Below are 114,293 nucleotides of genomic sequence, written 5' to 3'. Positions count from 1 at the left end.
GATGATCGCAAGCGCCCCGCGGGCGTCGAGCGCCGTCATCATTGCGTCCACCAGCTCGTCGCCGAGGCGCTCCTGCAGGGTCGGTCGCGTGGAGAGCGTCTCGAGGAGCGCATGCAGACGGCCGAAGCCGACGATCGAATCACCGGGCACGTAGGCGAGGTGCACACGGCCAGAGAAGGGCAGCAGGTGGTGCTCGCACATGGACCGGAAGGCGAGATCCCGGAGGACGACGGGCTGCGACACGGGCGCAGTTGCGTTGTCCGTGGATGCAGATGCGGGTACGGATTCGCGTGCGGAGGCAGATTCGAACGCGACGGCACTGGCAGATGCGGCGAGCGGAGCCCCGGATCCGGCCGCGCCGGGGACAGCCTCGAACGGCTGCTGCGTGTCGGCGACGGGGAACCTGGCGCCAGCCAGAGGCGTGATCGCGTCAACCCCGATGCCGCCGAACAGCTCGAGCGCGGCCTCCGCGACGCGCTCCGGCGTGCGCGCGAGGCCAGGGCGGTCGGGGTCCTCGCCGATCGCCGCCAGGAACTCCCGTACGGCAGCCTGCGCGCGCCCAAGATCGACCCGCTCCGACGAACCGGAACCGACATCGTTCATTTGCAAGTCCTCACTCCGCAGCGCCCGCAACGCGGGTCGGTCTCCATCCTCCCGCGAAACGAAGCCCGCGCGCATCCCCGCACCGCCCGCGCGCGTCGCGCGGTGACCCGCGGACGCGCATCCGATGCGGAGGCGGGCCACCACGCTCGACACCCATCCGCGACTGCTTCGTGGAACTGGCCGGCGGTCTCGGCTGGAACCTGCTGCAGATGGGCATCCTCATCGTCCCCTCGTAGCCGTCAGCATCCGTGACTGTCGCCGCGCTCAAGAAGACGCGCGGCTCCTAGACCTCATGCCCGAACCGCAGGTGCACGCACACGCGAAGAAGGCAGGTTCCCATCGCCGGGAACCTGCCTTCTTCGTCGTGCATGCGGGGTTTAGAACCCGAGCTCGGCGCCGCCATCCTGAGCGTGCTCGATCGGGTCCATCTGGTCGACCGGGATGTGCGGCTTCAGCGGCACAGGCGGCAGGGCGCTCACGGGGCGGTCGGGGCTTGAGAGCCACTGCGGGCGCTCCGGCAGCTTGCGCACGGGCGCGAAGATCTCTTCCAGGCGCACGTGGTCGAGCGTCTCCTTCTCGAGGAGCTCGGCCGCCAGCTGATCGAGGATGTCGCGGTTGTCGTTGATGACCTTCCACGCCTCGTCGTGGGCCTGTTCGATGAGCAGGCGCACCTCGCGGTCGACGGTCTCGGCGACCGACTCCGAGTAGTTGCGGCCGGCGCCAGCCTGCTGACCGTAGACGGTCTCAGCGGAGGACTCCCCGAGCTTCACGGAGCCGACGGACGCGGTCATGCCGTACTCGGTGACCATCTTGCGGGCCGTCTTCGTGGCCTTCTCGATGTCGTTCGAGGCGCCGGTGGTCGGGTCGTGGAACACGATCTCCTCAGCGACGCGGCCGCCCATGGCGTACGACAGCTGGTCGAGGAGCTCGTTGCGCGTCACCGAGTACTTGTCCTCCAGCGGAAGCACCATCGTGTAGCCGAGGGCGCGACCGCGCGGGAGGATCGTGATCTTCGTCACCGGGTCGGTGTGGCGCATCGCCGCGGCGGCGAGGGCGTGGCCGCCCTCGTGGTACGCCGTGATGAGGCGCTCCTGATCGTTCATGACGCGGCTGCGACGCTGCGGACCGGCGATGACGCGGTCGACCGCCTCGTCGAGCGCCTCGTTGTCGATGATCTGCGCGTTGGAGCGGGCCGTGAGCAGCGCCGCCTCGTTGAGCACGTTCGCGAGGTCGGCACCCGTGAAGCCGGGTGTCTTGCGCGCGATGACACGAAGGTCGACGTCCTGCGACAGCGGCTTGCCCTTCGCGTGCACGCCGAGGATGCGGGCGCGGCCGTCGAGGTCTGGCGCGTCGACGCCGATCTGACGGTCGAAGCGCCCGGGGCGCAGCAGCGCGGGGTCGAGCACGTCCGGACGGTTCGTCGCTGCGATGAGGATGACGTTCGTCGAGCCGTCGAAGCCGTCCATCTCGACCAGCAGCTGGTTGAGGGTCTGCTCGCGCTCGTCGTTGCCGCCGCCGATGCCGACGCCACGGTGGCGACCGACGGCGTCGATCTCGTCGACGAAGATGATGGCGGGTGAGTTCTGCTTGGCCTGCTCGAACAGGTCGCGCACGCGGCTCGCGCCGACACCCACGAACATCTCGACGAAGTCGGAACCCGAGATGGAGTAGAAGGGCACGCCGGCCTCACCCGCGACGGCGCGAGCGAGCAGGGTCTTGCCGGTTCCTGGAGGGCCGTAGAGCAGCACGCCCTTCGGGATGCGGGCGCCCACGGCTTGGAACTTGGCGGGTTCCTTGAGGAACTCCTTGATCTCCTGCAGCTCCTCGAGCGCCTCGTTGGCACCGGCGACGTCGTCGAACGTGACCTGCGGGCTCTCCTTCGAGACGAGCTTCGCCTTTGATTTGCCGAACTGCATGACGCCGCGGCCACCGCCGCCGCCCAGGCCTCCAGCGAAGAGGATCCAGATGAAGAAGCCGATGAGCAGCAGCGGGAAGAGGATGCTGACGGCCGACAGCAGCCAGCTCGGCTGGGGCACGTCGTCGTCGTACCCGCCGGCGGGAGCAGCCGTGTCGACGGCCGACACGACGTCGTCGGCGCGAGCATCCACGAAGTAGAACTGGACATTCTGACCGTACTCGGGGTCGGCCTGCGCCAGCTCCATGTCGACGCGGTTGTCGCCGTTGACGATGACGACCTTGTCAGCTTTCTTCTCCTGGAGGAGCTCGAGGCCCTGCTGCGTCGTCACCTCGCGGGTGCCACTGCCGTTGATGAGGCTGAAGCCGAGGCCGATGACCAGCACGGCGAGCACCACGATGAAGATCGGGCTCTTGAGGATCTTGGTAACTTGCTTCATAAGTCGAGACTCGAGTGGCGTGCTCGGTGCCTTTCAGCCGGTTCTTCGCCAGCGCACCAGGGCGCGCGATCGAAAGTCATGGTACTCGGCACCACCGACACGGGTCTCCAGTGTTCGCTGAAGGCGCGCGGATGCACCAGGTCGCGCCGCCCGGCCTACTCGCCGCCGTACACGTGCGGCTGCAGCACGATGATGTCGCGCAGGTGGCGGTACTGCTCGTCGTAGTCGAGGCCGTAGCCGACGACGAACTCGTTGGGAACGTCGAAGCCGACGTAGCGCACGGGCACATCCGACTTGAGCCGCTCCGGCTTGCGCAGCAGCGTGCAGATCTCGACGGATGCAGGGCCGCGCGATTCCAGGTTCTGCTTGAGCCACGACAGCGTCAGACCGGAGTCGATGATGTCCTCGACGATGAGCACGTGGCGGCCCGTGAGGTCGGTGTCCAAGTCCTTCAGGATGCGCACGACACCGCTCGACTCGGTGCCGGAGCCGTAGGAGCTCACGGCCATCCAGTCCATCTTCAGCGGGATCGTCAGCTCGCGCGACAGGTCGGAGACGACCATGACCGCGCCCTTCAGCACGCCGATGAGCAACGGCTCGCACTCGGCGTAATCAGCCTCGATGCGGCGGGCGATCTCAGCGAGCTTCGCCTGGATCTCCTCTTCCGTGATGAGGACTTCGCGGACGTCGTTCGGGATATCAGTGGCGCGCATCCTGGCTCCTGGGGTGTTTCAGCGCTCGAGAAGACGAACGTGGTGTGCGGCGGAACGGGTGAAGCTAGGCGGTCTCGTCGAGGTGGTCGTCGTGCGCGGAAGCCGTCGCACCGAACAGGATGCGACCCTTCTCGCGCTCCACCCGGATGCCGGGGAGATCGACCGGGCCCTGACCGCGCCACTCGGTCGCGAGGGCCGTGACGGCCATCGTGTGGCGACGCGTCAGCGAGACGCCGAAGCCCTGCTCGGCGACGATGCGGCAGATCCGCTGGCGCAGCGCGGGCGGCTGCGCGACGATGCCGCCGACGTCGAGGGAGATGCGGCCGTCATCATCGGTGTTCACGATCTCGTGCGCCCACTCGAGGGCAAGCGCATCCAGCGTCTCGGAGTCCTCGCGAAGCGTCGTCGCCGTGCGGGCGAGCGCCTCGGAGATGCCGGGGCCAAGCTCCTTCTCGAGGAGCGGCAGCACCGTGTCGCGCACGCGGACTCGCGTGTACGCGGGGTCGCTGTTGTGCGGGTCGATCCACGGAGTGATGCCCTGGTCCTCGCACGCCTGAACCGTCACCTGGCGGTGCAGGCCGAGCAGCGGGCGCAGCAGCGTGCCCGTGACGGGCGCCATGCCGTGCAGGCTCTTCGCGCCGGAACCCCGAGCGAGGCCCAGCAGCACCGTCTCGGCCTGATCGTCAAGCGTGTGGCCGAGCAGCACCCAGGATGCGCCCGTCTCGACGCGCACGGCCTCGATCGCCTCGTAGCGGGCCACGCGGGCGGAGGCCTCCGGGCCCGCACCAAGGTCCTCGACGTTCACGCGCACGACGCTCACCGGGGCGAGGCCGAGCTCAGCCGCCTGCTCCGCAGCGTGCTCGGCGATCTTCGCCGAACCCTCCTGCAGGTCGTGGTCGATGATGATCGCGCCGGCCTCGACTTCGAGGCGCTTGGCCTCGAAGACGGTGGCTGCGGCAAGAGCAAGGGAGTCGGGTCCGCCACTCAGGGCGACGAGCACACGATCGCCCTTTTGCACACGCCCGAGGAGCGAACCACGGACGGCTCGGCGAAGGTCGGCGACTGCTGGAGTGAGGCGAGGGCGATCTGACACAGGTACAGCCTAAACGCGCCCGCGCGAACCGTCACGCTCGGAGCCGCAACAAGCACCGACCGAGGGGCGGCGAGGCGCGGGAGCTGGCAGGAGGCTCAACGCTTGCGGCCGAAGAGGAAGTAGGAGATGGGGCCCACGAAGTTCACGAGCGAGAACGCACCCCACGCGAGTCGCGACCCGCGAACCTGAGTCGGCTTGCGCCGGACGAGACTCAGAAGCGCGGCGGCGAGCAGCGTGAACTGCACACCGGCGACAAGAGCCGTGCCGAGCGACAGCACATGCGGAAGCGCCTGACCCGTCCCCTCCCGAAGCGGGATGAACGGATCGAGATGCAGCGCTTCCTTGAGATCAGCCATGCAGACCAGCATGCCACGATCCATCACCGCCGCTCCAGCCGAGCGTCACAGCGCGAAGCGCAGACGGCCGTCACCGTCGGCCCCGACGGAAACGGCGCATCCGCACCCCCAACCGAGACGCATCCACTACCCTGAACCCGAACGAGACCAACGGTTTCGTGCGGCGAGCAGCGCCCCACAGGGCCCCGCGACGCTCGCCGACAAGCCACACAGAATGAGCGCCGCCAGGCGCAACGAAGGAGCGCCATGGGCAGCTACGACGTCGTCATCGAAATCCCGCGCGGAAGCCACAACAAGTACGAGGTCGACCACGAGACCGGCCGCGTCTTCCTCGACCGCGTGCTCTTCACGCCGTTCGTGTACCCCGTCGACTACGGCTTCTTCGAGCACACCCTCGCAGACGACGGCGACCCCCTCGACGCGCTCGTGCTGCTCGAGTACCCGCTCTTCCCCGGCGTCGGCCTCAAGGTGCGCCCCGTCGGCGTGCTCAACATGGCAGACGAGGCAGGCGGAGACGACAAGATCCTCTGCGTCCCCGCGAAGGACCCACGCTGGGCCAAGATCCAGGACCTCGGCGACGTCGACGACTCCACCAAGGACCAGCTCAAGCACTTCTTCGAGCACTACAAGGACCTCGAGCCCGGCAAGTGGGTCAAGGTCGAGGCCTGGGGCGACGCAGCCGCCGCCGAGGCGATCATCGAGCGCTCCATCGCGCAGTACAAGCCAGCCGAATAGGCGCCGTTCGCCGGTTCGTCCGGCGACAGGCTGACGAGAGCCCCGCATCCACCGTGGATGCGGGGCTTCTTCGTGCGCCCGGTGCGGCTGCGGCTGTCCAACATGAGTGCGATATCGGGGATCTGCTGCGCCCAAGGCCCAGAATCGAACGAAATCGCACTGATGTTGGACAGATATCAAGCGCGCGGGTCGTCCCGCGGGTCGGCGCCGAGACGTGACACGCAGAAGGGCGCCTCCCCGCCGAAGCGAGGAGCCGCCCTTCTGCTCGCGCTGGGCTCAGCCAGTGCGGGTGTGGATCAGTAGTAGTAGATGCCTGCCGAGGCGAGCCACGGCTTCGGGTCCATCAGGGTTCCCCAGTACTTCAGCTCGAAGTGCAGGTGGCAGCCCGTGGAGGACCCGGTGGTTCCGGCGTAGGCGAGCACGTCACCGGCGTTGACGGTCTGGCCGACGTAGACGTTGATGCCGCCGTCCATGATGTGCGAGTAGGAGACCTGGGTGCCGTTGCCGAAGTCGAGCACGACGTGGTTGCCGAACCCGCCGTTGTAGCCGGCGTAGGTGATCGTGCCGCTGTGCACTGCGTAGAGCGGGGCTCCGCAGGTGCCGCCGTTGACGCCGAGGTCGAGGCCGTTGTGCATGCGGTAGGTGCCGAAGATCGGGTGCAGGCGCATGCCGTACTCGTCGGTGACGACGCCGCTGCTGATCGGTCCGTAGTAGCCGGCCAGCACTCCGCTCGGGGTCTCCGGAGTGGTCGGTGCGACGACTTCGGGCTCGGGTTCGGGTTCCGGTTCGAGCTCGACGTCAGGCTTCTGCGGCTCCTCGGGGAGGATCTCGATGTCGGGCTTCGTGGGGTCGGGGTCGGGCGCCGTGGTCGGCGCGGTCGTCGGCTCCGGCTCTGGTGCCTGCGTCGGCTCCGGGGCCTGCGTCGGCTCCGGCGCCGTGGTCGGTGCCGGCGCCGTGGTCGGTGCCGGCGTGACGGGGTCGGGGTTCGGGGCGGGCGACTCGGCGGGAGCGGTCGGCTGCTGCGGCGCGACCGGCGCGGTCGGGTCGGCCGTGGCCGTCGGCGGGGCAGACGGCTGGCGAGGAGGTGCGGCCTGCGCCGGCGGGCGCAGCGATTCCGGGGCGACAGAAGGATCGGTCGGGTCGGCTGGCGCGAGCGGGGCGGATGCCTCTGGCACGTCGGTGGAGATGTCGGGCTTGGCCGGCGCCTGGACGCCTGCTGCCTCAGCGTCGGCGACGGCCTGCTGGTACGCCTCTTCCTGGTAGGCGGCCGCGGCTTCTGCACGCTCGCGGTTCGTCTGCGCGACCTGCTCCTGGCGGAGCTTCTCGCCGGCTGCGTAGTCGCTGGCGGTGACGTCGCGCTTCTCCTTGAGCGGCGCGAGCATGGCCTGGAGGTCGGCCTTCTTGTCGTCGGCGAGGTACTTCTCGTTCTGGAGGACAACCTGCTCGGCCTGCGCCGCGTCGAACTTGGTCTTCGCGTCGGCTTCGAGCTTCGCGAGCTCGTCGTGCGCGGTTGTGGCCTGCGTGCCGAGGACGTCTGCCGTGTTCTTCTCGGTGACGGCCTGGTTGTAGATGCCGTCGGTCTGCTCGGAGAGCTTGCTGATGGTGCCGAGCTGGTAGAGCAGCGTGTCGGCGTCGCCTGGGTTGAGGAAGAGAGCGAGCTTGGGGTCGCCTGCGCCGCGTGTGCTCATGGCGGCAGCCAGCTGACCGGCCTTCTCGCGTGACGTCGCGGCCTTCTCTTCGGCCGCATCCGCCTGCTCCTGCAGGATCGTGACCTCGGCGAACTTCTCGCTCGACGCGGTCTGCGCCTTGCCGTGCTCTTCGCCGGCGGCCTGCGCTTCGGCGGCTGCTGCGGATACCTTCGCGTCGAGGTCGGCGATCTGCTGTTCGATCTCGCTGATGAGCGATTCCTGGCGATCGACGTCGCCTTCAGCTGCGACGACGTCTTCCCACGTGGCGTAGTCGTCGTCTGCAGCGAATGCGGGGCCAGCGGAGAGTGCAAGCGCGGCCAGCACGGCGGCGGATGCTGCGCCCACGAGCGGGGTACGCCAGCGGTCGCGGAGTCGCAGGGGCTTCCGGCTCCTGGTGGCGGGCATTCGCTCTCCTCGTGATGGATCTTGGGTGCGGAACGAGGCGGACGCCTCTGCGGCAACGCGAGACTGCATTTACCACTGCAGTCACTCGTTTCACACCAACAACACGAGAAACAGTAACAAGTTTGTCAACATCTGCCTAGCGCGTCACAGAGACCCGGGTGAGGAAACCTGTACCGGGTCGCTGAGTGGGCCGGAATCCCGCGCCTCGTGGGGAACATCCGGATACGAGGAAGCCTGCGCGCGCACCCGACCACGCGCCGTGCGACACGCCGAACGGACCGCGATGCGGCACCGGATTTGCCGCGAGGCGAAAACGCCCCTATGCTCTTCTCTCGGTAGTCAAGTCAGCTACAAGCACTCGGCCCCATCGTTTAGCGGCCTAGGACGGCGCCCTTTCACGGCGTTAACACGGGTTCGAATCCCGTTGGGGTCACGGTCGTGACAACACCAGGTGCTGGGATGCTGTACATTGAACTGTCGCAATCGAATACGGATGAATCAGCCCAGGCTGAGACACCACAGTAAGGCCCTGTAGCGCAGTTGGTTAGCGCGCCGCCCTGTCACGGCGGAGGTCGCGGGTTCAAGTCCCGTCAGGGTCGCCAAGCATCTTGCCCTCTTCTCGAAGAGGGCAATTTGCAACGGCGACGAACAACAGTGCGTCGCCACGAGGCAACAGCCTCCGGCTCTGTAGCTCAGTTGGTAGAGCGCACGACTGAAAATCGTGAGGTCACGGGATCGACGCCCGTCGGAGCCACTGAAACCCCGCCTAGCTTCTACATGGCGGGGTTTCTTTGCGTCCGCGGGGGCACTCGGCGGTGCACGCGGCGAGCCCTGCCTCTCGTGAAGCCGGCGCGCACGTAGCGCTCGAGCAGCGCATCCGTCGCCGCGGCCGCAACCAGGACCGAGCCCGGCGGAGCGTGCTCGATCAAGCGCCTCGCGAGCATCACCGCAGTCATGCGGGTGCCGGGGAGCTGCGCGAGGGCGGCGACCATCCACCTCTCCCCCTTCGGGGTCTCCGGTCCGGACGCCGAGAGCGTCGTCCCTCCCGGCTGCACCAGCGCGATGACAGCGCCGACGAGCAGCGCCGCGTAGACGAGCATCCCGAGCAGGAGCACGAGCATGGTGTCGAACAGCAGGATGCAGGCCACCCAGAGCACAAACGCCGCGGCCGTGACGAGCCCGACGACCAACCCGTCCAAGATCGGTCGGCGCCGCGCGAACAGCACCGTCCCCGTGCGCGACGCGTCGAGGTAGAGCCCGCCTCGAAGGGTCATCGGCAGGATCGAGAACGCGTAGATCGGCACCGACAGCACGGCCAGGGGCGTGTTCGGGGTGGATGCGCGCGCTGAGATCCACGCGGCGCGCGGCAGATCGCGGAGGGTCGACGGTCGGGGAGCCTCTTCGGGGGAATGTGGGGGCATCCGGACCAGGCTAGCGAGCCGCATTCCGCAGAACCTCGTCTGCGCAATCCCCTCGGCGCTGGCATCCACGCGGGGAACGCATCTTCTTCGCGCAACGAGGATGCACTTTCCGTATGGATGCCGAGGCAGACGCCGCGAACCCGCGGACCTCGCCGGGCGGGCGCATCCACACGGAGGATGCATCTTCGTCGCGCAACGAGGATGCGTTTCTCGTGCGGGTGCATGCGGAGGCGGGCAAGCAGGCAGGCGGCGAGGGGTGATGTCAGGCTGTGACGTTGACCGTGATCTCGTGGTGGCCGGTGGCGCCGTCCGGGACGACGTTGGCGCGCGCATCCGTCTGCACCTCGCCGTCGCTCGACGTCGCGCGGACGCGCACGGAGTGCTCGCCGGCGGGGGCATCCCAGTCGAGCTTCCACTGCAGCCACGTGTCGTCGGAGATGGGCGCGGCGAGCTGCGTCGGCATCCACTCGCCGTCGTCGATCTGGACTTCAACGGCTTCGATGCCCGTGTGCTGCTGCCACGCGAACCCGGCGATCGTCGTCGGCCCCGCGTTCAGGCTTCCGGCACTGGGCACATCGATGCGCGAGCCGATCTTGATCGGCCCCTCGGCACTCCATCCGCGGTCGGTCCAGTACGCGTTGACCCGGTCGAAGCGGGTGACCTCGAGGTCGACGACCCACTTCGTCGCCGACACGTACCCGTACAGGCCCGGCACGACCATCCGCACCGGGAAGCCGTGCTCGGCGGGGAGCGGTTCGCCGTTCATGCCGACCGCGAGGATCGCGTTGCGGTCGTCGGTGAGCGCCCCGATGGGGGTGCTGGCGGTCCAGCCGTCGGCCGACTTCGAGAGCACCATGTCGGCGTCCGCCTGCGGACCCGCGCGCTTGAGCAGCTCCCGGAGGGGGTAGCCGAGCCAGAGGGCGTTGCCGATGAGGCCGCCGCCGACCTCGTTGGACACGCACATGAGGGTCGTGATGCTCTCCTCGAGCGGCAGGGCGAGCAGCTCGTCCCAGGTGATGGTGACCTCGTTGTCGACGAGGCCGTGGATGCGCAGCGACCAGCCCTCAGGGTTCACGAGCGGCACGCTGAGGGCCGTGTCGATGCGGTAGAAGTCGGCGTTCGGCGTGACGACAGGCGGGAGGCCCGGGATGTCGAACTGCGCGCCCGCGGGGACGGCTGCCGCCTTCACCGCGGCAGCTGGCAGGGCGATCGCCTCGCGGACCGCCGTGACGGCGCGAGTTCCGGCAGAGAGCGCGGCACCCGAGGCCGCCGCGATCACGCCGACGACGAGGGATGCCCCCGAGTAGATGAGGAAGCGGCGGCGGTCGACACCGGCCGGCGTCGCGGTCGACTCGACCTCGACGCCCGCTGACCCCTCCGTCTCCGACACGCTCGCAGCCGCGCGTCCCGTCGCGCCGACGGCTGAGCCTCGCGCGACGGCGACGACGACGGCCGACTCCCTCGAGCGCTGGCGGGCCCGCTGCTCAGCATCGGCGAGCGTCTTCGCGAGGAACTGCAGCGTCAGCACAGCCACCACCATCGCGAGGAGCGGCGGCACGGTATCGAGGGGCGAGAACGGGGTGCGGGTAGCGACAGCCACAGCGCCGATCGCGGCGATGAGCCCGATGAGGACGCGGCCCCACGGCGGACGAGCTCGTTCGAGCACGCCGGCAATCGCCGCGACGACGAGCAGCACGACCGCGACGAGCGCGATGAGGGCGATCTTGTCGGCGGTCCCGAAGAGCGCGATCGCCGTGTCCTTCGCCCAGGGCGGCGCGAGGTCGATGAGCAGGGCACCCACCGCGACGATCGGGCTTGCCGTGGTCTGCAGGAACGCGGCCGTAAGCTCGCCGAGGCCGACTCCGAGCGCCGCCGCACCGATTCCGGCGAGGCCGGCGGGGGCTGCGCCGCGGAGGCGTCCGCGACGCGATTGAGCCACTGCGAGGCTGGGTTCGGAGGACATGGCGGACACGGTACGCGCGCCAGACCCGGCCGGGCTGAGTGCCAGTGGATTGCGTGAATCCGCTGTGAATGCCGCCCGCCTCGTGACCCGGATGCCGGCGGCGGCGAGGCGCCGCGGGTGCGGTCGCGGATGCGGCCTGACAGACTAGAGGCTTTGTGCCGCCTCTCCTGGCGCACGAGTATCCGGCGCCGCCCCCGACCCCGGCGCCCGAGAAGGGCCGGTTTGTCAGCGCTCAACGTCCTCGTCAATCTCCTCCGAGGCGCGCTCATCGGCGTGACGGAGATCATCCCGGGCGTCAGCGGCGGCACCATCGCCTTGCTGATCGGTGTCTACGAGACCCTCATCGACTCAGCTGGCCATCTCGTGCGCGGCGTCGTGCGAGCCGCCGTCGACACAGTCCGCGGTCAGGGCCTGCAGCGCGCACGCGAGCACTTCGCGCAGGTGCGCTGGGGCGTCGTCATGCCGGTCGGCATCGGGATGTTCCTCGCGATCGTCGTCGCCGCACGCATCGTCGCACCCCTCGTCGAGGCGCACCCCATCGCATCCCGCGCGCTCTTCGCAGGGCTCATCGCCGTGTCCCTCATCGTTCCGGCCCGGATGCTCGGAGCCCGCTGGCAGGTGCGCGACTACGCGATCGCGGTCCCCGCCGCCATCCTGAGCTTCGTGCTGACCGGACTCCCGTCTGCGAACGACGCCGACCCATCCCCAATCGCCATCCTCGTCTCCGCCGCCGTCGCGGTGTGCGCGCTTGTGCTGCCCGGCGTCTCCGGATCCTTCGTCCTCGTCACGACGGGCATGTACGAGCCGACGCTGCGTGCCCTCAACTCGCTCGACTTCGGCTACATCGCACTCTTCGCGATCGGCGCCATCACGGGTCTCGCGCTCTTCGTGCAGGTGCTGCTGTGGCTCCTCACCAAGCACCGCCGCGTGACCCTCGCCCTCATGACGGGCATCATGGCCGGGTCGCTCCGCGCCCTATGGCCATGGCAGAGCGAGGACCGCGAGCTGCTCTGGGCATCTGGCGACGTCGTCGGCCCCGCTCTGTGGTTCCTGCTCGGTGCCGCGATCGTGGGCGCACTCCTCATCGCAGAAGGACTGCTCGTCCGGCGAGCCCTGCGCACGGCACCAGGCGCACATCCGACACCCTGACCTGACCCTGCCGCGCTTCGGCCCCCGAAACCCACAGGCCCGCGCAGTGTCGGTGGCGCTCGCTAGCATGCGTGACGCATCCACTCGACAGCAGGGAAGTGCCTGATGAGCCTCGTTCCATCGGATCCGTACGCATCGCAGCCCGAAGACGACGCCTTCGGCTCGTCCAACGCGAACCACGGGCCGTCCTCGCCCGCCGCCGGCTGGTACCCGGACCCAACGGGCCGGCAGCGATACTGGGACGGCGCCCAGTGGGGGCACTACGCACCCACGCAGGCACCAGCCGCCAACGCACCCGTGCTCTACCAGCAGACGGTCGTGGTCAGCGGGGGCAAGGAAGTCGGCATCACGTACGTGCTCGCGATCTTCCTCGGCGGACTCGGCATCCACAACTTCTACCTCGGGCGCACGGGCATCGCCATCACGCAGCTCGTGCTCTACCTCGTGGGATTCGCGACGTCCTGGCTCGGCATCGGCCTGCTCCTCATCTTCGGCGTCGCGATCTGGGTCATCGTCGAGCTCTTCCTCATCCCGCAGTTCGTCCGCGAAGCCAACGCGCGCCTCGCGGGGGCTGGCGCGTACACGGCGAACCAGGGATACGGGCCCGCCGGCGGCGGGCAGCACCCAGGTCAGTACTAGCGCGCGGGTCAGCGGCTCCCCGTCACGACGACGCGAACAGGCCCTCGATGGGGCCGCGCGCGAAGTAGATGAGGAAGCCGACGGCGACGATCCACAGCAGCGGCGACACCTTGCGCGCCTTGCCCGTCAGCGTCTGCACGAGCACCCACGAGACGAAGCCCGCCCCGATGCCGTTCGCGATCGAGTACGTGAGCGGCATGATCACGATCGTCAGGAACACCGGGAGGGCGACAGAGAAGTCGTCCCACCTCAGCTCGCGCACCTGCGACACCATGAGCACACCGACGACGACCAGCGCTGCGGCCGCGACCTCGAGCGGGACGATCTGCGTCAGCGGCGTGAAGAACATCGCCAGCAGGAACATGACACCGGTCACGACGCTCGCGAGGCCCGTGCGGGCGCCCTCGCCGACGCCGGCGGCGGAGTCCACGAAGATCGTGTTCGACGAGCTCGACGTCGCGCCACCCGCGACCGCCCCGATGCCCTCGACGACCAGCGACGACTTGAGGCGAGGGAAGTTGCCCTGCCCGTCCTGCAGGCCGGCTTCACGCGTGAGCCCGGTCAGCGAGCCGACCGCGTCGAAGAAGTTCGTGAACACCAGCGTGAAGACGAGCATGACGCCGGCCAGGATGCCGATGCGCTCGAACGCACCGAAGTCGAACGCGCCGATGAGGCCGAGGTCGGGCACCGAGACGATCTGCGTGGGCAGCATCGGCACGTTGAGCGACCATCCGCCCTCGTTCTCGAACGCCGGGCCGAGCTTCGTGACCGCCTCGACGATCACCGCGACGACGGTCGTGCCGACGATGCCGATGAGCAGCGCGCCCTTCACACGACGGGCCATGAGCACCCCCATCACGATGAGGCCGATCACGAAGATGAGCGTCGGAACCGTCGTCACCGAACCGCCCACACCGAGCTGCACGGGCGGCGACGCGTTCCCCGAGGACGTGACGAAGCCCGCATCCACGAGCCCGATGAACGCCAGGAACAGGCCGATGCCCACCGTGATCGCCGTCTTCAACTGCGGCGGCACGGCGTGGAAGATCATCTCGCGCAGGCGGGTCGCCGACAGCACGACGATGACCAGGCCGTTGATGACCACGAGCCCCATGGCCTCGGCCCAGGTGACCTGCTGCACGACGTTGACGGCGAGGAAGGAGTTGATGCCGAGGCCGGCCGCGAGACCGAACGGCAGGTTCGCGATGACACCGAACAGGATCGTCATGACGCCGGCCGTGAGACCAGTGACGGCGGCGACCTGCGACGCCTGCAGCCAGCCACCCTCGACGTCGAGCGTCGCCTGATCCTGCGAGAATCCGCCGAGGATCAGGGGGTTCAGGATGACGATGTACGCCATCGTCATGAACGTGACGAGGCCACCGCGAATCTCGCGCGGCACGTTCGAGCCGCGGTGCGTGATCTCGAAGAACGTGTCGAGGCGCTCCTTGAACGTCGACCCGCTGCCACGTCTCGTCGGCGCGACCTGCGTCGCACGCGTTGGCGTCGCAACGTGCCCGCCGTCGCCGCCTCCCGCCTGCTCGTGGTCGACTGCGGACTCGTGGCTGTCGCTCATGCGGCTCCCCTGATCGTGCTGCTCGCGGTACAGAGACAAGCGTAGCCAGCGCGCGGAGTGCCCGCGGCTGCTCAGCCACGCCCCCGACCCCGATCTCGCGGCCACGCCGACACCGGCCTCCACACCTACGCGCGCGTACTCTCGCGGCCGGCCCGCAAACTTCGGTGACAGATGACACCTTTCGATCGTTTCGGCGGCCGATCTGGCCCAGTTATCACCGAAATTTGCGCACGGCGGCGGTCTACCGATCCCCTAATCTCGTAGAGGTCACGCGCCGATCCCCCGCGCAGGCCGATCCCCGCCGAACGACCTGGAAGCGAGACCGCTGTGGCACTGCCCTGGAAACTGCACGGAGACGGAAAGAATGTCCCCGCAAGCGAGATCGTGCTGCCCGAGGAGCGCCTGACCTGGCCCCGCACCATCGGACTCGGCGCTCAGCACGTCGTCGCGATGTTCGGCGCGACGTTCCTCGTTCCGCTGCTGACGGGCTTCCCGCCGTCGACGACGCTGCTGTTCTCTGGCATCGGCACGATGCTGTTCCTGCTCATCACCCGCAACCGAGTGCCCAGCTACCTCGGCTCGTCGTTCGCGTTCATCGCGCCGATCCTCGCGGCCGTCGCCTCCGACGGGCGGGGCGTCGCCCTGGCGGGCATCATCGTCGTCGGCGCGCTCCTCGCGATCGTCGGCCTCGTCGTCAACCTCGCCGGCACCCGCTGGATCAACCTCCTCATGCCACCTGTCGTCGCGGGCACGATCGTCGCGCTCATCGGCTTCAACCTCGCCCCTGCGGCAAAGAACAACTTCGAGGCGTCACCACTCGTCGCGTCGGTGACACTGCTGACGGTCATCGTCGTCGCGGTCGCCTTCAAGGGCATGGTCGGGCGGCTGTCGATCCTCATCGGCGTCATCGTCGGCTACATTGTGGCCGCGTTCATGGGCCAGGTCGACCTCGCGGGCCTCGACGATGCCGCGTGGATCGGCCTGCCCACCTTCACGGCCCCGGTCTTCGCCGCCGAGCACCTGCTCGTCTACCTGATGTTCGTGCCGGTGGTGCTCGCGCTCATCGCCGAGAACGTCGGCCACGTGAAGGGCGTCGGGCAGCTCACGAACCGCAACCTGGACCCGATGGCCGGCCGAGCCCTGCTGGCCGACGGCCTCGCGACGGTGCTCTCCGGTTTCGGCGGCGGCTCCCCCACCACCACGTACGGCGAGAACATCGGCGTCATGTCGGCGACCCGCGTCTACTCGACGGCCGCCTACTGGGTCGCCGCGCTCGCCGCGATCCTCCTCGCCCTCTCCCCGAAGGTGGGTGTGCTCATCGCGAGCGTCCCGGCGGGCGTGCTGGGCGGCATCACGACGGCCCTCTACGGCCTCATCGGCATCATCGGCGTGCGCATCTGGCTCGAGAACAAGGTCGATTTCTCGTCCCCCACGAACCAGTTCACGGCGGGCGTTGGCCTGATCGTCGCGATCGGCGACTTCACGATCAACAGCGGCCAGGTGACGTTCGGCGGCATCGTCCTCGGCACCGTGGCGACGCTCGTCGTCTACCACCTGATGAGCGGCATCGCGAAGCTTCGCGGCTCCGACGTCGATGAGGCCGGCGACGACCTCGTCGCTGGGGCCGACGGGGCAGCGGATGCGGAGCGGGCCGCGCGGTAGCCGGCACGTGCAAGCTGCGCGGTTGCGTGCCTCCACCACCGCGCGTTCCTCGCCCACGGCCGCGCAGCCCGGCCCGTAACGACCCAGACCCGCCCCTCCGCCCGCGCCGAGATCTCCAAAGTGGACGTGTGGTCGTCAAACTCGAAGTTTGACAACCACACGTCCACTTTCGACTCCCGGGGCGGGATGCGGCGCGAGGGGCGGCGCGGGGCGCTCGGGGGCGTGCGCTGCGACGCGGGGCACCTGCGCGGAGAAGTCGAAGCATCCGGGACTGGTGCGGGACGCATCCGCCTGTCACTATCCAGCCATGAGCACCATCGACCCGGTCCAAGCACGAAGGGCGAGAGCGACGCGCCGCATGGGCAGTCCTCGGACGCTCGCGCAGCTCTGGGCTGTCGGCGTCCTGCTGTTCCTGCTGGGTGCCCTGCTCGGATTCGGGCTGATCGCCGAGCGGAACTCCGGTCGCCAGATGGCCCTCGGCATCCGCGACTTCGAGGCCGAGCCGTGGATCAACGACGCCTGGTACGCACTCCCCGCCGCGTTTGTCCTCCTTCTCGGCGCGCTCCCCCTCTCCTTCCTGGTCTACGCGAACCTCATCGGCGATCCGCGTCCGCTGCCGCCCATCGACCCGTTCACGATTGCGCTGGCGGGCACGACGGCCGGGCTCGTCGCGTTCGCGGGCCTGTGGACGCAGCCGCGGCGTGTCGGGTCCACGCTCGACGAGCACTTCGACACCGTCGACGCCTGGTCGTCCGCCGCGTGGGTCTCCTACTGGCTCCCCGTGTGGCTCCCGGCACTCGCTGCAGCCCTCACCGTCGTCGCCTTCGTGACGTGCAGGCTGCTCCGACGGCGGTCCTCGCGGCGCCTGGATGCGGTGCGGCGGATGCTCGCGGCGGGTCACCCGACGCCTGGCACGGTCACCGAGGGGGTGGAGATCTCGCCGGGCACACGCACCATCGCGTCGTGGCGCTTCACGTACGCCGACGCCCGGGGCGTTCAACGCTGGGTCAAGCGGACCAACGCCTTCGACTGGAGCACGGCACCCAAACCGGGGCAGCGCGTTTGGGTACTGTTCGATCCCGCGCATCCCGACGACACGTCACGGATATTCGTCTCGAGGTCGTCGCCGGACCGAGCGGAGGACTACGCATGAGCACCGTCGACCCGGCCCGGACGCACGCGCTACGGGCCGCGGTGAAGGCGCGCCGGGTCGGCAGCCCAGGCGCGCACGCAGTGCTGCTGACGCTCGACGCGGGGCTCGCCGTCGGCGGGTTCCTCGCCGCCGTCGGGCTCAGCTCGCTGTTCGCGATCGAGCAGATGGAGCGCGGCAGCGGCTTCCGGGTGCTCGCGCTCATGCCACTGCTCATGCCGGTGGGCATCTTCGTGTCGCTCGGATTCCTCATCGCGCAGGCCGCGGGGCGCCGCACCTACACGGGCGCGTCGGACTTCACACGCGCCCTGGCAGACGGGCAGCCAATCTGGTTCGCGGGCGCCGCGGTTGGCGCGTGGGCGTCGCTCGCAGCCCTGATCGCCGGAACGAGCGTGAGGCCCCTCGTCCTGTTTCTGAATGAAGACGGGACTCCTGTCGTGGACGACTCACCGTGGACGCTCACCGTTCTCCCCTGGGTGATACCCGTCGCGCTCACCGTCCTGCTCGCCCTCTCGGTGTGGCGGCGCGTCGCCCGCGGTCGGCGCGACCGTCGCACGGAGTCGACGTTCGAGACGATGTTCGCGAGCGGGACGCGCACCTCCGGCGTCGTCACGCAGGGCGTCGAGCGTCCGCGCGAGAGCGCGCGCGTCGTCAGCCGCTGGACCATCCAGTTCACCGACCACCACGGGCAGACCCGCTGGACCACACCATGGGGACTGTTCCACGAGGACTCACTGCCCGGGATCGGTGACCAGGTCACCGTCATCTACGACCCAGCGAGCCCCGGAGACGAGCGCCGCCTCTTCATAGCCCGTGTGCATCCCGAGCGTCCGGAGTCGTACCGGGTGCATAAGCCACCGTTCCCGTTCGGTGCGTGAGGTGCGGGCTGCGCCGTGTTCTCGCTGGCGCAGGCCGCCAACGTCAGCCCGCGCGTGCATCCGCACGGCAAATGCATCCTCCCTGCGCCACGAAGATGCGTCTGCCGCATGTTTGCGGGCGGATGGCGCGCGTGCGCGGCGGTCCGAGGACGGCCGCGTCAGACCAGCGCCCCCTCGAGCGCGTCGAGCCAATCGCCCCAATAGGCCTTCCAGAGCTCGATCTCGTCGAGCACCTGCAGCTTCTCGTGCATGATGGCGAGCTTGGTACGGCCATCCGCGGTGGCGTCGAACGTGAACAGGAGCCCGCCGATCGACTCCCCGTCACATGCAATCAGCACCTTGTAGGTCTTCGACGCGACCTTCGACCGGAACTCCGTCTCGAAGCCGAGCAGCGCATCCCGGTTCTCGTCGTCGGCGACGAGCGAGCGAAGCACCTCGCGGTCAACAGGAAGCGTGCGCGAGCGGTTGGCGGTGAACGTGCCGTCCGCCATCTGCCCGGCGAGGCGCCGGCCCGTCATCCGCTCGAAGCTGACCGCAATGCCCTGGCTCCACCAGCCGTTCTGCTCGGAGTTGGCCATGACCCACTCGACGATCCGCGGATGCGCGGCGTCGCGCCCCACACCGGCGTCGATCGCGTCGATCCAGTCATCCCAGCCCTGCCCCGTCTGCGCTCGAATCGCTGCGTCGGAGTGCATCGGCTGCGCAACCCAGTCGTGGCGGGATGCTGCAGCGGATGCCTCGCGAGCGGACGCGGTTTCCGTTCCCGACACTTCGGCACCGGATGCCGCGCTGCCGGGCTTCGAGCTTGGCTCGGCGGGTGCATCCGCTCCGCCACCGAGCAGTCCCGCACGCCGCGCAAGCGTCTCGTCGCGCCGTTCTCGCAGCTGCGCGCCGACGGCCCCTGAAATTTCAGCACGTGATCTCACGTCGCATCCCCTCGTTGCGGCCAGACTACTCAGCACTCCTCACCGCCGCTCATCACTCCTGAGCGGCGAGGTCGGGCGTGAGGTGATGCCCGCAGCCGCATCCCGCAGCCTCATCGCTGCCAGCCAAATGGCCCCACTCCGGCGACGCGCCCCATCGCTGCCAGCCAAATGGCCGAAATGGGGGCTCCAAAGGGGCCACTTCGCTGGCAGCGTTTCTCAAGCCGCGGCCGCGCGACACAGTTGCGACAAATGCATGCTCCTGGGCGCGAGAGCCTGCACTCGCCGCAGATGTGCGCAGACCGATCCGGGTGGTGCGCTGGCAGAGCCGGGTGGTGCGCTGGCAGAGCCGGGTGCGCACTGGCAGAGCGGATGGCGCACCGGCAGAGCCGCGTGACAGGCTCCGCCGCCCACCTCCGAGGGCACGGGCGCCCGCTCCGGGTCACCATCCCGACCCAATTTGGCAGCGCTACTGGTAGCGCTGCCATTTTTGGGCTAGTGTCACGAAGCAAGCTGGCGATCAGCCCCTGACCTCCCTCAGACGGCCAACCCCACACACCTCCATCGCCAGCAGCACCCGCCAGATTTCAAAGGAGAAATCATGCACTCTCGTCGACCCACATCGCGCTTCAGGATGGGTTCAGCACTCGTCGCCGCGGCCTCGGCCGTGGTCCTCCTCGCCGGATGCACCAGCGCACCAGCTGAAGGCGGCGGCGGTTCCGCAGGCGGCGAGGACGGCAAGTTCGTCATCGGCTTCCAGCAGCCCCTCGGCGGCCAGGCCTGGCGCGAGATGGGCCTCGCCTCGCTGCAGGCCCTCGCCAACTCCCCCGAGTACGTCGACAAGGTCGAGCTGAAGATCGTCCGCACCGACGACAACGACGCGGCCCAGCAGAACGCCGCCATGCAGAACCTCATCGCCGACGGCGTCGACCTCATCCTCTTCGACCCCGCCTCCTCCAGCGGCGCAGACCCCGCCATCGCGCAGGCCACGGCGCAGGGCATCCCCGTCATCGCCAATGGCGGCCCCTACGAGAGCGAAGACGTCTACACGGTCTCGACCGACTGGGCGAGCGCCGGAACCATCGGCGCCGAGTGGCTGCTCGAGAACCTCACCGACAACAAGGACGTCGCGGTGCTCGAGGGCCTCGCCGGCGTCCCCCTCAACGAGGGTTCCATGCCCGGCGTCATCGAGGCGCTCGAAGCCGGCGGCGCATCCGTCGTCGCGCAGGACACCAACGGCTGGAACGAGGCCACCGCGCAGGAGTCGATGGCGAACATCCTCCGCTCCAACCCCGACATCGGCGGCGTCTACTCGTTCCTGACCGGCGGCCAGGGCGTCGCTGAGGCCTACAAGGCCGCGGGCATTCCCTTCGTTCCGACAGTCGGAGGCTCCGGCTACAACGGCGAGGCGTGCGCGCTCGTCGAGTACGGGCCAGAGGGCTACTCGGGCAACATGATCTTCGGCCAGCCGGCGATCTACGCCAAGGGCCTCGAGCAGGCCGTGAAGCTCCTCGACGGCGAGGAGATCGAGCGCGAGCAGTTCTTCCCGCCGCTCGAGATCACCACCGAGAACGCCGCCGACTACTGCCTCGAGGATCGCCCCGCGAACTTCCAGCTCGGCTACGACTTCCCCGGCCTCGACCTGAAGCTCGAGGACGTCATGGAGTACTACTCCGGCTCCTAGCCGGCCCCGGTGGCCCTGCTCGGCAGGGCCACCACCTGCTCCCAGTCGCATCGATCAGCGAGGACACATCGAGTCATGAATGCAAGTGAAGTGGGCGCAGCGGCACCGGACGCAGTGCACCCCGCCGCCGCGCCAAGGCCGGCAGCGACCGGGCAGGCGCAGAGCAGCGAGGCGCTCCTCGTCGCCACCGACCTGGTGAAGAGCTACGGCCCGGTCAAGGCCGTGCAGGGGGTGAGCTTCGTCTGCCACCCAGGCGAGGTGCTGGCCCTCGTGGGCGAGAACGGCGCGGGCAAGAGCACGGTCGCGAAGATGCTGGCGGGCGCCGTCACCCCGACCTCCGGCACGATCACGGTCGAGGATGCACCGCTCGCGTCCGGCAGCGTGCGCCTCTCGCGCCGCTCGGGCGTGCGCTGCGCGTTCCAGGAGCTCGCGCTCGTACCCGAGTGGACCGTCGCCGAGAACCTCAGCCTCCCCGACGGGGCGCCGCTCCGCGGCTTCTCGCAGCAGAAAGCCATCTCCGCAGCGAGCACACTGCTCGAGTCGCTCGAACTGCCGCAGGTCGACCCGCGAGCGCTGGTCTCCGACCTGTCGCTCGCCAACCGGCAGCTCGTCGAAATCGCCCGCGCCTTCGCCGGCGAGCCCAAGCTGCTCATCCTCGACGAAGCGTCGTCGGCGCTCACACCTCCCGGCGTCGAGTGGCTGTTCGCGCGCATCCGCGAGCTCACGGCGCGCGGCGGCAGCGTCATCTACGTCTCGCACCGCCTCGGCGAGATCGCCGAGATCGCCGACCGCGGCATCGTGCTGCGCGACGGCGGCCTCGCTGGCGAGTTCTCGCGCGGCTCCTGGACCGACGACGAGCTCATCTCCCTCATGGCGGGCCGCAAAGCCGAGCGGTTCTTCCCGGACCCGCCAGCGCGCACCGACGACGGCGACGTCCTCGAGGTCGAGGGGTTGCGCGCCGAGGGCGTGCACGGCATCTCCCTCACGATCGGCGCCGGCGAGATCGTCGGCATCGGCGGGCTCGCGGGGCACGGCCAAGCCGAGCTCCTCCGCGCCCTGTTCGGCGCATCCGCAGCCACCGCCGACTCGTGGACGATCGACGGCGACCCCGTCTCCCGCCTCACCCCCGTGCGGGGCGTGCGGCGCGGCCTCGGCTACGTGCCAGAAGACCGCAAGAAGGAAGGCCTCGCGCTCGAGCTCGGTGTCGGCGAGAACCTCCTCGCCCCCTGGTTCAAGGCCTGGCATCTCGGCGGGAAGCCGCGCCTACGCCGCGAGCGCGGCTGGCTCGACGGCGTGCTCGCCGCCCTCTCCGTGCGCACGCGCGGCCCGCTCGAAGCGGCAGGCTCACTGTCCGGCGGCAACCAGCAGAAGCTCGTCTTCGGCAGGTGGATGAACCGCTCCCGATCGGTCATCCTGCTCCACGACCCCACGCGCGGCATCGACGTGCGCGCCAAGCAGGAGCTGTACGGCGCGATCGTCGACCTCGCGAAGCAGGGCGTCGGCGTGCTCTGGTTCTCGACCGAGGTCGAGGAGCTCGTGCACGTCTGCCACCGGGTGCTCGTGCTCTACAACGGGCAGGTCACCGACGAGCTCGCGGGCGAACGGCTGACGGCGGATGCGATCGTCGGCGCCGCAGTCGGCGCGACGGGCAGCATCCAGACCGTCTCGGCCGCCGAGCTGGAAGAGGCGGCACGACACACCACCACGAGGAGCAGCAGATGACCGCCACCGTCACCCCGCCCCCGGCGGCCCCCGTCACCCGGGCCGTCGCGAAGCGGCAGGGACTCGTCAGGCTTCGACGCGAAGGCGCGTTCGCGCCAGCAGCCGCGTTCGTCGTGTTCCTGATCGTCTACATCATCATCAACCCGGAGCTGCTCACGAGGTTCCAGCTGCAGACCGCCGCGAACCTCGTCGTGCCGCTCGCGTTCGTCGCGCTCGGGCAGCTGCTCATCGTGCTCGTCGGCGGCATCGACATCTCCATCGGCGCGATCATGAGCCTCTCGAACGTCGTGTTCGCGGCGCAGACTGAGCTGGTCCCCGTCCCCATAGCGGTGCTCATGGGGCTCGCGACCGGACTCGCCTGCGGCCTCTTCAACGGCTTCCTCGTCTCCTACGGCGGACTCCCCGCGATCGCCGTCACCCTCGCGAGCGCCTTCATCTTCGGCTCCCTCGCCCGCGAGGTCATGGACCGGCCTGGAGGGAACATCACCACCGAGTTCCACCTCGCGACCAGCGGCGAAGCCATCCCGTTCGTTCCGGTGGCGCTCGTATGGCTCACCCTCATCGCCGTGCTGCTCTGGTTCATCCTGCAGCGCACCGCCCTCGGCCGGCACATCTACGGCGTCGGCTCGAACATGGACAGCATCCGCGCGGCAGGCCTCAACGCCCGCCTCACGAAGCTCGCCGCCTTCGGCATCGCGGGCGCCCTCACCGCAACGGGCGCCATCATGCTCGCCGGGTCCACCATGACCGGCGACCCGCGAAGCGGCGACCCCTACCTGCTCTCCTCGATCGCCGCCGTCGCCCTCGCCGGCGCCAGCTTCACCGGCGGACGCGGCAGCATCATCGGCACCATCCTCGCCGGCATCACCCTCGGGCTCATCGGCAACCTGCTCTTCTTCGCAGGCATCAACTCGTACTGGCAGTACGTCATCTCGGCGCTCATCATCGTCTCCGTCGTGGGCATCCCCGTCGTGTGGCGCAAGGTGTCGTTCGCTCGGAAGGGAGCACGGTCATGACCGCAACAGTTCCGGCCGCAGTCGGCGGCACCGGGGCGTCCGGCACCGGGGACTCGGGCACCGGCCCGGGGGCGGCTGGCGGCGCCGAGCACGAGGTCGAGTACTCGCCCTCCAAGTCGCTGCTCGCTCGCGTCCCCCGCAGCGTATGGCCGCTCGTCGCGTTCCTCGTGCTGTTCCTCATCGGCGGCATCATCCGCCCCAACCTCATCACCATCGAATCGCTCATCGGCACCGCGACCTTCGCGATCATCCTCTCCATCGCGTCCTTCGGGCAGACCTTCGCCGTCATCCAGGCGGGCATCGACCTGTCCGTGCCCAACACGATCGCGTTCTCCGCGCTGTCGTTCCTCGCGATGGTCGGACCCCTCGGCCCGTTCGGCGCATTCATCGGAGCACTGCTCGCGGGAGCCGTCATCGGCCTCCTCAACGGGCTCGTCATCGCGAAGCTCGGGCTCACCCCCATCGTCACGACGATCGCCATGAACGGCCTCCTGTTCGGCGTGATCCTGCTGCAGTTCAACTTCTCCGAGCTCACGCAGATCCCCGACTTCATCACCGCCATCACATCGGCGCAGATCAGCGTCTTCGGGCTCTCCATGGCTGCCGTCCTCCCCCTCGGACTCGTCCTCATGGTCGTGCTGCAGCTGGTCCTCAGCTACACCGGATGGGGGCGCTCCCTGTTCCTCGTCGGCGCGGCCCCCGAGACGGCCAGGCTCGCCGGCCTGCCCGTCGACCGCATTCGGATCACCGGCTACGTCATCTCCGGCATGCTCGCGGCCTTCGCCGGCATGGTCATCGTCGGCTACTTCCAGCAGGCCTCCGCGACCATGGGCGACAGCTACCTGCTCTCCTCCGTAGCCGCGGTCGTCGTGGGCGGCGCATCCATCTTCGGCGGGCGAGGGTCGGTGGTCGGCACCGTCGGCGGCGCGCTGGTGCTCGGCCAGGTCGCGACGCTCGTGACCGTGCTGAACCTCGGGTCCAACGTGCAGCAGCTCATCTACGGCGCCATCATCCTCGTCGTCATCTCGCTGTACGGGCGCAAGCGCGGGTAGCGGCCCGGCCCTCCGCCCAGAATTGTGGCGCGGTGCTGTCACCCGAATCGGGAACAGCACCGCGCCACAACTCTGCACGCTGTCCGGAGGCGGATGCACGCGGATGCGTGCGGGCGGATTCCCGCATCAGGGGCGAGGCAAGACCCCCACCGCCACGAGTCGCGTATGGTCGGACACTGCCGAGGCACCGCCGTCGCGCCCCGGCAGCTCCCAACCAGACGCGCATCCGCAATGACCTCACCCTCCCCGCAGTCCCAGCCGCCGACCGGCTCCCGCGCCCCGAGCGGCGCATCCCGGGCCCGCTGGATGGACCTCATCCGAGGAGGCGCGATCCTCCTCGTCGTGCTGCTGCACGCCACCGCCATCCCGTGGATGTTCGGCGGCATCAGCTCGGGCCGCGTCGTCAACGACATCAACTCGTTCTTCGCGCCATACCGGATGAGCCTCCTCTTCCTCCTCTCCGGCGTGCTGCTCACCCGATCGCTCGCGAAACCGCCAGGCACCTACTACTGGAACAAGGTGCGCACCCTCATCTGGCCATACCTCGTGTGGATGGTCATCGGCATGCTCACCGAGGGCTACACCGACCTGCGGGACCCGTTCTTCTGGATCCCGAACAACTGGCTGTGGTTCATCTTCTTCCTCGCCGTCTACTACGCCGTCGCCCCGCTTCTCGCGCGCATCCCTGGCACCTGGTTCGGGGTGGTCCCCGCCGTGCTATGGATCGCCAGCTGGCCGCTGCCCGACGGCGACTTCTCCAACCTCTGCTACTACGGCGGCTTCTTCTTCGCCGGGCACCTCTGCGTGCGCCTCGGCTCGCGGCTCTCCCGCTTCGAGACGCGCACCCTCATGTGGGTGTGCCTCGCCGTCGCAACCGGCTTCGGGGCGTTCATCATCGCCGGCAACCGTGGCTACGCGAACGCCATGACGGCCGGCTTCGACGCGCACCGCCTCGAGCTCCTGCCCGTCGTGATCGCCGGCATCGCGGGCACCGTCATGGCCGTGCGCCGACTCACCGGCTCCCACCAGGGCCACAGCCACGACCGCGCCAGGTGGCTGCAGTACATCGGCCGCAACTCGGTGGTGTTCTACCTCGTGCACTTCCCGACGCAGGTGTGGATCACGAACACCCTCAGCGACCTCGGCGTCACCAACCCCAACATCTCCCTGCCCGCCTGCTTCCTCGGCGCCCTCGCCGTCGCGTACCTCGCCTGCTGGCTGCGCCGATTCCGGGTCGTGGATGCGCTGTTCGTGCTCCCCGCCTTCGCGCGCCGCACCACGCAGGTCGCCCCGCCAGCGCGTGCCGCGTAGCTCGCGCATCCACCCGCACGCCGACCACCAGGAGGACACCGTGTCCAGCTACGTCTCCCTCATCCGCGCCAACACGCTCAGCGACACCGCCGAATACGCCTACGCATCCACGGTCGACGCGGGTGCACGCCTCGTCTTCCCAGCAGGCGCCTGCCCCCTCAACGACGACGGCACGACCGCCGCCATCGGCGACTACGCGGGCCAAGCCGCGAAGTGCGTCGAGAACCTGCGCGTCGCCCTCGCCGAGGCCGGGGCGCGCCTCGAGGACGTCGCCAGCACGCGCGTGCTCGTCGCATCGTCATCGCAGGCCGACCTCGTCACCGCGTGGGAAGTCATTCGGGACGCCTTCGGCGACCACGACGTGCCGAGCACCCTCCTCGGCGTCACCGTGCTCGGCTACGACGACCAGCTCGTCGAGATCGAGGCAGTCGCGGCGGTCGCCTAGTTCGAGTTGGCGGGCGGCGCTGCCCGCCCCAGCGGACCCCGCGCTGGGGTCGTTCCCATCTGCGGTGCGCAATATTGGCATCAGATGCGCCACACGCATCCGTCAGACACGGCCAGACCGGGCACACCCGACGGCCGCGCCGCTCGCAGTCCGATCAAAGGAGATCGCCGTGTTCAAGAGCCCATACCCAGACGAGCAGATTCCCAACGTCTCCGTCTTCGAGTTCCTCTTCGCGGAACTGAGCGACGCGGACGCGGCTCGGACCGTCATCGTCGACGGCACAAGCGGCGCCGAGACGAGCTTCGGGGCACTCAAGCAGCAGATCGAGCTCATCGCGGGGGCCCTCGCTGGCGGCGGGCTCGGGGTGGGCGACGTGGTCGCGCTGCACTGCCCGAACGTGCCCGCGTTCGCGTCGGTGTTCCACGGCATCCTCCGCTCGGGTGCCACGGCGACGACGATCAACGCCCTCTACAACGCCGAGGAGATCGAGACGCAGCTCCGCGACTCCGGCGCGAAGCTACTGTTCACGGTCAGCCCGCTGCTCGCGCAGGCCCACGCCGGTGCCATCGCGGCGGGCCTCGAGCAGGACGCCGTCATCGTCCTCGACGGCGCCGAGGGGTACCACGACCTCCGCGAGCTCCTCGGCGCCGGGCTCCCCGCCCCCGACGTGAGCTTCGACCCGGCGACCCACGTCGCCGTGCTCCCATACTCCTCCGGCACCACCGGCAAGCCCAAGGGCGTCAAGCTCAGCCACACCAACCTCGTCGCGAACGTCGTGCAGACGTACCCGGTGCTCGACGTCGAGTCTGACGACGTGGTGCTCGCGCTCCTCCCCTTCTTCCACATCTACGGCATGACCGTGCTCCTCAACATCGCCATCAAGAAGCGCGCCCGCCTCGTCACGATGCCGAAGTTCGACCTCGGCGAGTTCCTCCGCATCATCGAGACGCATCGATGCACCTACCTGTTCATCGCCCCACCGATCGCCGTCGCGCTCGCCAAGCATCCGCTCATCGACACGTTCGACCTGTCGAGCGTTCGCACGGTCTTCTCCGGCGCGGCCCCCATCGACTCGGCGCTCATGAAGGCCGTCGCCGACCGCCTCGGCACCCGCACCAGGCAGGGGTACGGGATGAGCGAGGCGAGCCCCGTCACGCACGTGCTGCCGCCCACGGAGACGGGCATGTCCCTCGGCTCCGTCGGCGTGCCCATCGCCAACACCGAGGTGAAGCTCGTCTCGACCGAGACCGGTGCCGAGATCGACGCCGTCGAGGGCGGGCAGAGCGAGCCCGGCGAGATCTGGGTGCGGGGCCCCCAGATCATGCTCGGCTACCTCGGGCGCGACGACGCGACGCACGAGGCCGTCGACGACGACGGCTTCCTGCACACGGGTGACATCGCCACCGTCGGCCCGCTCGGCGAGTTCACCATCGTCGACCGGCTCAAGGAGCTCATCAAGTACAAGGGCTACCAGGTCGCGCCCGCCGAACTCGAAGCTCTGCTGCTCACGCATCCAGACATCACCGACTCGGCCGTGGTCGGGGCGCTGGATGCGGACGGGCAGGAGATCCCGAAGGCGTTCGTCGTGCGCCGCGAGGGCGCCTCGCTCGACGAGGCGGGTGTCGAGGCGTTCGTCGCCGAGCACGTCGCGCCGCACAAGAAAGTGCGGGCCGTCGCGTTCATCGATGTCATCCCGAAGTCGACGTCCGGCAAGATCCTGCGAAAGGACCTCCGCGGCCGCTGAGGCGGGGCGGCGGCGCGGGCGGTGCACCCGCCCGCGCCGCCGGCCCCCACGTCGCCCGCCTCCACGTCGCCCGCAGAGTTGTGGCTTGATGCGATTCCCGCTGGCGCCAAGCGCAACAAACCACAACTCTGCGGGGCGCACTTCGCGACTCCCGCATCCACGAAGTACAGGGTTGTGGCTGAATGCTGCTGCGGGGCCGGCCAAGCGCAACAAGCCACAACCCTTCGCGCGGATGAGTCAGCTGCACGGGCGGCATCCGCCCGTGACGAAGTTGTGGACAAACGCTGTCCCCACCGACACGAACGGCACAATGCCACAACGTTGGCAGTCCGACTCCAGCGCGCCCTCCGCCCAGGCCCTCAGCGCATCGACGCGCCGGACGACGTGGATGAGGGCCGCTACGCGCTCTCGCGGGCGACGACCTCGAAGCCGAGGTCGACGGTCTCGCCCTCTGGCGCATCCGCACCACCGCGGCTCATGCGCGCCAGCAGCAGCTCGCCGGCCTTCGTGCCGATCTCCCGGTTGGGCACCGCCACGGTCGTGAGTGTCGGCGTGAGATGCGACGACAGCTCGAAGTCGCCAAAGCCGGTCACGGCGAGCTCACCAGGCACGGACACCCCTCGGCGAGCGCATTCGAGCACGGCGCCGGCCGCGAAGACATCACTCGCGAACATGAGCGCGTCGGTCTCGGGATGCTCGCGCAGCGTCGCATCGAGCAGGTCGCGGCCCGTCTCGAGGTCGACCGCCGCAACTCCGGAGTCGACGACCCGCACCGGCTCGCCCGGGTACAGCTCGGCGACGGACGCCTCGAAGCTCGCGCGCCTCGCCGCCGCACGGAAGTCGCCGGACTGGAACGAGCCCGCGAACGTCGGATGCGCGTATCCCCTGTCCCGCACGTACTCGACGAGCGCGCGGACGGCATCCTCGTTGGAGAAGCCGATGAGGCTGTCGACGGGATTCTCGCTCGAGTCCCACGCCTCGACGACGGGAATGCCGGACGCGCGCAGCAGCGTCGACGCCGCATCCGTGTGCTGGGCGCCGACGATGAACATGCCATCCGGTCGACGCCCGAGGAAGGCCCGGACGAGTTCCTCCTCGTGCTCCGGGCTGTACCCGGTCGTGCCGATGAAGAGCTGGTACCCGGACGGCGAGAGCATCACCTCGAGGCCGTGCAGCGCATCCGCGAACACCGACGCGGAGATCGACGGGACGATCGCTGCGACCGTCATCGACCGGTTCGACGCGAGGTTCGACGCGGCCAGGTTCGGCACGTAGCCGAGCGCGCCGATCGCCGACTGCACCCGCTCGAGGGTGTCGACCGACACGAGCTCTGGCGTCCGCAGCACCCGCGAAACGGTCTGCGGAGAGACCCCCGCCGACGCCGCGACGTCGGTGAGCGTCACCTTCTGCGTCGACCGCCTGGTCACAGCAGCCTTCTGGCCGCCAGGTTGCGCATGAGCGCTGCGATCCCGAATGTCCACGGCGCGCACTCCTCGCTGGTCTGTACCTGGCCCACCAGACTACCGAGGGCAGGTGAGGAGATCCGCACGACATCACCGGCGTGGTGCGTGAACCCGTGGTCGGGCTGGTCGCGGTCGACGATGGGCGCGAACATCGTGCCGAGCATGAGCACGGCCCCGTCCGGGTACTGGTGGTGCGGGCCGAGCAGCTGCGCGGCGAGGTCGGCGGGGTCGCGGGAGATCTGCGCGAGGTCGGAGGAGCCGTGCAGGGTGAAGCCGTCGAGGCCGACGATGTCGAGGTCCACCGTCATGCCCCGCACCGAGTCCAGGTCGAAGCCTGTGTCGAAGAGGCGGATGAACGGGCCAAGCCCGCATGACGCGTTGTTGTCCTTCGCCTTCGGCAGCAGCAGCGCCGAGCGTCCCTCGACGTCGCGCAGGTTCACGTCATTCGCGAGCGTCGCGCCGACGATGGCGCCGGTGGATGCGATGAGCAGCGCCACCTCAGGCTCCGGATTGTTCCACTCGGACGAGGAGTGCACGCCGACCTGCTCGGCGGTGCCCATCGCCGAGAGGGTCGGGCCCTTCGTGAAGATCTCCGCGTCCGGGCCGATGCCGACCTCGAGGTACTGACTCCACAGCCCCTCCCCCACGAGGTACGCCTTGAGCGCCATCGCCTCGACCGACCCCGGCTTCAGGTTCGCGAGGTCGGTACCGATCTCGGCGAGGATCTGCTCGCGCATCCTCGCCGCCGCCTCGATGTCGCCGCGCACCCGCTCCTCGATGACACGCTCGATCATGGAAACCGCGAACGTCACGCCGGCCGCCTTCAGCACCTGCAGGTCGACGGGGGCGAGCAGCCACGGCTTGGACTCGTCGCGACTGGTGGGCTCGGTGTTCGCGAAGATCTCGTCGAGCGAGCCGAGGCTCGGCGCGTCCGCTGCCACCGCACGCACCGCGGCCGCAGGGTCGGCCGACTCGGTGATGTCGCTGACGGTCGCGAAGGTCCCGCTCAGATCAAGAACGCCATCAGCCGTGACCAGCACCGGTGATGGGCCGCCGACCGCCGGGTCCCAGACCCGTCCGACGAGCGTGCCCGTCGTCCCGTCGGCGGGGAGCGCCTGGGCGGCGCTGCCCGACCATCCGGCTGCCGGCTGCTGGCCTGAGGCCATCTGCTGCGATGTCATGTGAGCTCCTGAGGTTCTGGTCGTGATCGTGGTCGTCGGTCGAGGCGAGTCCGTGGTGAGGTTGCGGTCAAACGCTTCGATGGCGGCCTGGCCGGGTGGCGAGGTGGCCGGGTGGCGAGGTGGAGGTGGCGGGGTGTAGGCCGGTCTCGAGGTTCGCGCAGGGCAATTTCGGGATGGCTTTCGCGCTTCGGAATGGCTTGCAACCCACCCCGAAGCGTGAGACCCATCCCGAGACGAAGGCGGGAGATCAAATGAGTCGAGGCTCGTGGCCGACATGGTCGGCTCGGCTCGGCTCGGCTCGATTCGGTCTCAGGTCGATTCGGCGTCAGCGGCGGTGGAAGACTCCCTCGCGTTTCTCGGCGAAGGCGGCACGGCCCTCGTCGGCATCGGCGGTCGCGAAGGTGATGGTCTGGAGGTCGCGTTCGTAGGCGACGGCCGCGTCCTGGCTCAAGTTGTAGGAGGCGCGCAGGTTGGCCTTCGCGGTCTCGGCCGCGATGGGTGGCCGGGATGCGATGACTGCGGCGAGCTCGCGGGCCCGGCCGAGCAGCTGCTGGCTGGGCAGCACTTCGGAGACGATCCCCCAGGACAGTGCCTGCTGCGCCGAGATGGGGTCGCCCGTGAGGAGCATGAGGGCCGCGTTGCTCGCGCCGGCGGAGTGGGCGAGGAAGGAGGCCATCCCGCCGCCGCCGATCCAGCCGAGCTTGATCTCGGGGGCGGCGAGTGAGGCGGTCTCGGCGGCGAGGCGGATGTCGCAGGTCATGGCCGTCTCGAGCCCGCCGCCGAAGGCGTAGCCGTTGATGGCGGCGATGATGGGTTTGCGGAGGGCGCGGAGGGCGTCGCAGTAGTCCTCGCGGTTGCGGAAGTCCCAGGGTGTCGCGTACTTGTCGAGCGAGCGGATGTCGCTGCCTGCGCAGAAGGACCGCTCACCCGCGCCGGTGAGGATGATGACGCGTACGTCGTCGCTGTCGTTGGCCCAGGTGGCGACGGCGACGAGCGCGTCGGACATCTCCTGCGTCACCGAGTTGAGCTTCGCTGGGCGGTTGATGGTGACGGTCGCGGTGAAGCCGTCGAGCTCGACGAGGATCTCGTCGGTCGCGAGCTGGGGAAGGCTGTCGGTCATGAGCTGACTCCAGACGTCGTGGGTGGGGTGGAGGGGACGCGCGCATCCGGTGCATCGATGCGCGTCGATGCAGCGTTCGCTGGTGATGAGGCGGCAGACGACGGTGCACCTGCAGATGCAGATGCGGCGAAGGCCGCCGAGAGGTCGTCGAGGCACGCTTCACGGAGCTGCTCTGCAGAAGTGGTGTCGCTGAGCAGTGCGTCGCGCAACAGCTCGGATGCTGTCGTCTGGAACGCGATGTATCCGTCGTACCGCGGGCGCACCCATGACTCCTCGATGGTCGCCGCCGTGTTCGCGTAGAAGTCGTGCGCGGCCTCGTTGACGTCGGCGTCGTGCCACGCGGAGCGCAGTCCGGGCTGACCGTCGTGCTCCGGGATGAACGTGCGCTGCGTCTCGGAGTCGAGCAGCCAGGCGAGGTGCGCGACGAGCTCGGGGGTGACGCGGCAGCGCCTCGAGATGGCGATGCCCGTGCCGCCGATCGTGGAACCGAGGCGCGCCGATGCGGCCCAGCGCGGCGCATCCCGGAACTGCAGGGTGGGCGACGAGTAGTTCACGTACCCGTACACGAGGGGAACATAGGCGAGCGAGTCGCTGCTCGACATGCGCTCGAGGAGGGCGATGGGGTTCTCGCCCTGCGTCGCTGCCGGGGACCGGCGGGCGATGGTGTGGAGCAGCGCGAACGCCTCCTGAGCGGCAGTGCGGGAGGAGAAGAGGGACCCTTCGGCAGGACTGTCGGAGATCGGCGCGCCGGCCCCTGCGAGCACGGACGCGAACGCGAGGAACGCGTGCGGGCCGGCGAGCGACAGCGCGACGGGGGCATCTTCGGAGAGCGCGACGGCGTCGCTCCAGGTCGTCGGCACCTCCCCGGCGATCAGATCGACGCGTGCCGCCGCAACCTGGGTGGCCGCGTCCAGCGGAAGCGCCCACTGCGACCCGGCGAGCGAGTACGACGTGAAGCTCGGGCCGATCGCGTCAGCGGCGATCCGCTCGAGGAGCGCAACGTCGAAGACGTCGTCGAGCGGCCGAAACGAGCCGCTGGCGACCGCTTCACCGAGGTGCGGATGGTCGAGCACGATGAGGTCGTACCGCTCGGCCAGCTCGGCGATCGGCGCCGACTCGAAGCCCTCGAGCGGATGCGCTTCCCACTCGATGAGGGCCTGCCCGTCACGGGCGGCGACAGCTGCCGCCGCTTCGAGCGCGTGCCGGCCCCGCGGGTGGTCCCAGGTGAGGCCCCGGTAGCGCGGCGCCGAGGCGGGGGTCGGCGAGGGTGACGGCGACGGCGAGTGCGCGCTCATGATCGTTGGGCGCTCACGCCGGCGGGTGCGGCGGGCGCATCCGAGCCGGCCCCGTCTGCCGCAGAAGCCGCGGCCTGCTCTGGCGCCCCTTCTCCGGGGAGAACCGCATCCGACCCGCCGGGCAGTGCCGTCCCGTCGGCCGACACCGCGCCCCCGAGCTGCTCCCGCACGTTGTCGAGCGTGGCGTGCACGGCGATCGCGCCGCGCTCGGCGAGCTCTTCGATGTGGGCGGCCGCGTGCCCGAGCTCGCTGAGGATCTCTCGCGTGTGCTCGCCCGTGAGCGGCGCGCCTCGGTCGATGCGCGCTGGCGTCTTGGAGAACTTGTAGGGGAAGCCGGGCGTCTTCACGAGCCCCTCGGTGGGGTGCTCGTACTCGACGAACGTGCCATTGTGCGCGATCTGCGGGTCGGCGACGAGGTCGGCGTAGCCGTAGACGGGGCCGGCCCAGATGGAGGTCTTCGAGAACGCGTCGAGCCAGTGCGCACTCGTGTTCGTCGCGAGGCGGGCAGCGGTCTTGGCGAAGACCTCGTCGCGCAGGCGCCACGAGTCGTCGAGCGTGTGCAGGCCGATGAAGCTGTCCTCGCCGATCGTGCGGCCGAGCTCCTCGAGGTCTGGCATGGCGAGCACGATGAAGCCGTCGGAGGTCGCGAACGAGCCGTAGGGCGAGCGGATGTAGACGTGCGCGTGCGGTTCGGCGCTGCGCTGCTGGGGCACGCCGCCGGCCGTGAACACGGAGAGCTCCTGCATCTGCAGGGTCGTGATCGCGTCGAGCATGTTGACGGTCACGAGCTGCCCCTCGCCGGTGCGCTCACGGTGGAAGAGCGCGGCGAGCACGCCCTCGAATGCCGTGGATGCGGTGACGGCGTCGACGAGGTACTGGCCGGCGGCCTGCGGGGGCTCGCCGTCGCGGCCGGTCGAGAGCATCGCACCGCTCATGGCCTGGAGGAGCAGGTCCTGTCCCGGCCGCATCTTGTACGGGCCGTCCTCGCCGTAGCCGGAGACCGACACGTAGACGAGGCTCGGGTTGATGGCGCTGAGGGTGTCGTAGTCGACGCCGAGGCGGGCGGCCACGCCGGGACGGTAGTTCTGCAGGAACACGTCGCTCGTGGCGACGAGTTCGCGCAGCACCTCGCGGCCGTCGTCGGACTTGAGGTCGAGGGCGATGGAGCGCTTGTTCCGGTTCAGCGAGAGGAACGACACGTTGATCTCGTTGCCTGCTGCACCCCCGGCAGGGGCGTGGCGCTGCCATTCGCCTGCCGGCGGCTCGACCTTGATGACGTCGGCGCCGAGGTCGCCGAGGCGCTGCGCCGCGAACGGGCCCGCCATGGCGATCGAGCAGTCGAGCACTCGGATGCCGGAGAGGATTCCTCCGCCGACCCCGGCCTCTGCCTGGTGCGTCTCGCTGGTGTCTTCTGCGCCGCTCATGGTGTTCCTCGTTTCGGTGGATGCGCTACTGGCAGCGCTAACATCTCAAGTGTAGGACGCCCGGAGCCAACGTCATCGTCAGCCCCGGGCATGGAGTTCTAATCCGGCTGATCGCCGATGGCACGAATCGCGGCCTCGACCGCACTCGTCTCCGCGACCCCGTCGAGCACGCGGATGGTCGTCGAGTAGCCGCGCGACTCCCCGTGCCCGAGGAACAGCGCCGTGCCGTCCTGGCGCGAGGCCGCATCCCCCGACACATGATGCGTGCTCGGCTCGAGGCCGATGCCGTACTGGCCGCTGCGCAGGTTCTGCCACTCGAAGAAGTGCGGCATGCCCGCGGCCTCCCAGCTCAGCTCGATGCCCCGCTCCCCACCCGCCGTGATCAGCGCCACACGGTGCCTGCCGTCGTCGCCGACCACCAGCTCATGCTCGGTGACCTGCTCGACGAAACCGTCGATCGGGGCCGGCATGACGCGGTAGCTCGTGCCCTGCTCCGCGACAGAGTCCGACTGCCAGAGGTGCCTCGTGATAGGCGCAACGAACCTCGCACCCTCATCCAGGAACGGCCAGCCGACGTTGATGTGGTACAGGAACATGTGCGGCGTCGGATCGAATCCGAGGTTGTCGACGACATCGTCGAAGCGCACCTCGCGACCGTCGAAGTCGAGCTCGATCGTGCGCGTCAGGCGCAGGTGCTCGCCGAACGCCGTCGCCTGGATCACCTCGCCGACGACCCGCAACACGACGCGGCCCTCACGTTCGACCTCGCGAGCCTCAAGCAACCGAGCCGGAATCGCGGTCAGCCGCCCGTGCAGCCCGTGGGTGACGGTCTGCTTCGGCGGGTAGTTGTAGCGCGTCGCATCCACCTCACCCCCGAACAGGGTGTGGTCGAGACCGCCCGAGACGAGCAGGCCGTCGAGCGCGCGCAGCCACGACAGCCCACCCTCATCGTTGTGCTCGTGCAGCCCCGGGTGGCGGAAGCCGTTGCCGCTGCGCCACCCGATGGGGGCACCGCGGAAGCGCATCGATCCGAGGTCGAACGCCCGGTCGACCAGCACCTCGAGCTCGAGGCCAGCGGAGGTGCGCAGGTCGATCGCCCGCACGCCACGCTCCACGCCGTTGTCCAGCACCACCTGGCGGATGCCCGCCACGGCCGAGAGGTCGCCCGTGCGCCTGCGGAGCTCGGCCACCGAGAGGTTCGAACCGAACACGTCGACGCCTGGTCCTGCTGCCCGCTCGCTCACATCATCACCCATCCGCCGTCGACGTTGATCGTCTGACCGGTCACGAAGCTCGAGTCCTTGCCCACGAGGAACGAGATGACGCTCGCCACCTCGTCGGGGTCACCGCGCCGCTTGAGCGACTGATGGTCGAGCACGAACCGCGTGTACTGCTCGGGGTTCTCGTGGATCTCCTCGGCCTTGGTGGGAAACGCACCCGGCGAGAGCAGGTTCACGCGGATGCCGAACTCGCCGAGCTCGCGCGCCAGGGCGCGAGTCATGGCGACGGCCGCGCCCTTCGTCGTCACGTAGCTCGCAAGCTTGTCCCAGCCGCCGCTCCACGTGATGGAGCCGATGTTGACGATCGCGCCCTTGCCGCGCTCGCGCATCAGCTCGGCCGCCGCCTGGGCCGCGACGAAGTAGCCACGCTGATTGACCGCGACGACGTCGTCGAACTCCTCGACGGTGATGTCGAAGAACGGCGTCGGCGGGTAGATCGCGGCGTTGTTGATGAGCGCGTGCACCGGCCCGAACTCGACCTCCGCCTCGCGCACCGCGGCCTTGATCGCCGCGGCGTCGCGCAGGTCGACCTCGAGCACGTACGTCGGCACGCCCGCCGCGCGCAGCTCCTCGGCAGTCTCCGCGAGGGTCGCCCCGCCTCGTCCGAGCACCGCGACAGCGAAGCCGTCGCGTCCGAGTCGCAGCGCGGTCGCCCGCCCGAGCGATCCGCCGGCGCCGGTCACGATCGCGACCGGCTTCTCACCTGTTTTCGTCATGGTTCCTCCGGCCGAAGCCTGTTCGTTGGGTTGCGCATCTGCCTTCGCGTCAAACTTCGGTGACAACTCGGCCAGAATCCACCCTTTTCGGGCATTTCGGCTCGAGTTGTCACCGAAGTTCGACGGGGTGCGCCGCGAGCAGCGAGTCGCGAGCGCCCAGCGCGACTAGATCGAGTACTTGCGCAGGATGTCGTCGATGAACTTCTTCGCGCGCGGGATGTCCGACTCGTCGAGGTGCTCGATGATGAGCGGCGCGTTGGGGTTGCGCTCCGCGAGGCGCTGCAGGTAGAGCTCGTAGTCGAGCGAGCCGAGGCCGGCGGCCGGCAGCTCGATCTCGCCGACGCCGCGGAAGGTGTGCGATGCGAGCGCGTCGTCGTCGCCGATGTCGGCGTGCTTCTCGCTCTTGTCGTCACCGGCCCGCTTGACGTCCTTGGCGTGGGCGACGCGCACCTTGTCGGCGAGCGTGTCGAAGACCTCGTTGAGCACGCCGGCCTGGTCGTCGATGTTGGACGCGTCGAAGTAGTTCGTAGGGTCCATGAGCAGCTCGATGCCGGGCGAGCGGATGTCATTGAAGACGCGCACAGTCTCGCGCACGGAGCCGATGACGTTGTTGACGTACGTCTCGAGCAGGAAGATCGAGCCGTGGTCGTAGGCCTCCTGCGCGAGCTCGGCGAGCACGTCGCGCACCTGCTCGTAGGCGTCCTCGGTCTTGTTGTGCGGGTCGCTGTCCCATTCGCTGTCCGGGTTGAAGGTGCCCGATTCGGAGATGACGTACGGCGTGCCGAAGGAGCGCGCGTTGCGGATGATCTCCTTCAGGTAGTCGACGTTGGCGCGGCGGTGGTCGGGGTCGGGGTGGACGATGTTCGTGTAGCCGGAGATCGCCGAGATGGGGAGGTTGTTGTCGCGGAAGGTGTCGGCGACGAGCTTCGCCTTCTCCTTCGTGATCTGCCCTGCGGTGAGGTCGAGGTCCTTGAAGTGCAGGTCGAGCTGGACGGTGTTGAAGCCGAGCTCGCGTGCCTTCTGGGCGGTGGTCTTGAGGTCGTAGGGGAAGTATCCGCTGAAGATGCCGACTTGGATCATGAGCTTCTTTGCTCCTTCTGTGGGGGCTGTTGGCCGGTTGAGGTGGTGGTGAAGTGGGTGCGGTGTTGGAGTCAGAGGGGGAATTCGTCGAGGCGCACGGGGCGGCGCTCGTCGATGGATCGGTAGCCGGCCTCGATGAGGGCGACGGTCTTGACGTTGTCGGCGACGGTGAGCGCTGGCTCGCTGCCGGTCTCGACGGCGTACTGCAGCTGTTCCATGACGCCGATGAAGGCGTGCGGGAACCAGTGGGTGTCCCAGGTGGGGGTCACCCATTTGCCGTCGGTCGACGGGCCGCCGTCGTCGCGGGTGGCGGATGCGTAGGTGATGGTCGAGGGGGTGCCGTTCGGCCAGCCGATGGTTCCCTTGGCGACGCCGCGTGTGCCTTCCACGCGCCAGGTGATGGAGAAGTCGTCGTCGAAGCCGTCTTCGCGGGGGCCGCCCCATACGTCTTCGGTGGAGAGGGCGAGGAGCCCGCCGGGGAAGCGCAGCGTGGAGACGACGATGCCGTCGGTGTGCGGGAACTGGGTGCGCGGGTCGGTGCGGGTGACGGTCATGATCTCGTCTGGGTCGCCGAAGAGGAAGCGCAGGGCGTCCAGGTGGTGCACGCTCATGTTGGCGAGGGTGAGGCGGTCGTAGCCTTCGAGGAATCCCTGCCAGTGGGGCACGGCTTTCATGTCGATCTCGACGAAGACGGGCTCTCCGAGGTCGCCGCCGTCGAGGAGCTGCTTGAGCACGCGGATCGACTGGTCGTAGCGCATGTTCTGGTTGACGGAGAGGATCTTGCCGGCGGCCTCCGCCTCGTCTCGGAGGGCGATGGCCTCGTCCAGGGTGAGGGCGAGGGGCTTCTGGGCGAGCACGGCTTTGACGTGCGGCTGCGTGAGGGCCTTGCGGATGAGGGCGGGCTGCAGGTCGGGCGGATACGCGATGTCGACGATCTCGACGTCCGGGTTCTCGATGAGCTGTTCCGGGGTGTCGTGCACGGTCGGGATGCCCCACTGCTCGGCGACGCGTTGCGCGTTGGCCTTCGTGCGGGAGGCGATGGCGACGACGGGGAATCCGGCCTCGCTGTAGGCGGCGAGGTGCTGGTCTGCCATGATGGCGCCAGCGCCGATGGCGCCGATCTTCGCGGAGCGGGCCCGGATGGGGCCGTCTGGGAGGAGGCGGTTGCTGCCGGCCTGTGCCGTCTCGGCCTGTGCTTCAGTAAAACTCGTGGACACTGCGACTCCTTCGCGCCGTTGCGTGAGCGTCTGTTTCGGGCTGGTCGGCCCATCGTATGTGAGCGCTACTGGTAGCGCTGCCATTGCACCCAATCTAGCGATGTGACGATCCCGCCGCAAGTCCTCCCCGCGGGTTCTTTCGTCGCGCCCGACACATGCCCAGTCGACCGGCGCACACGCACGCACACGCAGCCGCAGCCGCAGCCGCAGCCGCGCCGCGCCACCGCGCAGCCGCGCCGCCGCGCCACTCGATCGCTCAGCGCTCGACGCCGTCCAGCACGACCCGGAGGCCAGCCCGGGACGGCCGCATGTGCGGACCAGCCGGATCCGCCCAGCCCCGCCCCGCATCCACGATCGCGGACTCGTCGATCGAGATGCCGGACCCGATGGCGTCCCCCAGCACGATTCCCCCGTCGGCGAACTCCTGATCGACGCTCATGCCGTGCGCCCAGTGCAGCGACTGCACCTCGGTCGTCAGGTGGTTGGGCACCGCCGTCATCGCCGCAGCTACCGCGGGATTCGCGTTGTAGCCCACCGGACTGACGGGGAGGTTCCTGGCGTCCGCCGCGTACGCGAGGCGCAGCACGTGCGTGACCCCCCAGATCGCACCGGCCTGCACGACGTCGGGCGCACCGGCGTCGAACAGCGGACGGAACTGGTCGACACCGGTCAGGTTCTCTCCGGTGGCGACGGCCGCGCGCACGGCGGCGGACAGGCGCGCGTGACCGAGCGCATCCCACCGCCGGAGCGGTTCCTCGACCCACAGCAGGTCGACCTCGGCCTCGATCGCCGACACGTAGCGCACTGCCTGCTTTACCTGCCACGATTCGTTGGCGTCGAGCATCAGACCGGGATTCGGGGTGTTGCGGCCGAGCGCGGCCTGCATGACGCGGAGACGGCGCAGATCGGCAAGCGGGTCCACACCACCCTTGAGCTTGCCTGCCACGTAGCCGCGATCGGCGAAGTCCTCGTAGAACGCGGCGAGCTCTCCGTCGTCGAGGGCGATGTCGAGACCGGATGCGTACCCGGGCACGAACCTGTCGCGCCCGCCGAGCAGACGCCACAGGGGTTCGCCGGCGAGTTTCGCCTTGAGGTCCCAGAGGGCGGCGTCGAGCGTCGCCACCCCACCGTAGGTCGCGCCGGCGTGACCCGATTTGAAGACCTGGGCGAGCATGCGATCGAAGAGCGACGAGACCGCGCGGGGATCCTCTCCCTCGAGCGCTGGGAAGAGCCTCGCGACGTCGGCGTGAGAGCCGATGCCGACGCCTTCGACCCCTTCGTCAGTCTCGAGGATCACGATCGGGACGTCGGTGACCGCAGCGCGGATGTGCCCGTTGACGTCGCCGATCGACCGCCCCCAGTCGTGCCTGGTGGTGAGCAAACGGAAGCCGGTGATCTTCATATCGTCCTTGATCTTCAGATGGGAGATTCAGCATACATCACATGATTTATTCGTCATACGTTTTTCGCGCTTTTGTCCGTGTTCACCGGCCCGCCCATCACTTCGTGACTACAATCGCCGCATGCCAAGCACCACCACGCCGCGGCTCGGCGCCCACCGCACGCCCGCCGCCAGGCTCGGCGTGCAAGTCGTGCACGACCTCGTCTCCGCCATCGTCACCGGTGAGGTCGCCCCCGGCGACCTCCTCCCCACCGAGACCGAGCTCTGCGAGAACTTCGGCGTGAGCCGCACCGTCATCCGCGAATCCATGAAGCGCCTCGAGGAGAAGGGGATGGTCTCCGTCGTCCAGGGCCGCGGCACGCAGATCGCCCCGCAGTCCGAGTGGAACATCCTCGACAAGGTCGTGCTCGGCACGATGATCGAGAACGACGAGACGCTCGGGATCCTCGACGAGCTCGCCGTCGTGCGAGGACAGCTCGAGTCGAGCATCGCCGCCGCGGCCGCCGGCGCACGAAACGACGACGAGCTGCTCATCATCCACGGCCATCTCGACACCATGCACGCGACAGCGGAGCAGCGGGAGGCATTCGCCGCCGCCGACGTCGCCTTCCACTTCGCCGTCATGGACGTCGCGGGCGACCGCCTCGCGTCAGGCATCGCGCGCAGCCTCTCCAAGCGCGCGGGCGAGAGCAGCCGCTACTACGGCGCGCCCGGCCCCGACGCGGTTCGCCTCACCCTCGACGAGCACCAGCGCGTGTACGACGCCATCGAGGCCGGAGACGCGGAAGCCGCCGCGCGCGAGATGCGCGACCACATCGCGCTCGCGTGGGAGCGCCGCCGCATCCGCGACTAGCCTGTGGGCGCCAGCTGCTGACGGACGTGGGCCCCCAGGCTTCCGGTCCCGCGCGGCCGCCACATCCGCACGCAGAGTTGTGGCGGAATGCACTCAGGGCCGCACCGAACCGCACAAAGCCACAACGCTCTGCATGCGGCGGGCACTAGGCGGCCGACGCTCGCGCACGCATCCACCAGCGAGTTGCGGCGAAACGCAGCATGTGCGGCAGCGAGGTACGCGCAGCCACACATCTCGCGAGCTGACGCTCTCCTCAGCAGCCGTGGCCGGTGAGGCCGCGTACCGAGTGGTGGGCGTGCGGGGCCGGGTCGCTGGCATGCGCCGCGGCGAGGAATTCCGGAAGGTCGACGCGTGCGCCGCCCACCCAGGTGCCGAGCACCTTGACCCGCTCGTCGAGGTAGCGGGGAGGCACCTCATACGGGTCAGCGCCCAGCTCCACGAAGTCGGCGAGCTTACCAACCGAGATCGAGCCCACGAGGTGCTCGCGGTGGAGGGCGCGCGCCGCGTCGATCGTGTGCGCCCTGAGCGCCGCATCCACGGAGATGGCCTGCTTCGGAGCGTGGATGCGCCCGCTGCTCGTGCGCCGAGTCACGGCCGTCTGCACGTTCAGGATGGGCGACGGCGGTGACACCGAGCCGTCGTTGTGCAGCGAGACGACGACCCCAGCCTCCACCGCATCCGCGAAGGCCTGCCAGCGCGCGCCCTGCTCGGGAGCGAACATCTGCCCGTCGAGCAGGTCTCCCCAGTAGTAGTACTGGAACGGGGCGAGCGACACGTGCACGCCGAGGCGCGCGGCGCGCTCGAACTGGTCGCGGCGCCCGGCCCCGGCGTGCTCGATGCGCCAGCGGTGGTCCGTGCCGAGCAGCCCGTGCTGGGCGAGGGCGCGTTCGTAGGCGTCGAGCGCGAAGTCGATGGCGAGGTCGCCGTTCGCGTGGAACGACATCTGCCAGCCGAGCGGTGCGCAGGCGTCGAGCGTCGCGTCCACCTGCGCTCGCGAGTAGTTCATGGCGGATGGGCCGCCCGCCGTCGCCGGGTCGAGGCCGGCGCGTCTCGTCGCGTCGCTCGCGAGGTAGGGGAAGGAGGTGGCGATGTTGCCGATCCACGGGGAGCCGTCCGTCCACAGCTTCACGCCCTGCTTCACGAGGCGCTCCTCGCCGGCGTCGAAGGTCGCGGCGGCCCCTGGGTCGGTGGCCGTCGACACCTCCCAGAGGCTCACGCGCAGGGGCGAGGATGGCATGGCCGCGAGCGCCTCGTAGGCGGGGGCGAGGTCGGTGGAGAACGTCATGTCGGAGGTCGACGTGATGCCCGCCCGCGCCATGAGGGCGTAGTACTCGGCTGCGCTGCCGAGCGGGCTGCCGCCGAGCTGCTGCATGACGGGGCCCAGCACGGCCGTGTTCGCCGGGATCTCGAACGAGATGCCGGTGAGGGCGCCGTCCGCGTCGCGCGCGAAGGAGCCACCGACGGGGTCGGCGGGCGGGGTCGCGTCCCACCCTCGGCTGCGGATGAGCGCCGACGTGAAGGAGCAGGCGTGCCCGGAGTTGTCGACGACCACCGCGACCCGGTCGCCGAAGATGTCGTCGAGGTCGGTGGCCGTCGGGGCGGGGCGCCCATGCAGGAGCGCGTCGAAGCCGTTGAAGAGCAGCGGGACGTCGGCGTCGTGCTCGGCCATCGCCTGCGAGAAGATGCTCAGCACCTCGCTCCACGTCGGGGCCTTCCACGGCGCGATCGACAAGGCTGGCAGCTGCGTCGCGAGGCCGCTCAGGAACGGGTGGCTGTGCGGGTCGATGAAGCCCGGCATCAGCACGGGTGCGCCGCTGTCGATGACGGGAGCGCCTGGCACCACCTCGAGGCACTCGGCGAGCGTGCCGACCGCCACGATCTTGCCGGCAGCGACGGCGACGGCGGATGCGCGCGGCAGCTGCGCATCCATCGTCACGACCGTGCCAGCCGTGAGGATGAACGAGTCCGGCGCTGCGTGCGCGAGGGCGGTGGAGGTGGAGGCTGGCTCTGACATGCGACTCCTTCGGGCGCCGCGGCGAGGCCGCGGCAACGAATGCGGGGATGGTGCAGCAGGGCCCCTCTTGGCGACGCCACAAGTATGGCGCGTCGCCCGTCGGCGCGCCGAGGGGCGGAGTTGTGGTCGTCGAAATCGCCCCACAACGACCACAAGGCCGCCCTCGCTGACTCCGCTGGCTACGCCACGCTGCGACCGCGTCAGCTCGTGCGGAGGCGGACCATCTCGGCGTAGCCCTCGCGGTAGCCGGGGTAGTCGAGCGTGCCGAGCAGCTGCAGCATCCGCTCGCCGCCCAGCAGCGTGCCGCTGGCCTCTTCCGGGTGGACGCGCGGGGGCGCGGCCACGCTGAGCTCTCCGGCCACGAAGGTGGCGACCTCACCCAGAGAGGCGGGGTGCGCATCAGTTGCGTGGAGCAACGGGGGCGCATCGTTCCGCTCGAGCATCGCCTCGATCGCCCGCACCAGGTCGCTCTCGTGCACTCGGTTGGTGCGACGCGCGTACTGGAGAGGGGCACCCTCGCGGACGCGCCTGACGAGGCTGTCCCGACCGGGACCGTAGATCCCTGACGGCCTGATGACGGATGCGCCGAACAGCTCGACAGCGCGACGCTCGCCGTCGACAAGCGCACGCGCGCGGTCCGAGGCGGGGGCTGGCGCGTCCGCTTCGCTGATCGGGTGGCCGTCGCCGCGCCCTTCGAACACGCGCGTCGACGACACGAAGACCACCCGGTCCGGGGCGCCGGGGAGGCTCGCCGCGAGCGCCTCGAGGGAGCGCCGATACCCGTCCGGCGCGACGACGCCGTCGACGGCGGGCGGCGGGAGCGTGATGACAAGAGCGTCCACGGCAGGCAGCGTGAGGGGCGGGGCCTTCGGGCTGGCGAGGTCCGCGGCGATGAGCTCGATGCCCGCCCCCGCGTCGCCTTCGCTCCGACGTATGCCGAAGACCTCCGTCCCGCGCGCGGCGTAGCGCTCCCCCAGTCGCGCGCCGAGCTTGCCGAAGCCCGCGATCAGCAGGCGGGCGGGCGCGGACGTCGGCGAGGCGGGGGTGCTCATCCCCCGAGCGTAGAACTCGACTCCCGCGAGTCGCCCCAGAGGGTCGCGACGACGCCCCTGAGAGCGGCCCCGAGCGGCAGCTCTCGGTGGCCAGACGCGCGAGGTCGACACCGGGCGACGCGTACCCACGGACGACTGGGCAGTCCGACGCCGCGGGCGTATCCTCGGGACGTGACCTCGGAGATCCTGACCCCGTACGAAGACCTGCTGCGCGACGTCCTCGAGAACGGCGCCCACAAGTCCGACCGCACCGGCACGGGAACGCGCAGCGTGTTCGGCCGCCAGCTGCGGTACGACCTGTCGGAGAGCTTCCCCCTCATCACCACGAAGCGCGTGCACTTCAAGTCCATCGCGTACGAGCTCCTGTGGTTCCTGCGCGGTGATTCGAATGTGCGCTGGCTGCAGGAGCGGGGCGTGAAGATCTGGGACGAGTGGGCCGATGAGAACGGCGACCTCGGCCCCGTCTACGGCGTGCAGTGGCGATCCTGGCCGACACCCGAGGGTGGCCACATCGACCAGATCGAGCAGGTCGTCGCGCAGATCCGCGCGAACCCCGACTCGCGCCGCCACATCGTCACCGCGTGGAACCCGGCCGAGATCTCCACCATGGCACTGCCCCCGTGCCACGCCCTCTTCCAGTTCTACGTCGCCGACGGCAAGCTCTCCTGCCAGCTGTACCAGCGCAGCGCCGATCTCTTCCTCGGCGTCCCGTTCAACATCGCGTCCTACGCCATGCTGACCCTCATGGTCGCGCAGCAGACGGGCCTCGAGCCCGGCGAGTTCGTGTGGACGGGCGGCGACGTGCACATCTACGACAACCACGAGGAGCAGGTGCGTGAGCAGCTCACCCGCGACCCGTACCCGTACCCGCAGCTGCGCATCCACCGTACGCCCGACACGATCTTCGACTACGAGTTCGAGGACTTCGAGGTCGCGAACTACGAGCATCACCCCACGATCCGCGCGGCGATCGCGGTATGAGCGACGCGGCGGGGGCTGCTTGGGCCGCGGATGCTGTGCGTGCGCAGGCTCACAGCGAGGCGACGGGCAGCCTGACGGTCGGGCTGGTGTGGGCGCAGGCGCGCGGCGGCGTGATCGGGGCCGACGGCGATATTCCCTGGCATGTGCCGGAGGACCTGGCGCACTTCAAGGCCGTCACGCTCAAGCACCCTGTGATCATGGGCCGGAAGACCTGGGACTCGCTGCCGGAGCGCTTCCGCCCGCTGCCGGGGCGCCGCAACATCGTGGTGACACGGCAGACCGAGTGGGCCTCCGAGGGCGCTGAACGGGCGGGGTCGCTCGAGGAGGCGCTTGCGCTCGTCGACGCATCGCTCGGCGACGGCGCTCCCGCTGGCAGCGACGACGTGGTCGCCCCGACGGAGGCCTGGGTCATGGGCGGCGGCGAGCTGTACCGTGAGGCGGTCGCCCGCGCCGACCGTCTCGAAGTCACTGAGATCGACCTCGACGTCGAGGGCGACGCGTACGCCCCGGATTGGTCGGTCGACGCCTGGCGGGTGGATGCGCGCGACCCGTCGGAGGGGTGGTTCGAGTCGCGCACCGGCATCCGCTACCGCTTCCTGAGCCTGAGCCGCCCACGCAGCTGATCGCTGCCAGTCGAATGGCCCTCCAGCGAGGCCCGCAGACGGCCATTCGACTGGCAGCGGTCGTGGAGGCTGCGGAGCAGCAGCGCGGGGGTCTCCGGATCGGCTACGCCTGAACCGGCCTCACCCGCAGGCCGCCGAACCCGCCGTCGACGGCGACCACGCTGCCGGTGGTGGACGCGGAACGCGGGGACGCGAGGTACGCCACGGCGCCGGCGACCTCGGCAGGGGTGACGAGCCTCCCCGTCGGCTGGCGAGCATTCATGGCCGCGCGTTCCGCCTCTGGGTCGGCGACGTTCGCGACCATCCGCTGCACCCACGGGGTATCGGTGGTGCCTGGCGAGACGGCGTTCACGCGGACGCCGTCGTGCACGTGGTCGGCGGCCATCGCGAGCGTCAACGCGTGCACGGCACCCTTGGTGGCCGAGTAGAGGGCGCGCTGCTGGATGCCCGTGGTGGCCGCGATCGACGTGAGGTTGACGATGGCTGCCGCGTCCGACTCGCGAAGCGCGGGCATCGCCGCGGCGCACACGCGAGCCACGCCCTGCACGTTCACGTCGAGCACGCGCGCCCAGTCCTCGTCGCTCGAGTCCTCGACGGTCCCGAACGCACCGATGCCGGCGCAGTTGACGACGACGTCGAGCCGGCCGAAGCGCTCGAGCACGGCCGCGACCCCCGCATCCACCGATCTCCTGTCGGACACGTCGACGCTCGCGCCGAAGGCCGGCCCCTCGACCGAGCCCCCGTTCAGGTCGAAGACGGCGACGTCGGCGCCGCGCGCGAGGAGCTCTTCGGCGACGGCCGCCCCGATCCCGGATGCACCGCCCGTGACGATCGCGACCCGCCCGCCGAACTCATCGCCGCTCATGCGGCGATCCCGACGCGACTCGACGAGTCGCGATGGGTTCCACTCTTCGGGATGGCTTGCAGCCCATCCCGAAGCGTGGAAGCCATCCCGAAAGATGTGGGAACGGACGGGCGGATCCCTGTGCAGGTCGAGACTCGACCTGCCGCGCCGTCGGCAGGCGCCACTCCGGCAGACTCGGGCTGGGAACGTCGCTTCGTTGCGGGAGACTCCCCCGAACGAAGCGCGTTTCCCATCCCGAAACGCGCGGCGCGGGACTGGGAGTGGGCGCGGGAACCGGCGCCCGCCATGCTCGTTGCGCTCACGAGGCGTCCTCGAAGCGCTGCCGTGCGGTGCCGAGGCCGTCGATGGAGAGCTCGACGACGTCGCCGTCGCGCAGGTAGGGGTTGCCGTCGATGCCGAGCGCGACGCCGGCGGGGGTGCCCGTGTTGATGAGGTCACCTGGCTGGAGCACCATGAACTGGCTCAGGTACCAGACGACGTGGTTGACGTCGAAGACCTGGTCGGCGGTCGTGCCGTTCTGACGTTGGACGCCGTTGACGCTGAGCCGGAGGCCGAGCGACTGCACGTCGGCGATCTCGTCGGGTGTCGCGACCCACGGCCCGAGCGGGTTGAAGGTCTCGCAGCTCTTGCCCTTGTCCCACTGGCCGCCGCGTTCGAGCTGGAACTCGCGCTCGCTCACGTCGTGCGAGAGGACGTAGCCGCCGATGACGTCTGCGGCGTCGGCTGGCGAGGCGAGGTAGCGGGCCTCACGGGCGATGACGATGCCGAGTTCGACTTCCCAGTCGGTCTTGACCGAGGTGCGGGGGATGCGGACGGCGTCGAAGGGGCCGACGATCGTCGAGGGGTCCTTCATGAAGATGACCGGTTCCTCGGGTATCGCGGCTCCTGTCTCGGCGGCGTGGTCTCGGTAGTTGAGGCCGATGCAGACGATCTTCACGGGGCGCGCGATGGGGGCGGCGAGGTCGAGTCCTTCGAGGGCTCGCCCCTGAGTGGCGAGGGCGGCGGCTTCGAGCTCGCCGAGCTGCTCCGCCGAGCGGGCGAGCAGTTCGCCGTCGACCTGGTCGACGCCGGTGAGGTCGTAGACCCGGTCGCCGTCGACGATGCCTGGCACGACTCGGTCGCCGTCGCGACGCTGAACGAATCTCACGGTGTTTCCTCCTGGGGGTCTGTGTGGATGCTTGGGGTGCTCGGAATGCTTCGGGTGCTGATGCTTCTGGGGTCGATGAGCCCCCGCTGGGCGAGGTCGAACCACAGTTCTGCGGGGACGTCGACGGATGCTCGCCGCAGGTTGTCGCGCACCTGCGCGGCGCTGCGCATCCCGAGCGCGATTCCGGCGACTGCGGGGTGCTGCAGGGGGAACGCGAGGGCCGCATCCGGCAACGTCACTCCGTGTCGCTCGCACGTGTCCGCGATGTGGTGAACCCGCTCGAGCACCTCGGGCGGCGCTGGGAGGTAGTTGTAGACGGCGTCCGGGCCGGGGCGAGGAGTCGAGAGCAGGCCGGAGTTGTAGACGCCGACGGCGATGACGGATGCCCCTGCCCTGCGGGCGGGTTCGAGCACGCTCTCGAGGCCTGGCTGCTCGAGCAGCGTGTAGCGGCCCGCGAGCATGGCGACGTCGATGAGGCGCTCGTCGAAGAGTGTGCCGAGCTGGCTGGTCTCGTTGGTGCCGACGCCGATCGCACCGACGACTCCCTCGTCGCGCAGCTCGCGCAGCGTCACGAGCGCTTCGCGGGCGGCCCCTTCGCTGAAGGCGTCGGGGTCGTGCACGAACGCGATGTCGATTCGGTCGGTGCCGAGGCGCTCGAGGCTGCCCTCAAGGCTGCGGAGCACGCCGTCGCGGCTGAAGTCCCAGCGCCTCACGAGGGTGTCGGGCACGACGAAGCCGTCGTCGAGGCCGGAGGGTTCCGGATTGGGCACGAGCAGTCGGCCGACCTTCGTGGAGATGACGAGTTCGTCGCGCGGGTAGGCCGCGAGCGCCGCCCCGAGGCGTCGCTCGGAGAGCCCGAGTCCGTAGTGCGGGGCCGTGTCGAAGTACCGGATGCCGGCATCCCAGGCGGCGGTCACGGCGCCCGCGGCCTCCTCGTCGCTCGTCTCGCGGTAGAGGTTGCCGAGCGAGGCGGCACCGAACCCGATGCGGCTGACGTGCACGGCGGAGTCGCCGATGCGTCGCCGCGGCAGACCTGGGCTGTGCGGAGCTCTGCGGGTGCCGGCGGATGCATCCCCCGCAGGTTCGGGGCTGAAGCCGTCGGAGTCGCCGGCCGTCCGAGAGCCGCTGGCCGCGCTCACGCGCCCACCCCGCGCATCCCGTACACCCGGTCGGCGGTGCCGACGTCGATCTGCCGCTGCTCGGCAAGGCTCAGTGACGCGGTGGCGGATCGGTACGCATCGATCCAGTCGCGGTAGCCGCCGCGCGTGAGCCGGACGAGTGGCCAGTCGGACCCGAACATGAGACGCGACGGTCCGAACAGCTCGAGCGCCGGGTCGATGGCACGCGCCACGGCCGACTGCGACCAGTCGCCCCAGTCGTCCTCGATCGTGAGACCGGAGATCTTCGCGGCCACGTTCGGCAGCGCCGCGAGCTGCCGCAGTCCGGAGTGCCAGGTCTCGAGCTCGCCCGTCGACAGCGGGGGCTTGCCGAGGTGGTCGAGCACGAAGGTCGTTCCTGGCACGCGCCGCGCGAGGCGTGCGGCCTGCTCGAGCTGCCATGGCCTGATCACGAGATCGAAGCTCAGACCCCGCGTGCCGAGCTCGGCCAGGCCCGCGGCGACGTCGTCGCGGGAGAGCCACCGCTCGTCCTCGTCGATGTGCACCGGATGTCTGATGCCGACGAGCTTCGACGCGCCCGGGTGCCTGGCGAGGTGATCCAGCTGCAGGCGCACGCCGTCCGCCCCACCGCGCAGGTCCACCCAGCCGACGACGCCGACCACCTCGTGCGCCTCCAGCGCCTCGTCGAGGAGGAAGTCGTTCTCGAGGAGCGTGCGGTCGGACTGCACGACCACGGCGCGGGTCACGCCGACCTCGCGCAGCTGCGCGGTCAGGTCCGTGCCGGAGAACTCGCGGTCGATGGCCGGCATGGAGTCCGGGTCGATCCAGGTCTGCGGCACCACCGATCGGTCCCAGAGGTGCACGTGCGTGTCGAGCGGGATGCGCGAAGTCGCGACACATACCCCGCGCTCACTCGCCTCCACCGCACGTGACCCCGCGCCCCGCGTGCTCATCCCTTCGTGCCGCCCGCGGTCATGCCGTCGACGAGGAAGCGCTGCGAGAAGAGGAAGATGATGACGATCGGCGCGACCGACAGCAGTGTCGCGAGGGCGAGCGTCGGCAGCTCGATGACGATGCTCGTCGCGGTCGTCGGGTTGAACTGCGGCACGTTGGAGAGCAGATTCGCGAGGCCGACCTGCACCGGCACGTTCTTGCCGCCCACCATGAGGAAGGGCAGGAAGTAGTTGTTCCAGTTGCCGGTGAAGCTGAAGAACCCGACCAGCGCGATGACGGGTGCGGCGAGCGGCATCGCGACCTGCGCGAAGACTCGGAGCTCGCTGGCGCCGTCGATGCGTGCGGCGTCGAGCAGGTCTCGGGACACCGCCGTGGAGAAGTAGATGTAGGTCAGGTACACGCCGAATGGGAAGAACGAGAACGGCAGGATCACGGCAAGTGGAGATCCGATGAGCTTGACTGCGCTCAGCTCGAGGAAGATCGGCAGCACGAGGGCGGTGTTCGGGATGAGCATGACGATGAGCGTCACGAGCAGCAGCGCCTTGCGGCCCTTGAAGTTGCCGAGCGCGAGGGCGTAGCCGGCGGGGACGCTCACGATGAGCGTGATGACGAGGGCGCCGAACGAGTAGAGCGCCGAGTTCCCGATCCAGGTGAGGAAGATGCCGTTCTGGAAGCTGAACAGCTGCTCCCAGTTGGTGGCCAGCTGCTCCAACGAGCCGAACGACATGGGGTTCTCGAGCAGCAGCGAGCGGGCATCCTTCGTGCCGGCGAGGAGGAGCCACACGATCGGGAGCAGGAAGAACACGACGAACGAGGCGATGACTGCGCCGAGCACGATGCGCATGATCCACTCGCCCGGTGTGAGCTTCCGGGCGAGCGCCTTGGTCGGCGGATGCGCGGTGTCCTGGTGCTCGACGTTCCTTGAGATCACGGTGTCAGTCACGTTCGAACAGCTTTCCCTTGAGGATGAAGATCGTCGAGAGCGCGAGGGCGACGACGAGGAGCGTGATGGAGATGGCCGCGGAGCCCGAGAAGTCGCCCTGCTTGAACGCGTAGAGGTAGGCGAGCTGGTTGAGGGAGTAGTCCTCCGGCACGACGCCGCGGCTGGCCTGCGAGAGCACGCGCGGCTCGACGAAGAGCTGCGTTCCCGCGGCGAGCGACATGATGCCCATGTAGGAGATCCACTTGGTCATCATGGGCAGCTGGATGTGGAGGGCCACCTGCAGGGGGTTGGCGCCGTCGACCTTCGCCGCTTCGATGACCTCGTTGCTGATGTTGTTGAGCGCGCCGTACATGATGACGATCCAGCTGCCGGCCCCGGTCCAGAACGCGATGACGGTGAAGACGATCGGCAGGTTGTCGATGGAGACGGTGCGGATGAGCGAGTCGTAGCCCATTGCACGCAGGAGGCCGGCGACGGGGCTGACGGTGGGGTCGAGCAGGAACAGCCAGAGCATGACGCTCGATGCCCCCGCGATGGCGCCCGGGATGTAGTAGAGGAAGCGGATGCTGACGCTCAGCCACTTCGCGCGGATCGAATGCACGATGATGGCCAGGAACACGACCAGCACGATGAGGCTGATCAGCCAGAAGACGATGTACAGCGTGACGTGGCCGACGGCAGGCAGGAAGCGGTAGTCGCCGAAGACGCGGACGAAGTTGTCGATGCCGACGAAGACGCCGTTCTCGGTGATCGAGAGGAAGACCGCGTAGAGCGTCGGGACGATGCCGAAGGCGAGGAGCAGCAGCACGTAGCCGCTGACGAAGATGTACCCGAAGCGGGTCTCGTTCGCGAGCGGGTTAGCGGCGCGCTGTCGCCCCGCCTTGCGTGGCTTCCTCGGTCCTGCCGGGTCGGCGTCGCTCTGGGGAGCGGCGCCGACCGCGGGTGCAGACCGCGTCTCGGATTCGAGCGGGGTGGAGGTCATTCGGCGACCGTGTACCCGTTCACCTGTGCCTCGTTGAGCACTTCGGTCTGCCAGGCGGGGAGCACCGACTCGATGGTCTTGCCTTCGGCGATGGCGGGCATCACGGTCGTCGCCCATCCGGTCTCGGGGCTGAAGCGCGCCGATGCCCAGCCGCTCCAGATGCTGCCGCCCGCGTCGATCATCTGCTGCTCGAAGCCGTCGATGAAGTAGCCGGTGTCGGCGAGCTTGCCGAGCCACCCCTCAGCGGCCGACGAGTACGCCGGGTAGCCGCTCGAGAGCTCGACCTGGAATTCGGGGGCGCTGACCGCGAACTCGAGGAACGTCTTGACCGCTTCGAGGTTCTTGGTGTGGCTGGAGGCGTACCAGATGCCGCCGCCGACGTTGCCTGTGGCGATCTCCTCGCCCTCCCAGGCGAGCGGGGCCGCGACGCCCAGCTGCCCTTCCGGCACCTGGAGTCCGCTCTGGAAGACGGCGCCCGTGTACCAGACCGGCCCGGGCATGACGACGACCTTGTCGGCGTACTTCGACGTGAACTCGGCGCTGAACACGCTGTCCTGCACGATCGTGCCGTTCGCGATCATCTTGTCGAGGATCTTGGTGATCTCCACCGAGTTCTCCGACTCCATGTCGGCGACGAAGGTGTCGCCCTCGGTCTGGAAGACCGGCGACTGCGAGCCCTGGTAGTAGACGTATGGCATGAAGGCGTCGCCGACGCTGCCGAGGATGTAGCCCGGGTGCTCGGCTGCGAGCTTGTCGCCGAGCTGCCCGTATTCCTCCCACGTCGTCGGCACGTCGTAGCCGAACTGGTCGAGCAGCGACTGGTTGTAGTAGGTGACGACCTGCGCGAGGTCGTTGCGGAGGCCGTACACGGTGTCGTCGATCGTGGACGGGTCGAGGGCACCGGTGGAGAAGCCGTCGAGGAACTCCTGGTCGAAGAAGCCCTTGTTGAGGGGAGCTGCGAAGCCCTGCCCGCCACCCGGTGCCGGCTGGGACGCCCACGAGGCGTCGTTCTGCTGCGTCGAGAAGACGACGTCCGGCCATCCTTCGCCCGCCTGGTCCATGAGCGCGATGCGCGTCTGGAAGGTGCCGCTGCCACCGGCGTTGCCGTCGTAGACCTCGTATTCGATGGGCACGTCGGGGTTGGCTTCCTGGAAGGCCGCGATTGCCGGTTCGCGGGCCGCGTCGACCCACACCATGATGGGGCTGCCGGCTTCCTGCTCTGCCGTTTGGAACCCGTACTCGCTGTTGACCTCTCCGCTGGCTCCTCCGGCGCATCCGGCGAGCAGCAGGGCTGATGCAGCAGCTGCCGCGATGGTGGCGATGCGCCTGCTTCGGCGCTTCTGGGACGAATCTTGCAACATTGTGCGTCCTTCTCTGGTCGACGTCGTTGACGACTGCTGCCCGCATCTCGGGGTGGTGCGATTACATCATACGTCTGACGTTAGATCAAGACTCGTGATAGCGCTGCCAGAACGTTACTCCGATCGAGGACGGCGAACAGACTGCCCCAGCAGGATCCCGAGCAGCACCAACGCCATACCCACCCCCTGCTGCCAGGTGAGCACCTCGCCGGCAACGAGCGTTCCGAGAAGGACACCCGTGACCGGGTTCAGGAGCCCGATCAGACCGGTCGTCCCTGCCGTGAGGTTCTTGAGCCCGGCGAACCAGGCGAGGTACGCGAGGGCCGTCGAGACGAGGCCGACGTAGGCGAGCGCTGCGATCGCGGGCCCGTCGTAGCTCGGCATCGGCCCCTCGATGAGCAGCGCGACGGGGAGCAGCACGGCCCCGCCGCCCACGAGCTGCCAGGCGGTGAGCGGCAGCAGCTCGACGTCGCTCCCCCACCGCTTCACCAGGACGAAGCCGAACGACGCGAGCGCCATGGCGGCGACGGATGCGGCGACCCCCATCCAGTCGACGGCTCCTGCTCCCGTCGCGAGCATGAGCACGACCCCGGCGAGGCCGGTGGCGGCACCCAGGACGGGGAGGACACGCAACCGCTCGCCGAGCATGGAGACGGCGAAGACCATCATGACGATAGGCGAAGCAGCCATGATCATCGACGCGATGCTCGACGGGAGCAGCTGCGACGCGACGTAGACCAGGGCGAAGAACGCGCTCATGTTGATGGTGCCGAGCACGACGGCTCGCCACCACCACGCGCCCTTGGGCAGCTTCCTGGCGAAGAGGAGGAGGACGAGCCCGGCCGGCAGCGCGCGCAGCACGGCACCCCAGAGCGGCGCGTCCGCTGGGAGGAAGGAGCCCATGACGGAGTAGTTGCTCCCCCAGGCGATTGGTGCGATCGCCGTCATGAGCATCCAACGCCATTTAGCTTCCATGGAAGACAGTCTAGCTTCCATGGAAGCTAGACTGTCGACATGACCGCCCCCGCTGACCGCGTCGCCCAGATCCTCGCCGAGTGGGCACGCGAGCGCCCGGACCTCGACGCATCCCCCATGGGCGTGATCGGGCGCATCCACCGCATCGCCCTGCACCTCACCGACGAGCTCACCCGGGTCTACCGAGAGTTCGGTCTCGGCGAAGGCGACTTCGACGTGCTCGCCACCCTGCGGCGGGCCGGCGCGCCATTCGAGCGCACGCCAAGCGAGCTCGCCACATCGACCATGGTCACGACGGGCGCCATGACCAAGCGAGTCGACCGACTCGAAGGCGCGGGCCTCGTCTCCAGACGGGTCAGCGAAGCGGATGGGCGGGGCCGCGTCGTGCAGCTCACCGCGCCTGGGCTCGAGGTCATCGACCGGGCGTACTCGCGACACCTCGAGAACGAGGAGCGACTCCTCTCCGGCGTGAGCGAAGTCGACCGGGCCGCGCTCGCACGCATCCTCGGCCACTGGCTGGCCGACGTCGAGGGCACCGGGCGGGGCGCTTCCCTAGACTGACGCCATGACTGCTCCCCAGGCGACGGGCCGCGACTCCGAGCTCCCGGACGAGGCGCACGGCATCGCCGAGCGCCTGTCGCGCATGGTGCGGGTGGAGACGGTCTCGACTGGCGTCCCTGAGCGCGACTCTGGCCCGCTCCAGGACTTCCTCGCCCTGATCGAGGAGCTGTACCCGCTGGTTCACCAGCGACTCGAACGGGAGCGCGTCACCGACCGGGGCGTGCTGTACCGCTGGCCCACGACGGCCGACGACGACCACCTCGGCGGCACCACCCCCGGCGGTCCGGTGGTGCTCATGGCGCACTTCGACGTCGTCCCGGCCTTCGAATCGGAGGGGTGGACGCATCCGCCATTCGACGGCGCCATCGCCGACGGCTCCGTGTGGGGCCGCGGCACCCTCGACGACAAGGGGGCGCTCTGCGTGATCCTGGAAGCCGTCGAATCACTGCTCGGCGAAGGCTTCGCGCCCGCACGCGACGTGTACCTGTGGTTCGGCGGCGACGAGGAGACCGGCTCGGAAGCCGCGACCGCGGCCGCGGCGCTGTTCCGCGAGCGCGGGCTCACGCCATGGCTGGTACTCGACGAAGGCGGTGCCGTCGTGGATGCCCCCCTGCCGTTCATCGACGTGCCAGCGGCCATGATCGGCGTCGGCGAGAAGGGGTCGGTGAACGTCGTCCTGGAGGCGAGCGGAGACGCGGGGCACGCGTCGGCGCCCTCCGGGCTCACGCCAACGGCCCGCATAGCGAGGGCAGTGACGAGAGTGGAACGCAGTCCGTTCCCCGCTCGGCTGACTCCGGCGGCCCGCGAGATGTTCGCGACGTTCATCCCTCACGCCCGGGGCCGCGGCAGGGTCACCCTCGAGTCCTTCACGCGGACGCCGCTGCTCGCCGCGCAGTCGCTGGCCCGTCTCGGCGGCGATGCGGCCGCACTCGTGCGCACGACCCTCGCGACGACGCGCCTCAACGGCGGCACCGCCGACAACGTGCTCCCCGCGAGCGCGAGCGCGACCCTCAACTGCCGCATCGCGCCGGGCGAGAGCGTCGCCTCCACGCTGCGGCACGTGCGGCGGGCGGTCCGCGACCGGCAGGTGCGCATCCGCTGCACTGACCCGAACGAGCCGACTGCGCTCGCCCCGACGGACAACCGGCAGTTCGGGCTCCTGCGCGACGCCGCACGCCTCGCCTATCCGGAGGCCGTCGCCGCGCCCTACATCACGCTCGCCGCCACCGACGCGAAGCACTTCCAGCGCTTCGCGCCTGCCACCTACCGCTTCGCGCCGCTCGCCATGGATGCGAGGCAGCGCGCGTCGATCCACGGCGTCGACGAGCGCGTCTCGATCGCGAGCCTCCGCGCGGGCAAGCTCTTCCACGAGACCCTGCTGCGCTCGCTCTGATTCCCGCGTTCCTCGACCGGCGCCCGACGGCCTGTCCCCGGCAGGGCCTCGAACTGACGGCCAGACGGCGCAGACCGGTTGGTAGGTGGGGCGCGACGGCGGCAGTACAGTGATTCCACCCAGAACGACGGACGACACCGTGGCCGTCCGGCACGACGCACCACCCAGCCCCACCCCGGCCAGCACAGAGGCCGGAGTTCGGGCACCCGATGCTCCAACGCAGCCCCGCTCGAGGAAAGGCACCACCGTGCACCGTCTCCGCTCCGCCGGCTTCGCGTCGATCGCCGGCATCGTCGGCTTCCTCGCGTTCGTCGAATTCACGAGCGGGATACTGCAGGGCTACTACACCCCGCTGCTCACCGACATCGCCCGCCACCTCGGCATCCACGACGCCGACGTCAACTGGCTCGAGGGCGCGCAGCTCATGCTGTCGGCCCTGGTCGTGCCGGTGCTCGCGAAGCTCGGCGACATGCTCGGGCAACGCAAGGTGCTGCTCGTCTCCACCGCGGTCACCGCGCTGGCGTCGTTCGGCCTCGTGTTCGCGCAGGAGTTCTGGATGTTCCTCGTCGCCTGGGCGCTGCAGGGCTTCTACGTCATCTGGCTGCCGATCGAGATCGCACTCGTCTGGTCGCGCACGCGCGAGCGCCCGAACTCCGCGCGCCTCACCCGCACATCCGCCGGCGTGCTCGTCGCGGCCCTGCAGCTCGGAGCCATCGCCGGGGCGCTCAGCGCGGGCGCACTCGCCGAAACCCTGCCGGTGCCGGTGCTGCTGCTGATCCCGGCCGTCGCGGTTGCGCTCTGCTTCTTCGTGATCCTCTTCGGAGTGAAGGAGGCCCCCAACCCGGTCGGCGGCAGCCTCGACTACCCCGGCCTGCTGCTCCTGAGCTTCGCCCTCATCGCCTTCACCGGCGGCCTGAGCCTGCTGCGCGTCAACGGGCCAGCAGACCTCTTCTCCTGGCTCATCGTGGTGGTGGGCCTGGCCCTGCTCGCCGTCTTCGCGCGAGTCGAGCTCAGCCGACCCGATCCCCTCATCGACGTGCGCCTCTTCCGCTCCTCGGCGCTCTGGCCCGTGTTCCTGACGGCCGGCCTCTTCGGGGTGAGCGTGCTCGGCGCGCAGGCGCCCCTCTCGACCTTCGCCCGCACCGACCCGAGCGTGTACGGATACGGGCTGGGCGCATCCGCTGGCCAGACGTCGATCCTCATCGGCTCGTACGTGCTCTCCATGGTCGCCGGCGCGCTGCTCTACGCGCAGGTCACGAAGCTGCTGGCGCCCCGCCTCGCGCTCATCGGCGCCAGCGGCCTCGTCGCGACGGGCTACCTGCTGTTCCTGCCCTTTCACGACGGATACGTGCAGGCGGTCACCAACATGGTCATCGCGGGCATCGGGTCAGGCGCACTCGTCGCGGCGCTTCCCTCCGCGGCGGCGGCCGCAGCCCCGGCGACCCAGACGGGCGTCGCGACCGGATTGACGAACTCGGTGAAGACGCTGGGCGGGGCCATGGCGTCGTGCGTGTTCGGCATCGCCCTGCTCGGCACGCTGACGAGCGCCCCGACCGCGGGCGAGGGCACGGCGGGCTCCCTCACGGGCTACTTCACGGTGTGGACCGTCTGCGGCCTGACGGCCGTGGCCGCCGCAGCTGCACTCTGCTTCGTGCCGAAGACGGCGTTCCAGGATGCGCCCGAGCGGGTCGGCCAGCCGCCCGTCGCCGTGTAGCGCCCGCGCATCCCTCAGCCATGGGCGGGGGCAGCGAGCGGCAGGCGCACCGTGAAGCGCGTGGCGCCGGGTCGGCTGTCGACGGCGATCGCGCCGCCGTGCGCATCCACGACGCTCTTCACGATGGAGAGGCCGAGGCCTGTTCCCCTGGTCACCGGGATGTCGCTCGACTCCGTCTCGCCGCGGGCGCGTGACGTGTCGCCGCGCACGAAGCGCTCGAAGAGGTGGTCGAGCACGGCGGGGTCGATGCCGGGGCCGTCGTCGAGGACGCTGAGCACCGCGAACCCGCCGTCGACGCCGAGCGTCAGCGTGACGTTGGTGCCAGCCGGCGTGTGCGCGTCCGCGTTGGCCAGCAGGTTCGAGACGACGCGGCGCAGCTGGCCCTCGACTCCAACCACCTCGATCGGCTCGCCGGGGATGTCGAGGTTCCAGTGGTGGTCGGGCCACGCCGCGTGCGCGTCGCCGACCGTCTCGAGGGCGATGAGGGACAGGTCGACCCTGCTGCGGGTGGCCTCCACGCCCTCGTCGAGTCGCGCGAGCAGGAGCAGCTCCTCGACGAGCGCGGTCATGCGGACGGACTCGGAGTCGATGCGCTCGAGCGCGCGCGCCGTGTCCTCCGGCAGGTCGGCGCGGCTGCGGCGTGTCAGCTCGGAGTAGCCGCGGATCGACGCGAGGGGCGTGCGCAGCTCGTGGCTCGCATCCGCGACGAACTGCCGCATCTTCGCCTCGCTCGCCTCCCTGGCCGTGAAGGCGCGGGAGATGTGCCCGAGCATCGTGTTGAATGCCTGCCCCATGCGCCCGACCTCGGTTCGCGGGTCGGCGTCACGCGGGTCGACGCGCACGTCGAGCGCGGCGTCACCCGAGGTGAGCGGGAGCTTCGAGATGCTGGTCGCGAGGTGCTCGACCCGTTCGAGTGGGGCCATGGACGCGCGGATCCAGCGAGACGTGAACAGCGCGGCGAGCGCGATGCCGAGCAGCCCGATGAGGCCGATCATGAGACTCAGCGTCGTGGTCGTCGCGTTGACGTCGCCGAGCGGGAGCGCGATGACGACGCCGTACCCGGCGGGCCCTTCGCTCGCCTGCGCCCTCACCTCGCCGATGCCGTCGACGGTGACCGTGTGCGCCCGCCCGTCCAGGGGCACGCTCGCGAGTGACTCCGCGGTACTCGGCGAGATGAGGACGACCTCGCCGAGGCTGTCGAGGGCGCCGGCTGAGATGACCTCGCCGCCGTCAATGACCGCCCCGACCGTACCCTCGGCCTGGCCGGGCAGCTTCAGCACGAAGGTCGCGTTCGGTGTGAGCGACAGCGGCCCGCCCGTGTCACCCGGGCCGGATGCGCCCTCGCGCCCCCGGTCGCTGGCGGAGAGCAGCTGCTGGTCGAGCCGGTCGACGAGCACGTTGTGCAGCAGTGAGACGCTCACGGCGCCGATGACGGCGGTGACGGTGACGAGCGTCGCGACGAGCCCGAGCACGAGCCTCCGGCGAAGCGTCATCGGTGCGCGGCCCTGCGGGGTGGCCGCTTCGGCGTGCCCTCCCTGTCCGACGGGCGAGGGCGGGGCGGGGGCCCAGGCGGGAGCCGCAGAACCGTCGACCGCGCCCCCTCCAGAGGTCATTCGGTCGCCTTGAGCATGTACCCCACGCCGCGCACCGTGCTGATCATGGGCTCCCGGCCGGCGTCGACCTTCTTGCGCAGGTAGGAGATGTACAGCTCGACGACGGTCTCGCGCCCGCCGAAGTCGTAGCTCCACACGTGGTCGAGGATCTGCGCCTTCGAGAGCACTCGGCGCGGATTGCGCATGAGGAAGCGGAGCAGCTCGAACTCGGTGGCCGTGAGCTCGATGAGGTCGTCGCCTCGGCGAACCTCGTAGCTCTCCTCGTCGAGGCTGAGGTCCCCGACGCGGAGCACGGGATCATTCGCGGCGCCCTGCGTGAGCATGGACCGTCGCACGAGGCCGCGGACGCGGGCGATGACCTCCTCGAGGCTGAAGGGCTTGGTGACGTAGTCGTCCCCGCCCGCGGTGAGTCCGGCGAGGCGGTCGGCGAGCGCATCCTTCGCCGTGAGGAAGAGCACGGGCAGCGTCTCGTCGTCGGCGCGGATGCGGTGCAGGAGGGTGAGCCCGTCCGTGTCGGGGAGCATGATGTCGAGGATCGCGGCGTGCGGCTTGAATTCTCGGGCGACCTTGATCGCAGACGCGCCATCCGCGGCGGTGCGGACTTCCCAGCCCTCGTAGCGCAGCGCCATCCGGAGGAGGTCGGTGAGCGAGGGCTCGTCATCGACGACGAGCACTCGGATGGCGGACCCGTCGGCCGCCGTGAGCTTCGGGCCGAGCCGCGAGCTCGACTGATCGGTTGCAGGCATGGCTCCAGTCTCCTCCTTTAACTATGGAGCACCTATGAGCCGCCTGGGCGTGGAGTATGCGCGGTCAGGTGAAGAGCGTCTCGCCCACGTAGCCGCCTTCGCGCGCGCCGGGCGGGATCGCCCAGATGCCGCTGCCGGTGTGCTTGAGGTACTCGTTCAGGAGATCGGTGCTGAGCGACTGCTGCACGCGGATGAACTGCTGCGGGTCCCGCTGGTAGGACAGGAAGAAGAGCCCGGCGTTGAGCCGCCCGAGCTCGTCGTTGCCGTCGACGAAGTTGTAGCCGCGACGCAGCAGCCTCGCTCCCGCGTTCTTCGCGGGGTGGGCGAGGGCGACGTGCGAGTTCGCGTCGATGGCGGGCTGCCCAAAGGTCGTCTCGCTCTCGACCATGAAGTCGGGCTCTGTGGACTCCTCGCCGCCGCTGAGCGGGGCGCCGGCGCGTTTGTCGCGGCCGATGATCTGCTCCTGCTCCTCGAGACGCACCCGGTCCCACGATTCGATCATCATGCGGATGCGCCGGGCGACCAGGTAGGAGCCGCCGACCAGCCAGTCGGCCCCGTCGCCCGGGGCGACCCAGACGTGCTCGGCGGTCGCGCTCGTCTCCTCCGCCTTGACGTTCGCGGTGCCGTCCTTGAAGCCGAACAGGTTGCGAGGTGTGACCTGGCTCGTCGACGTCGACGAGGTGCGCCCGAAGCCCAGCTGCGACCAGCGCAGGATGACGCGGCCGAAGCCGATGCGCGTGAGGTTCCGGATGGCGTGCACCGCGACCTGCGGGTCGTCGGCGCAGGCCTGGATGCACAGGTCGCCGCCGGAGAGTGCGCTGTCGAGGGCGTCACCAGAGAACCGCGGGAGCTGTGTGAGCTTCGCCGGCTGCCTGCTCGCGAGCCCGAAGCGGTCGACGCCGTCGCCGTCGACGAAGAGCGTCGGCCCGAAGCCGACCGTGATGGTGAGCGCGGACGGAGGCAGTCCCATGGCCTCACCCGTGTCGTCGGGCGGCGCGAGCGGGGAGCCGCCGACGGCGCCGGAGGCTGAGACGTCGAGGCCCTGCACGAGCCGCGACGACGCGTAGCTCCAGTCCTGCAGCAGCTCGACGAGCTCCTCGCGGGTTGTGCCCTCGCGCACGTCGAAGGCCGCGAAGTGGAGTCGGTCCTGGGCGGGCGTCACGATGCCGGCCTGGTGCTCGCCGGAGAACGGATACTGCGTGCCGCTGCCCGCGTGGGTGCTGGCACCGGCCCCGGTCGCGGCCGCGATACCGAAGCCACCGGCACCGCCGGCGGCGATGCCCGTGGCACCCGCGCCGAGCAGACCGAGCAGCCCGCGTCGAGAGAGGCCGCCGCTTGCGGGTTCCGCCGCGGCAGGGTCCGCCACCGGGTCGGAGCTCGCCGCTGGCCGACGTGCCGCCGTCGATCCGGACCTCACGTTCCCTGCTCGCGCATCCGCACCCTCGGGTTCACGCCCGGTCTCACCTGCGCTCACGGCGCTCCTTCTGCTGATGTGATGGTTCACGTGGTGCCGTCCCGGGAGATTCCAGCGGAAATCCGAGCACGGACCGGAGTCCCGTCAGTCAGGGTGACGAGGGGTCGCATGGCCGTGATGAACGGCACTCAGCGACGCCACGTCACCCTGACTGGCGGCGTGCGTCTCGGAGAGGCTACGCCTGCAGGCCGAGCACCGTGGTCGTGAGCTGCGAGAGCGGCTCGGCGAGCGCATCCACCTGCGTCGAGAGCTCCTTGACCTGGTCAGGCGTGAGGTCGCGGTAGGTGGTGAAGCCCTCTTCGTAGCTCCCGTAGCTGCCGAGGAGGTCGTTCAGGGCCGTGAACTCGGTGCTGATCGAGTCGGCGATCGCTGCACCGTCGTCGCCCTTCGCGCGGGCGACGTCCTCGACGATGCCGAAGGCGACTTCTGCGCCCTCGACGTTCGCCTTGAAGTCGCTGAGGTCGGTGCCGGACCACCAGTCCTCTTCACCGGAGATCTTGCCGGTCGCGACCTCGTCGAGCAGGCCGATCGCTCCATTCGTGATGTCCTCGATGGAGATCTCGAACTCCTCGCTGTTCACGAGGTCGGCGAGCTCCTGGATGTCGCCGACGAGCTGGTCCGCGTAGGCGGTGCGCTCCTCGGGCGTTGACGGCGCCCAGTCGAGGAACGCGTCGGTGTCGTCGGAGTTCTTGTCGCCGGGCTGCGGCTGCCAGAGGTCCTTCTCGATGCGGTGGAAGCCGGTCCAGTCGAGGCCCTCGGCGACGGCATCGACTTCTCGGTAGTCGATCTTCGGGTCGAGGTCGCCGAACGCCTCGGCGGTCGGCTCGATGCGCTCGTATGGCACGCGCGCCGCGGCGAACAGCTCGCGGGCCTTCTCGTCGTCGCCGGACTTGTAGGCTGTCGTGAACTCCTCGACAAGGGGCACGAGCTCGGAGACCTGGTTGCGCAGGTAGGCGGTGTAGCTCGTGACGGCCTCGTCGTAGGCGGCCTGGTCGTCTGCCGCGACCTCGACGGCCTCGCCGGAGACTTCGAACGCGGTCTGCCCGATGCCCTCGCCGATCATGCCCGGCTTGCAGACCGTGAAGTAGCTGCCCGGCTGCGCGACGACGGAGAGCTGGCGGCTCGTGCCGGGGGCGATGTTCTCGACCTCGCCCACGATACGGAGGCCGTCGTCGGCGAGCAGGTAGAACTCGGTGACGCGCTCGCCCTCGTTGGTGACGTCGAAGGTGATGGGCCCGCTGGCGGCTGATGCGCCGGAGACCGTGCAGTCCGAGTCCGTGCTCGAGACGGCGAGCGAGGACGCTGGGTCAGCCGGCGCGTTCGGCACGCAGCCGGTGAGGGAGACGAGGGCAGCGGCCGACAGCAGACCGGCGGCGAGTGGCTTGAGGTGCATGGGTGTCCTTCTTCGAGGGCGCGTTTCTAGAGCGCGGCGGTCGCCGCAGGCTGGGGTGAGGTTGGGGTCGCGTGCCGCCTGCCCGAGCGGGTGCGGATGGCGAAGAGCGTGGCGGTCGGGATGAGGTACGCGAAGTAGGCGAGGATCTCGAGCTTCGTCATCTCGGGGGTGAAGCCGAGTGTTCCCTTGAGGAGCGCGCCGAGGAGGCCGTCCGGCGGGATGATCTGGGGGATGCGGAACGCCCACGCGTTCTCCCCGAACCATGCCTGGGCGGCGGCGGATGCGCTCGCCGGGGCTGCGGTGAAGGGTCCGGGCAGCACCGCCGCCTCCTGTAGGTCGTGGATCGCGTAGGCCACGATGCCCGCGGCGAAGACGATGAGGAGGGCGCCGGTCCAGGTGAAGAAGGTGGACAGATCGATGCGGACGACCCCGCGGAAGAGACCCCAGGCGAGCCCGACCGCGATGAGGAGGCCGAGGATGGCGCCGAGGAAGCCGAGCACCCAGCCGTCGCCCGAGCGCGTGGTCGACCAGACGAAGAGCGCGGTCTCGAGTCCCTCGCGTGCGACGGAGACGAACGCGACCGCGACGATGCCCCAGCCGCTGCCCCCGAGGTGGCGATCGACCTGCCCCTCGAGGTCGTGCTTCAGCGTCTTCGAGACGCGGAGCATCCAGAACACCATCCACGTGACCATGGCGACGGCGACGAGCGAGAGCGTGCCGCCGATGATCTCCTGGGCTTGGAAGGAGAGGCCGTACGCGCCGAACGTGAGCACCGCGCCGAGGATGAGGGACGCGACCACGGCGAAGGCGACGCCGAGCCAGATGCGGCGCACGATGTCCGGTCGGTGGATTCGCCGCGCGTAGGCGAGGAGGATGCCGACGACGAGCGCCGCTTCGAGGCCTTCGCGGAGGCCGATGAGGAGAGAGCCGAGCATGCTGGATTCCTGGGCGTGAAGAGAACTGGGCCGGCGGGCGTGAGGGCCAGCCATAGCCCAGGCGTCCATACGCGGTAGGCCAGGTAAGGCTTACCTTTCGTGAAGATACACCCGCCTCCGGGAATTTGCCAAGTTCCGCTCGGTTCGGGCCCGCCCGGCATCCCAACTCCCCCCCCCGGGGCCACTGCGCCAGCGCTCGCGAAGTGCGCTGAAGTACCGTGGTGCGCGGCCCGCGCTCCCGCGGGGCAGAAGCTCAGCCAGGAGGATCACCCGTGCAGACCATCGACACCAAGCAGCTCGCCGAGCTCGGTGAGCAGGCCACCGTCATCGACGTCCGCGAACGCGACGAGTTCTCGGCCGCGCGCATCCCGTGGGCCAGCAACGTGCCGCTGAGCGAGCTCACGGATCGGGTCGACGAGGTGCCGGAGGACGGCCCCGTCTACCTGATCTGCGCCGCTGGAGTTCGCAGCGAACGTGCCACGGCATACCTCGAGCAGCACGGCAAGCCGGTCGTGAACGTGCTCGGTGGCATGTCCGAATGGGCGGGGTCGGGGTTCACGGTCGAACGCGACTGAACGCTCCGCCGTCGGCGGCCAGCCGTAGCCGCGCCACCCATTGACCGATCGACGCGAGGGGGCCTCCCCAGCCGTCCTGTCTGGTGGGGAGTTCTCCCCTCGCTCTCGGGCGTGCCGCGCGGAGATTCTCGCTAGCGTTGAAGCCCCCAGAGCGCGAGCCCTGCGGCGCGACGAGTCACCGGCGATGGGAGCTGAGTGTGAACAGCCCACAGCGACTGGCGCGCGCCCGCGACGCCTCGACCCGCCTGGCCTCGCAGCCGAGCGTGGACCCGCGGCTGCAGCTCGAGCAGCAGCACCGCGCAGCACAGCTGGATCCGTTTGACCGCACCCTCCCGAGGCGCACGATCCGGGACGCGTCGGCGCCGATGTTCATCCCCGGCTTCCGCTACTACCCGCCGGTCTCGCGCCTCCGAACCGCCCGGTAGCGGCCGGCCGAGGCCCCAGGTTCGCGACCGGGTCGTCATGCGGATGTACGCGGCTGGGCCTGTGGATGACCGAGCGGATGTCGGTCGTCGCGCCTAGGGTTGCTTCCATGGTCGCAACGCACGAGACAGAAGCCCCCGCCAGGTCAGGGACCCTGCTCGAGCGAGCGCAGCGGGTGCTGCGCGAGGTCTTCGGCTACGACGACTTCCGCGGCGACCAGGCCCAGATCATCGAGCGGCTCTGCGCTGGCGACGACGCCGTCGTGCTCATGCCGACCGGTGGCGGCAAGAGCCTCTGCTACCAGGTGCCCGCGCTCGTGCGCGAGGGAACCGGCGTCGTCATCTCGCCCCTCATCGCGCTCATGCACGACCAGGTCGGCGCGCTCGAGCAGCTCGGCGTGCGCGCTGCGTTCCTGAACTCCACCCAGTCGATCGACGAGCGTCGTGACGTCGAGCGCCAGCTCCTCGCGGGCGAGCTCGACCTCATCTACCTCGCCCCCGAGCGCCTACCGGTCGCCGCCGACCTCCTGAGCCGCACCAACATCTCGCTGTTCGCGATCGACGAGGCCCACTGCGTGGCCCAGTGGGGGCATGACTTCCGCCCCGACTACCTGAACCTGTCGATGATCGCGGAACGCTGGCCGAGTGTCCCCCGCATCGCCCTGACCGCCACCGCGACGAGCGAAACCCGGCAGGAGATCGTCGACCGGCTCGTGCTCGGCGACGCGAAGGTGTTCGTCGCCAGTTTCGACCGCCCGAACATCCAGTACCGCGTCTCCCCGAAGGCCACCCCGAAGGCGCAGCTGCTGCGCCTCATCCACGAAGAGCACGCGGGCGACGCCGGCGTCGTGTACTGCCTGAGCCGCAAGTCGGTCGAGAACGTCTCCGAGTGGCTGCGGGGTCAGGGCGTGAACGCGCTGGGCTACCACGCGGGCATGCCAGCCGAGACGCGTGCGAGGCACCAGGCGACGTTCCTCCGTGAGGACGGGGTCGTCATGGTGGCGACGATCGCCTTCGGCATGGGAATCGACAAGCCGGATGTGCGCTTCGTGGCGCACCTCGACCTCCCGAAGAGCATCGAAGGCTACTACCAGGAGACGGGGCGTGCGGGTCGTGATGGCCTGCCGTCCACCGCCTGGCTGGCGTACGGGCTGAACGACGTGGTGCAGCAGCGCCGCATGATCGCGGAAGGCGAGGGGGACGCGCAGCGCAAGCGAGCGCAGAGCCAGCACCTCGACGCGATGCTCGCGCTCTGCGAGACGGTCACCTGCCGACGCGTGCAGCTGCTCGCCTACTTCGGGCAGCTCAGCGAGCCGTGCGGCAACTGCGACACGTGCCTCTCTCCGCCGGCCTCGTGGGATGGCACCATCGCGGCGCAGAAGCTGCTGTCGACCGTGCTGCGGCTCGACCGCGAACGCAACGGCCAGGCGTTCGGAGCCGGCCAGCTCATCGACATCCTCACCGGCAAGACGACAGAGAAGATCACGCAGTGGAAGCATGACGAGCTCTCGACGTTCGGCATCGGCAAGGACCTCGGCGACACGGAATGGCGCGGCGTCATCCGTCAGCTCCTGGCCGCGGGCGTGCTCGCCGTGCGCGGCGAGTACGGGGTGCTCGCGCTCACCAGCGAGGCCGCACCGGTGCTCCGCGGGGAGCGTCAGCTCATGTTCCGCAAGGAGCCCCCGAAGCCGGCGGGTTCGAGCGGACGCCGCTCGCGCGGGGAGCACTCGGGTCGCTCCGGCGGCGGGAGCGCGGCAGCGGCGGCCCTCACGGAGTCGCAGCGCGAGGTCTTCGAGCGCCTCCGCGCGTGGCGCGCCGAGACCGCGAAGGAGCAGGGTGTGCCCGCCTACATCGTGTTCACGGATGCGACGCTCGCCGCGATCGCCGAGGTCAAGCCGCGCCAGCACGCGCAGCTCGCCGCTATCTCCGGCGTCGGTGCGGCGAAGCTCGAACGCTATGCCGACGACGTTCTGGACGCGGTCGCCGACCAGTAGCGTCGCCCCGAGGCGCAGGTCCCGTGCTCGCACGACAGCGCGATGAAGCGTCGCCGTGCGCGAAGCGGCGGCCTGCGCGGGTTCCAGCGTTCCGGGTTTCGGCGTGCAGGAGCTCCGGCGCCTGCACGCTTCGGCGTGCGGGAGCTCCGGCGTGCGGGAGCTCCGGCGCCTGCACGCTTCGGCGTGCAGGGTTTCGGTTTGCGGGGTTTCGGTGGCCGTGCTGGGGAAGAACCCATCACGGCCGCAGGAACCCCGCACGCACGTCCCCGAAACCCATCACGGCCGCGGGAACCCCGCACGTGCGTCCCCGAAACCCATCACGGCCGCGGGAACCCCGCATGTGCGTCCCCGAAACCCCAAGCGCCTCGTGAGACCTTTCCGCGTCGCAGAGGGGCCGCGGGCGCCGTTCAGGAGAGGACGCGGTGGACGCGCAGCGCTTCGACGACCAGCGCGTGGTCCTCGTGCATCTCGAGGCCGCTGACGCCGACCGCGCCGGCGAGGGTGCCGCCGATGCGGATCGGGAAGGCGCCGCCGGCCGCGGCGTACTCGCGCGGGTCCAGGAGGGAGCCTGCGGCGAAGTCCTCACCGTCCGCCTCGTACGCGTAGAGGACTGCGAGGGTCGAGTGGCCGAAGTGCTCGACGACCCGGAACTTGCGGGCGAGCCAGGCGTCGTTCAGCGCTGACGAGCCTGGCGTGGCGGCGTGGAAGGCGCGCTGTCCGCCGAGCACGACCGAGACGGCGACGCCGTGGCCACGCACGATGGACTCGTGGCGCAGCCAGGTGCCCACCTGCCACGCATCCTCGAGCGTGAAGCTCGGGAAGTCCAGCTCCTGCTCTTCTGCGCGCAGGACACGCAGGATCTCTTCGGCGGGCTGGCCAGCGTACGGGGTTGAAGTGGTGGAGCTCATGGGTGACCTCGGTGTGCACGGCAGTTGCGGACTGCGGATGGGCTGGGGCTTCGGCACGACGACGTACCTGGTGCGAGCATAGTCCGCTCACGCTCATTTGTCATGACATATGAACATGTGGACTTCAGTCCGCAGGATGACGCGATACATCGCGAGTTGCGGCAGGCTTGACGCATGCGCACCCTCCTCAACATCATCTGGCTCCTGCTCTCGGGCTTCTGGCTCTTCTGCGGCTACCTGCTGGCCGGCGTGCTGCTCTGCATCCCGATCATCACGATCCCGTGGGCCATCGCGTCGTTCCGCATCGGCCTGTACGCGCTCTGGCCCTTCGGCCGCGATGTCGTCTCACGGCCGAACGCCGGCGCCTTCTCCTTCATCGGCAACGTCATCTGGTTCGTGCTCGCTGGCTGGTGGCTCGCGATCGGACACATCGTCTCCGGCATCGCGCTGTGCGTCACCATCATCGGCATCCCCATGGGCATCGCCGACTTCAAGATGATCCCGATCTCCCTCTCACCACTGGGCAAGGAGGTCGTCGACCGCGACAACGGCCCCTTCGCGAGCCCGCGCCGCTGACGACCATCCGCCGAGTGCGCGAAACGGCTGGCACCCCGCAGCGGGTGCCGGCCGTTCTCGCATGATCCACGCGACGGATGCTGCTCCTACTTGGCGGGGACGTCCGGGATGTCGTCCTCGACCCCTCGGATGACGGCGATGTCCTGCGTGTAGCCGCCGAGCTGCTCGAGCTCGTGGGCGAGCTCCTCGAGCTCGGCGCCGCCGGCCATCTGGGCCGTGAGCTCGTCGAGCGTGATGTCGGCCTTGTCGTAGTAGCCGATGGACTTCCCGCGCTTGAGGAGCAGGAAGCTGTCGCCGACGGGGAACGCGTGGTGCGGGTTGTGGGTGATGAAGATCACGCCGAGCCCACGGTCGCGGGCTGCGAGGATGTAGCGCAGCACCACGCCCGACTGCTTGACGCCGAGGGCCGCGGTCGGCTCGTCCAGGATGAGCGCCTTCGCCCCGAAGTACACGGCGCGGGCGATGGCGACGCACTGCCGCTCACCTCCCGAGAGCTGCCCGATGGGCTGGTCGACGTCGCGAAGGTCGATGCCCATGTCGAGCAGCTCCTTCTTCGTGATCTCCTTCATCTGCTCGACGTCGAGGCTCTTGAACGGACCGAAACCCTTCGTGAGCTCGGAACCGAGGAAGAAGTTGCGCCAGATCGGCATGAGCGGCACGACCGCGAGGTCCTGGTAGACCGCCGCGATGCCGCGTTCGAGCGCCTCGCGGGGCGACCTGAGGTGCACCGATTCGCCCTCGATGAGGAACTCCCCATCGGTGTGCTCGTGACGTCCCGCGATGATCTTGATGAGCGTCGACTTGCCGGCACCGTTGTCGCCGAGCACGCAGGTCACGCGTCCTGGGTCGACGTCCATGTCCACCCCCTGGAGGGCGAGGATGTTGCCGTACCGCTTGCCCGCATCCCGAAGCGAGATGAGGTGCGCGCCCTGCTCTGCTGACACCGACTGCTGCGCATCCGTCACCGTTGCCTGGTTGATTGCCATTACTTCTGCTCCGCCCTTTTCTTGACGACCAGGTTCACGATCGTCGCCATCAGCAGCATGAGGCCGAGGAAGAACTTGAACCAGTCCGGGTTCCACTGGGCGTAGACGATGCCCTTGTTGGCCATGCCGAAGATCAGGGCGCCGATCGCGCCGCCGATCGCCGAGCCGTAGCCGCCGGTGAGGAGGCAGCCGCCGATGACGGCCGCGATGATGTAGAGGAACTCGTTGCCGATCCCCTCACCCGACTGCACGACGTTGAAGGCGAACAGGTTGTGCATGCCGAGGATCCAGGCGCAGAAGCCGACGCCCATGAAGAGGCCGATCTTCGTCGCCGTGACGGGCACGCCGACGGCGCGGGCCGCGTTCTCGTCGCCGCCGACCGCGAAGATCCAGTTGCCGATCTTCGTGCGCATGAGGATGAACGTGGCGACGAGCACCAGGGCGATCCAGATGAAGACCGTCACGTTGACGTTGACCCCGAAGACCGGGATCTCGCTCGCGAAGATGGCTTTCGCCGACGCGAAGCCGTCCATGTCGGCGATCGCGGGGCTGGAGACGCCGCCACCGACGAGGCGGGTGATGCCGAGGTTGAGCCCCGTGAGCATGAGGAACGACGCGAGCGTGACGATGAACGACGGCAGCTTCGTCTTGATGAGCAGCCAGCCGTTGATGAAGCCGACGACGAGGGCGAAGACGAGGCCCATGAGCACGCCCACCCACACGTTGGTGGCGAAGTACCAGCTGAAGAGCGACGCGGTGAGTGCTGACGAGATGACGGCGACGCCGGCGGAGAGGTCGAACTCGCCGCCGATCATGAGCAGCGAGACGCCGACGGCCATGATGCCGATCGTGGAGGCGCCGTAGAGCACCGTCGCGAGTGAGGTGACCTGCGTGAAGACTGGGGCGGCGACCGCGAAGAACACGAAGACGACGATGGCGCCGACGACGGCGCCCATCTCGGGTCGGCCCAGGATGACGGAGAGCGGCGACCGCTTGCCGACGCGCTCGTCGGTGGTGACGGGGGCAGAGTTGGTGTTGGGTGATCGGGGGGATGCTGCGGTTGGTGTTGAGGTTTGAACCATGACTGCACTTCCTTGTGAGGGGTCGGGGTGGCCGCGCTGGCGGCCACCCCGACCGCGGTTCGCTGGTTAGCGGATGCCCTTCTTGGCCTCTTCGAGGACGACTGCGGCGTTGCTCTCGTCGATGATCGTCGGGCCCGTGAGCACGGGCTTTCCGCCGCCGAGGGCGAACTCGCCGTTGTTCTGCAACCAGAGGGAGTCGACGGCCATGTAGCCCTGCAGGTAGGGCTGCTGGTCGACGGTGAAGACGACGTCACCGTCGACGATGGCTTGAGCGAGGTCCGCGTTCAGGTCGAACGATGCGACCTTCGCGCTGGAGCCGGTCTCGGAGACCGAGTCGATGGCCGTGAGCGTGAACGGGGCGCCGAGTCCGATGACGACGTCGGTGTCGGGTGTCGACTGCAGCTTGGCGGAGATCGTCGACTTGACCTGGGTCATGTCGGTTCCGGTGACGTAGAGGATCTCGGTGGCTGGCACCTTCTCCTTGATGCCCGCGCAGCGCGCTTCGAGCCCGACGTGGCCCTGCTCCTGGATGATGCAGAGCGGTTTGGTGTAGCCGAGCTCGGTGATCTTGTCGCCGGCGGCCTGGCCCGCGACGACCTCGTCCTGGCCGATGTAGGTGAAGGCGCCGAACTCGAAGGCTTCCTTGCTGCCGCCGTTGAAGGCGACGACGGGGATGCCGGCGTCGACGGCCGCCTTGATGGAATCTTCGAGTGCGTCGCCCTTGGCGATGGTGACGGCGATGCCGTCGACCCCCTGGTCGATGGCCTGCTGGATCAGCTGGGCCTGGTTCGGCGCCTGCGGGTCGGATGAGTAGAGCAGTTCGACGTTGTCCTTCGCTGCCGCGGTCTCGGCACCCTTCCGAACGATGTCCCAGAAGGTGTCGCCGGGGGCGGCGTGGGTGATCATCGCGATCTTGATGGAGGGCGTGTCTGCGACGCCGGCGACTGCGGGGTCCTCCGCCGTTCCGGTGTCCCGGCCACCCGCGGACGAGCAGGCCGTGAGCGCGAAGACCGGCACCATGGCGAGCGCGGCCAGACCGAACATGAGACGTTTCTTCTTCACGAAAACTCCTTTGAATGCCGTGATGACGCCAGTTGTGCACTCGACGAGACAGCCGCTGGGGGGCGGCGTCTTGAGAAGCTCACGTGTGCTCGCTCGGTCATCCTTGTCCGAGAGCAACGAGCACGTCACTGACTTGTCATGACAATAGCTCAACAGGTGTATTAAGCAAACCTTTTCTTGTGAAGACCGCATCACGGACCGGTCTCGACCCAGAACGGCGGGCGACCGAGACTCGATCGCCCGCCGTCCGACGGTATGTTTCGGCGCGCACTCAGGAGAGCACCGGCTCCTCCCGGCCGCTCGCGAGCGAGCGCGTCGCCGCCTCGGCGACAGCCTGCGCACGAAGCGCCTCGCGCAGTGACGGCGACGGCGAGCGCCCATCCTCCAGCGCACCGACGAACTCCGCGAGCGCCGCAGCGTACGTGGGCTGCACGCGCTCGAACCAGCCAGCGTGCATCCCGGACTCCGTCACCGTTCCGCTCCCATACCTGGCCACCTGACCCGCCCGGTGCCGCTTGGCTTCGACCAGCCCCTCCGAGCCGAACACCTCGATGCGCTCGTCGTAGCCGTAGCCGGAACGACGGATGCTGTCGATCTGCACGAGGGCGCCGTTCGCGAGGCGCACGGTCGCGATCGACGTGTCGACATCGCCGTAGTCGGCAACCCTGGGCTCGGCCAGGGCGCTGCCCGTCGCAGAGACGGCGACCGCATCGAGGCCCGTGATCCAGGTCGCGAGGTCGAAGAAGTGCACCGTCTGGTCGCGCATCTGCCCGCCGGACACGGCGATGTACTCGAGCGGTGGCATAGAAGGGCCGCGACTCGAGAGCTGCAGCAGCTCGACGTCGCCCACCTCGCCCGCATCCACGATTCGCTTCACCTCGGCGTAATCGCGGTCGAAGCGGCGATTGAAGTCGACCATCGCGGTGATGCCGGACGCCTCGACGTACGCCACCGTCTCCCGAGCGCGCTCGAGATCGAGGTCGATGGGCTTCTCGCAGAGCGCTGCGATGCCCGCGTCGGCTGCGAGCCGAAGGTGCTCTGCGTGCTTGTTCGTGGATGACGCGATGAGCACGGCATCGACCTGCGTGGCGTCGAAGACCTGCGCGAGCGAGGACACGGCGGCCGCGCCGTGCGAGACAGCCAACGTCTCCGCCCTCGCGAGGTCGACGTCGTACACGTAGCGGAAGTCGACGTCTGGGTTGGCCGCGAGGCTCTTGGCGTGGACGGCACCGATGAACCCGGCGCCGATGAGCGCGAATCTCTGCATCTCAGTTCCCCCCGGCTTCGCGCAGCTCGGCGTCAGCCGCAGCGATCTCCGCATCGCGGTCAGCGACGCTGCCCGGAACAGTCCACGCCGAGTCTGCGGCGTGCGATGCGGCGACCGCCTCGACGAACTGCACGCCGATGAGGCCGTCGATGCCCGTCGGGAACGACAGCTCGCGGATGGTCGACGGGCGCGCATCCCGCCGCGCCTCGAGCTCGTCGGCGAGGTCGCGGTAGAAGTTGCCGAAGGCCTCGAGGAAGCCCTCCGGATGCCCGAGGCCGACCCTCGTGAGCCTGGCCGAGTCCTCGGAGAGGGAGGAGAGGCCGTGCGTGAAGATCGTGGTCGTGCCCTCGAGGTCCTGGAAGGTCAGGTGGTGCGGATCCTCGTGCTGCCATTCGAGGCTCCCCTCGTCGCCGAAGACGCGGATGCGCAACCCGTGATTGTGCCCCGTCGCGGCCATGCTCGCCCAGAGCGTGCCCGGGACCCCCTCGCTGAACTCGAGCGCGACCGTCGCGTTGTCGAAGACCTTCCGCCCTGGCACGAGGGTGTGGAGCTGCGCTGAGACACGATCAGCTTCGAGGCCGGTGATGTAGCGAGCCAGGTGGTAGCCGTGCGTGCCGAGATCGCCGACCACGCTCGGGAACCCCGCCACGTCGGGGTCGGTGCGCCAGCTGGCCTGCTTGTGGCCGGTCAGCTCGAGCGGCGTCGCGGCCCAGCCGGACGCATGCTCGACGTCGACGAACGTGAGCCGGCCGAGGCGACCGTCGCTCACCATCCGCGCAGCCTCGCGCACCATCGGGTAGGCCGAGTAGCAGTGCGGCACCGCGAGGATCGCGTCGTGGCGCTCCGCCAGATCGATCAGCTCGCGCGCTGTCGACGAGCTTCGCGTGAGCGGCTTCTCGCAGACCACGCTGATACCGCGCTCGAGGAACGCCTTCGCCACCTCGAAGTGGCTGTCGTTCGGCGTCGCGACGATAGCGACGTCGATGCCGTCCTGACGCGCAGCCTCGGCCGCAGCCATCTCCTGGTAGCTGGCGTAGGTGCGCTCCGGTGCGACGCCGAGCGATACCGCCACGCGCGCCGATTCCTCGACGTCGCGGCCGAACACTCCCGCGTCCACCGAGTACCGGTCGTCCATCCGCATCCCGAAGCGATGCGTCTTGCCGATGTCGGCGCCGATGCCGCCCCCGACCATTCCTGCGCTCAACCGGCGCGCGTTCAGTGTGCTCATGCCACCCTCGTTGCTCATCTCGTGCGTGCTCGGCGCATGTCGGCGCTTGCCGCTGCCTGCTCGCTCGTCTTGGACAAATGTAGATCGGTGCAAATAGTTCCACACCACAACCGAAAAGGCCATACGCTGGTGGCTCGACCAGAGCGCAGTCAGGAGGCGACCTCGTGGAGGAGACCCAGAAGTCGCCAACGACCCCCGTCACCATCCGGGACGTGGCCGAGCGGGCCGGCGTCTCTAAGTCACTGGTCTCACTGGTGCTGCGCGACGCCCCCCACGTGAGCGACACCCGCCGCGCGGCCGTCCTCACCGCGATCGCGGAACTCGGCTACCGCCCCAACGCGCACGCCCGCGGACTCTCCCGCGCCAAGACGCGAACCGTCGGGCTCATCGTCAACGACCTCCGCAACCCCTGGTTCGTGGAACTCCTCGAGGGGGTCTCAGCAACACTCCACGCCTCCGGCTACGCGACGCTGCTCACCGACAGCCGCACCGACCAGCGCATCGGGCGCAGCTCGCTAAATGCCCTCATCCAGCAGGGCGTCGACGGCATCGTCGTCATCGGCACCACCTCAGAGGGTGACGCCGTGGCCCGCATCGCCGAGGACGTGCCCGTCGTGCTCGCCGGCACCCTCGACCCCGACCTTCCCGCGGTCGACATCGTCACCAACGACGACGAGGCCGGCGCCCACCAGATCACCCGCCACCTCCTCGAACTCGGACACACGCGCATCGCCTACCTCCGCGGGCCCGGCCGCATCAGCGAACTGCGAGAGCAGGGCTTCCTCCGCGCCATGGCCGAAGCCGGACTCGCCGCTCACGCCGTCACCGAAGCGGGAGGCATGAGCGAAGAGAGCGCACACGCAGCCGCTGGGCGGCTCCTCAGCGCCCCGGAAGGCGAGCGGGTCACCGCGATCTTCGCCTTCAACGACGCCTCGGCCATCGGCGTGCTCTCGGTCGCCAACACCCTTGGGCTGCGCGTGCCCGCCGACCTGTCCGTCGCGGGCTACGACAACTCCCCGCTCGCGAAGTTCCAAGTGGTGTCGCTCACCTCCGTCGACACCGGCAACTTCGCCATCGGAGTGCAAGCCGGGACACTCCTCCTCGAGCGGATGCAGCACCCCGTGCAGCTCCAGCGCGTGCAGAAGGTCGCGACGAGTCTCGCCGTGCGCGGATCCACCGGGAGCGCCCCGGCCTGACGCTCGGTGGCGATCAAACGAGAGCAGCGCGCCTGACCCCGACTGGTGACCGAGCGCAACTCGTCGACTCGAGCACAGCTCGTCGACCAGGACGCCGACGCCGACCTTGCTTCAGCGTACGCTGCGACCTTCACGCGCCGACGCGGCCCCTGCGCGATACTGGCCGGGTGACCCCGAACATCCGCGACGCCACCGTCGACGACATCCCCGCGATCACCGAGATCTACAACGAGGACGTGCTGACGACCACCGTCAACTGGAACGCCGCGACCGTCGATGCCGACGACCGCCGCGCCTGGTTCGCCGGCCGAGCAACCGCCGGCCTCCCTGTCCTCGTCGTGGTCGACGACGTGGACGCTGTGCTCGGCTACGCGACCTACGGCGACTTCCGCACCTTCTCCGGCTACCGGCACACGGTGGAGCACTCGGTGTACGTGCGAGGCGAAGCCCGCGGACGCGGCCTCGGCAAGGCACTGACGCTGGCCCTCATCGACCGCGCCCGCGCGGCGGGCAAGCACGTCATGGTCGCGGCCATCGACGCAGACAACGCGGCGTCGATCAGCCTCCACGAGCGTCTCGGCTTCACGCACGCCGGTCGCCTCGACCAGGTCGGCACGAAGTTCGGACGCTGGCTCGACGTGGTCCTCCTGCAGCTCGTCCTCGACGCCGGCGGCCCCGGCGACGCCGGGCGCAGCGACATGGGCTCCTGACCAACATCAGTACAGAAACTGGGCCGTCGAGCACTGCGAAGGCTACAGGCGGCGATTCTGCACTGATGTTGGTCACGAAGGAGCCAAGCAGTACGCGCTACAGCGCCAGCTCGCTCAGCCCTGCTCCTCGACCACGACGCGGAACGCCGAGACGGCGCTGTCGACGGCACCACGCACGTGGCTGCCCGCGGCGGCCGACGCCCGCAGGAACTCGACGACCTCAACCGTGATCTCCTCGCCAGGCAGCACGTTCGGGATTCCCGGCGGGTACGCGGCGAGCGAGTCGGCGGAGATGCGTCCGATGGCGTCCGCCCACGGAACCGTCTCCGCGTCGGCGAGGTAGGCGGCGCGGGGCCGGATGCGCATCTCCCCCGGCCCAGGCATCGGCGGGATCACGACAGCCGAGTCGCCTCGCACTTCTGTGGCGGGCGACGCCGCGGCGACGTCCGCCGTGATCTCGGCGAGGGCGTCCAGCAGGACACGCGCATCCGGCGTCTTGCCGATGCCGATGACCGCGACGATGCAGCTGACGGTCGCCATCTCGACCATGACGCCGAACTCGCGGGCGAGGCGCAGCCGCACGGTGTGCCCGTCGAGGCCCGTCGCGCGGATGTCGACGGGGATGCGGAACGGGTCGATCGCGACCGTCGACGGGTACGCGTCGAACGCGTCTGAGACGACCGGGAAGCGACCGTCGGCGCGGAACATGTCGCGGGCGGCGAGCACGGCGTCGTAGGACGCCTCGAGCAGGTCGCGGCGCTCGACGAGGTCGCGACGATCGAGGTCCAGCGACGCGAGCAGCAGCGAGCTCTCGCTTGTCGACGCGGTCATGCGGTGGGCTCGCTCGACGTGCGGTTCGAGCGCCCGAGCGATGGGACCGTGCCCGAGGTGCACCAGCGCACTCTGCGAGAGCGACGAGGTGAGCTTGTGGGTGCTCGTGACGACGAGATCAGCGCCGAGGCGCACGGGAGAATCGGGAAGCTCGGGAAGGAACCCGAAGTGAGCGCCCCAGGCGGCGTCGACGATGAGGGCGGCACCGGCCTCATGCACCACCTCGGCGATGCCTGCGACGTCGGCGACGGCGCCGAAGTAGCTGGGCGAGACGATGTAGACGGCCGCGACGTCGCCGCCGCCGGATGCGCGTCGCTCGGCCAGCGCATCCGCGACCGCGGCGGGGGTGACCCCGTGGGCGATGCCGTGCTCGAGGTCGACTTCGGGCAGCACGAAGCTCGGCGACGAGCCGCCCAGGATGATGCCGTCGACGAAGCTCGAGTGGGCGCTGCGCTGCATGAGCACGCCCTCGCCGAGCCCGCGTGCGGCCAGGGCCGCCATGCGGTTGCCCATCGAGGAACCGCCGGTCAGGAACCAGGTTCGGGATGCACCCCACGCGTCGGCGGCGAGACGTTCGGCCTGCTCGCGGGGTGACCCGTCGCCGAGGTCGATGCCGTCGAGGAGTGGCGTGACGTCGAGTTCCAGCACCCGCTCACCGAAATACTCCGCCTGGCCCAGGCCGAGACCCGTGGCGTCGGCGCCGTGGCCCGGCACGAGGAAGGCAGTGGAGTCGCGGGCGGCGTGCACGGCGAGCGCGGCGGCGTATGGCGCCCCTGCGGTGTCTCGACTCGCGCCGGTCGAGTTCTCGAGGGACATCGCGCTCTGAGGTGGGTTCGCAGACACCCCACCGAAGTCGCCTTCGGCGTCGTCGTAGGCGAACGTCGGAACCTCGGGTGCGTGCGTCATGCCCCCATCGTGCCAGGGTCGCTTGCAAGAGAGAATGGCAACTTGACGGTATGGCTTCAGTCGTAGACTGAAGCCATGTCACACCGCCAGGCGCCGAATCTTCCCGACTTCAGGGGGCTAGCAGCGTTCGACGCCGTTCTCGCGGAGGGCTCCGTCGCCGCGGCGGCGAGCTCGCTGGGATGGAGCCACCCGACGGTCGACCACCATCTCCGGCGACTCGAGCAGCAGGCAGGCGTCAAGCTGCTGGAGCGCGGCCCCCGTGGCAGCACCCCGACCGCAGCGGGCCGCGTCTTCGCAGTCCGCGCGAGGCAGCTGCTCGAGGCCGGCCGCAGGGCGTTCACCGAACTCGACGCGTGGCTCGACGACGAGCGGCGACTCGTGCGCTTCGGCATCTTCCCCACCCTCGGCGCGCTCGTCGTCCCAGGCATCCTGCGCCGAGCCGAACTCGCGCACCTCAGTCTCGAACTGACACTCGACGAGTGCGAACGGCTCGCCAGACAGCTGGAGCAGGGCCAGCTGGACGCAGCCGTCCTCTTCCAGGCCCCAGGACTGCCGACGCACCTCTCCCCCGAGGTCACGACAGAGCTGCTCTTCGCTGAGCCCCTGGTTCTGGCGGTGCACCGCTCGCATCCACTCGCCGCTGCGAAGCCGAGCCAACCCATTCGAGAGTTCACCGAGCTGCGGCAGGATCGGTGGGCTTTCGGCGCGTCGGGCGGCGACACCCTGGACGAGGCCACGCGCGAGCTGTGCAGACGAGCCGGCTTCGAAGCGAGCACGGGCATGCACTCCGACGACTACCCAGCAATTCTCGGGATGATCGCGGCGGGGCAGCTCGTGGCCGTCGTCCCCGTCTCGGTCGCGACCTGGCACGACGACGCAGTCGCGTTCCTGCCCATCGATACTGCGACGCTCACCCGCGAGGTCGTGCTCGCCACACGGGAGGAGCCTCCGGCCGCGCTGAGAGACGCGATCGCGGGGGCACTGTCGGAGCTCAGCACTCGCTGAGGCGGCTGCCTCAGCCTCACCAGCCGATTGCGTCACGGTCGGAAACCTCCCGGTGACAGGCCCTAGGGTCGTGTTGTTCTAACAAATGACGGAAGGCGAACAGTGACCAGCAACGTTCCTGAACTCGGACTCAACGACGGCACCACGATCCCCGCGATCGGCTTCGGCACCTTCCCGCACGCCGGCGAGGACTCCGCCGGACCCACACGCGAGGCGCTCTCGCTCGGCTACCGACTCCTCGACACTGCCATCAGCTACGACAACGAGGAAGCCGTCGGCAGGGGCATCCGTGCGTCCGACGTACCGCGCTCCGAGATCGTCGTCACGAGCAAGATCCCCGGCCGCTTCCACGGCTACGACGAGACGCTCGCCGGCTTCGACGAGTCGATCGCGCGCCTCGGCCTCGAACAGCTCGACCTGCTGCTCATCCACTGGCCGCTGCCGCGCCTCGAGAAGTACGTCGACACCTGGCGCGCACTGGTGCAGCTGCAGAAGGACGGCCGGGTGCGGTCGATCGGCGTCTCGAACTTCACCCCGGAGCACCTGACGAAGATCGTTGACGCGACCGGTGTCACACCCGCTGTCAACCAGGTCGAGCTGCACCCGTTCTTCCCGCAGGCCGCGCTGCGCGAGTTCCACGCGGAGCACGGCATCGTGACCGAGGCCTGGAGCCCGCTTGGTCGCGGCGAGCTGCTCGAGCATCCCGTCGTCGTCGAGGTTGCTGCCGCGCACGGCGTCTCGCCCGCGCAGGCCATCCTCCGCTGGCACGTCGAGCTCGGCTCGGTGCCGATCCCGAAGTCGCGTTCCACCGAGCGCCAGGCGAAGAACCTCGACATCTTCGGCTTCCAGCTCGACCAGGCAGAGGTGGATGCGCTCTCCGGACTCGAGCGCGGACGCATCTGGGACCAGGACCCGGACACCCACGAGGAGTTCTAGCCCCAGGCCTCGCGCTCGCGCCTGCCCGTTCCGGCCCTCAGCGCAGCGACGGCAGAGAGTTGTGGCCCGGTGCTGCTCATTGACGGATGAACAGCACCGGGCCACAATCTTGTGCGCGGGGGTGGCGCGGGGGCCGCTTCGGCGCTACAGCTCGTTGCCGCTGACCGCGAAGGTGTCGCAGGCGCCCGTGCCCTGCTCGTAGCCGGTCACGAACCAGTTCACGCGCTGCTCGCTGGTGCCGTGCGTGAACGATTCCGGGTTCACCTGGCCCTGCTGGCCCTGGATGTGGTCGTCGCCGACCGCGGACGCAGCCGAGAGCGCCACGTTGACCTGCTCGCGCGTTGGCGGCTCGAGGAGCGTCACGCCTTCGGCGGTCTCCGTGGTCGCGGCCTCGCCGAGCCAGGCGCCCGCGAAGCAGTCGGCCTGCAGCTCGATGCGCACGCCGTCAGACGTCGGCCCCGTGTCGGTGCGGTTCGTGGTGTCGAAGACACCCATCTGGTGCTGGATATGGTGGCCCCACTCGTGCGCGACGACGTACATCTCCGCAAGCGGGCCATCCTGCGCACCGAGTTGCGAGGTGAGCAGCTGGAAGAACGACGTGTCGACGTACATCGACGAGTCGCCAGGGCAGTAGAACGGGCCGACCGCGTTGGACGCGGTCCCGCACGCCGAGCTCGTCTGGCCCTCGTACAGGATGAAACCGGGCTGCTCGTACGTGACGCCGACGGCAGCGCTCTCCGTCTCCCAGAAGTCGGCGAGCGAGTTCTGGACGCCGACCATGCGGCAGTCGATCTGCGCGTTCGCGTCGGCACCGGTCTGGCACTCCTCGGCGAGTCCCCCGCCTTCGACCTCCTGCTGCGTCTGCTGGCCCTGGTCGACGCCGCTGACGAGTCCCGTCAGGTCGACGCCGAGGAACTGCGAGGCGAGGAACGCCACGATGAGCAGGCCGATCGAGCCGCCGCCGATCGCGGCCGTCTTGGCTCCCCGGCCGCGCTTCTGCACGCCGCTCGTGTCGAGCTTCGCGTTCTCGTTGAAAGTCATGCGCGAAATCTACTCCGCTGCACGGCGGGCGTGGGCCTCGACGCGAGAGCGTGCCCAAAATAGGCCGGGCGGGGAGCGGACGCAGCTCGCGCCGCATCCGCTCGCCGCATCCGCTTCTCACCACACGGCACCGGGCCGTCCGGTTCGCCCTCGTCACTCGAGGATGCCGACGACCTTCGTCTGCGTCATGTCCTCGTACGCGAACCGGACCCCTTCGCGACCCATGCTGCCGTACTTGGCGCCGCCGAACGGCATGGCGTCGAAGCGGTAGTCGGAGGAGTCGTTGACCATGACCGCCCCGGCCTCGAGCTCACGCGTCGCTCGCATCGCGGTGCTCAGGCTGCTCGTGAAGACCGCCGCATGGAGGGCGTACTCGGGCTCGTTGGCCAGGTCGACGGCTTCCTCGAACGAGGAGAACGTCTCGATGACGACGATGGGCGCGAACGCCTCATCGGCCCACACGCACTGGCTGCGCGGCACGTCGGCGAGCACCGTCGGCGGGAAGAACGCGCCGTCGGCGCGCCCGCCTTCGAGGAGCCGCGCGCCGGCGGCCACGGCGGCCTCGACGGACTGCTGTGCCGAGTTCGCGGCGGCCTCGCTGATCATGGGGCCGACATCCGTCGACTCCTTCGAGGGGTCCCCGGTCGTCAGCCTCGACGTGGCCGCGACGAACTCGTTCCGGAACCGATCCGCGACCGACTCATGGACGATGATGCGCTGCGTGCCGATGCAGTTCTGGCCTGCGGCCCAGAAGGACCCGGACACGCAGCGCGCGACCGCCGTGGTCAGATCCGCGTCGCCGAAGACGAGGACGGGGGCGTTGCCGCCGAGCTCCATCGAGACCTTCTTGATGCCCGCGGCCGCTGCGATCGCCTCACCAGTGCGGAAGCCGCCGGTGAAGGACACCATCCGGATCTCGCGCGCGGAGACGAGTGCCTGCGAGAGCAGTCGGTTGCCGTGCACCGTGGTGATGACCTCGGCGGGCAGGCCGCTCTCGACCAGCAGGTCGACGAGGAGCCTCGCCGTGAGCGGGGTGAGCTGCGAGGGCTTGAGGATGACGGAGTTGCCGCCGGCGATCGCCGGCCCGATCTTGTGCGCGACCAGGTTCAGCGCGTCGTTGTACGGCGTGATCGCGAGGATGATGCCGAGCGGTTCGCGCGTGAACCAGCCGGTTCTCGTCTCCGATCCTTCGAACGCGTCGAATGGAACGACTTCGCCTGCGTTGCTTCGCGCTTGCACCGCGGACAGCTTGAGGGTGTTCTGGCAGCGCGCGACTTCCTTTCGCGCCTGCACGATGGTCTTGCCCGCTTCGGCGACGATCAGTCGAGCGACCTCGTCCGACCGCTGGCCGAGGAGGGCGGCGGCGTTCTCCAGGACAGTCGCGCGAGCGTGGCGTGACAGCGCGCGGGCGACGAGGCTCCCTGATCGGGCTCGCTCGATGATCTCGGGAAGGTCTTCCGCGGAATGCTGGCGCACGTGCCCGACGACCGCTCCGTCTGCGGGATTCGTGACGACCAGCTCCTCCCCGGTGGCGACCAGACCCGGCGCACGTCCGACGACGGACAGCCGGGCGGTCACAGCGTGACCCCGACGAGGTCGACGAGCTCTGCAGCCGCGGCTCGTTCGCTCGTGCGCGTGGCGGCGTCGATGGCGATGATGTCGGAGAGCAGCGCGTACGCCGTCTCGACACGACCAGCTCCTGGGCCCGAGACGGTGACCTGTCCGAGGAGGTCGGTCGTGAACGTCACAGCGTTCGTGGCCCCCGCGATGCCGGCGAGCGGGTGCTCTTCGCCCAGCGCGAGCGGCCTCACCGCAGCTGTCACGCCCCCGTCATCCGTTCTCGTCGCCGATCCGATGAGCTTCCACCGAAGCCCCTGCCCGCTGGCCTCGCGGATGTCGGCGTCGCTGATGCCGGAGATGCCCTGCGTGTCGATGCTGGCGAGGGGCACGTCGACGCCCAGCACCTGCTGGGCGAGGATCGCGACCTTGAGCCGCACATCCGAGCCCTCGATGTCGGCGGTCGGGTCTGCCTCCGCGTACCCGAGCTCCTGCGCCTCGCGGATGGCCGCCTCCAGTGTCGCGCCTGCTTCGCGTCGCCCGAGCACGTAGTTGCTGGTCCCGTTGAGGATGCCCTCGACGGACGAGGTCGTGAGCCCTGGCAGCATCTGCTGCGCGAACCGGAGGATCGGCGTGCCGCTGAGCACGGCCCCCTCGAACTCGAAGGACAGGCCGCGTTCCTCGGCGAGCGCCGTCAGCGCTCGGGCGTGCAGCGCCACCGGGCCCTTGTTGGTCGTGGTGACGTGCTTGCCGGATTCCAGCGCCCACCGGACGTGCGAGGCGGCGGGCTGGCCGTCGACGGGGTTGGTGAAGGTCGCCTCGACGACGATGTCGGCAGGGCAGTCCTGGATGACGTCGTGGTTGCGTGGGTCGGCGCTTCCTCCTGGGAGCGCACTGAAGTCCGCCCCGCGCGGCATGGCCAGCACTGCGGCGAGGTCGATGCCGTCCGGTTGCACAAGCGATCCGAAGGCGAGGTCGGTGATGGCGACGACCCTGAGGCTGAAGCCGAGCTGTCGGGTGAGTCGTTCAGCGTCACTGCTGATGAGCTCTGCGAGTGCGCGGCTGACGCCGCCGAATCCGATGAGGGCCAGGTCGTACGTTCTCACGGTGTCTCCTTCTGGTCGAGGTGACCTCAGCTTGGGCGGCACCTGCGTCAGGCCGATGCTGTCTTTTCGCCGCTGTCGCCTGACGTTTCGGCGGTGCGACTGCCGTTTCGCCTGCCCTCGTCGTAGGGGCTTGTGGAACCCGGTGGCGGATGCATACTTGGGAAATATCCCAGAGAGATGCAATATAGACACCACCACGTGACTATGTAGCACTCGAAGCATCTTGGTCACGACACAGAACTCAAAGGTGAGCCATGTCCCCTTCAACGCATACCGAGCTGCACAACTCGCTCCCCCACACCACCTCCACGCAGGTGCCATTGCGCAAGCTGCAGCGATCGATGGGTGCACGCCACCTGGTGATGATCGCCCTCGGCGGGGTCATCGGCTCCGGCCTCTTCCTGAGCTCCGGATACACGATCTCGCAGGCGGGACCGCTCGGCGCCGTCCTCGCCTACGGCATCGGCGCGGTCGTGGTCTACCTCGTGATGACCTGCCTCGGCGAGCTCGCCATCGCGTACCCAGTGTCCGGGGCCTTCCACATCTACGCCGCGCGAAGCATCAACCCCGCCACCGGCTTCACGACGGCCTGGCTCTACTGGCTGTGCTGGGCGGTCGCGCTCGGCTCCGAGTTCACCGCCGCCGGCATCCTCATGCAGCGCTGGTTCCCCGGCGTCGACGTCTGGATCTGGTGCCTCGTCTTCGCCGCGGCGCTCTTCGGCATGAACGCCATCTCGGCGCGAGTGTTCGGAGAGTCGGAGTTCTGGTTCTCCCTGATCAAGGTGACGGCGATCATCGTGCTGATCATCCTCGGCGGTGCGGCGATCTTCGGCTTCGCCCCGTTCGGCGGGCAGGCGGCGGAAAGCGGCCCCGTGCTGTTCAGCAACTTCGACACGCCTGACGGGCTCTTCCCCACCGGCATCTCCGGTGTCCTCGTCACCGCCCTCGCCGTGTTCTACGCGTTCAGCGGCTCCGAGCTCATCGGTGTCGCCGCCGGCGAGACCAAGGACCCTGCGAAGAACATCCCCAAGGCGCTCAAGTCGACGGTCCTGCGCCTAGTGATCTTCTTCATCGGCGCGATCACGGTGATCGCAGCGATCGTCCCGTACGAGGAGACCGGCGTCACCGACAGCCCGTTCGTGACGGTCTTCGAGTACATCGGCATCCCGTTCGCCGCCGACATCATGAACTTCGTGATCATCACGGCGCTGCTCTCCGCGGGCAACAGCGGACTGTTCTCCTGCGCGCGGATGCTCTTCTCGCTGGCCGAGGAAGGCCACGCGCCCCAGGTCTTCACGAAGCTCACCCGCCGCGGCATCCCCCTTGTGGCCCTCAGCGTCAGCATGCTCGGCGGGCTCGCGTCGCTCATCTCGAGCGTCATGGCACCGGAGACGGTCTACCTCGTGCTGGTCTCCGTCGCGGGCTTCGCCGTGGTCGCGGTGTGGATGTCGATCGTCGCCTCGCAGTTCTTCCACCGCCGGAAGTTCGTGCGCAGCGGTGGCGACGTGCGCACGCTGGCCTACCGCACGCCGCTGTACCCGTTCGTGCCCATCCTGGCGTTCGTGCTGCTGAGCGTCTCGATCGTGGCGATCGCCTTCGACCCGAACCAGATCGCAGCCCTCTACTTCGGGGTGCCGTTCGTCATCGCCTGCTACGTGATCTTCTGGTGGCGCTACACCCGCCGTGGCGCGAAGCCGAGGCTCCTCATCGACGAGGAGGCACCCGTCGCCGCCCCGGATGGGACCGCGACCGAGACCGGGCGTGGGCGCTCACCGGAGAGAAGCGCAGAGCATTGAGCACGCGGATGACGACGGAACCCGTCTGGGTCGAGGTGGATCTCGACGCCATCGAGCACAATCTCCAGGAGATCCAGCGGGAGTTCGCCGGACGCAGCACGCTCTGCATCGTCCTCAAGGCGGACGCCTACGGGCACGGCATCGACCTGCTCGGCCCCGTCGTCATCGCCAAGAACATCGAGATGCTCGGCATCTCGAGTAACCGTGAAGCCGCCCAACTCCGCGCCCTTGGCTTCACGGGGCGTCTCCTGCGGCTGCGTTCTGCGCAGCCGCAGGAGATGCAGGCGGGGGTCCACTGGAACATCGAGGAGTGGATCGGCGGCTTCCCGCACGCCACAACCGCCTCGGCCATCGCCACCGCCTCCGGCCGATCGATTCCCGTTCACCTGTCCGTGAACTCGACCGGCATCACGCGGGAGGGCATCGACGTGTCACGCCCCGCAGGCCTCGCAGAGCTTCGGGCGCTCGCATCCCTCCCCGGACTCGATGTGCGCGGCATCGCGACGCACTTCCCCCTCGAGGATCAGCAGGACATCAGAGCCGGCACGGCCCGGTTCGTCGACGAGGCCGACACCGCCACGAGCGTGCTGCGAGAGCAGGGTGCCACCTCGCGGATCGACCGCCATTGCGCCACCTCGTACGCGGGCCTGACCGTGCCCGAGTCCCGACTCGACCTCGTCCGCATCGGGGCCGCCCTCTACGGCGACACCGCGGCCGACCCGAAGCGCTTCCGCAGGGCGATGACCGTCAGATCCCGCGTCGCCGCCGTCAACGGATACTCCGCCGGCGAGACCGTCGGCTACGAACGCACCCACGTGCTCGAACGCGACTCCGTGCTCGCCTCGGTCCCGGTCGGCTACGGGGACGGCTTCCATCGGAGCCTGGGCGGTCGCGCGCAGGTGCTCATCCGCGGCAAGCGCGCGCCCGTCATCGACCTGCCCGGCATGAACTGCCTGATCATCGACGTCACGGAGGTCCACGGCGTCTTCCCGGGGGACGATGTCGTGCTCTACGGCAGGCAGGGCGGAGGCGAGGTGACGAGCCACGACCTCGAACTCGCCAACACGCAGATCGCCGCAGACCTCTACACCGCCTGGGGGCGTATCCTCCCCCGATTCGCGGTCGGCAGCGCCGCCCGTCGGCCCGCGCTCGCAGTACGCTGAAGCCCCCACCGTCGCCGACATTCGAGGTGACACGCAGAGAGCTCGACTCCGAGGAGATCGCACCATGCAGCAGCAGTCCTCGCTGGCGCAGGGCCTGTCGCTCCTGACCGCAGCGACGCAGAGGGAGGCCACCGGCCGCTCCGCCTTCACGGTGTCGAGGCTCGCCGACCACACCGGGATCGAACGCAGCCGGGTGTCGCGCCTCACGCAAGAACTCGTCCAGCTGCGGATGCTGGAAAAGAACGAGGAGCTGGTCTTCCGGCCAGGACCTCGCCATTTCCAGGTAGCCGCCGCCCGCCACACCCCGTGGCTGCGAGCGGCACGAAGCGAACTGCGCTCCCTGGTCGCCCGGTTCCCCGTGGATGCGCGCATCTCGGCGTCACTCGGCGACCGCGCACTGCTCCTTCGATTCGAGTCGCCGACGTCGGGGACGACCGCGTCGCTGCGCCCCGGCATGGTCACCCCGATCTGGTGCACGGGGGCCGGGCGTGCGCTCCTCTGGGACTCGTCGCTCGGCACGCTAGAGCAGCTCCTCGGCAACGCGCAGTTCGTCGGCGTCGGCGGACCCCGCGCCGCCTACTCGATCGCCGAGCTGGCCGCCAGAATCGACCGTGATCGGTCAAGCGGTCACGTCGACGCCTTCGAGGAGTTCGAACATGAGTCGAGCGATCTCGCTGTCCCCCTCCGAGGCGAGGGCGAGGTCATCGTGGCCTCGCTCAGCTGCGTCTCCCAAGCCCTCCCGGAAGCCGAGACCCCCGGCCTGATCGCGGCGATGAAGGCCGCGGCCGCGCGCATCACGGCACTCGCCACCTCCGGCAGCTGAGCGTCAGCAGGCGGGAGCGGCCAGCACTTCGGAGAGGCGCGCGGCGGTCCGGGCCACCGCAGCCCCGAGCTCATCGCTCTTCGGCACCATCTCCGCACGGGCGCCGACGATCTGCACGGCGGCGATCACCTCGCCGCGGAAGTCCCAGATCGGAGCGCCGACCGAGTAGAGCCCCGGTTCTGCTTCCTCATCCACGATCGAGTACCCGCGCCGACGCGCGCGCTCCAGGCGCTCGAGGAAGTCGCCGACATCGACCGGAGCATTCGGCCCTGACGCCCGGAAGTCCGCTGCCGCGAGAACGGCGGCCACCTCGTCGTCGTCGGCATCCCAGAGCGTCCCCTGCCCTGCGTCCGAGCAGAACGCCGGATACGGGCGGCCCAGCCAGGAGCCGATCATGCGAGCGTCCCTCGGCAGTGCCTCCACGATCGTCACCGTGCTGTCACCGCTCAGGACGCCGATGAAGCAGGCCTCGCCGGTGTCCCGCGCGAGCCCCTCGAGCAGCGTGAGGCCATCGATCCTCAGGCGTCGCTCCGTGAGCTCCTGAGCGGTCGCGTAGCCGCGCCATCCGAGCTCGTAGCTCCGGTCATCGCGCCTCAGGACCGAGCCATCCTCGGCAAGGTGCTTCAGCGTTCGCGAGACCTGCGAGCGATCACGGTCGAGCGCACCCGCGACCTGAGCCACCGTCGCACGGTGCGGAGGTGTCCGCGTCAGCTGGGCGAGCGTGGTGAGCACGTCGAGGGCACGCCCCATGCTCGAATTCGACTCCACGCTCGCCAGCCTAGCGAGGGTCAGTGGATCGCGAAGACTCGAGCGGGGAATCCGCTTCCGCCCTGCGGTTTCGGCCAGGTCGCGACGACCGCTGCGCCGGCCGCCGGCACGCGATCAAGACTCGCGAGCAGCTCAACCTGCCACCGATCCCGCTCGAGCAGGAATCGCTCGAGGCTGAAGTCGCCAGCGGAGGTCGCGACACCCGGATCCGTGTCGGTCTGCTCATGACCGACACCCGCGATGTCACGCTCCTCGATCAGAAAGGTGAGCACCTCGCGCGACCATCCGGGCGTGTGGCTCACACCGTCCGAGTCCGTGTTGGCCATGGCTGCGGCGTCGGGCCAGCGGTGGCTCCAATCGGTGCGGAGCGCCACGAAGGCGCGAGCGGGGATACGTCCGTGCTCCGCCTCCCAGCGCTCGACATCCCGGAGCACCGGCGTCGCATCCGCGTCGCTCGCCGCACGTTCGCTGATGTCGAGGACGACCAGCGGGAGGATCATCTCGGAGACTGGCAGCTCGTCGACAGCCCGCCCTCCGGCGGCGAAGTGCGATGGCGGGTCCACGTGCGTGCCCCACTGTCCGATGAGCGAGTACCGGTGCGCCGTGAATCCGTCTCCACGCTCCAGGGAGAAGAGCTCTTCACGCTCCTCGTCCGGGAACGCCGGGAAATGGGGTTGCCCGGCGTGGAAGGCGTGCGTGAGATCCGTGTAGACGCGCCCCTCGAGCGCAGCGCTCAGCTGCGACCAGGCATCACTCGAGCTGGCGCCGCTCGAGGCCAGCGCGCTCGTCCCCTTCCCCCGCGAGACGAGCGTCACCCCCTCGGTCACCTCGATCACGGGCACCTCCCATGGATGCACCTCGACGATGCGCTCGAGAATCTCGGTGAGCCGAGCAGAGCCGAGTGCGTCGTCGACGTGCGTCGTCACCGCGAGCGTGGGCGAAATCGTCCGCTCGCCAGCGGACCCGAGCGTCGGCTGAGCTCCTGACCCCACGGTGAAGCCCTCGAAGCCGATCGACACCTCGGTCACCGTCTTGTAGTCACCGAAGTCACCGACCTCCGAGAACGACGCGAGCACGTCGCGCAGTGGGCGCACGTCGGGACTCTCCCTGAAGACCGAGACGTTGCCGGCGACGACCTCGGCGAACGTGGCCGGCTGCACTGGCCAGTACACCCGGATCCTGCTTCGAACCGTTGTCCTGAGAACCATCGTGTTCCTCTCCTGTGACGCGTCATCGCGTCGTCGTCGTTCCGCACCCTATGCAATATAACCATGTCATAGTGCTAATGTCACACGCATGGAGGGGGTGCAGCAATGACGATGCGGCCACGAGACGAGATCGACGCGCAGATCCTGCGAGAGCTGACCAAGAACGCGCGCATCCCGCTCGTCGCACTTGGGAACCGGGTCCGACTCTCACGCAACGCGGTGAAGCAGCGCATCGAGCGCCTCGAACGAGACGGGGTCATCGAGGGCTACACCCTCGTGCGGGGCAGCGACGCCGACACCCACGACCACCCGATCTCCGCCGTGCTCTTCGTCTACCGCGCCGACCGGATGCGCGGGGCCGATGTCCTCGCAACGCTCGCGGAGGTCCCCGAGGTGATCAGATGCGACATCCTGACCGGCGACTACGACCTGTTCGTGCTCCTCGAGGCCCGCTCGGTCGAGCGCATCAAGGAGGTCTGGGAGAGCATCGCCGCCATCCCGGGCGTCAAGAACACCGTGACCTCACTCTCCCTGTCCACGGCCATCCGACACTCGCCGCCCGCAGGCGACTGACCCTGGCCACCACGACCGAGGGCACAGCTCCCTGCGCTACGCGTCGATGCCGGCGGCCTCGAGCGCTGCGAGCAGGCCTGGGAGCCAGGCCAGTGCCGCGTCGCTCGCGGTCTGCCGCGAGCTGGCGTCGTGCCGCCCGTACTCACCGACCCGCTGCGCACCGAGCTCGGTCATGAGCCGGTCGATGTGCTCGCTGCCCTGGCTGTACGTGTCCGAGTAGGTGGAGTCGCCCATACCGAACATGCCGTAGCGGAAGCCGTCGAGTGCCGGTCGGATGGCGTCCAGCTCCTCCCAGAAGGGCAGGGCCCCGCTCGGCAGCTCACCGTCACCGTGGGTCGAGCAGACGAAGAGGTAGAACGTGCCTTCCTCGAGCTCCTCCGGCTCGAAGACGGACATGTCCTCGACCGTGACCTCACGGTCGGGCATGGCGTCCGCAAGGTCGCCGGCGACCATCTCCGCGTTTCCGGACTCCGTTCCGTAGAGGATGACGATGCTCATGAGCTGCTCCTAGTTGTCGCTATCGGGGGTTGGGGCTTCTGGCACGGACGGGTCGGAGCTTAGCGGAGCAACCGCGGCCGAGGACCCGGATGAGCTTCGAGCGATGCGCAGGAGACTCTCGGTGTCCTGCTCCTTCGCCCGCACGCGGCCGGGGCCAGCCTGACGCTGCTCGTGCTCGTCGATGACGTTCCACTCGGCGAAGCTCACCGAGACCTCGTCGAGGCGTGCGAGCAGGGCCGCCCGCTCACCCTCGGGCTTCACATCCGCCGATGCAAGCCACTCCTCGACCTCGCGCGCGACCGTCTGCCCTTCGGCGCGGCTCTCGGCGATGGTGCCCTGCGGGCCGCGCCTCGCCCAGCCTGCCGCGAAGACATCCCGCTCGTGACCGAGCAGCGCATGCAGCAGGTGCGCGTCACCGCGGTGGAAGCCGACGGCGGTAACGACCGAGTCGACGTCGAGAGACGCGGGCTCGGCGACCGTCGAAGCACCCTGGGGCTCGAAGGAGCCGGGGCCGGCGACCGAGAGCCGGAGGGGCGAGCCTCCCTCGGACTCAGCGGCCAGCGCGACGGGCGCGACACCGAATCGAAGGCGCACGGTGACGCGAGGCGTGGCCGGCTGGTCGCGGGCGAGCAGCGCCGCGAGCGCAGCCGCCTGCCCCGATCTCTCCGCAGAATCTTCGAGCGACGAGACCTCGACACCAAAAACCTCGTAGCGCGCATCGTCGATGCGTCCGAGCTCGGCCAACAGCGAGGGGGTGAATTTCGCCTGGTCGACGAGGGATCGTCCGAGCACCTCGATGGTCCGCAGCTCACCCGAGGCCTGCTCGAGCAGCGGCGAGTGCACGTCGGACCCCTCGAAGTCCGTCTCGTGCTTCGCGAGCAGCCGCACGATGTCGATCGCCACGTTGCCGTTCCCGACGACCGCGACGCGAGCGCCGAGCGAGGGAAGGGACACCTCGTCGCCGGGGTGCTGGTTCAGGATGCGCATGAATCGTCCAGCGCCGACGACTCGCGCGTCGTCGAACCCCGGGAGCGGCAGGTGCGCGTCGGCGTGCAGCCCCGTCGCGACGACGGTTGCGTCGAACGCGCCTCGCACCGACTCGAGGTCGACGTCGCGCCCCACCTCGACGTTGCCGAGGAAGCGCACACCCGACCGGGTGAAGAGTCGATCGAACTGGCGGGTGACCGCCTTGGTCCCGACGTGGTCCGGTGCGACGCCGTAGCGGATGAGGCCGTACGGCACGGGCAGGCGCTCGAACATGGTGATATCGACGTCGCGCCTCAGCTTGAGCAGCGCCTGCGCCGTATAGCAAGCCGAGGGGCCGCTGCCGATGATCGCGACGGCACGGCGGGGTTCAACGGTCATGCAGTGGTGCTCTCCTCGACTTGCGGGGGCGCGGGAAACGCTCCGCCGAGTATCGCACCTCGGCCCGAGCCGCTGCTTCAGGTTGGAGGCCGGCCGCCGGTCAGGTGGCGATCATCAGGCGTTGGCGCCCGCTTTCTGCTGCTTGAGCTTCTCCTCTGCCTGCATGGCCTTCTCCTCAACGGGAGCAGTACCCGACTCACGCTGCGCTCGCACGTAGGCGCGTGCCTCGTCCTGACGTTCGCGTTCCGCACCGGAGGCGATGGCCGCTCGGATGTGCTCGGGCCCGTAGCCGAACGCGTCGACCAGGTCGCCAGCGTGCGGGCGCAGTCGTGCGATGAGCCGCTCTCGGTATGCGGAGACGGCCTGCGCGCGCGGCACGGAGAGGCGACCCGACATGAGGTACCAGGCGAGGTTCTCCTCGATGAGGCCGAGACCGAAGAGGTCGCGCAGCCACGTGAGCACCTGGCGCGTCTTGCCTTCAGGCATAGCCGCGATCGCGTCGGTGAACGCCTCCCATTGCAGCAGCTGCCCGTGCGCCCGCGCTGCCTCGATGAGGGTCGGCTGGTGACGGTTGAAGAGCGCAGCCGCTTCGGACTTGGACAGCTTCTTGGCGTTGCGCAGCTTCGCGGCGATCTCGGAGACGAGGGTCTCGACCCGCGCGGTGAGGAGTTCGTGCTGCGTGGCGGGCTGTCGCAGCCAGCCCACCGACCGGGCTCGGCTGCCCCGGTCGAGGACGATCTGGCCGATGCCGCGAAGGCCGGACCCCGAGTAGATGCGTTCGGCCGTCTGCTCGGCGACGATGCGCGTGACCTCGCCCCGGTCGGCACCCTTGAACTGCTCGGCGTAGTCGCTGAGGAGTCGCTTGCCGACGAGCTGCAGCAGCACGTGGTTGTCGCCTTCGAAGGTCGTGTAGATGTCGAGGTCGTGACGCAGTTGCGTGATGCGGTTCTCGGCGAGGAACCCGGCCCCGCCGCACGCCTCTCGTGCCTCCTGCAGCGTGTCGAGGCTGTGCCAGGTGGAGAGGGACTTGAGGGCGGCCGCGAGCGTCTCGAGGTCTTCCCTGTTCTCCGGGGTGTCGAGGTCGCCGGAGAAGACGCCGTGGAACTGCTTCAGCAGGTTCTCGTGCGCGAAGCTCAGCGCGTAGGTCGTCGAGAGACGCGGGATGAGCCGCTTCTGGTGCATCCCGTAGTCGAGCAGCACCGTTTCTTGGCCGTCACCGCCCGCGAACTGCCGCCGCTCGTTGGCGTAGGTGATGGCGATCTTGAGCGCGACCTTCGATGCGGCCACCGAGGCGCCGTCGAGCGAGACTCGCCCCTGGACCAGGGTGCCGAGCATGGTGAAGAAGCGTCGCCCCGGGCTCTTGATGGGCGAGGTGTACGTGCCGTCTTCCGAGACGTCGCCGTAGCGATTGAGGAGGTTGCGTCGAGGCACGCGCACCTGGGTGAAGTGCAGGCGCCCGTTGTCGATGCCGTTGAGGCCACCCTTGACGCCGTCGTCTTCACCGCCGATGCCCGGCAGGAAGTGGCCGCTGTCGTCGCGGATGGGGACGTAGAACGCGTGCACGCCATGCTTCACGTTCTTCGTGATGAGCTGCGCGAACACGACCGCCGCCTTGCCGTGCAGCGCCGCGTTGCCGAGGTAGTCCTTCCACGCCCCGCGGAACGGGGTGTTGATGACCCACTCCTGCGTGGCTTCGTCGTACGTCGCCGTCGTGCCGATCGACGCCACGTCGGAGCCGTGGCCCGTCTCCGTCATGGCGTAGACGCCGGGCACCTCGAGGCTCATGATGCCTGGGAGGAACGTGTCGTGGTGGTAGTCGGTGCCGAGGTGCATGACGGCAGAGCCGAAGAGTCCCCACTGCACGCCGGCCTTGATCTGGAGGCTGGGGTCGGCGACCACGAGCTCCTCGAAGGCGGCGATGTTCCCACCGTGGTTCGCCTCACCGCCGAGGCGCTTCGGGAACGCCAGGTTGACGGCGCCTTCCTCGACGAGGATGTGCAACTGGCCCATCACACGGTCGCGATGTTCCGGCATGGCAAGGGCCGCGTCGTGCCACAGTTCGGGCCGAGCCGAGTTCGCTCGTGCGCGCAGGCGCTCTTCCGGCCAGGTGCCGAGCAGCTGCTGCGACAGCCAGCCGACATCGATGCGGCTCTGCTCGAGAGCAACAGGCTCGTCGAGTTCCGGATCGTTGATGCTGATGTCAGACACGGATGCTCCTTTGCAACGTTGGGATGCCTCCACGCTAGGACGGGCCACCGACACTCGCCATTTCCCGGTGGGAGGGCACGAGGATTCTCCGCGCCAGAACCCCCCGAATTGCACACTTCATACAACTCAGCGGGCCAAGCGTTAGCTTGACCCGCCAGAGATGTGCGGTGACGCCGGTTGCGGCGGCCTGCGACTACCCCTTGAGGGCGTCGCTGAGCTTCACACGTCCGCCGATGCGGAGGATGGAGTTCTCGTAGATGCGAGCGCCGATCATGATCGACACCGCACTCGTCGCGATGAGGATCACCAGAGCCAGGATCGGCTCCCACCATTCGGCCTGCCCGAGCACGACGCGCAGCGGCATCGCGATGGTCGCCGAGAACGGGATGTAGCTGAGGATCGTCATGAGCAGCGCGTTGCTGTTGAAGAGGATCACGAGCATGTACGGGATGAGCATGAGCATCATGAGGGGCGTCGTGACGCTCCCGACCTCCTCCTGCCTCGACACCATCGCGGATGCGCCCGCGTACAGCGTGGCGATCAGCACGAACCCGAAGACGAACAGCACCAGGAACCACACGAAGCCGGGCCCGATGAGCGTGAACAGCGCCCCCTGGCCCGTCGCGGCGAGCGCTATGGCCGCGGCGGCGAGGATCGCCGCCACCTGGATGAGCGCCAGGATGCTGTTGCCGATGACCTTGCCCGCCATGATGACGCGAGGTGTGACGGTCGAGAGCAGTATCTCGACGATGCGGGACTGCTTCTCCTCGACGACGCTCTGCGCGATCGTGTACGCGTAGCCCATCGCCGCCATGAAGTAGAGCACGCCGAATGCGACCGCCATGATGTACCCGAGCGCCGGGTTCACCTCGGGAGCCTCGAGCGAGAACGACGGGGGCACCTGGGCGAGGGCCATGGAGTCCTCCGTCGGCACCCCGTCGAGCCCGACGAGCACAAACGCACCTTCGCCGAGGTCGCTCGCCGGCTGCCCGTCGCCCGTGAAGAGCTGGAGGCCTCGAGCATCCGCGGGGGTCAGCACCGCGTACTCGACCTCACCGTCTCGCACGAGCTGGGCAGCGGCCTCTGCGGATGCGACCTCGGTTGCCTCGAGGCCAGCCGTGGAAGCGATCGACGTCGTGTCGGACACCGTCGCCACCTTCGTCGAGCCGCCCCCGATGGCGTCGCCGAACAGCGCGACCGCCACGATGCCGCCCGCGACGAGCAGCAGGGTGATGAGGAACGAGATCTGCTGGGCGCGCGATCGGGCCTGCACGAGGATCTCCCGCTTCGCGATGAGCTGGATGCCCTTCGCCGAGCTGAGGCCGAACTGGCGAGGCCGCGGCGCCGCGGCTGCGGCGCGCTGGGGAGACCTGGTTTCCTGTGTGTTCGTCATGCGACGACCTCCCGGTAGATGTCGGAGAGCTTCACGATGTGGCGGCCGAAGCCGAAGACCGGACCCCGGTCGAGGGCCGTGCGGAGGATGCGCTGCGCCGTCTCCCCGGAGTCGGCGACGAAGATCGCATCCCCGCGGTCGAACTCGAGCACCTTGATGCCTGGCTCGTCCCGGAGCCAGCCAGCGTCTCCGGCGACGGAGATGCGGTGCATGCCCTCGGAATGGCGCTCCTGCAGCTCGTGTCGATCACCGCTCGCTCTGATGGCGCCGCCGGAGATGATGACGAGGTTGTCGCTGAGCCGCTCGACGACGTCCAGCTGGTGGCTGGAGAAGAGCACGGGAACACCGCGGGCTGCGAAGCCCTGCAACGTCTCGAGGACGACTTCGACCGCGAGCGGGTCGAGTCCGGAGAACGGTTCGTCGAGGATCAGCATCTCTGGCTCGTGCGCGAGCGACGCGGCGATCTGCGCCCGCTGCTGGTTGCCAAGCGAGAGGTCCTCGACGTTGTCGCCTGCACGCTCCGTGAGCCCCAGGTCCTCGAGGAAGCGGTCGGCGTTCTTGGCCGCCTCCTTAGCGCTGAGTCCGTGCAGCTCGGCGAAGTAGGTGACCTGCTCTTTGACCTTCATCTTCGGGTACAGGCCACGCTCTTCCGGCATGTACCCGAAGCGGGCCCGGTCGGTGACGACGACGGGACGGCCGTCGATCGTGACGACCCCGGCATCAGGCTTCACGACGCCGAGGATCGTGCGCATCGTCGTGGTCTTGCCCGCGCCGTTGCCGCCGACGAAGCCCGTGAGCTTGCCCGGCTCCACGGAGAAGCTCACATCGTCGAGCACCTTGCGGTCGCCGTAGGTCTTGGAGATGTTCTGGATCTCGAGCATCACCCCTCCTGTCTCGCGCGACGTCCGACGCCGCACCGTCTCTGGGTATGCAGACGACGCTACGGACAACGGCGGGCCGATGGATCGGCCGCGCGACGGAACTCGACCTGGGCCGCTTCATCCGCTCGGGTGAGGTGGCGGCAGCTCGGCCTGAAGGGGCCCTACTCGACGGGTGCGACGACGCCCACGTTGTAGGCGAAGATGACCGCGTGGATGCGGTCGCGCACCCCGATCTTCGCGAGCAGGTTCGAGACATGCGTCTTCACGGTGGCTTCGGACACGAACAGACGCGCCGCGATGTCTGCGTTGCTGAGACCTTCCGCGATGAGTGCCAGCACTTCGCTCTCGCGTTCGGTGAGGCTGGCGAGGGCGGGATGCTGGCTGGGCGCCGGGGACGTGCCGTCGTCGTGCACGCCGACCTGCAGCGCATCCGCGACCTGCGTCATGGCCGGCTCGGGGGCGTCGTGGAGCATGCCGGCGATGACGCCCCGTGTGACCTGAGGGTCGAGCAGGGCATCGCCCGAGTGCACGACCCGCACGGCCTCGACGAGCGTCTCCGGCGGCGAGTTCTTCAGCACGAATCCGCTCGCTCCAACGCGCAGCGAGTCGCGGACGGCAGCCTCGTCGCGGAAGGTCGTCAGCATGAGCACACGCGGGGCGGAGTCGCCGAGCTTCATGATCTCGCGTGTCGCCGCGATGCCGTCAAGCACGGGCATCTGCACGTCCATGCACACGAGGTCCGGCTTGAGCTGCTCCACGACCGCGACGGCTTCGCAGCCGTCTGTCGCCTCGCCGACGACGACGATGTCGGGCTCGGATTCGAGGATCAGCTTGAAGCCCATGCGCACCAGCTGGTGATCGTCGACCAGCACCACGCGGATCTGTTCAGACACTTGGCCTCCTTTGGCACCCGCAGCAGCGGTGTCGTTCTCGTGACCGTATCCGGGCGAGGTTACCGGGAGTTGTCCGAGGAGCGCTGAAGTCCTGGGTCACGCCGTCACACCTGCCGGTCATATGGCACCCGGAGGAGAACCCGGAAACCACCGCCGCCGCGCTTGCTGGTGGTGACCTCGCCTCCCGCGGCGCGGGCACGTTCCCGCATGCCCACGAGCCCGAGCCCGCCCGCGCTGTTCGTCTGCCTCGCGGCTGCGGCGTGGGCGAAGGACGCCGGCCCGTCGTCGGTCACATCGAGTTCGACTCCTCGTTCCAGGTAGCGCAGCCGGACGTCGGCGGGGGCCTCGGGACCAGCATGCTTCCGCGTGTTGGTGAGCGCCTCCTGCAGCACGCGGTACACCGCGATGCCGGTGAGCGGCGACACGGGTCGCGGCTCCCCGAACGTGCTGAACTCCACCGCCATGCCTGCCCCGCGCAGCTCCTCGATGAGGGCCGGCACCTGCTCGACGGTGTGCGTCGACGGCGCGGATGCACCGGATTGCATCCCGGGTGCGCCGTCGTCGGGCGTCGGCGAACCGTCGGCGTCCTCCGCATCCGCGCTGCGCAGCGTCGTGAGGAGCGAGTGCAGCTCCTCGATCGCGACGCGCGCGCTCTGCTCGACACCGAGCAGAGCCTGTTGAGATTTCTCTGGCGACGTCTCTGCCGTGCGCCGAGCCGCGGCCGCCTGCAGGCCCATGAGCGAGACGTGATGCGCGACCACGTCGTGGAGTTCTCTCGCGATGCGCACACGATCGAGGCGGATCGCCTGCTCCCCCACCCGCTTGCGTTCGTCGGCCAGCGCCTCCGCGTACTCCTCCAGCTCGCGTGTGCGCTCCACCAGCGCGGCGCGCTGCCCTGCCCGGCGGTAGTCGGAGTTGCCGAACCAGAAGGCGCCGATGAAGTAGAGCACGTTGATGAGCAGCGTGTAGGCCGTGAAGACGCTCGAGATCCAGTTCTCGCTGTCGCTCGACTCCGAGAACGCGAAGAGGAGCGTCGCACGCGTGAAGGCGTCGACGACGGCCCACACGGTCATGCCGACCGTGATGGCGATGCGCAGCAACGTCACCATCACCCGCTGATTGCTCCAGGCCCCCGCCGTGAAGATGAGCAGGAAGTACCCGATCTGCGTGACGACCGTGTCGAGGTACGTGAACGCGAACGCCGACACGAACGCGACCGTGCTGAGCACGAGCATCCACAACGGGAATCGCCGGCGCAGCGCGATGGCGACGCCGTACATCGCGGGCACGAGGAACATGCCGACCAGGGCAGCGGCCGGATCTTCGTCATGCAGCAGACCACCGACCTCAGACGGATCGGTCCCCTTGCGCAACTCGAGCACTGCCCAGTTCGAGAACACCATGAGGCCGACCGCGACGATCGCAACGATGACATCGGTGCGCAGCGCACGCCGGGACGGGCCCGGACGCTGCCAGTCGGACGGATGCTCGGCATCGAGCCCCTGGAGTCGCTGCCAGAGATCGCTGCCGCGCGGTGACGAGATCATGTGCTCAAGGCTAGGCGCAGCCCCCGACATTCAACGCGCGTGCGTCGTGGGGCACGCGCGCGCATCAGTCGAGCAGGCCGGTCGGCTCGGCGGGGAGACGGCGCCAGGCCGCGTGCAGCCAGATGGCGCCGACGATCGCCGTGCCGAGCCCGACGACCAGCTGCACCGCGCCATTCGCGCTCGCTCCCGTGATCGCGAGCACACCAGTCAGCAGAAGCCCCGTGACCGCGAGCACGGAGAGGATGCTGCCCGCAGTCCGAGCGCCCTCCGCCCGCTTCCGCTTCGACGATCCGAGGATCTTCCAGATCGCGCCGTAGCCGACGACGATGACGACGAGCGAGACCGCGACGCTCAGGACGCTCGCCGACCGGAACTCGGATTCCTGCTGCCAGTTCGCGAGCGCACCGGCCGCGACCATGACCGCGAGGAGGATCGTCAGCCGTCGGAGCCTCGACACGCGCGCCGGGGTCAGCGACCGCTCGGGCTCTGCTTCTCGTGGCACGTCGTAGCCCGGGCGCGGTTCTTCGAACGGAGTGGGATCAGGCATGCATCAAGCCTGCCACGTCGAGCTGATGCCTCCCGGACGAGCGTGGAGTCTCCTCGCCCGCTGGCGCAGCACGTCGTCGTCCGACCCAGCGCCCGCACTCGCCAGCGCCCGCAGCGCCCCGGCGAGCGCATCCGCGCCCACCGCCTTCGCACCGGCGTCATCCGCGATCAGCTCGATGAGCAGAGCCGTCGCCCGCGACAAGTTCTTCGCACCCGTGTACCGCGGCAGGCACGCCTCGTTGACCTCGGCGAGCCGCTGGGCGAGAGCGTGGAACCTGACCAGGTGGCAGCGCTCGTGGGCGACGACCGCTTCCAGCTGCTCACGCGTCAGGAGCTGCTCGAGCCCGCTCGACACGATGACCACCGGAGCGGGGCCAGCTGCCGCGAGCGCGTGCGGCGCCGGGGACTCGACGAAGCGCACGAGGGCCCCGCCGATGCGCTCATCCCTGTAGGACAGCACGCGCGCAGCATCCCGCAGCTCATCGTTCGCACGCCTGCCGTCAGCCAGAGCGCGCCCGGAACGACGCGTGACGATGAACCCCCAGCCGAACATGGCGATCAGGCCGACGCTCGCGACGACCGAGGCGAGCGCGATCTCGAAGCCACTGAGCCAGCTGCCCTCGTCATGCTCCCAGGTGAGCACAGCGACGACCGACAGCGCGACGGCCGCGAGCAGCGCAAGCGAACCGCCGACGACGGCGCCGTGCCACAGTCCAAGAGCCAGCTGCGGATGCTGCACCTGCCAGGTCCCCCGGGTAAGGAGCGACGGTGCCGCGAGCATCGTGAAGACCGCGAACGCGAGACACACGAGCGCAGGGATGATCCACACTTCGGATCACTCGCGTCCGGGGAGGAGCCCCGGACGCCCGCTTGGAGCCATGGTGGAACCCGGTCCGGCTCCGGCTAGCTGGCCGATGCGGGCTCGGAAGCCGAGACAGGCGCGTGCTGGAGGGCCGCGCGAAGGAGGTCCGCATCCCGAGCGTCGAGGTTGCCCGCGAACTTCAGGAGCGCGGCCTCGCGGCCATCGATCGTCTTCAGCGCATTCAGCATGGCCCTGGAGGCGTGCTCGGCCTCGGTCTGCGTCGCCGCGAAGCGGATGCCGCGCTGCTCGTGCCCGACACGGGTCACGTCACCCTTCGCCCGGAGGCGGTCGAGGGCAGTGAGGATGGTCGTGGACGCGGGGACCCGGCCAGGGAAGCGGTCCTGGATCTCACGGGCCGTGAGCGGTTCGTCTGCGGTCCACAGGAGCCGCAGCACGACGAGTTCGAGCTCACCCCGTGCTCGAGTGCGAGTTCCTGGCATTGTGCTGCTCCAATTCTTGACGCGGATCTACCGTGGGGAACGTCACCCAGATCTCCGCGAGTCTCCAGGCTATCAAGCTCGACGGCCTGTCGCGCGCGTCGCTCTACAGTTTGTAGACTTGCACCAGCCCGTGACCTTAGCGGGATCGTGTCCCGCTGAGGGAAGGCGTGGAGCCCAGTGAGAAACGTCAGCACTCGTCTGCTCATGAGCTGCGCCGCGATCGGAGTCGCGGGCGGAGTCGTGTTCACCGTCAACGCCTACATCGGCGGCGCCGTCTCGAACCTCCTCCCACTCGTGTACGGGCTCACGATCGGCCTGTACTTCATTCCGGGGGCACTGGCGCAAGCGCTGTTCCGCCGTCCGTGGGTCGGCCTCATCACCTCGGCCCTCGCCGGACTCGTCGCCAGCCCGTTCCAGCCGATCGCGTTCGGCGCGTTCCTCATCGGCGTCGGCATCGGCATCCTGCAGGAGCTGCCCTTCCTGATCACGCGCTTCCGCCGCTGGTCCGCTTGGCTCTTCCTCGTCGGCTCGACCTTCGCTGGCCTCATCATGACCGCCGCGGCGTTCCGCATCCTCGACGGCGGCGGGTACGACGCGCTCGGCACGGTGCTGCTCATCGGCAGCTTCCTCGTCTCGCCTCCGCTCTGCACGATGCTCGCGGTCTGGCTCGCGAAGCAGCTCGAGCGCGCGGGCATCGGCCGTGACCTGCGGCTCGCGGAAGACCGCAGAGCACCCAGGTGACGTCCCCGCTCCTGCGGGTCGAACGTCTCTCCGTCACCCACTTCGATGCTGCGGCTCCGCGGCCCGACGACGTCTCGTTCTCGATCTCTCGCGGCGAGGCGGTGCTGCTCCTCGGCCCGTCCGGGTGCGGCAAGTCGACGCTCGCGAGAGCGCTGAACGGGCTCATCCCGCAGTCCCTGGGGGCAGACGTGACCGGGAACGTGCTGCTCTCCGACGGCGGGCGAGGGCCGGAGGCCGACACCACCTGGCGTGATGTCGCGGATCTCGGGGTCGGCGCCGCCAGCCAGCACGTCGCCATGGTCTTCCAGGATGCGGACGCGCAGATCGTGACCGGCCAGGTCTTCGACGAGGTCGCCTTCGGGCCCGAGAACCTGGGCCTGCCCGTTCCGGAGATCGAGACGCGAGCCGAAGCGGCGCTCGCCCAGCTCGGACTGTGGCAGCGGCGAGACGACTCCCCCGACGTCCTCTCCGGCGGGGGAAGACAACGACTCGCGATCGCGAGCGCCCTCGCGATGGACTCCCCGCTGCTTGTGCTCGACGAGCCCACTGCGAACCTCGACCAGACCGCGAAGCACGCCATCTACCTAGCACTCGGGGAGCTCGTGCGCGCGGGCACGCACGGCCTGCTGCTCATCGAGCACGACCTCGATGAGGCGCTCACGATCGCCACCCGCGTCATCGTGCTCGACTCCGCGGGACGGTTGGTGCTGGACGGCCCACCCCGAGAGATCTTCGGGCAGCACGCCGGCAGGCTTCGCGAACTCGGCGTCTGGTTCCCCGTCGCCCACGAGGCGGCGGCAGTCTTCACCGATGCCGGTTGGGACCTGGGCGCGGCGCCGCTGCCGCTGCTCGGCCGCGACCTCACGCAGCGCCTTGAGCACGCGCGCGCGCCTGAGCGCACGCACCGGCCCGATCACGCGAGGCGCCCCGAGCACGCGCCCACGCCGACGGCGACCGACCCGCGCATCGGTCTGCGGCCAACTTCGGTGACTGATCGCGCCGAATCAGCCGCGCACGCAACTGCGACCCCCAGATTGTCACCGAAGTCGGCCGTGTCCCCCGAGAAGTCCGGCACGCAACCGGCTTCCCATCGCCTCGACGTGCGCGAGCTCACCGTCACCCGCGGCCGCACACGGGTGCTCGGCCCGGTCTCCCTGAGCATCGAGCCCGGGACGATCACGGCCGTCGTCGGGCACAACGGGGCAGGCAAGTCCACCCTGCTGCAGGCCCTCGCGGGTGTGCGTCGCGCGCCGCGCGGCACCGTTCTGCTCGACGGGCAGGACACGTCCCGGATGCGAGCCGGGGCCCTCCGCGCCCGCGTCGGCTACGTCTTCCAGAACCCGGAGCACCAGTTCCTCACGCACACCGTGCGCGACGAGCTGGCGTTCGAGATCGGGCGAGGGACGGCGGATGCGCGGAGCCGAGTCGACGAGATGCTCGAGCGATTCGGGCTCGCCGAGCACGCCGACCGGCACCCGTTCCTCCTCTCCGGCGGCCAGAAGCGGAGGCTCACGGTAGCCGCGGCCCTCCTCGACGGCGCCGACGTGCTGGTGCTCGACGAACCGACCTTCGGACAGGACAAGTCGCGCGCCGACGAACTGGTCGCCATGCTCAGGGAGCTGCACCGAGACGGTGCCACGCTGGTGCTCGCGACGCACGACCTGCAGCTCGTGACGGAACTCGCGACGCACCTTCTGGTTCTCGAGGGTGGTGTGGTCGCCGCGCACGGCGACGTCAGCGAGGTCGTGTCCTCCGGTGCGCTCGAGGCCGCGGGACTCGGCCTGCCGCCGCTCGCCCAGGCGCTGGCGGACGTGCCCAGTCACCCCTGGCTGCGCGGCATCACGTCGATCTCCCGGCTCGAGGCTGAGCTCGCGCGCCGGTCCTCGCCGACCCTGCACGGTGCGTCGTGAGCGCAGGCAACGCGCTCGCCTCGCGCCCCACCGTCGCACGGTCGCGAGCCGACCGACTGCCCTGGCTGCACCGGCGGACGCCGCTCGTGAAGATCGCCGCGACGTTGCCCGCGATCATCGCGATGTTCGTGGTGCGCGATCCCTTCAGCCCGGCGCTGCTGATCGTGCTCTGCGGCATCGCCATTCTGAGCGGGGCGCGCATGTCTGCTCGAACTGCCCTGCTGCTGGTCGTGGGGGTGCCGGTCGTGGTGGCGGTCCTCTCGGTGACCCTCGGCGTCTGGGTCGACCCGACGGCGACCGGCGAGACATCGGGCGCCGCTCCCCTGCTCGCCGCGCTCGCGCTCGACGGTACGGCGACGATCTTCGAGCTCGCCGGCCGGCCCTTCACTGTGGCCGCCTGGGCCACCGGACTCGGCACCGCGCTTCGCCTCGTCGCGATCGTGCTGCTGTCCCTGGTCGGCGGAATCGCCACGGCGGGCGACGACTTCGTGCGCTCGCTGGTGCAGCACCTGCACGTGCCCTACCGCTTCGGCTACGCGGCGATGGCCGCGTTCAGGTTCGTGCCGAGGTTCCGGTCTGAACTCGAGGTTATCCGAGCCGCCCGGCGCGTGCGTGGCGTCGATCGTGGTCGGGGGCCGCTCGCCTGGCTGCGCTCGCAGCTCGACGTCGCCATTCCTCTGCTCGCGGGCGCGCTGAGGCACGCCGACCGGGTCGCGCTCTCGATGGATGCACGCGCGTTCGGCTTCGCCCCGACGCGCACCGAACGACACATCCTCCGCACTGACGCGGCCGACTGGGCTCTGATGCCGATCGCGTGGGTCGCGACCGCCGCGGCGCTGCTCGCACCCGGCATCCTGAGCTGACACGTCCAGCCCGAGTGCCGCAGCTCGGACCTCATCACCCGAGTCTCGGGATGGGTTCCGCGTCTCCGGATGGGTTGCCGCCCATCCCGAGACGCGAAACCCATCCCGAGTTCACGTCGCGAGGCGGCTCCGTCGCCGCACGCGGCGCAGATGCCGGCGCAGCTACTCGCTCGTGTTCTGCCCGAAGTTGCTCTCGGCCACGCCCCACTCATCCGGCCCGGTCGCGAAGCGCTTGTCGTGCTTCTCCGCTTCCTCGACTTCAGCCTCCAGCTCCTGCGGAGTGTCGACGGGCTCCGGCTCGAAGAGCGAGCCCGCGTCGGGGAAGAGGTTGCCGTCGCCGTTCGCACGCTCGTTGGTGAGCTGCTCGGTGCTGATGCGCGCCGCGCTCTCGTTGCCGGCGCTCTCGCCGCCGGAGCCTTCGCCGTCGGCCGCGACGTCCTCGCCCGCGCTTGCCTGGTCTGCCCGCGCCCGCGGGTCGTTCGCCTGCTGTTCGCTCATGCGTCCAACGCTACGCGGCGAACCTTGACCCGCCCCGCATCTGCATCGATGACAAATGGCGCTGACGCTGTCCCGTGCCGCGAGGCTCTCCCGTGTCGATACGGGGCGGTCGACGCCAACGCTGAGGAAGGTGCCTAGTCTGCGTACGCCATGAAGGCGTCGAGCTCGGCGCCGCCCGGGCGTGCCGGGATCATGGGCGCGTCGATCTCGGCCCGCTCGAGCAGCTCGGACATGCGGCGGCGGCGCTGCTTCGGGATGACGGTGACAACCGTGCCGCGCTGTCCGGCGCGACCGGTCCGGCCGGAGCGGTGGAGGTACGACTTGTACTCCTCTGGCATGTCCGACTGGATCACGAGACGGATGTCATCGACGTGGATGCCCCGCGCGGCGACGTCGGTCGCGACGAGCACGTTGACCTTGCCGCTCGTGAGCAGTCGCAGGTTGTGCGTGCGACGCCCCTGCGTGAGGTCGCCGTGGAGTGCTGCCGCGGGCACGCCGGCCATCGACAGCTCGGTGGCGAGCCCCTCGGCCGCGACGCGCGTCTTGGTGAAGATGAGCACGCGCCCACCGGAGCCGGCGAGCTGCTCGATGACGGCGCGCTTGTCGTCTCGCTCGACGACGAGGACGCTGTGGTCGATGTCGGTGTGCTGCTCTTCCTCGCCGGCAACCTCGTGAACGGAGGGCTTCTTGAGGAACTCCGTCACGAGCCGCTGCACGGCCGCGTCGAGCGTCGCCGAGAACAGCAGCCGCTGCCCGCCTGGCATGGTCATGCGCAGGATGCGCTGCACGGGCTCCAGGAACCCGAGGTCGCACATCTGGTCGGCTTCGTCGAGCACCGTGATCTCGACCTGGTCGAGCCGCAGGAAGCCCTGGCGCTCGAGGTCCTCGATGCGGCCAGGGGTTCCGATGACGATGTCGACGCCGCGCCCGAGGGCCGTGACCTGACGCTGCTGCGGAACGCCTCCGTACACCTGGGTCGTGAAGAGGCCGACGCTTCGGGCGATCGGCTGGATCGTGCGGTCGATCTGCAGGGCGAGCTCGCGAGTCGGCGCGACGATCAGGGCGCGGGGTGCGCGCCCGATCTTGCGCTTGCTGGCGTCGGCATCGCGTCCGCGGGCGACGCTGAGCCGCTGCACGAGGGCTGCGCCGAACGCGATCGTCTTGCCGCTGCCGGTGCGGCCACGGCCGAGGACGTCGCGCCCCTGGATCGCATCCGGGATCGTCGATGCCTGGATGGGGAACGGGCTCGGTGCGCCGAGTTCGGCGAGCGCGTCGACGATGTTGGCGCCGAGACCGAGGTCGCCGAAGCTCAGGCCGTCGGCGTTCTTCGCGCCGACCGCGGTCGGGGCGAGACGCTCGAGCACGCGATCTTCGTCGTGAGACGGGGCGCGGCCCGCGGCGGACTGGCTGTGGCTGCGGTAGTCCTGGATGGCCCCACGCTGCGGCTGACTCGCGCCGCGAGCCGTGGGGTCGAAGTGCTTGGCGCTGCGGTCACCGCGCGAGCCGGCCGCCGGCTGGCGCCCATGCGACTGGCGGAGGGCGTCGTGGTGGTGACGGTCAATGCGCTCGTTGCGGTCGGAGAACTGGCCGTCGCGCCCTCGAGCACCACCACGGGCTGAGGCGCCGCCGCGGGTCGGTGCGGCTCCGCGCGCGGGTGCACCTCGACGGGTGCTGTAGCGCTCATCTCCGCGGGGACGGCTCTGGTCTGATGCGCGCGAGCCGGTGCGATCGCGGTCGTAGGAGTCTGAGCGTCCGCCGGCATCGTATCCACCGCGTCGGTCGTCGCCCCGGTCACGGTATCCACCGCGGCTTTCGTCGCTCCCTGAGCTGCGGTTGCTTCGACGGTCGTCGTCTGAGCCTGGCCGCGAGTTCGCGCCGTAGCCACCACGACGATCGTCGCTGCGACCGCCGTATCCGCTGCGGCGGTCGTCGCCACCAGTGCGGGCGCCGCCATCACGTCGGTCGTCGCCGCGGTAGGCGCCTCGTTCGCCACCGCCGGATGAAGCCGAGCTGCGACGGTCGTCACGGCGTCCGCCGTACCCTCCGCGGCGGTCGTCGCCGGCCGCCCCGTCACGGCGGCTCTCGCTCGCCCATCGGGGGTTGCCGCCGGCACCGGCCCCTCCGCCGGCGCGGGCTGGGCGTTCGCCGCGGCCCGAGGAGTCCTTGGGGATGTAGTTGCTCGCGGGCTTGAACCCGCCCTTGGCTTTGCGCTTGGGCATGTGTGCCTTCTCCAGATCTGGCACGCAGCTCACACAGAATTCGGCGCATGCCCAACTGGCCAGGCTAGCTCACGATGGGCGCCCTGACCAGAGGCGATTGCTGGGACGCAGGCGATTTCTCGCCCATTGGCTATCTGGACGTGGTCACGAGGATGCTCCACGGGCCGTCCGGCACATCCGCGTCGTCGACGAAACGCCAGGAGACCCCGTCCTCGATGCCGTTGAGGTGCTCGAAGCCGAGGCACGAGTTGAGGGCCGGCGAAACATCCATGCCTGCTCCCCCGTAGCGCTGATTCTTCGGACGCGCGTCGCCTCCGCCGAACACGTACTCGGCGTCGGCGTACTCACCGGGTCCTGCGTCTTGGATCTGTCCGTAGCAAGTGCGTCCGTCGTGCTCGAGCTGCACCCAGCGGTTTTTCAACAGACTGAACCCGGGGTCACGCTTGGCCGTGGCGTACGCCTTCTCCGAGGCCCACGGCACGACTCTCTGGCGCAGACCGGCGGCTGTCGCATCGTTGACGTCGTCGAAGGGGAGGTCGAGGTAAAACGGATTCTCCTTTGCCACGGTGCGGGTCGGGAAGTAATTCTTCGCCGCCGACCTCGCCTCCGTCTGACACACGTTCTTGACGATGACGCCGTCGCAGCCGCCATAGTTGGCGTACCAGTCTGGGTCATACGTCGAGTGCATCTGGCTGCCATCCGCAGCCTTGGCGTCGAAGATCTCACCCACCCAGAACGTCGTCGCGACGATGTCCGTGTGCCACGGATACGTCTCCTTCGCCTCTGCCGACTGACATCCCGTCAGAACAGCCACGGCGCTGAGGGCGAGTCCAGCTCGGACCCTTCTGCGAGTTCCCGTCTCCACTGTGCCTACACCGACCCTGCAGTCACCATCGAGTACTCGTCGGTCACGAGCGTCCCATTCGAGAAGATGCTCAGACCGTAGGAGATGCCCGTGAACCCGGCAGGAACGGCCTGCGTTCGCCAGGTTGCCGACGTCGGTGACTCGCTCGCATCGAACCAAGGACTCGAGTCCCAGTACTGCCAGGTTCCGCTTGAATTCCGCAGGTGCACCACAAACTGCACATACGTGTCGGAGCTGTACTGCACGCTCAGGTCGTAGGCAGATCCTGGCTCGGCCGCAGGCGCGCATTCCCCGAGATCATGTTTCTGCATCCACGCCGTGGCGCCGTCAGCATAGGCCGCGAGGTCGACCTGCGCCGAGCTGGCCCCGGCAATCGGAGTCGGACTCAGCGATGCGGCTACCTCTGCACTACCCCAGGTGTCGAGTTCCCAGCACGACGCTGATGCCGCACCTTCACCCCAGGTCTCGAGACCAGGGTTCACGACGCCGTTCCCCGATGTCACGGCCTGCCCGATGTCCCAACCGGACTTGCGGATCGACTTGCGTGAACCTTCTACGACGTCATCGAACGTCTCCACGTCGATACGGTTGCGCTCTTCTTCCTCCTCGAGGTACGCGGCGAAGTCTGCGAGCAGCTGCTCCGAGACGCCGATGGGCGAGCACCCCGCCTCTAAGCACACACGATGGAACGTGATGGGCATCCATCCGCCAGCCGACTTCGCCTGCTCGACGAGGGCCACCAGGTCGTCCAGGGTCCAATCGCTCTCCACCTGCGCTGGCGCACGGATCGCATAGGGATCAGTGGGTCGCAGCGATTCGGTGGGTGGGCAGTCGTCGCATCCCACCTGCGATTTCACTCCTCCGAGAATACGAGCGCTATTGAATCCGCACTCCTTCACGGCGGCCTGCGCATCAGCGTCGTAAGCCGCGTATGGATATGCGAAGCTCGTCACCTTCGCGCCCATCTTGTAGAGATTCAGGCGATCCATGCAGATCTCACGCACAGCCTCCGCCTTGCTCACTGACGTCAAATCAATGTGATTGACGGTGTGCGAGCCGATCTCATTCCCCCGGGCCTGGATCCATTTCACGTCCGATTGCGTGAGATAGCCCGGCACTCCGACCAGACCGGACTGCACGAAGAACGTTCCTTCCAAGTCGTAGTCGTCGAGGATGGACGCGGCTGTCCTGTGGTCGGCGGTGCCGTCATCGAATCCGAGCGTGATGACCGGAGTCTTCTTGGATGTGTGCGGCGCGGGGGCGATCTGCTGGCCGACACCGGACGGACCCGCCTCGGCCGCATTCGCGCCGGCTGCGGGTGCGGCCGCGGCCGAAGGTACGAAGACGCACAGCGACAGCAGCGCCACTGCAAGCGTCCCGACCAGCTGCGTCATGTGGTGGTGTCGGCGCTGTTCTTCAATTGCTGTCCTCAACGGCGGTTCGTGCCCTTCACGAGGGCTTCTGCTGCTCGGGTATCCTCGACGACAGCCGCGATGATGCTCTCGATGGGAAGCCGGGGCTCGTAGCCGACCAGTTCGCGTGCAAGGCGGTTGTCCGGCACTCGGCGCTGCATGTCCTCGTAGCCCTCGCCGTACGCTTCCTCGTAGGGAACGAGCACGATCTCGCTGCTGCTTCCCGTGATCTCGATGATCATGCGCGCAAGTTCGAGGATGGAGATCTCCCTCGCGCCCCCGAGGTTGACGGCGAGGCTCTGCGCGGCGGGGGCCTCGAGGACGTCGATCATCGCCGCCGCCACCTCTCCGACGTACCCGAAGCAACGCGTCTGCGAGCCGTCGCCGAAGACGGTCAGCGGCTCGCCACGGAGCGCCTGCCTCACCAGGCCCGGTACGACCATGCCGTAGCGTCCAGTCTGACGAGGGCCGACGGTGTTGAAGGGACGCACGATGGCGACCTGCAGGCCGAGCTCCTTCGCGTACGCGTGCGCGAACGACTCGTCGATGCCCTTCGCGGCGGCGTAGGTCCAACGCGCCACGAGCGGCGACCCGAGTACTCGGTCTGCTCCCTCATGGAGTGCATCAGCCGTGTTCTTGCCGTAGATCTCGCTCGTTGACACGACGAGCACCTTTGCGCTGTTGCGGAGCGCCACATCGAGGACGTTCTCTGTGCCATGGATGTTCGTCTTCAGGCTTCGCAGCGGCTCATCGAGGATGGTGTGCACCCCCACCGCCGCCGCGAGATGATAGATACGTTCTACGCCGTTCGCGAGTTCCGCGAGCAGCTCAGCGTCGAGAACGCTGCCTTCAACGAGTCGGACGCGATCGCGCACATGCGCGAGGTTGTCGGCCGTTCCGGTGGAGAAGTCGTCCAGAATGACGATCTCGTCACCGCGCTCGAGGAGCAGGTCGACGAGGTGGCTTCCGATGAAGCCCGCCCCGCCTGTGATGAGGGTGCGCATGAGGTGTTCTCGCCTTTCAGAGGTGTGTGCAGTCAGCTGACTGAGCAAGCGTGTAGGTCGCGTCGAGCACGCGGGCGTGCTTGGGCAACGAGTCGAGATCGAAGGAATCGTGCCGGGTGTGCACGAGGATGAGCGAGGGTGCGCCGATGTCGTCCGCTCGAATGCTGCGGAGCTGGGTACTGTCGCGGAGCCGGATCGAGGGCACGTGCGCGTCCACGTATTCGACCTCGACTCCCGCCGTGCGAAGCCTGGAGATGACCTCCAGAGCGGTCGACTCGCGGACGTCGCTGACGTTCGGCTTGTAGGCGACGCCGATGACGACGACGCGCGCATCCATGGCGCGTGTTCCGGCGTCGGCGAGCAGTTCACGCACCCTGGAAGCAACGAATCGAGGACGTTGCGATAACCCGCTCATCGCTTCCTCGAGAATTGGCGCGCGCGTCTGGTCTGCCTTGAGCTGCCAGAGCAGATAGTGCGGGTCGCACGGGATGCAGTGGCCGCCGACGCCGGGACCTGGGCGGAAGGGCGTGAATCCGAAGGGCTTCGTGGCCGCCGCGTCGATGACGTCGCTGACCGGGACGTCGAGGCTGCTGCAGACGGCGGCGAACTCGTTGATGAAGGCGATGTTGACCGCGCGGAACGTGTTCTCCAGGAGCTTTGTGAGCTCGGCCACCTCGAGGGACTCGACGAGGTGCGTCGAGCGAACGTATTGCTGGAGCACAGCGACGGCGACGTCGCCGCACGCGCGTGTCGCTCCTCCGACGACCCGCGGCACGTCTTCGTGCGAGAAGCTCTCGACCGCGGGATTGATGCGTTCCGGACTGTAGGCAACGTGCACGTCGATCCCGACACGCAGCCCGCGCGCTTCGAGGGGGCCGACCACGAGATCACGAGTGCAGCCGGCATACGAGGTCGAAGTCAGCATGAGGAGCTGGCCGGGACGCGCCTCCGCGACGACGGCCGCTGATGCGCCCCGGAGTGCCCGCAGGTCTGGCACGGAGTGCGCGTTGACCGGAGTGGGCACGCAGACGATCACCGTGCGAGCCCTATTGACACGGCTGAGATCGGAGGAGAGCTCCCACGCGGCGGAACTGCCTGCCGAAGTGAGCCTTGCGCGGTCACTGCCCAGGAGGTCCGGTGCCCCGCTCCGGATGTCAGCGAGGCGGTGCTCATTTATGTCGACTCCAAGCACGCGCAGACCTGCCGCGTGGAATGCGAGAGCGGTCGGCAGTCCGACGTAGCCGAGTCCGACGATGGCGACGTCGTACGGCCAGGCCAGGTCCGCGGGTGCGGCATCGAGGCGTTGCTCGACGTTGACCGTGACGGTTGCCGGGCTCGCAGAACGGAGTAGAACTCTGTCGCGCAACAATTAGACCCCCTGTTGAAGACGTGTTCCCATAACCTTGGCCATCCAAAGCCCCCCCCGGGGAGAATTTAGCCAAGGGCATCATGTTACGCATATGCGACAGCCCTCGGTACGGGGACAAGTCCCCGTGGCGTCCGATTCCGAGGACTTCAGGTTGAAATGTCGGAAAGCGCCCAGAAGGCGATTGCGCGGAGTCGAATTGAGAGCGACGGAAGAATTCGCGTCGCACCTCAAGCCGTGATCGAGCGATGGCTAGCACGAAACCAGGACGTCCAAAGAATGCCCGACATAAATAGTCCATATCGACGTCCATTGTGGCGATTGTCCACTGATAGGCTTCCGCGAGTGCCATCAGAGTTCGCGATCCTTCTCACGGCTTCGCTTCTGCTGATCACGAATGCGAACGCGCTCGGCTGGATGCTCTCAGCGTTGTCCAGGACCATCCGTGAGCGACGCACTCGCCTCAGCCAGCTCGGTCCGAGGCGCCTTGCGCGCATCCCCGGTCGCGGTGAAGTCGCCATCTTGATCGCCGCGCACAACGAGAGCCTCGGGATCCGCCGAACCGTCCGTTCGGCGCACGAGCACGTCCCGCTCGGCAATGTCTTCGTCGCCTCGGACGGCTCGACCGACTCGACCAGCGCGATAGCCGCCCAGGAAGGCGCGAAGGTGCTCGACATCTCGCCGAACCGCGGCAAGGCGGGTGCTCTCTCCTACGCCATCACCGAATTCGGACTCGCCGAGCGCTTCGACGTGGTCATGCTGCTCGATGCCGACACGGTGCTGTCCCCGGACTACATGGACACGGCACTTCCGCTCTTCATGGACGAGGACGTCGTCGCGGTGGCGGGGATGGCACGCACGGCGTGGACGCCGAAGCCGAGCACCGCCATGGGGGAGCTGCTCGTCACCCACAGGGACCGCATGTACATCGTCATGCAGTACTTCCTCAAATTCGGCATGGCCGCTCGCACCGCGAACGCGGTGCCGATCGTCCCTGGCTTCGCTTCTCTGTACAAGACCAGGATTCTCGACAGGATCGACATCGAGGCCCCGGGACTCGTCATCGAGGATTTCAACATGACGTTCGAAGTGCACGCGAAGCGCCTCGGCCGCATCGCGTTCGATCCCAGAACCGCGGTCGCGTACACGCAGGACCCCGACAACCTCGGTGGCTACGTCAAGCAGGTGAAGCGGTGGAACCTCGGCTTCTGGCAGACGCTGCGACGTCACCCTCATCTGCCCTGGCGGTTCCGCATCTTCATGATCGGCTACGTCGCGGAGCTCACGCTGAGCGCGACGCTCATCGCGCTGGTTCCGCTGCTCATCGTCGCGTCAGCTGTCGTCGGCATCCCGAGCGTCGAGGCGACTCTCCCGCTGGAAGTTGCGGCCGCAGCCCTGCCCGCTTGGTTCATCGTCGCTGCCTACTACGCCGCCGACGTCTTCTTGACGCTGGTTGCCTTCGTGATCGGTCGACGAGTTGAGTATCTGCGCTGGCTGCCGCTGCTGCCCCTGCTCCGCTTCCTCGACGCGATGCTCTGCCTGCAGGCGGGAGCGAAGAGCGTGACCTCGAAGAACGACGGCAGGTGGCACAGCCCTACGCGTCGCTGATACCTGCCAGCTCCTGCTCGACTCGCTCGTCTCGTCTCGCCCGCCGCCGTTCGAGCGGTCCTTCGACGACGACGTACAGGGCGGGGAGGACAAGGAGCGTCAGGACCGTCGACGACAGGAGCCCGCCGATGACGACGAGGGCGAGGGGCTGCGAGATGAACCCGCCGTGGCCGGTGATGCCCAACGCCATGGGCGTGAGGGCGAGCATCGTCGCGAGGGCGGTCATGACGATGGGCCGGACTCGGCGGGCGCCGCCGGCGAGGATCGCGTCGCGAACGGCGAGCCCTCGCTCCCTGAACTGGTTGACGAGGTCGATGAGCACGATGGCGTTCGTGACGACCACGCCGATGAGCATGAGCACGCCGATGAGCGATGCGACGCCGAGGGGAACGCCGCTCGCGAGCTGCAGCAGGATGGCTCCGGTCGCGGCGAAGGGCACCGAGACGAGCAGCAGCAGCGGTTGGAGGAGGCTCTTGAACGTCGCCACCATGACGATGTAGACGATGAGGATGGCGGCGAGCAGCGCGAGCCCGAGCTGCTGGAAGGCTGCGGCCTGGTCTGAGCTGACGCCGCCGAGCACGGCCGTCGCGCCTTCTGGGAGCGTCAGCGAGTCGAGCTGCTCGGTGATGAGTGCGTTTGCGGAGCTCAGGTTGTCGTCGGTTGGGACGACGGTGACGGAGGCGAGGGGGACGCCTCGTTCTGACGAGATGGAGACTGGTCCGTCGACGATCTCGACCGTCGCGAGCGTGGTGAGCGGGACGGGCCCGAGCGCGGTTGGGATGCTCGTGGCGCGAAGCGCGTCGATGTCGGCGGGCGGTTCCGCCCCGAGCAGCACGACCTGCACGCTGGAGCCGTCGACGGTGAGGGAGCCGACGGGGGTGGGCTGGAGCTGCTGGGCGACGATGCCGCCGATGGCGGTCTGGCTGAGCCCGTATTGGGCGGCGGTCGCCTGGTCGATGTCCATCTGCACGAAGGGGCGGGTCTCGTCGAGGTCGCTCGTGATTTCCCCGAGTTCTGCAACGCCGGTGAGGCTGGCGACGACCTGGTCGCTCGCCTCGCGGAGCGTTTCCGCGTCTGGAGCCGTGAGGTCGACGCTGATGGCGCTGGAGAACCCGGCGCTTCCGCCCCCGCCGACGGAGATCTCGCCGGCTTCCTCGGGGAGGGCGTCGAGTTCTTCGCGCAGTTCTGCCTGGATCGCGTCTGCGTCTGCGTCCGTCGACGTGGTCACGGAGAAGCTGGCGCGCGAGGCGCCGCCGCCCGTGAAGAGCGAGGCCGCGCCGCCTCCGCCGATCGTCAGC

At 69.0% G+C, this 114,293-nt stretch carries 100 protein-coding genes and 3 tRNA genes (2 of these 103 running past the window's edge); 39 read left to right on the top strand and 64 right to left on the bottom strand.

From position 1 onward, the window contains the following. From folP to C5C17_RS02110, 5 genes are all read right to left on the bottom strand, one after another. Positions 1-603, bottom strand: the 5' portion of a protein-coding gene (gene folP, locus C5C17_RS19065) for a dihydropteroate synthase (protein WP_181028436.1). Its footprint begins 1,335 nt before the window's first position; the window shows 603 of its 1,938 coding nt (coding positions 1-603); the start codon lies at positions 601-603; its stop codon lies off the left edge, out of view. A 377-nt stretch (positions 604-980) separates the two neighbouring features. Next, positions 981-2,957 (bottom strand): ATP-dependent zinc metalloprotease FtsH, encoded by a 1,977-nt coding sequence (ftsH, locus tag C5C17_RS02125; protein ID WP_104251708.1) that lies wholly within the window; start codon positions 2,955-2,957, stop codon positions 981-983. Positions 2,958-3,112: 155 nt separating this feature from the next. Then, on the bottom strand, positions 3,113-3,670 hold the full coding sequence (hpt, locus tag C5C17_RS02120; protein WP_104251707.1) for a hypoxanthine phosphoribosyltransferase: 558 nt from the start codon (positions 3,668-3,670) through the stop codon (positions 3,113-3,115). 64 nt (positions 3,671-3,734) lie between these two features. Next, positions 3,735-4,763 carry a tRNA lysidine(34) synthetase TilS gene (gene tilS, locus C5C17_RS02115; protein WP_104251706.1) on the bottom strand — a complete coding sequence of 343 codons (1,029 nt, stop codon included), beginning with the start codon at positions 4,761-4,763 and terminating at the stop codon, positions 3,735-3,737. A gap of 95 nt (positions 4,764-4,858) precedes the next feature. Beyond that, positions 4,859-5,119, bottom strand: coding sequence for a PLDc N-terminal domain-containing protein (locus tag C5C17_RS02110; protein ID WP_104251780.1), 261 nt, complete (start codon positions 5,117-5,119; stop codon positions 4,859-4,861). A gap of 246 nt (positions 5,120-5,365) precedes the next feature. On the opposite strand from C5C17_RS02110, the gene ppa reads away from it, so the two are divergent. After that, positions 5,366-5,854, top strand: a complete 489-nt coding sequence (gene ppa / locus C5C17_RS02105) for an inorganic diphosphatase (RefSeq protein ID WP_068479635.1) — start codon at positions 5,366-5,368, stop codon at positions 5,852-5,854. Positions 5,855-6,150: 296 nt separating this feature from the next. Here the strand turns inward: ppa and C5C17_RS19060 are convergent, their stop codons facing one another. Further along, positions 6,151-7,947 (bottom strand): peptidoglycan DD-metalloendopeptidase family protein, encoded by a 1,797-nt coding sequence (locus C5C17_RS19060; RefSeq protein ID WP_104251705.1) that lies wholly within the window; start codon positions 7,945-7,947, stop codon positions 6,151-6,153. A gap of 360 nt (positions 7,948-8,307) precedes the next feature. Between C5C17_RS19060 and C5C17_RS02095 the strand changes: the two genes are divergently transcribed. The 3 genes from C5C17_RS02095 to C5C17_RS02085 all read left to right on the top strand — a co-directional run bounded on the left by C5C17_RS02095 (position 8,308) and on the right by C5C17_RS02085 (position 8,701). Further along, positions 8,308-8,380: transfer RNA gene (locus tag C5C17_RS02095), tRNA-Glu, on the top strand. A 92-nt stretch (positions 8,381-8,472) separates the two neighbouring features. Further along, positions 8,473-8,549 (top strand) — tRNA-Asp (locus C5C17_RS02090). Between the two features lie 79 nt (positions 8,550-8,628). Beyond that, positions 8,629-8,701: transfer RNA gene (locus C5C17_RS02085), tRNA-Phe, on the top strand. A gap of 19 nt (positions 8,702-8,720) precedes the next feature. On the opposite strand, the gene C5C17_RS02080 is transcribed toward C5C17_RS02085, so the two are convergent. Beyond that, complete coding sequence (locus C5C17_RS02080) at positions 8,721-9,368, bottom strand: hypothetical protein (protein WP_104251704.1); 648 nt, start codon at positions 9,366-9,368, stop codon at positions 8,721-8,723. A 113-nt stretch (positions 9,369-9,481) separates the two neighbouring features. On the opposite strand from C5C17_RS02080, the gene C5C17_RS18460 reads away from it, so the two are divergent. Continuing rightward, positions 9,482-9,628, top strand: a complete 147-nt coding sequence (locus tag C5C17_RS18460) for a hypothetical protein (RefSeq protein ID WP_181028435.1) — start codon at positions 9,482-9,484, stop codon at positions 9,626-9,628. A gap of 2 nt (positions 9,629-9,630) precedes the next feature. Here C5C17_RS18460 and C5C17_RS02075 read toward each other — a convergent pair whose 3' ends face one another. Next, the gene (locus C5C17_RS02075) at positions 9,631-11,331 is read right to left on the bottom strand and encodes a molybdopterin-dependent oxidoreductase (protein WP_104251703.1); all 1,701 of its coding nucleotides are present in this window, start codon (positions 11,329-11,331) and stop codon (positions 9,631-9,633) included. Positions 11,332-11,553: 222 nt separating this feature from the next. On the opposite strand from C5C17_RS02075, the gene C5C17_RS02070 reads away from it, so the two are divergent. Both C5C17_RS02070 and C5C17_RS18835 read left to right on the top strand, forming a co-directional pair. Further along, positions 11,554-12,480, top strand: coding sequence for a DUF368 domain-containing protein (locus C5C17_RS02070; RefSeq protein WP_258065812.1), 927 nt, complete (start codon positions 11,554-11,556; stop codon positions 12,478-12,480). Positions 12,481-12,585: 105 nt separating this feature from the next. Further along, complete coding sequence (locus tag C5C17_RS18835; RefSeq protein WP_104251701.1) at positions 12,586-13,119, top strand: NINE protein; 534 nt, start codon at positions 12,586-12,588, stop codon at positions 13,117-13,119. Between the two features lie 22 nt (positions 13,120-13,141). Here C5C17_RS18835 and C5C17_RS02060 read toward each other — a convergent pair whose 3' ends face one another. Continuing rightward, on the bottom strand, positions 13,142-14,695 hold the full coding sequence (locus C5C17_RS02060) for an NCS2 family permease (RefSeq protein WP_104251700.1): 1,554 nt from the start codon (positions 14,693-14,695) through the stop codon (positions 13,142-13,144). A gap of 327 nt (positions 14,696-15,022) precedes the next feature. Here C5C17_RS02060 and C5C17_RS02055 point away from each other — a divergent pair, with 327 nt between their 5' ends. The 3 genes from C5C17_RS02055 (at position 15,023) to C5C17_RS02045 (ending at position 18,385) form a co-directional block, all read left to right on the top strand. Next, positions 15,023-16,357 carry a uracil-xanthine permease family protein gene (locus C5C17_RS02055; RefSeq protein ID WP_104251699.1) on the top strand — a complete coding sequence of 445 codons (1,335 nt, stop codon included), beginning with the start codon at positions 15,023-15,025 and terminating at the stop codon, positions 16,355-16,357. Between the two features lie 307 nt (positions 16,358-16,664). Further along, complete coding sequence (locus C5C17_RS02050; RefSeq protein ID WP_146079047.1) at positions 16,665-17,510, top strand: DUF3592 domain-containing protein; 846 nt, start codon at positions 16,665-16,667, stop codon at positions 17,508-17,510. Next, on the top strand, positions 17,507-18,385 hold the full coding sequence (locus C5C17_RS02045) for a DUF3592 domain-containing protein (protein WP_104251697.1): 879 nt from the start codon (positions 17,507-17,509) through the stop codon (positions 18,383-18,385). Before C5C17_RS02050 ends, C5C17_RS02045 begins: the two co-directional genes overlap by 4 nt. Before the next feature lie 158 nt (positions 18,386-18,543). Here the strand turns inward: C5C17_RS02045 and C5C17_RS02040 are convergent, their stop codons facing one another. Then, positions 18,544-19,311, bottom strand: coding sequence for a hypothetical protein (locus C5C17_RS02040; protein ID WP_146079046.1), 768 nt, complete (start codon positions 19,309-19,311; stop codon positions 18,544-18,546). A 598-nt stretch (positions 19,312-19,909) separates the two neighbouring features. On the opposite strand from C5C17_RS02040, the gene C5C17_RS02035 reads away from it, so the two are divergent. From C5C17_RS02035 to C5C17_RS02005, 7 genes are all read left to right on the top strand, one after another. Further along, a complete protein-coding gene (locus C5C17_RS02035; RefSeq protein WP_104251695.1) occupies positions 19,910-20,992 on the top strand; it encodes a substrate-binding domain-containing protein in 1,083 nt (360 codons plus the stop codon). A gap of 75 nt (positions 20,993-21,067) precedes the next feature. After that, positions 21,068-22,714, top strand: coding sequence for a sugar ABC transporter ATP-binding protein (locus tag C5C17_RS02030; RefSeq protein ID WP_104251694.1), 1,647 nt, complete (start codon positions 21,068-21,070; stop codon positions 22,712-22,714). Continuing rightward, complete coding sequence (locus C5C17_RS02025; protein WP_104251693.1) at positions 22,711-23,730, top strand: ABC transporter permease; 1,020 nt, start codon at positions 22,711-22,713, stop codon at positions 23,728-23,730. Before C5C17_RS02030 ends, C5C17_RS02025 begins: the two co-directional genes overlap by 4 nt. Then, positions 23,727-24,782 (top strand): ABC transporter permease, encoded by a 1,056-nt coding sequence (locus tag C5C17_RS02020; protein ID WP_104251692.1) that lies wholly within the window; start codon positions 23,727-23,729, stop codon positions 24,780-24,782. The genes C5C17_RS02025 and C5C17_RS02020 overlap by 4 nt, the downstream gene beginning before the upstream one ends. A gap of 231 nt (positions 24,783-25,013) precedes the next feature. Continuing rightward, entirely contained in the window at positions 25,014-26,093 is a 1,080-nt protein-coding gene (locus tag C5C17_RS02015) for an acyltransferase (protein WP_181028434.1), read from the top strand. 40 nt (positions 26,094-26,133) lie between these two features. Beyond that, positions 26,134-26,538, top strand: a complete 405-nt coding sequence (locus C5C17_RS02010; RefSeq protein ID WP_181028433.1) for a RidA family protein — start codon at positions 26,134-26,136, stop codon at positions 26,536-26,538. A gap of 169 nt (positions 26,539-26,707) precedes the next feature. After that, entirely contained in the window at positions 26,708-28,282 is a 1,575-nt protein-coding gene (locus tag C5C17_RS02005) for an AMP-binding protein (RefSeq protein ID WP_104251689.1), read from the top strand. Between the two features lie 398 nt (positions 28,283-28,680). On the opposite strand, the gene C5C17_RS02000 is transcribed toward C5C17_RS02005, so the two are convergent. The 10 genes from C5C17_RS02000 to C5C17_RS01955 form a co-directional block, all read right to left on the bottom strand. After that, positions 28,681-29,709, bottom strand: coding sequence for a LacI family DNA-binding transcriptional regulator (locus C5C17_RS02000; protein WP_219820450.1), 1,029 nt, complete (start codon positions 29,707-29,709; stop codon positions 28,681-28,683). Continuing rightward, positions 29,706-30,926 carry a fumarylacetoacetate hydrolase family protein gene (locus tag C5C17_RS01995; RefSeq protein WP_258065809.1) on the bottom strand — a complete coding sequence of 407 codons (1,221 nt, stop codon included), beginning with the start codon at positions 30,924-30,926 and terminating at the stop codon, positions 29,706-29,708. The genes C5C17_RS02000 and C5C17_RS01995 overlap by 4 nt, the downstream gene beginning before the upstream one ends. Positions 30,927-31,251: 325 nt before the next feature. Then, positions 31,252-32,046 carry an enoyl-CoA hydratase/isomerase family protein gene (locus C5C17_RS01990; RefSeq protein ID WP_104251688.1) on the bottom strand — a complete coding sequence of 265 codons (795 nt, stop codon included), beginning with the start codon at positions 32,044-32,046 and terminating at the stop codon, positions 31,252-31,254. Continuing rightward, positions 32,043-33,341 carry an extracellular solute-binding protein gene (locus tag C5C17_RS01985; protein WP_146079045.1) on the bottom strand — a complete coding sequence of 433 codons (1,299 nt, stop codon included), beginning with the start codon at positions 33,339-33,341 and terminating at the stop codon, positions 32,043-32,045. Before C5C17_RS01985 ends, C5C17_RS01990 begins: the two co-directional genes overlap by 4 nt. Beyond that, positions 33,338-34,765 carry a CaiB/BaiF CoA-transferase family protein gene (locus C5C17_RS01980; RefSeq protein WP_146079044.1) on the bottom strand — a complete coding sequence of 476 codons (1,428 nt, stop codon included), beginning with the start codon at positions 34,763-34,765 and terminating at the stop codon, positions 33,338-33,340. Before C5C17_RS01980 ends, C5C17_RS01985 begins: the two co-directional genes overlap by 4 nt. A gap of 98 nt (positions 34,766-34,863) precedes the next feature. After that, entirely contained in the window at positions 34,864-36,021 is a 1,158-nt protein-coding gene (locus C5C17_RS01975; RefSeq protein WP_104251687.1) for an aldose 1-epimerase family protein, read from the bottom strand. After that, positions 36,006-36,761: an SDR family NAD(P)-dependent oxidoreductase gene (locus C5C17_RS01970; protein ID WP_104251686.1), complete on the bottom strand. Its 756-nt coding sequence runs from the start codon at positions 36,759-36,761 to the stop codon at positions 36,006-36,008. Before C5C17_RS01970 ends, C5C17_RS01975 begins: the two co-directional genes overlap by 16 nt. A gap of 165 nt (positions 36,762-36,926) precedes the next feature. Further along, complete coding sequence (locus C5C17_RS01965) at positions 36,927-37,841, bottom strand: sugar phosphate isomerase/epimerase (RefSeq protein ID WP_104251685.1); 915 nt, start codon at positions 37,839-37,841, stop codon at positions 36,927-36,929. A gap of 71 nt (positions 37,842-37,912) precedes the next feature. Further along, entirely contained in the window at positions 37,913-39,058 is a 1,146-nt protein-coding gene (locus tag C5C17_RS01960) for a Gfo/Idh/MocA family protein (RefSeq protein ID WP_219820449.1), read from the bottom strand. A gap of 256 nt (positions 39,059-39,314) precedes the next feature. Then, positions 39,315-40,460 carry a mandelate racemase/muconate lactonizing enzyme family protein gene (locus tag C5C17_RS01955; protein ID WP_104251683.1) on the bottom strand — a complete coding sequence of 382 codons (1,146 nt, stop codon included), beginning with the start codon at positions 40,458-40,460 and terminating at the stop codon, positions 39,315-39,317. 121 nt (positions 40,461-40,581) lie between these two features. On the opposite strand from C5C17_RS01955, the gene C5C17_RS01950 reads away from it, so the two are divergent. Beyond that, a complete protein-coding gene (locus C5C17_RS01950; protein ID WP_104251682.1) occupies positions 40,582-41,313 on the top strand; it encodes a FadR/GntR family transcriptional regulator in 732 nt (243 codons plus the stop codon). 253 nt (positions 41,314-41,566) lie between these two features. Here the strand turns inward: C5C17_RS01950 and C5C17_RS01945 are convergent, their stop codons facing one another. Further along, positions 41,567-43,327, bottom strand: a complete 1,761-nt coding sequence (locus C5C17_RS01945; RefSeq protein WP_104251681.1) for an amidohydrolase — start codon at positions 43,325-43,327, stop codon at positions 41,567-41,569. 200 nt (positions 43,328-43,527) lie between these two features. Then, on the bottom strand, positions 43,528-44,379 hold the full coding sequence (locus C5C17_RS01940; RefSeq protein WP_104251680.1) for a sugar nucleotide-binding protein: 852 nt from the start codon (positions 44,377-44,379) through the stop codon (positions 43,528-43,530). Between the two features lie 171 nt (positions 44,380-44,550). Between C5C17_RS01940 and C5C17_RS01935 the strand changes: the two genes are divergently transcribed. After that, on the top strand, positions 44,551-45,360 hold the full coding sequence (locus C5C17_RS01935; RefSeq protein ID WP_104251679.1) for a thymidylate synthase: 810 nt from the start codon (positions 44,551-44,553) through the stop codon (positions 45,358-45,360). Further along, positions 45,357-45,983 (top strand): dihydrofolate reductase, encoded by a 627-nt coding sequence (locus tag C5C17_RS01930; protein WP_104251678.1) that lies wholly within the window; start codon positions 45,357-45,359, stop codon positions 45,981-45,983. The genes C5C17_RS01935 and C5C17_RS01930 overlap by 4 nt, the downstream gene beginning before the upstream one ends. 103 nt (positions 45,984-46,086) lie before the next feature. Here C5C17_RS01930 and C5C17_RS01925 read toward each other — a convergent pair whose 3' ends face one another. From C5C17_RS01925 to C5C17_RS01890, 8 genes are all read right to left on the bottom strand, one after another. Further along, positions 46,087-46,848: an SDR family NAD(P)-dependent oxidoreductase gene (locus tag C5C17_RS01925; protein ID WP_104251677.1), complete on the bottom strand. Its 762-nt coding sequence runs from the start codon at positions 46,846-46,848 to the stop codon at positions 46,087-46,089. 298 nt (positions 46,849-47,146) lie between these two features. Beyond that, complete coding sequence (locus C5C17_RS01920; protein ID WP_104251676.1) at positions 47,147-47,995, bottom strand: fumarylacetoacetate hydrolase family protein; 849 nt, start codon at positions 47,993-47,995, stop codon at positions 47,147-47,149. Then, positions 47,992-49,134 carry an aldo/keto reductase gene (locus C5C17_RS01915; protein ID WP_258065803.1) on the bottom strand — a complete coding sequence of 381 codons (1,143 nt, stop codon included), beginning with the start codon at positions 49,132-49,134 and terminating at the stop codon, positions 47,992-47,994. The genes C5C17_RS01920 and C5C17_RS01915 overlap by 4 nt, the downstream gene beginning before the upstream one ends. Continuing rightward, positions 49,131-50,066, bottom strand: coding sequence for an amidohydrolase (locus C5C17_RS01910; protein WP_104251675.1), 936 nt, complete (start codon positions 50,064-50,066; stop codon positions 49,131-49,133). Before C5C17_RS01910 ends, C5C17_RS01915 begins: the two co-directional genes overlap by 4 nt. Further along, entirely contained in the window at positions 50,063-51,010 is a 948-nt protein-coding gene (locus tag C5C17_RS01905; protein WP_258065801.1) for a carbohydrate ABC transporter permease, read from the bottom strand. The genes C5C17_RS01910 and C5C17_RS01905 overlap by 4 nt, the downstream gene beginning before the upstream one ends. Continuing rightward, on the bottom strand, positions 51,003-51,992 hold the full coding sequence (locus tag C5C17_RS01900) for a carbohydrate ABC transporter permease (protein ID WP_104251674.1): 990 nt from the start codon (positions 51,990-51,992) through the stop codon (positions 51,003-51,005). Before C5C17_RS01900 ends, C5C17_RS01905 begins: the two co-directional genes overlap by 8 nt. Continuing rightward, on the bottom strand, positions 51,989-53,353 hold the full coding sequence (locus tag C5C17_RS01895; protein WP_104251673.1) for an ABC transporter substrate-binding protein: 1,365 nt from the start codon (positions 53,351-53,353) through the stop codon (positions 51,989-51,991). Before C5C17_RS01895 ends, C5C17_RS01900 begins: the two co-directional genes overlap by 4 nt. A gap of 114 nt (positions 53,354-53,467) precedes the next feature. Next, a complete protein-coding gene (locus tag C5C17_RS01890; RefSeq protein WP_104251672.1) occupies positions 53,468-54,328 on the bottom strand; it encodes a DMT family transporter in 861 nt (286 codons plus the stop codon). Positions 54,329-54,367: 39 nt separating this feature from the next. Between C5C17_RS01890 and C5C17_RS01885 the strand changes: the two genes are divergently transcribed. The 3 genes from C5C17_RS01885 to C5C17_RS01875 all read left to right on the top strand — a co-directional run bounded on the left by C5C17_RS01885 (position 54,368) and on the right by C5C17_RS01875 (position 57,996). Then, entirely contained in the window at positions 54,368-54,889 is a 522-nt protein-coding gene (locus tag C5C17_RS01885) for a MarR family winged helix-turn-helix transcriptional regulator (protein WP_104251671.1), read from the top strand. A 4-nt stretch (positions 54,890-54,893) separates the two neighbouring features. Then, positions 54,894-56,282, top strand: a complete 1,389-nt coding sequence (locus C5C17_RS01880; protein WP_104251670.1) for a M20/M25/M40 family metallo-hydrolase — start codon at positions 54,894-54,896, stop codon at positions 56,280-56,282. Between the two features lie 247 nt (positions 56,283-56,529). Beyond that, positions 56,530-57,996 carry an MFS transporter gene (locus C5C17_RS01875; RefSeq protein WP_104251669.1) on the top strand — a complete coding sequence of 489 codons (1,467 nt, stop codon included), beginning with the start codon at positions 56,530-56,532 and terminating at the stop codon, positions 57,994-57,996. A gap of 14 nt (positions 57,997-58,010) precedes the next feature. Here C5C17_RS01875 and C5C17_RS01870 read toward each other — a convergent pair whose 3' ends face one another. The 5 genes from C5C17_RS01870 to efeU form a co-directional block, all read right to left on the bottom strand. Further along, positions 58,011-59,609: a cell wall metabolism sensor histidine kinase WalK gene (locus C5C17_RS01870; RefSeq protein WP_104251668.1), complete on the bottom strand. Its 1,599-nt coding sequence runs from the start codon at positions 59,607-59,609 to the stop codon at positions 58,011-58,013. Continuing rightward, positions 59,606-60,355 carry a response regulator transcription factor gene (locus C5C17_RS01865; protein ID WP_104251667.1) on the bottom strand — a complete coding sequence of 250 codons (750 nt, stop codon included), beginning with the start codon at positions 60,353-60,355 and terminating at the stop codon, positions 59,606-59,608. Before C5C17_RS01865 ends, C5C17_RS01870 begins: the two co-directional genes overlap by 4 nt. A gap of 64 nt (positions 60,356-60,419) precedes the next feature. Beyond that, complete coding sequence (gene efeB / locus C5C17_RS01860; RefSeq protein WP_374953885.1) at positions 60,420-61,772, bottom strand: iron uptake transporter deferrochelatase/peroxidase subunit; 1,353 nt, start codon at positions 61,770-61,772, stop codon at positions 60,420-60,422. A gap of 232 nt (positions 61,773-62,004) precedes the next feature. After that, positions 62,005-63,222, bottom strand: coding sequence for an iron uptake system protein EfeO (gene efeO / locus C5C17_RS01855; protein ID WP_104251666.1), 1,218 nt, complete (start codon positions 63,220-63,222; stop codon positions 62,005-62,007). 26 nt (positions 63,223-63,248) lie between these two features. Continuing rightward, positions 63,249-64,157: an iron uptake transporter permease EfeU gene (gene efeU, locus C5C17_RS01850; protein ID WP_104251665.1), complete on the bottom strand. Its 909-nt coding sequence runs from the start codon at positions 64,155-64,157 to the stop codon at positions 63,249-63,251. A 272-nt stretch (positions 64,158-64,429) separates the two neighbouring features. Here efeU and C5C17_RS01845 point away from each other — a divergent pair, with 272 nt between their 5' ends. The 3 genes from C5C17_RS01845 to recQ all read left to right on the top strand — a co-directional run bounded on the left by C5C17_RS01845 (position 64,430) and on the right by recQ (position 67,148). Further along, positions 64,430-64,732, top strand: a complete 303-nt coding sequence (locus tag C5C17_RS01845) for a rhodanese-like domain-containing protein (RefSeq protein ID WP_104251664.1) — start codon at positions 64,430-64,432, stop codon at positions 64,730-64,732. Positions 64,733-64,929: 197 nt separating this feature from the next. Continuing rightward, positions 64,930-65,157, top strand: coding sequence for a hypothetical protein (locus C5C17_RS01840; protein ID WP_104251663.1), 228 nt, complete (start codon positions 64,930-64,932; stop codon positions 65,155-65,157). A 107-nt stretch (positions 65,158-65,264) separates the two neighbouring features. Then, the gene (recQ, locus tag C5C17_RS01835; RefSeq protein WP_258065800.1) at positions 65,265-67,148 is read left to right on the top strand and encodes a DNA helicase RecQ; all 1,884 of its coding nucleotides are present in this window, start codon (positions 65,265-65,267) and stop codon (positions 67,146-67,148) included. Positions 67,149-67,555: 407 nt separating this feature from the next. On the opposite strand, the gene C5C17_RS01830 is transcribed toward recQ, so the two are convergent. Next, positions 67,556-68,056 (bottom strand): heme-degrading domain-containing protein, encoded by a 501-nt coding sequence (locus C5C17_RS01830; protein ID WP_104251661.1) that lies wholly within the window; start codon positions 68,054-68,056, stop codon positions 67,556-67,558. Positions 68,057-68,230: 174 nt separating this feature from the next. Here C5C17_RS01830 and C5C17_RS01825 point away from each other — a divergent pair, with 174 nt between their 5' ends. Beyond that, entirely contained in the window at positions 68,231-68,632 is a 402-nt protein-coding gene (locus C5C17_RS01825; RefSeq protein ID WP_104251660.1) for a YccF domain-containing protein, read from the top strand. A gap of 86 nt (positions 68,633-68,718) precedes the next feature. On the opposite strand, the gene C5C17_RS01820 is transcribed toward C5C17_RS01825, so the two are convergent. The 5 genes from C5C17_RS01820 to C5C17_RS01800 all read right to left on the bottom strand — a co-directional run bounded on the left by C5C17_RS01820 (position 68,719) and on the right by C5C17_RS01800 (position 74,257). Next, positions 68,719-69,618 carry an ATP-binding cassette domain-containing protein gene (locus C5C17_RS01820; protein ID WP_104251659.1) on the bottom strand — a complete coding sequence of 300 codons (900 nt, stop codon included), beginning with the start codon at positions 69,616-69,618 and terminating at the stop codon, positions 68,719-68,721. Further along, positions 69,618-70,700 carry an ABC transporter permease gene (locus C5C17_RS01815; RefSeq protein ID WP_104251658.1) on the bottom strand — a complete coding sequence of 361 codons (1,083 nt, stop codon included), beginning with the start codon at positions 70,698-70,700 and terminating at the stop codon, positions 69,618-69,620. Before C5C17_RS01815 ends, C5C17_RS01820 begins: the two co-directional genes overlap by 1 nt. Positions 70,701-70,766: 66 nt before the next feature. After that, positions 70,767-71,744, bottom strand: a complete 978-nt coding sequence (locus C5C17_RS01810) for a substrate-binding domain-containing protein (RefSeq protein ID WP_104251657.1) — start codon at positions 71,742-71,744, stop codon at positions 70,767-70,769. A 289-nt stretch (positions 71,745-72,033) separates the two neighbouring features. Further along, on the bottom strand, positions 72,034-73,029 hold the full coding sequence (locus C5C17_RS01805) for a Gfo/Idh/MocA family oxidoreductase (RefSeq protein ID WP_104251656.1): 996 nt from the start codon (positions 73,027-73,029) through the stop codon (positions 72,034-72,036). 1 nt (position 73,030) lies between these two features. After that, positions 73,031-74,257 carry a Gfo/Idh/MocA family protein gene (locus tag C5C17_RS01800; RefSeq protein WP_104251774.1) on the bottom strand — a complete coding sequence of 409 codons (1,227 nt, stop codon included), beginning with the start codon at positions 74,255-74,257 and terminating at the stop codon, positions 73,031-73,033. 164 nt (positions 74,258-74,421) lie between these two features. On the opposite strand from C5C17_RS01800, the gene C5C17_RS01795 reads away from it, so the two are divergent. Both C5C17_RS01795 and C5C17_RS01790 read left to right on the top strand, forming a co-directional pair. After that, positions 74,422-75,453 carry a LacI family DNA-binding transcriptional regulator gene (locus C5C17_RS01795; protein WP_104251655.1) on the top strand — a complete coding sequence of 344 codons (1,032 nt, stop codon included), beginning with the start codon at positions 74,422-74,424 and terminating at the stop codon, positions 75,451-75,453. Positions 75,454-75,620: 167 nt separating this feature from the next. After that, complete coding sequence (locus C5C17_RS01790) at positions 75,621-76,163, top strand: GNAT family N-acetyltransferase (RefSeq protein ID WP_104251654.1); 543 nt, start codon at positions 75,621-75,623, stop codon at positions 76,161-76,163. A 114-nt stretch (positions 76,164-76,277) separates the two neighbouring features. Here the strand turns inward: C5C17_RS01790 and C5C17_RS01785 are convergent, their stop codons facing one another. Continuing rightward, positions 76,278-77,900 carry an aminotransferase class I/II-fold pyridoxal phosphate-dependent enzyme gene (locus C5C17_RS01785; RefSeq protein WP_258065799.1) on the bottom strand — a complete coding sequence of 541 codons (1,623 nt, stop codon included), beginning with the start codon at positions 77,898-77,900 and terminating at the stop codon, positions 76,278-76,280. Between the two features lie 75 nt (positions 77,901-77,975). On the opposite strand from C5C17_RS01785, the gene C5C17_RS01780 reads away from it, so the two are divergent. Further along, positions 77,976-78,905, top strand: coding sequence for a LysR family transcriptional regulator (locus C5C17_RS01780; RefSeq protein WP_104251653.1), 930 nt, complete (start codon positions 77,976-77,978; stop codon positions 78,903-78,905). 102 nt (positions 78,906-79,007) lie between these two features. After that, positions 79,008-79,841, top strand: a complete 834-nt coding sequence (locus C5C17_RS01775; RefSeq protein ID WP_104251652.1) for an aldo/keto reductase — start codon at positions 79,008-79,010, stop codon at positions 79,839-79,841. A 144-nt stretch (positions 79,842-79,985) separates the two neighbouring features. Here the strand turns inward: C5C17_RS01775 and C5C17_RS01770 are convergent, their stop codons facing one another. From C5C17_RS01770 to C5C17_RS01760, 3 genes are all read right to left on the bottom strand, one after another. Beyond that, entirely contained in the window at positions 79,986-80,882 is an 897-nt protein-coding gene (locus tag C5C17_RS01770; protein WP_104251651.1) for a neutral zinc metallopeptidase, read from the bottom strand. Between the two features lie 153 nt (positions 80,883-81,035). Beyond that, on the bottom strand, positions 81,036-82,460 hold the full coding sequence (locus tag C5C17_RS01765; RefSeq protein WP_258065798.1) for an aldehyde dehydrogenase family protein: 1,425 nt from the start codon (positions 82,458-82,460) through the stop codon (positions 81,036-81,038). Next, the gene (locus C5C17_RS01760) at positions 82,457-83,545 is read right to left on the bottom strand and encodes a homoserine dehydrogenase (protein WP_104251650.1); all 1,089 of its coding nucleotides are present in this window, start codon (positions 83,543-83,545) and stop codon (positions 82,457-82,459) included. Before C5C17_RS01760 ends, C5C17_RS01765 begins: the two co-directional genes overlap by 4 nt. Positions 83,546-83,799: 254 nt before the next feature. Between C5C17_RS01760 and C5C17_RS01755 the strand changes: the two genes are divergently transcribed. From C5C17_RS01755 to C5C17_RS01745, 3 genes are all read left to right on the top strand, one after another. Further along, positions 83,800-85,341 (top strand): amino acid permease, encoded by a 1,542-nt coding sequence (locus tag C5C17_RS01755; RefSeq protein ID WP_104251649.1) that lies wholly within the window; start codon positions 83,800-83,802, stop codon positions 85,339-85,341. A gap of 8 nt (positions 85,342-85,349) precedes the next feature. Next, positions 85,350-86,504 (top strand): alanine racemase, encoded by a 1,155-nt coding sequence (gene alr / locus C5C17_RS01750; RefSeq protein WP_104251648.1) that lies wholly within the window; start codon positions 85,350-85,352, stop codon positions 86,502-86,504. A gap of 64 nt (positions 86,505-86,568) precedes the next feature. Beyond that, positions 86,569-87,327, top strand: a complete 759-nt coding sequence (locus C5C17_RS01745) for an IclR family transcriptional regulator (RefSeq protein ID WP_104251647.1) — start codon at positions 86,569-86,571, stop codon at positions 87,325-87,327. A gap of 3 nt (positions 87,328-87,330) precedes the next feature. On the opposite strand, the gene C5C17_RS01740 is transcribed toward C5C17_RS01745, so the two are convergent. Both C5C17_RS01740 and C5C17_RS18830 read right to left on the bottom strand, forming a co-directional pair. Further along, positions 87,331-88,095, bottom strand: coding sequence for an IclR family transcriptional regulator (locus C5C17_RS01740; RefSeq protein ID WP_258065797.1), 765 nt, complete (start codon positions 88,093-88,095; stop codon positions 87,331-87,333). Positions 88,096-88,115: 20 nt separating this feature from the next. After that, positions 88,116-88,832 carry a cyclase family protein gene (locus C5C17_RS18830; protein WP_244295948.1) on the bottom strand — a complete coding sequence of 239 codons (717 nt, stop codon included), beginning with the start codon at positions 88,830-88,832 and terminating at the stop codon, positions 88,116-88,118. A 576-nt stretch (positions 88,833-89,408) separates the two neighbouring features. Here C5C17_RS18830 and C5C17_RS01730 point away from each other — a divergent pair. Then, on the top strand, positions 89,409-89,876 hold the full coding sequence (locus C5C17_RS01730; protein ID WP_104251644.1) for an Lrp/AsnC family transcriptional regulator: 468 nt from the start codon (positions 89,409-89,411) through the stop codon (positions 89,874-89,876). A 36-nt stretch (positions 89,877-89,912) separates the two neighbouring features. Here the strand turns inward: C5C17_RS01730 and C5C17_RS01725 are convergent, their stop codons facing one another. From C5C17_RS01725 to C5C17_RS01680, 10 genes are all read right to left on the bottom strand, one after another. Further along, positions 89,913-90,374, bottom strand: coding sequence for a flavodoxin domain-containing protein (locus tag C5C17_RS01725; RefSeq protein ID WP_104251643.1), 462 nt, complete (start codon positions 90,372-90,374; stop codon positions 89,913-89,915). Between the two features lie 9 nt (positions 90,375-90,383). Further along, positions 90,384-91,739 carry an FAD-dependent oxidoreductase gene (locus C5C17_RS01720; RefSeq protein ID WP_104251642.1) on the bottom strand — a complete coding sequence of 452 codons (1,356 nt, stop codon included), beginning with the start codon at positions 91,737-91,739 and terminating at the stop codon, positions 90,384-90,386. A gap of 114 nt (positions 91,740-91,853) precedes the next feature. After that, entirely contained in the window at positions 91,854-93,947 is a 2,094-nt protein-coding gene (locus C5C17_RS01715; protein WP_181028432.1) for an acyl-CoA dehydrogenase, read from the bottom strand. 193 nt (positions 93,948-94,140) lie between these two features. Beyond that, positions 94,141-95,340 (bottom strand): ABC transporter permease, encoded by a 1,200-nt coding sequence (locus C5C17_RS01710; RefSeq protein ID WP_104251640.1) that lies wholly within the window; start codon positions 95,338-95,340, stop codon positions 94,141-94,143. Then, entirely contained in the window at positions 95,337-96,221 is an 885-nt protein-coding gene (locus C5C17_RS01705; RefSeq protein ID WP_104251639.1) for an ABC transporter ATP-binding protein, read from the bottom strand. Before C5C17_RS01705 ends, C5C17_RS01710 begins: the two co-directional genes overlap by 4 nt. Positions 96,222-96,382: 161 nt before the next feature. Next, positions 96,383-97,114 (bottom strand): response regulator transcription factor, encoded by a 732-nt coding sequence (locus tag C5C17_RS01700; RefSeq protein WP_104251638.1) that lies wholly within the window; start codon positions 97,112-97,114, stop codon positions 96,383-96,385. A 104-nt stretch (positions 97,115-97,218) separates the two neighbouring features. Next, positions 97,219-98,661, bottom strand: a complete 1,443-nt coding sequence (locus C5C17_RS01695; protein ID WP_181028431.1) for a sensor histidine kinase — start codon at positions 98,659-98,661, stop codon at positions 97,219-97,221. Between the two features lie 64 nt (positions 98,662-98,725). Beyond that, entirely contained in the window at positions 98,726-99,208 is a 483-nt protein-coding gene (locus C5C17_RS01690) for a hypothetical protein (RefSeq protein ID WP_104251636.1), read from the bottom strand. A gap of 3 nt (positions 99,209-99,211) precedes the next feature. Further along, positions 99,212-100,036, bottom strand: coding sequence for a M48 family metalloprotease (locus C5C17_RS01685; RefSeq protein WP_104251635.1), 825 nt, complete (start codon positions 100,034-100,036; stop codon positions 99,212-99,214). Positions 100,037-100,110: 74 nt separating this feature from the next. Next, positions 100,111-100,509, bottom strand: coding sequence for a BlaI/MecI/CopY family transcriptional regulator (locus C5C17_RS01680; protein WP_104251634.1), 399 nt, complete (start codon positions 100,507-100,509; stop codon positions 100,111-100,113). Positions 100,510-100,686: 177 nt separating this feature from the next. On the opposite strand from C5C17_RS01680, the gene C5C17_RS01675 reads away from it, so the two are divergent. From C5C17_RS01675 to C5C17_RS01665, 3 genes are read left to right on the top strand one after another with little or no spacing between them, the layout of a single operon-like run. Then, positions 100,687-101,250 carry an ECF transporter S component gene (locus C5C17_RS01675; protein ID WP_146079043.1) on the top strand — a complete coding sequence of 188 codons (564 nt, stop codon included), beginning with the start codon at positions 100,687-100,689 and terminating at the stop codon, positions 101,248-101,250. Continuing rightward, complete coding sequence (locus C5C17_RS01670; RefSeq protein ID WP_104251632.1) at positions 101,247-103,160, top strand: ABC transporter ATP-binding protein; 1,914 nt, start codon at positions 101,247-101,249, stop codon at positions 103,158-103,160. Before C5C17_RS01675 ends, C5C17_RS01670 begins: the two co-directional genes overlap by 4 nt. Further along, positions 103,157-104,023 (top strand): energy-coupling factor transporter transmembrane protein EcfT, encoded by an 867-nt coding sequence (locus C5C17_RS01665; RefSeq protein WP_104251631.1) that lies wholly within the window; start codon positions 103,157-103,159, stop codon positions 104,021-104,023. The genes C5C17_RS01670 and C5C17_RS01665 overlap by 4 nt, the downstream gene beginning before the upstream one ends. Positions 104,024-104,185: 162 nt before the next feature. Here C5C17_RS01665 and C5C17_RS01660 read toward each other — a convergent pair whose 3' ends face one another. The 6 genes from C5C17_RS01660 to C5C17_RS01635 form a co-directional block, all read right to left on the bottom strand. Further along, positions 104,186-104,521: a hypothetical protein gene (locus C5C17_RS01660; protein ID WP_104251630.1), complete on the bottom strand. Its 336-nt coding sequence runs from the start codon at positions 104,519-104,521 to the stop codon at positions 104,186-104,188. Between the two features lie 134 nt (positions 104,522-104,655). Beyond that, positions 104,656-106,740 carry a DEAD/DEAH box helicase gene (locus C5C17_RS01655; RefSeq protein WP_104251629.1) on the bottom strand — a complete coding sequence of 695 codons (2,085 nt, stop codon included), beginning with the start codon at positions 106,738-106,740 and terminating at the stop codon, positions 104,656-104,658. Between the two features lie 130 nt (positions 106,741-106,870). After that, on the bottom strand, positions 106,871-107,554 hold the full coding sequence (locus C5C17_RS01650) for a hypothetical protein (protein WP_104251628.1): 684 nt from the start codon (positions 107,552-107,554) through the stop codon (positions 106,871-106,873). Positions 107,555-107,610: 56 nt separating this feature from the next. Next, positions 107,611-108,999, bottom strand: a complete 1,389-nt coding sequence (locus C5C17_RS01645) for a polysaccharide deacetylase family protein (RefSeq protein WP_104251627.1) — start codon at positions 108,997-108,999, stop codon at positions 107,611-107,613. Between the two features lie 35 nt (positions 109,000-109,034). Beyond that, the gene (locus C5C17_RS01640) at positions 109,035-110,021 is read right to left on the bottom strand and encodes an NAD-dependent epimerase/dehydratase family protein (protein WP_104251626.1); all 987 of its coding nucleotides are present in this window, start codon (positions 110,019-110,021) and stop codon (positions 109,035-109,037) included. A gap of 16 nt (positions 110,022-110,037) precedes the next feature. Then, positions 110,038-111,390 carry a nucleotide sugar dehydrogenase gene (locus C5C17_RS01635; protein WP_104251625.1) on the bottom strand — a complete coding sequence of 451 codons (1,353 nt, stop codon included), beginning with the start codon at positions 111,388-111,390 and terminating at the stop codon, positions 110,038-110,040. A gap of 342 nt (positions 111,391-111,732) precedes the next feature. Between C5C17_RS01635 and C5C17_RS01630 the strand changes: the two genes are divergently transcribed. Beyond that, complete coding sequence (locus C5C17_RS01630) at positions 111,733-112,995, top strand: glycosyltransferase family 2 protein (protein ID WP_181028430.1); 1,263 nt, start codon at positions 111,733-111,735, stop codon at positions 112,993-112,995. On the opposite strand, the gene C5C17_RS18825 is transcribed toward C5C17_RS01630, so the two are convergent. Continuing rightward, positions 112,982-114,293: the final stretch of an efflux RND transporter permease subunit gene (locus C5C17_RS18825; RefSeq protein WP_258065792.1), read on the bottom strand. The gene runs 2,150 nt beyond the window's last position; only the last 1,312 of its 3,462 coding nucleotides appear in the window; the start codon falls outside the window, past its right edge; it ends in the stop codon at positions 112,982-112,984. The two genes, C5C17_RS01630 and C5C17_RS18825, sit on opposite strands and share 14 nt — an antisense overlap.

Origin of the sequence: Pseudoclavibacter sp. RFBA6, from assembly GCF_002931575.1 — a bacterium.
GTDB lineage: Bacteria > Actinomycetota > Actinomycetes > Actinomycetales > Microbacteriaceae > Pseudoclavibacter > Pseudoclavibacter terrae.
Note: the sequence above shows the minus strand (reverse complement) of the source record. Positions and strands in the feature narration are given on the sequence as shown.

Bases quoted from the DNA above. Each gene is read 5' to 3' on its own strand.
- ftsH (WP_104251708.1), bottom strand. From the start codon at position 2,957: ATGAAGCAAGTTACCAAGATCCTCAAGAGCCCGATCTTCATCGTGGTG.
- hpt (WP_104251707.1), bottom strand. From the start codon at position 3,670: ATGCGCGCCACTGATATCCCGAACGACGTCCGCGAAGTCCTCATCACG.
- C5C17_RS02110 (WP_104251780.1), bottom strand. From the start codon at position 5,119: ATGGCTGATCTCAAGGAAGCGCTGCATCTCGATCCGTTCATCCCGCTT.
- ppa (WP_068479635.1), top strand. From the start codon at position 5,366: ATGGGCAGCTACGACGTCGTCATCGAAATCCCGCGCGGAAGCCACAAC.
- C5C17_RS19060 (WP_104251705.1), bottom strand. From the start codon at position 7,947: ATGCCCGCCACCAGGAGCCGGAAGCCCCTGCGACTCCGCGACCGCTGG.
- C5C17_RS02080 (WP_104251704.1), bottom strand. From the start codon at position 9,368: ATGCCCCCACATTCCCCCGAAGAGGCTCCCCGACCGTCGACCCTCCGC.
- C5C17_RS18460 (WP_181028435.1), top strand. From the start codon at position 9,482: ATGGATGCCGAGGCAGACGCCGCGAACCCGCGGACCTCGCCGGGCGGG.
- C5C17_RS02075 (WP_104251703.1), bottom strand. From the start codon at position 11,331: ATGTCCTCCGAACCCAGCCTCGCAGTGGCTCAATCGCGTCGCGGACGC.
- C5C17_RS18835 (WP_104251701.1), top strand. From the start codon at position 12,586: ATGAGCCTCGTTCCATCGGATCCGTACGCATCGCAGCCCGAAGACGAC.
- C5C17_RS02060 (WP_104251700.1), bottom strand. From the start codon at position 14,695: ATGAGCGACAGCCACGAGTCCGCAGTCGACCACGAGCAGGCGGGAGGC.
- C5C17_RS02050 (WP_146079047.1), top strand. From the start codon at position 16,665: ATGAGCACCATCGACCCGGTCCAAGCACGAAGGGCGAGAGCGACGCGC.
- C5C17_RS02045 (WP_104251697.1), top strand. From the start codon at position 17,507: ATGAGCACCGTCGACCCGGCCCGGACGCACGCGCTACGGGCCGCGGTG.
- C5C17_RS02035 (WP_104251695.1), top strand. From the start codon at position 19,910: ATGCACTCTCGTCGACCCACATCGCGCTTCAGGATGGGTTCAGCACTC.
- C5C17_RS02030 (WP_104251694.1), top strand. From the start codon at position 21,068: ATGAATGCAAGTGAAGTGGGCGCAGCGGCACCGGACGCAGTGCACCCC.
- C5C17_RS02025 (WP_104251693.1), top strand. From the start codon at position 22,711: ATGACCGCCACCGTCACCCCGCCCCCGGCGGCCCCCGTCACCCGGGCC.
- C5C17_RS02020 (WP_104251692.1), top strand. From the start codon at position 23,727: ATGACCGCAACAGTTCCGGCCGCAGTCGGCGGCACCGGGGCGTCCGGC.
- C5C17_RS02015 (WP_181028434.1), top strand. From the start codon at position 25,014: ATGACCTCACCCTCCCCGCAGTCCCAGCCGCCGACCGGCTCCCGCGCC.
- C5C17_RS01995 (WP_258065809.1), bottom strand. From the start codon at position 30,926: ATGACATCGCAGCAGATGGCCTCAGGCCAGCAGCCGGCAGCCGGATGG.
- C5C17_RS01990 (WP_104251688.1), bottom strand. From the start codon at position 32,046: ATGACCGACAGCCTTCCCCAGCTCGCGACCGACGAGATCCTCGTCGAG.
- C5C17_RS01985 (WP_146079045.1), bottom strand. From the start codon at position 33,341: ATGAGCGCGCACTCGCCGTCGCCGTCACCCTCGCCGACCCCCGCCTCG.
- C5C17_RS01980 (WP_146079044.1), bottom strand. From the start codon at position 34,765: ATGAGCGGCGCAGAAGACACCAGCGAGACGCACCAGGCAGAGGCCGGG.
- C5C17_RS01975 (WP_104251687.1), bottom strand. From the start codon at position 36,021: ATGGGTGATGATGTGAGCGAGCGGGCAGCAGGACCAGGCGTCGACGTG.
- C5C17_RS01970 (WP_104251686.1), bottom strand. From the start codon at position 36,761: ATGACGAAAACAGGTGAGAAGCCGGTCGCGATCGTGACCGGCGCCGGC.
- C5C17_RS01965 (WP_104251685.1), bottom strand. From the start codon at position 37,841: ATGATCCAAGTCGGCATCTTCAGCGGATACTTCCCCTACGACCTCAAG.
- C5C17_RS01955 (WP_104251683.1), bottom strand. From the start codon at position 40,460: ATGAAGATCACCGGCTTCCGTTTGCTCACCACCAGGCACGACTGGGGG.
- C5C17_RS01950 (WP_104251682.1), top strand. From the start codon at position 40,582: ATGCCAAGCACCACCACGCCGCGGCTCGGCGCCCACCGCACGCCCGCC.
- C5C17_RS01945 (WP_104251681.1), bottom strand. From the start codon at position 43,327: ATGTCAGAGCCAGCCTCCACCTCCACCGCCCTCGCGCACGCAGCGCCG.
- C5C17_RS01940 (WP_104251680.1), bottom strand. From the start codon at position 44,379: ATGAGCACCCCCGCCTCGCCGACGTCCGCGCCCGCCCGCCTGCTGATC.
- C5C17_RS01930 (WP_104251678.1), top strand. From the start codon at position 45,357: ATGAGCGACGCGGCGGGGGCTGCTTGGGCCGCGGATGCTGTGCGTGCG.
- C5C17_RS01925 (WP_104251677.1), bottom strand. From the start codon at position 46,848: ATGAGCGGCGATGAGTTCGGCGGGCGGGTCGCGATCGTCACGGGCGGT.
- C5C17_RS01910 (WP_104251675.1), bottom strand. From the start codon at position 50,066: ATGAGCACGCGGGGCGCGGGGTCACGTGCGGTGGAGGCGAGTGAGCGC.
- C5C17_RS01900 (WP_104251674.1), bottom strand. From the start codon at position 51,992: ATGACCTCCACCCCGCTCGAATCCGAGACGCGGTCTGCACCCGCGGTC.
- C5C17_RS01895 (WP_104251673.1), bottom strand. From the start codon at position 53,353: ATGTTGCAAGATTCGTCCCAGAAGCGCCGAAGCAGGCGCATCGCCACC.
- C5C17_RS01890 (WP_104251672.1), bottom strand. From the start codon at position 54,328: ATGGAAGCTAAATGGCGTTGGATGCTCATGACGGCGATCGCACCAATC.
- C5C17_RS01885 (WP_104251671.1), top strand. From the start codon at position 54,368: ATGACCGCCCCCGCTGACCGCGTCGCCCAGATCCTCGCCGAGTGGGCA.
- C5C17_RS01880 (WP_104251670.1), top strand. From the start codon at position 54,894: ATGACTGCTCCCCAGGCGACGGGCCGCGACTCCGAGCTCCCGGACGAG.
- C5C17_RS01870 (WP_104251668.1), bottom strand. From the start codon at position 59,609: ATGACCTCTGGAGGGGGCGCGGTCGACGGTTCTGCGGCTCCCGCCTGG.
- C5C17_RS01865 (WP_104251667.1), bottom strand. From the start codon at position 60,355: ATGCCTGCAACCGATCAGTCGAGCTCGCGGCTCGGCCCGAAGCTCACG.
- efeO (WP_104251666.1), bottom strand. From the start codon at position 63,222: ATGCACCTCAAGCCACTCGCCGCCGGTCTGCTGTCGGCCGCTGCCCTC.
- efeU (WP_104251665.1), bottom strand. From the start codon at position 64,157: ATGCTCGGCTCTCTCCTCATCGGCCTCCGCGAAGGCCTCGAAGCGGCG.
- recQ (WP_258065800.1), top strand. From the start codon at position 65,265: ATGGTCGCAACGCACGAGACAGAAGCCCCCGCCAGGTCAGGGACCCTG.
- C5C17_RS01830 (WP_104251661.1), bottom strand. From the start codon at position 68,056: ATGAGCTCCACCACTTCAACCCCGTACGCTGGCCAGCCCGCCGAAGAG.
- C5C17_RS01825 (WP_104251660.1), top strand. From the start codon at position 68,231: ATGCGCACCCTCCTCAACATCATCTGGCTCCTGCTCTCGGGCTTCTGG.
- C5C17_RS01820 (WP_104251659.1), bottom strand. From the start codon at position 69,618: ATGGCAATCAACCAGGCAACGGTGACGGATGCGCAGCAGTCGGTGTCA.
- C5C17_RS01815 (WP_104251658.1), bottom strand. From the start codon at position 70,700: ATGGTTCAAACCTCAACACCAACCGCAGCATCCCCCCGATCACCCAAC.
- C5C17_RS01810 (WP_104251657.1), bottom strand. From the start codon at position 71,744: ATGTTCGGTCTGGCCGCGCTCGCCATGGTGCCGGTCTTCGCGCTCACG.
- C5C17_RS01805 (WP_104251656.1), bottom strand. From the start codon at position 73,029: ATGCAGAGATTCGCGCTCATCGGCGCCGGGTTCATCGGTGCCGTCCAC.
- C5C17_RS01800 (WP_104251774.1), bottom strand. From the start codon at position 74,257: ATGAGCACACTGAACGCGCGCCGGTTGAGCGCAGGAATGGTCGGGGGC.
- C5C17_RS01785 (WP_258065799.1), bottom strand. From the start codon at position 77,900: ATGACGCACGCACCCGAGGTTCCGACGTTCGCCTACGACGACGCCGAA.
- C5C17_RS01780 (WP_104251653.1), top strand. From the start codon at position 77,976: ATGTCACACCGCCAGGCGCCGAATCTTCCCGACTTCAGGGGGCTAGCA.
- C5C17_RS01770 (WP_104251651.1), bottom strand. From the start codon at position 80,882: ATGACTTTCAACGAGAACGCGAAGCTCGACACGAGCGGCGTGCAGAAG.
- C5C17_RS01755 (WP_104251649.1), top strand. From the start codon at position 83,800: ATGTCCCCTTCAACGCATACCGAGCTGCACAACTCGCTCCCCCACACC.
- alr (WP_104251648.1), top strand. From the start codon at position 85,350: ATGACGACGGAACCCGTCTGGGTCGAGGTGGATCTCGACGCCATCGAG.
- C5C17_RS01745 (WP_104251647.1), top strand. From the start codon at position 86,569: ATGCAGCAGCAGTCCTCGCTGGCGCAGGGCCTGTCGCTCCTGACCGCA.
- C5C17_RS01730 (WP_104251644.1), top strand. From the start codon at position 89,409: ATGACGATGCGGCCACGAGACGAGATCGACGCGCAGATCCTGCGAGAG.
- C5C17_RS01725 (WP_104251643.1), bottom strand. From the start codon at position 90,374: ATGAGCATCGTCATCCTCTACGGAACGGAGTCCGGAAACGCGGAGATG.
- C5C17_RS01720 (WP_104251642.1), bottom strand. From the start codon at position 91,739: ATGACCGTTGAACCCCGCCGTGCCGTCGCGATCATCGGCAGCGGCCCC.
- C5C17_RS01710 (WP_104251640.1), bottom strand. From the start codon at position 95,340: ATGACGAACACACAGGAAACCAGGTCTCCCCAGCGCGCCGCAGCCGCG.
- C5C17_RS01705 (WP_104251639.1), bottom strand. From the start codon at position 96,221: ATGCTCGAGATCCAGAACATCTCCAAGACCTACGGCGACCGCAAGGTG.
- C5C17_RS01695 (WP_181028431.1), bottom strand. From the start codon at position 98,661: ATGATCTCGTCACCGCGCGGCAGCGATCTCTGGCAGCGACTCCAGGGG.
- C5C17_RS01690 (WP_104251636.1), bottom strand. From the start codon at position 99,208: ATGCCTGATCCCACTCCGTTCGAAGAACCGCGCCCGGGCTACGACGTG.
- C5C17_RS01680 (WP_104251634.1), bottom strand. From the start codon at position 100,509: ATGCCAGGAACTCGCACTCGAGCACGGGGTGAGCTCGAACTCGTCGTG.
- C5C17_RS01660 (WP_104251630.1), bottom strand. From the start codon at position 104,521: ATGAGCGAACAGCAGGCGAACGACCCGCGGGCGCGGGCAGACCAGGCA.
- C5C17_RS01655 (WP_104251629.1), bottom strand. From the start codon at position 106,740: ATGCCCAAGCGCAAAGCCAAGGGCGGGTTCAAGCCCGCGAGCAACTAC.
- C5C17_RS01645 (WP_104251627.1), bottom strand. From the start codon at position 108,999: ATGACGCAGCTGGTCGGGACGCTTGCAGTGGCGCTGCTGTCGCTGTGC.
- C5C17_RS01640 (WP_104251626.1), bottom strand. From the start codon at position 110,021: ATGCGCACCCTCATCACAGGCGGGGCGGGCTTCATCGGAAGCCACCTC.